A 113801-nucleotide genomic window follows, 5' to 3' on the forward strand; every position below is an offset into this window, starting at 1 on the left:
AGCACCGTCTCGGGCTCGGCGGCGAATGCCTCGGCGAGCCTGCGCGCGTCCGACATCGCCACCGCGCCGCGCGCGAGCATCTGCACGGGCTGGCTCGCGGCCGAGCGCACGACCTCGCCGACGAGCAGCGTGGTCGCGAACGCGCGCTCCGCTGCCGTCGCGTCGTCGGGAGCGTCGAGCGTCGAGGCGTCGGCGTCGGCGTCGGGGGAGGGCGGCGCCGCGGCGGCCTGCCTGCGCACCGCGTCGAACGCGACGCCCGCGACGCCGAGCCCGAGGGCGTCGAGCCGAGGCGTCGACGTGCCGGAGGCCAGCAGGGCGAGCTCGTCGCGCCGCACGCCCTCGAGGGCCGTCGCCACCGCCTCCGCGCGCAGCAGGTGCTCGGCGACGTCGAAGTACGTCGCGACGTGCTGCGGCACGTGCCGGCGGCGCACGAGCGCATCGAGGGCGTCGTCGGTCAGCGCCTGCAGCGCCCCCGCGAGCTCGACCGTGGTCGGCACGTCAGCTCCGACCGCGTCCCTTGCGCACCGCGGAGATCGCCAGCAGCGCGATGACGCACAGCAGGCCGAGCGGCAGCGCGAAGACGGGGATCGCGAACGCGTACGGCCACGGCCCCTCCGCCAGCCACGGCCACGCGTCGCGCAGGCCGATCTGGGCGAGCGTCAGGGCGAACCCGAGCAGCGCTGCGCCGACGAGCACGGCGGCTGCGGTGGCGAGGAGGCGCTCGACGACGCCGATCGTGTCGGCGCGAGCGCCGCCTGCACGCGTGCTGGGCATCCTTCGAGACTACCAGCGGGCGATAGCCTGGTCATCGCACCACCCGAGCACACAAGGAGCATCGTGCCCACTGGCAAGGTCAAGTTCTTCGACGAGGACAAGGGCTTCGGCTTCATCGCAGGAGACGATGGCGTCGAGGTCTTCATCCATGCGTCCGCCGTGCCCGACGGAGCGACGCTCAAGGGCGGCACGCGCGTCGAGTACGGCGTCGCCGAGGGGCGCAGGGGTGCGCAGGCGCTGTCGCTGCGAGTGCTCGACGCTCCCGTGGTCTCGGCCGTGCGGCAGGCGCGACGTTCGAGCGAGGACATGGCGGTGATCGTCGAGGACCTCGTGAAGCTGCTCGACGGCCTCGGCGAGGGGCTTCGCCACGGTCGACAGCCGAATCCGGAGCAGGCTCGCAAGGTCGCGACGGTGCTGCGCCGCGTCGCGGACGACCTCGATGCCTGATCGCATGACGACCGGAGGGATCCGATGACCACCGTGCCGAGCGCCGAGGCGCTGCGTCTGGCAGAGACCGTGCTCGACGAGATCGCCCCCGTCGGCGCCGTCGGCGAGGTCGTCGACGCTGCCGACGAGCAGGGCGTGCTCGCCCTGCGCTACCGATCGCTGCTGGGCGGCTACCCCGACTGGCTGTGGACCGTCACGCTCGCGACCGACGACGAGGGTGCGCACACGGTCCTCGAGGTCGCGCTGCTGCCAGGCGAGGGCTCGCTCGTGGCACCCGAGTGGGTGCCGTGGGCCGATCGACTCGCCGACTACCTCGCCGCCAAGGAGGCCGCGGACGCCCACGCCGGCTCGGACGACGACTCCGGCGACGTCGATGACGACTCCGACGATGACGACTCCGACGACTCCGACGACGACGAGGCGGAGTTCGACGACTACGACGAGGCCGACCTCGCCAGCGGCGACGACCAGGACGGCGTGGACGTCGACGACCACGACGCCGGCTCTCAGGCGCGCGGCCGCTGACGCGGATGCAGGCGGCACGTGGCCTCGAGGTCGCCTGCCGCTCGAGGCCCCGCGCGGGCCGCATCGCGGCGGCCCGGCGGGGTCAGACGCGCTCGAGCACGTAGTCGAGGCTCGCGACGAGCGCCTCGACGTCGCTGGGCTCGATGCCCGCGAACGTCGCGACCCGGATCTGGTTGCGACCGAGCTTGCGGTACGGCTCGGTGTCGACGATGCCGTTGGCGCGCAGCGCCTTCGTGACGGCCGTCGCATCGACCGACTCGTCGAAGTCGATCGTGACGACGACCTGCGAGCGGTGCTCGGGATCGGCGACGAACGGCTGCGCGTCGGCGCGCGCCTCCGCCCACGCGTAGAGCGTGTCGGATGACGTGCGCGTACGAGCGGCCATCGCGTCGAGACCGCCCTGCTCGAGCATCCACCCGAGCTGCTCGTCGAGCAGCACGAGCGTCGCGATCGCCGGGGTGTTGAGGGTCTGCTCGAGCCGCGAGTTGTCGAGCGCCGCCTTGAGGCTCAGCGACTCGGGCACGTAGCGATCCGACGCCGCGATCGTCTCGATGCGCTCGATCGCCGCGGGCGAGACGAGCGCGAGCCACAGGCCGCCGTCGGAGCCGAGGTTCTTCTGCGGCGCGAAGTAGTAGACGTCCGAGGCGTTCGCGTCGAACGCGATGCCGCCTGCCGCGCTCGTCGCGTCGACGAGCGTCAGCCCGTGCGATGCGCGGACGACGGGATGCATGACGCCCGTCGAGGTCTCGTTGTGCGGGTACGCGACGACGTCGACGCCGTCGACGGGCTCGAGCGTCGGGCGCGAGCCCGCCGGCGCGCTCGCGACGCTCGGCGCCTCGAGCCACGGTGCGCTCGCGGCCTTCGCGAACTTCGCGCCGAACTCGCCGAAGGCCAGATGGTGCGAGCGGCGCTCGATCAGACCGAACGCGGCCGCGTCCCAGAACGACGTCGATCCGCCGTTGCCCAGCACGACCTCGTACCCGTCTGGGGCTCCGAGCAGATCGGCGATCCGCGATCGGACCGATGCGACGAGCCCGCGAACGGGAGCCTGGCGATGGCTCGTGCCCAGCAGGCGCGAGGCGGCGAGCGCCTCGACCTGCGCGGGCCGCACCTTGGCGGGGCCGCAGCCGAACCGCCCGTCTGCAGGAAGGAGGGAGGCGGGGATGACGAGGTCGCTCACCGGCTCAGTCTACGAGCGCCTGTCGCGTCGCTCGCGTCCACCTTCGCTCACTAGTGTGGTGTCCACATCCGCATGGCAGAGGAGGTGCGCGCGTGACCGATCTCGTCGACACGACGGAGATGTACCTGCGCACCATCCTCGACCTCGAGGAGGAGGGCTTCGTGCCGATGCGTGCGCGCATCTCGGAGCGCATCGGTCACTCGGGCCCGACGGTGTCGCAGACGGTCGCGCGCATGGAGCGCGACGGCCTCGTCGTCGTCGCGGAGGATCGGCACCTGCAGCTCACCGAGGAGGGTCGCGCGCTGGCGACGCGCGTGCTGCGCAAGCACCGTCTCGCCGAACGGCTGCTGCTCGACGTCATCGGGCTCGACTGGGCGCTCGTGCACGACGAGGCCTGCCGGTGGGAGCACGTCATGAGCGAGCAGGTCGAGCGCAGGCTGCTCGAGGTGCTCGACCGCCCGACCGAGTCGCCCTACGGCACGCCCATCCCTGGGCTCGAGGAGCTCGGGCTCCCAGGTGCCGCGTCGTTCCTCGACGGGGTGCGCCGAGCGACGGTCGTGACGGGCGAGCACGTGGTGCGCCGACTCGGCGAGCCGATCCAGTCGGATCTGGCCACGTTGGAGCGGCTCCGCGAGGCGGGCGTCGTCCCCGGCGCGACCGTGGCGATCGCCGAGGCGGGCCGCGACCGCGTGGTCTCGACCGCGCAGGGGCCGTCGGTCGTGCTGCCCCCCGAGCTCGCGCAGCACCTCTACGTCGCAGCCGACCGGCTCTGACGCGGCCGACACCGGCTCCGCCGGTCAGGCGACGCCCCGGTGGCGTCCAGGATTCCACCCGAACCTGAGGGCCACGCCGTCGCGAAAGTGACAATCGTGCAACGGTGTCGTACGTTGGGGCGAGCCACACGCCCGTCACGGGCGTCTCGACGAGCAGGAATCACCACCGCATGCAGCCTTCTACGACCAGCACCGAGATCGTCGCGCAGCCCGCGCCGCGCCGCGCCCCCGGGGCTCGTCGGACCATGGCGAAGCGGATCGGCGTCGTCGCCGTCGCCGCAGCCCTCGTCGGCACCGTCGCGCTGCCGGCCGCCGCGCTCCAGACGGCGTCGGCTCAGCCCGCCGCACTGGATGGCTCGATCGCCGAGATCCTCGCGCAGAGCCAGCAGACGGTCGACGCGCAGCAGTCGCCGCTCGTCGACGAGATCGCGCAGAACGGCCTCGCGGCGACGACCCCCGAGCAGCTCGCGCAGGCGCAGGCAGCAGCAGCCGCCGCCGAGCAGGAGCGCGCCGAGGCGGCAGCCGCGGCAGCGGAGGCAGCAGCGACGCCCGCATCGACCTCTGGCACGGCGGCGGCCTCGACGGGCGCGGCAGCGCAGGCGCCCGTCGCCGCGTCCGCAGCGAGCGGCGGCATCGTGGGCATCGCCCAGTCGCAGCTCGGCGTCCCCTACGTGTGGGGTGGCGCGAGCCCGGCCACCGGCTTCGACTGCTCCGGATTCACGCAGTGGGTGTACGGCCAGGTCGGCGTGTACCTCCCGCACTCGGACCGCGGCCAGCTCGGCTACGGCACGTCGGTGCCCGCGTCGCAGGTGCAGCCAGGCGACCTCATCATCTGGAGCGGCCACACCGCGATCTACGTCGGCAACGACTCGATCATCCACGCCGCGACCGCCGGCAAGCCCGTGAAGTACTCGAGCCTGTCGGCGATGATCGCCGCCATGGGCACCCCGCAGGTACGCCGCTTCTGATTCGCCCGATCGTGCGGATGTCGTGCCACACTGGTGCACGGACGTAACGGTTTGGTAACATCGCTTCGGCATGCTGTCGTACAGGCACATGCCGTTGGACCCCCAGGAGATTGATTTCGTGACCCGAAGCACCGAGACGCCCACGGCCGTCGACACGATCGACGCGACCTCGAAGGCGCCGACCTCTCGCGCCACCCACATCCGCCGCATCGGCGTCGCAGGCGTGGCCATCGCGCTCGTGATGCCGCTCGCGCTGCCCGCCTTCGCGGGTCAGGGTGAGACGCAGGAGCCCGGCTTCGCCGCGACCGCGGTCGACGCGCAGTCGATCACGGCGACCTCCACCGCGGGCTCGCCCGAGCAGGAGGCCGAGCGTCAGGAGCTCTACGCCACGACGCCCGCCGAGCTCGAGCAGCTGCAGGCCGAGATCCAGGCGCAGCTCGACGCGGAGCAGGCGGCTGCCGAGGAGGCTGCTGCCGAGGAGGCCGCTGCCGAGCAGGCAGCCGGCACCTCGAACGGCACCGGCACCGACGCGGGCACGAGCGCTGCAGGCGCAGCCGTCTCGGTCGGCGTGGGCGGCGGCGCCGTCGCCAACGCGGCGCTCGCGCAGATCGGTGAGATCCAGACGTGCACGCAGCTCGTCGCCGACTCCCTCGCGGCCGTCGGCATCCCCTACACGGGCATGGGCAACCTCTTCAACCTCGGCCCGACCATCTCGGGCTCGCAGGCCACCCCGGGCGACATCGTCTACTACTCCAACGGCGGCGTCGGCATCGCGCACGTGGCCGTGTACATCGGAGGCGGCCAGGCCGTCCACGGTGGCTGGAACGGCAACCAGACGGTCGTCGCCGGCGTGAACCTGCCCGGCGCCTCGGCACCGGTCTTCATCGACATCGGCTGACGCGCTCCCAGCTCAGCCACGACGCCCGCGACCTCCCGGTCGCGGGCGTCGTCGCGTGCGGTGGGGCTTCGGTAGACTGGTCGACGTCGGCCGCACCGCGTGCGGCCACGCCTCTGTAGCTCAATGGAAGAGCTGCTCCGTCCTAAGGAGAGGGTTGGGGGTTCGAGTCCCTCCAGGGGCACCACGGGCGTGCACGCGCCTCGCGGTCGCCACCGCATCCACGACGAAGCCCCCGACCGCCAGCGGTCGGGGGCTTCGTCGTGCGCCGCGTCAGTCGGTGGGGAAGGGCCGCTCGGCCCAGAACCCGCCTGGCGCGAAGAGCGCGTCGATCGAACGCTCGAGCAGCCCCGCCTCGTGCAGCACGTCGAGCAGCGTGTAGCGGCTGCGGATGCGCATGGCACGCGTGTACGTGGCGCGGAACCGCTCAGGCGTCAGCCCGATCTGCGACGGATGCGTCACGGCGCCGACGGTGGCGAGCACGCGCTCGACGGCCTCGGCGGGCAGCAGCTGCTCGCGCAGCCGCTCGGCGAGCGCCGGCCAGCGGTCGCGCAGCGTCGTCAACCGCGCGCGCAGCACCTCGGGGGAGGGATGCTTCGCCCGCGACTGCGCGAGCGCCGCCGGCAGCAGCTCCTCCGAGAACTCCTCCGCGCGGATGCGCTGCTCGATGGTCTCCCACGTCGGGAACGCTGCGACGGCGGCGTCGACGTCGATCGCGCCGAGGTCGTGGCGCAGCGCCTCCTCGTACAGCGCCGTCATCATGACGGTGCCGAGCCCCACCTTGAGGCCGTGCGACAGCGGCGGGTCGTCGTGGACGCCGAGGCCCTCCATCTCCCACAGGTGCGAGCACTGATGGCCGGCTCCGGATGCAGGACGCGACGACTGGTGCGCCTGCATCGCCAGGCCCGAGAGCACGAGGCCGTCCGCGAGCCCCACCGTCGCCTCGACGACGCCGTCGCGGATGCCCTCCGGGTCGGCGAGCGCGGCGCGCAGCGGCTCCTGCACGAGCGCCCACACGTCGGCGTCGAGCGGCTCGACGCCGAGCGCGTCGGCGAGGATCCAGTCGGCGCCGCCAGGCAGCTTCTCGACGAGGTCGCCCACGCCGGAGGCGAGCATGCGGCCGGGCGCCGCCGCGAGGATGCGGTGGTCGGCGACGACCGCGATCGGGGCGGGGCACGACATCGTCTGCTTGTACCCGTCCTTCGCGATCGACGCGCCGAACGCGGCGTAGCCATCCATCGACGGCGCCGTCGCCACCGCGACGTACGGTCGACCGAGCTCGCCGGAGGCGAGCTTCGCGATGTCGTTCAGCGTGCCGGCGCCCACGAGCACGACGACGACGTCGAGCGGCTCGAGGTGCGCACGGAGCGCCGCCACCGCCTCGTAGCCCGCGTACGGCGGCGGGGTGCCAGGCAGCACGTACGGGTTGGCGAGCTGCACGCCCGCCGCCGCGAGCGAGGCCGTCGTGGCCTCCCCGGCGACGGCCCACGTCGTCTCGTCTGCGACGACGATCGCCGTGCTGCCCGGCAGCAGCTCGGCGACGACGGGGCCGACGCGCTCCAGCACGTCGGCACCGACGACGATCGCCCGGGTGTCGGTGGCGCGCTCCACGGCACGCTCGATGAGGGTGGTCACGATTCGCTCCGTCCGGTGCCGATCGCCGCTGCGATCAGCCGAGGTGGTCCTGCATGTCGTGGATGCGGTCGCGCAGCCGAGGGTACGTGTCGATGTAGGCGTCGACGAAGTAGCGGTACTCCTCGTGGCGCTCGGCGTTCGGCTCGATGGTCTCCGTCTCGGTCACCATCGCCTTCGCGGCATCCTGCACCGAGTCGAACAGGCCGGCGCCCGTCGCCGCCAGGATGGCGGAGCCGAGCACCACGGCGTCGCCGACCTCGGTGAGGGTGATGGGCACGCCCGTGACGTCGGCGTGCATCTGCATCCAGTCGGGGCTGTTCGTCGCGCCGCCGCACGCCACGATCTTCTGCACGTCGATGCCCGCCTCGCGCATGGCCCGCAGGTTGTGCTCGGTGCCGTAGCAGACCGACTCCTGGATGGCGCGGTAGATGTGCTCCGGGCCGTGGTGGAGGCTGAGCCCCCACAGGATGCCGCGCGCCTGGCCGTCGGTGTACGGCGTGCGGTTGCCCTGGAAGTACTCGTTGACGATGAGGCCCTCGGAGCCGGGAGGCAGGTGCCTGGACTGCTGGTTGAGGATGTCGTAGGCGTTGAGGCCCGTGCGCTCTGCGGCTGCGACGACGTCGCGAGCGAAGTTGTCCTTGAACCACTTCAGCACCGAGCCGGTCGAGACCTGGCCGCCCTCGACGGTGTACTGGCCGGGGATCACGCCGTCGGTGTAGCCGCCGAAGAAGCCCGTGCCGCTCACGGACTTCGCCGTCTGCCCCGTGAGCACGTGCGACGAGCCCGTGATGAGCGCGAAGGTGCCCGGCTCGACGACGCCGAGGCCCAGCTGACCGGCCCACGCGTCGACGCATCCCTGCGCGACGGGCGTGCCGGGGCGAAGGCCCAGCGCGCGTGCCGCCTTCGCCGACAGGCCGCCGACGGGTGCGCCGAGGTCGAGGACGCGCTCGGGGATCTTGTCGAACACGTCGCCGACGCCGATCGTCTCGTAGAAGTCGGTGGGCCAGCCGCCCTCGTCGCGGTTGTAGTACATGCGGTGCGCTGCCGAGTTGATGTTCAGCGTCCACTCGCCCGTGAGGCGGTGCGTGATCCAGTCGGGCGCGTCGACGAGGTAGTCGGCGTCGCGGTACACGTCGGGCTGGTGCTCCTTGAGCCATGCGGCCTTGAACGGGAACCACTCGGGCGAGGCAGGCGCGGCGCCGTCGCCGTTGTAGCGCAGCGCGACCGACGACGAGCCCTCCGCACGCTTGGCCTGCTCGACGGCGCGCACGTCCATCCACATGATCGCCGGGGCGAGGTGGCGACCGTCGGCCTTCAATGCGACGACCGTCATCGACGTCGCGTCGTACGAGATGCCCGCGATCTCGTGGGCGGGGATGCCGGAGTCCTTGAGGACCTTCGCCGTCGACGCCTCCAGCGCGTCCCACCAGTCCTCGGGGCTCTGCTCCGCCCAGCCGGACCTCGGATGCGTGGTCTTGTAGGGCGTGGCCGCGAACGTCACGGGGCTGCCTGCGATGTCGACGATCGCGACGCGGCAGCTCTCGGTGCCGAAGTCGATGCCGAGGACGTACGGCCCCTGCGGGGGATGGGTTGCGGACATGGTCGCTCCTTCTTCGTCGAAATGCGAGTCCTGCTGATGCTGTCGAGGCGTGCTACGACGATGGCAGCACGGCCACCTTGATGCCATCCCCTGACGCGGATGCCTCGATCGCCTCGACCGCCTGGTCGAGGCCGAACCGGTGCGTCACGAGCCTGCCGACGTCGATGGCGCCGTCGGCGATGAGCTGCACCGCGTCGCGGTAGTCGGAGCGGCGCGAGTTCGCCGCGCCCGTGACCGTGAGCTCGCGGTAGTGGATGAGGTTCGGGTCGATCTCGGCCGTCGCGCCCGCCGGGAACCCGGCGAACGCGTTGACGCGGCCGCCGAGGCGCACGATCGTGAGCGCGTCGGCGAGCAGCCGCGGCATGCCGATGCACACGACGGCGACGTCGGCGCCGATGCCGTCCGTCGCATCCCGCACGGCGTCGCCGAGGTCGACGGCGGTCGGGTCGACCGTGACGGCGCCGAACGACTCGGCGATCTCGCGGCGAGGAGCGGATGGGTCCGAGACGATGACCTGCCTCGCGCCCGCGCGCAGCGCGAGCTGCGTGTGGATGAGGCCAATGGGACCGGCGCCCAGGATCACGACGGTGTCGCCGATCTCGACCCGGTACGTGCGGTGCGCCGACAGGCAGCACGACAGGGGCTCGGCGAGCGAGAGGTGCTCGACGGGCACCTCCTTCGGGGAGCGCACCACGTTGCCGCGCGCGACGGCGTGCGCAGGCACGAGCATGCGCTCGGCGAGGCCGCCGTCGATGCGGTAGCCGACGATGGAGGCGTTGGGGCACACCTGCTCCATGCCGCGGGTGCACGCGTGGCACGTGCCGCACGTCACGACGGGCGCGAGCCCCACGAGGTCGCCGACGGCGTAGCCCTCGACGCCCTCGCCGACCTCTGCGATGCGGCCGGCGACCTCGTGGCCCAGCACGACGCCGTGGTCGATGCCCGCGGTCTTCTCGCCGCGGATGATGCGCACGTCGGTGCCGCACACCGTGTTGGCGCCGACGTCCAGCAGCAGCTCGCCCGGGCCCGCGGTGGGGGTGGGGACGTCCTCGACCCGCACGTCGCCGGGGCCCTGGAAGACGAGCGCCCTCATGCGTCGACGTCCGAGGCGGAGCGCGCGTGCGTCACGGCCGCCAGGCGCTGCGTCGTCGCGACGATGTCGTCGGCCTGCCAGATGTTGCGCCCGAAGATGAGGCCGCTCGCACCCGCGTCGATCGCGCCCTGCGCGGCTGCGGTGACGGCGTCGTCGTCGCCGCGAGCGCCGCCGAGGGTGAGCACGGGGATGTCGCCGACGGTCTCGATGATGCCGCGCTGCACGTCGGGGTCGCCGACGTACTCGGTCTTGATGGCGTGCGCGCCGAGCTCGGCGGCGATGCGCGACACGGTCGCGAGACGCTCGGGATCCTTGCGGTCGTCGTTGCGCAGGCCCCACAGCGTCGTCTCGACGATGAGGGGGATGCCCGCGCGCGACGCCTGCTGCGCAGCCTTCGCGACGGCCGCGACGTTGTCGGCGAACATGCCGCCGTCGGTCGGGCCGGCGATGAGGTACATCACGATGGCGTCCGCGCCGAGCGCGAGCGCCTCGGCGGGCTCGACGAGCACGCGGTACCGCTCGCCGAGCTCGTGCTTGTCGGGCTCGTGCAGCAGCGTCCAGTCGGCGCGCAGCACGACCGACGGCGCACCGCGGCGTGCGAAGAGGTCGGCGTGCTGCGTGAGGATGCCCGGGGTGACGAGCACGCCGTCGGGGCCGCCGGCGACGATCTGCTCGAGCGTCCGCCTGGGCGTGCCGGATCGGGCGCCGAGCGGGAACGACTGGCCGTGGTCGTAGGCGGTGATGAGCGCGCGACCGCTCTCGTCGTCGAACAGGCGGGCCAGTCGGATGTCGGTGCCGTGCACTGCGGTCCTCTCGGGGGCGTGAGCCACTGCCGGTCCGTCGCGTTCGGCACGTCGACGTAGCCATCTCGGAGTGGTTCTGGTAACAACTCGTAGTGTGAATCATCCCCATTCGGATCACACGATGTCAACTGGCTCGACGACGACGCCCAGCGCTGCATCGCTCGTGCCGCCCCGCATGCCCCTCGCCGACGGCCGTTGGCTCTCGACCGTGTCGCTCGGCACCTGGAGGCTCGATCACGACGCCGCCCGCGCCGCCGTCGCCGAGTCGATCCGGGCCGGCTACCGGCAGATCGACACCGCGTCGAGGTACCACAACGAGCTCGGCGTGGGGCAGGGCATCCGCGACGCGGGCCTGGCGCCCGGCGAGGTGCAGGTGACGACGAAGGTGCGCGGCGGCGACCAGGGCTACGACGAGACGCTGCGCGCCGTCGAGTCCAGCCGCCGCATCCTGGGCGTCGAGGCGATCGACCTGTGCCTCGTGCACTGGCCGCTGCCACGCCTCGACCTGTACGTCGACACGTGGCGGGCGCTCGTGCGACTGCGCGAGGACGGCGTCGTGCGCTCGATCGGCGTCTCGAACTTCTCGCTCGAGCAGATCGACAGGCTCGCGGACGCCACGGGCGTCGCCCCCGTGGTCGACCAGGTCGAGCTGCATCCGCGCCTGCCGCAGGCCGGCCTGCGTGCCGGGCTCGCCGAGCGCGGCGTCGTCGCCCAGGCGTGGGGTCCGCTCGGCCGCGGCAAGGGCCTGCTCGATGCCGAGCCGCTCGTCGCCGCCGCCCGCGCGCACGATGTGACGCCCGCGCAGGTCGCGCTGCGGTGGCTCGTCGAGCTGGGGGCCCCGCCGGTGCCGAAGTCGGGCGACGCGGCGCGCAGGCTGCAGAACCTCGACGTCTTCGGCTTCGCGCTCACGCCCGACGAGCACGCGTCCATCGCCGCCCTCGACACGGGCGAGCGAGCTGGCAAGGACCCGGCGCTCGACGAGGAGTTCTGACCTGGCGCTGACTCCATCGCCGATGATCTGAGGTTCTCGGCCGCTGTTCCTCTCACAAGCGGCCGAGAACCTCACATCTCTCGTGGGGTGGGTCAGGACGGCGGGGGAGCCGTGATCACGCGGACGCCCGCGTCGTGGAAGGGGGCGAGGTGCTCGGGATCCGTCTCTGCATCGACGACGACGACGTCGAAGTCCGACACCGGACCGATGACGTGCAGCGCGTGCCTGGCGAACTTCGAGTGGTCGGCGAGCAGCACCCGCAGCTCGGAGGCGGCGAGCATCGCACGCTTGACCTCCGCGACCTCCTCGTACGGGTGGTACGCCGTCGCGCCGCGAATCGCCGTGACCGACATGAACGACACGTCGGCGTGCAGCGCGCGGATCGCCGACGTCGTCGCCGGACCGTAGAACGACTCCGTCTCGCGACGCAGCTGGCCCCCCGCGACGAACAGGTCGATCGACGGATGCGCCTCGACCTCGCGCGCCGTGATGAGCGAATGCGTCGCGACCGTCAGCGGACCACGGTCGGCCACCGCGCGCAGCAGCGCGAGGCCAGACGACGAGTCGTCGAGCAGCAGCGACATGCCCGGCCGCACGAGATGGGCGGCCGCGGCCGCGATCGATGCCTTCGCCTCCACGTGCTGCGTGAGCCGGAACCGCGCCGTCGTCTCGTTGAGCGACGACGCGACCGCCGTCACGACCCCCTTCGAACGCAGCACGACGCCGGAGCGCTCGAGCTCGGCGACGTCGCGGTACGCCGTCATCACCGACACCCCGAAGCGGCTCGCGATCTCGTCGATCGGCACGGAGCCCGACTCGAGCACGGCCTCCGCGAGGCGGAGGAGCCGGTCGCTCCTGCCTGCCGAGCGACCCGCGTCGTGCGCGTCGCGGCTGGCGTCGCCCGCCTCATCCATGCCCATGGGGGTGGAGCCTAGCGAGCCGACGGCACCGCCAGGCGGCGCTACCCTGGCTGTGCGTCGCCGAGCCAGGCGACGGCGGCCGCCGCATGCGCAGGCCGGCACCCGACCCACGAGGATCCATGACCGTCATCGAGCCAGCCGCGGCCCGCCCGGGCGACGCCCAGGCATGGGATGCAGCGGTGCTCGCCGCGCAGGCCAGGGCGCACTACATGCAGTCGAGCGCGTGGGCGCGCACACGCGAGGGCTCGCCCTGGACGGCGCTGCGCGACCGCGTGCCCGTCGGCGACGCCGAGTACCCCGTGCAGCTGTTCGCGAGGAAGACGCCGCTCGCGGGCACCCTGTACCACGCCGCCCGCATCGCGGGCGTGACGCCCGAGACCGTCGAGGCGCTCACGGCGCGCGCCAGGCAGTACCCGAAGCACGTGTTCGCGGTGAAGGCCGAGGTGTTCCAGGAGTACGACGAGCGGCTCGTCGCGGCGTTCGAGCGCGCAGGCTGGGTGCAGTCGGTGTCGAGCCAGTACGAGCACGCCGTGATGGTCGACCTCTCGGGCTCGCTCGACGAGGTCGCGGCACGCTTCAAGAAGCGCGCCCGCAACTCCTACCGGTCGGCGGCGAAGCAGGGCGTCACGATCGACGAGGTGCCGATGACGCCCGAGTCGACGGCGCGCATGCACGAGCTCATCGACGCCGTGCGCGAGCGCACCGGCGGGTACTTCCGCCCCCACTCCTACTTCCAGCGCATCTGGGACGTCTACGACGCCGAGGGCCAGGGGCGCTTCTTCTACGCCAACCACGAGGGCGAGACGGTGGCGAGCGCATTCGTCATCCGCTTCGGCGACACCGCCTGGTACAAGGACGCCGGATCGCAGCGGGAGAACCCGAAGTCGTTCGCGCCCTACGCCATGCAGTGGGCGATCATGCAGCGGCTCCACGAGGAGGGCGTCACGGGCTACGAGCTCGCGAACGTGCCCGACCCGGCCGAGTGGGAGACGAGCGACATCCGCGGCCTGTACGTCTTCAAGACCGCGTGGGCGCCCGAGCCCGTGCGCTACATGCCGTCGTTCGAGCTGCCGCTGAACGCCCGCTACCGACTGTGGTCGAAGGCGGGCCGCTACCTGCGCGCGCTGTACACGCGTCGCACGAAGGACGCCTGGTACTGATGCCGCCGCGCATCGGGCTCGGGCTCGCGGCGCTCGGCCGCCCCGGCTACATCACCCGCGGGCACGACGTCGACCTGCCCGACCGCAGCGTCGAGGGCATGCGGGATCGCACGCACGCGATGCTCGACGCCGCGTGGGACGCAGGGGTGCGCTTCGTCGACGCCGCACGCGGCTACGGGCTCGCCGAGCAGTTCCTCGGCGAGTGGCTCGCCGCCCGCCCCGGCCGGCGCGAGCAGCTGACGATCGAGTCGAAGTGGGGCTACGCGTACACGGCCGGCTGGCGCGTCGACGCCGACGAGCACGAGCGCAAGGACCACTCCCTCGCGATGCTCGACCAGCAGTGGGCCGAGACGTGCGAGGCGCTCGGCACCGCTCCCGACGTGTACCTCGTGCACTCCGTGACGCCGCAGAGCCCCGTGCTCGGCGACGACGCCGTGCTGGAGCGGCTCGCGAGCCTCGCCGCCACGGGTGTGCGCGTGGGGCTGTCGACGTCGGGCCCGCAGCAGGCGGAGGTGCTGACGCGGGCGCTGCAGGTCGCGCCGCTCTCGGCGGTGCAGACGACGTGGAACGTGCTCGAGCGCAGCGTGCAGCACGCGGCGGTCGCCGCGGCCGACGCGGGCTGGGTCGTGGTCGTGAAGGAGGCGCTCGCGAACGGCGCCGTGCTCGACGCGCTGCCCGGCCGGCACGCCGACGCCGAAGCGATCGCCGCTGCGCTCGCGATCGACGAGCGCGTCGTGGTGCTCTCGGGCGCCGTGACGCAGCAGCAGCTCGCCGCGAACCTCCTCGCGGTCGACGTCGACGGCGCAGCCGTCGCGCGTGCGAGCGCGGCGCTCGTGCAGCCGGCCGAGGAGTACTGGCGGGCTCGCAGCGCCCGCTCGTGGCGCTGATCCGCGGACACCCCGACGCCCTTGGCGTCGTCTGCGCCGTCGGGCTCCTATCGTGGGGCCGTGCGGCGACAGAGCGATGACGAGGGTGGGCCCGGCGAGGTCGCCGGTGTGCCGACGTCCGCCCAGACGCCCTTCTGGACCACCGAGGTCGAACGACCGGACGAGCCTGCCGCCGTTGGCGGCGCAGCCGTGACCGGCGGCGACGCACCCGCGCCCGCGCCGCAGCACGCCGAGCGCGAGCGCGGCGGCCACGAGCTGCTCGGCGCGTCGGCTCCCGCGCCGGAGGCTGCGGCATCCGCCCCCGAGCCCGCAGCAGCCCAGGCTCCGCAGTCGGAGCCGGCAGCGGCCGCCTCCTCGCCGCGACGCCGCGACTGGGCGTCGTGGCGCCTCGAGGTCGAGCGCATCGGCGGCCGCTCGCCGTTGGCCGCGTTCGTCGACACGACCGCGACGCGCATCGAGCTCTCCACCACGCACCCCGGTGGCCTCGCGCAGTTCATCACCGGCCGGCCCACGGCGCTGTCGAGCCTCATCCGCGACGACCTCGCGCTGCGCGCAGCCCGCAACGCGGCCACCGCGATCGCGTCGAAGGGCATCGACCTCGCCACCTCGCGCAGCATCGACGCCGTGCACCTGGGCATCGGCATCGCGCGCTTCCCGCACGAGCACGGCGAGATCCACGGTCCCGTGCTGCTGCGCCCCCTCGTCGTGCGCAGGCGCGGTCGCGACTTCGAGCTGCAGCTGCAGGGCAGGCCGTTCCTCAACCCGCGCCTGGCGCACGTGCTGCGCACCGTGCACGGCATCGAGCTCGACGAGCGCACGCTCGTGTCGCTCGCCGATCACGAGGGCTCGTTCACGCCCAACCTCGTGCTCGACCGCATCCGCCTCGCCGCAGCGCACGTGCCCGGCTTCCAGGTGCTGCCGCGGCTCGTCGTGTCGACGTTCGCCGAGGTCGGGCCCGCGATGGCGGCCGACCTGCGCCCCATGCCCCACACGGTGCTCGACGCCGTCGCCGGCGACGAGGCGGCGCGGTGGCGGCTGCGCGAGGGGCGATCCGCCGTGTCGCAGCTGCCGCTCGACGAGCGCTCGCCGCAGGCCGACCGACTCGTGCTCGACGCCGACGCCGAGCAGGATGCCATCGTCGGCGAGATCGTCGCAGGCAACTCGATCGTCGTCGAGGCGCTGCCGGGCACGGGCGTGACGCAGACCGTCGTCAACGCCATCGGCGCGCTCGTCGACGACGACCGCCGCGTGCTCGTGGTCAGCCCGCGTCGCGCCACGACGCAGGGCATCGTCGACCGCCTCGCCGCCACGGGCCTGCCGGGCCTCGCCGTGCGGCCGCAGACGCTGCGCCGCGACCTCATCGCCGCCATCACCCGCTCCGAGCAGGCGCGGCGGCCCGACACGGGCGAGATCGACGACGCGCTCGAGCGACTCCGCAAGGTGCTGCTCGACTACCGCGTCGCGCTGCGGCGCGTCGACGACGAGCTCGAGGTGTCGGTGCTCGACTGCCTCCGCGCCCTCTCGCGGCTCGCGATGCTGCCGACGCCGCCGCAGACGCAGGCGCGCCTGTCTGCCGACACCGTGCGCCGCCTCGCGCAGGATCGTCCCCGCACGGCCGCGACCATGGTGCAGGCCGCCGAGCTCGGCCAGTTCCGCTTCGGGCCGGAGGACACCCCCTGGTACGGCGCGAACTTCACCTCCGACGGCGACGCCGCGACGGCGCGCCAGGATGCCGCGAGCCTCGCAGCCGGCGGGCTCGCCGACCTCGTCGCCGAGGGGCGGCGCGTGCTGGGTGCGACGAAGCTGCGACCGTTCGACTCGATCGCCGAGCTCGGCGCGCAGCTGCGCCTGCTCGCCGACATCCGCGACACGCTCGACCGCTTCTCGCCATCGGTGTTCGACCGTCCGCTCGGCGAGCTCATCACCGCGACCGGCCCGCGTCGCGAGGCGAACGCGGCGCTCGGCGGGCTGCAGCGCCGCCGCCTGCGCAAGCACGCGCAGGACTACGTGCGACCCGGTGCGATCGTGCACGACCTGCACGAGGCGCTCGAGGGCGTGCAGCGTCAGCGGAGGCTGTGGACCAAGTGGGTGCCGGACGGCGCCGTGCCGAGCGTGCCGACCGGACTCGGCGGCCTCGAGGCGCTGCACCGCGCCGCGCTCGCCGCGCTCGAGGGCATCGACGCCGCGCTCGTCGGCACCGACTCGCCCGTGCTCGTCGACATGCCGCTCGACGCCCTCCAGGCGCGGCTCGACGAGCTCGCAGCGCCGTCGGAGGCGCTCGACTCCATCCAGGAGCGTGCCGTGCTCATGTCGACGCTCGCCGAGCTCGAGCTCGAGCCGCTCGTCGCCGACCTCGCCACGCGCCACGTGGAGCATGGCGACGTCGCGCACGAGCTCGATCTCGCATGGTGGCAGTCGGCGCTCGAGCAGCTGCTGCAGCGCGAGCGGGCGCTGCTGCGGGGCAACACGACGGTGCTCGAGCGGCTCGAGTCCGACTTCGCGCTCGTCGACGAGGCGCACGTCGATGCCGCGAGCGCCCGACTCGCGTGGCAGCTCGCGCAGTCGTGGCGTCTCGCGATCGCCGACCATGCCGACGAGGCCGAGGCGCTGCGCAGCCTGCTGCGCTCCGGCGGCGGTCTCGACCCCGCGACGCTGCAGGGCCGTGCCCCGCACGTCTCGCGCGCCATCGCGCCCGTGTGGATCGCGAGCCCCTACGACGTGCACCGCGTGGCCCGCAGCATCCCCTTCGACGTCGTCGTCGTGCTCGACGCCGGCGCCGTGACGCTCGCGGAGTCGGTCGGGGCGATCACGCGCGCACCGCAGGTCGTCGCGATCGGCGACCCTGCGACGCAGATCCCGTCGCCGTTCGACGTCGGCATCTCGGCGCTCGGCATCCGGCCGTCCTACGAGCTCGGCACCCCCGACGAGCTGCACGGCGAGTCGGCGCTCGCGCGCCTGGCAGCGGTGCTGCCCGTGCATCGCCTCGCCCGCACGTACCGCACGGGCGGCGCCGACCTCATCGACGCCGTCTCGCGCCGCTTCTACGACGGCGGCATCGAGGCGCTGCCGTGGGCCGGCACCTACCTGGGCCACGCATCCCTCACCGTCTCGACCGTGCAGGACGCCTGGGGGCTGCCCGATCAGCAGTCGTCGCTCGTCGAGAGCCCCGACGCCGAGGTCGAGCGCGTCATCGCCCTCGTCACCCACCACGCCCGCACCCGCCCGCACGAGTCGCTCATGGTCGTCACGGGCAACGAGCGCCACGAGGTGCGCGTGCAGCAGGCGGTCGTGCAGGCCCTCGGCCAGCCCGGCGCGTTCACCGACTTCGTCGTCGCCGACTCCGACGAGCCGTTCGTCGTCGCCGACGTCGCGCACGCCAACGCGCTCAGCCGCGATCGCGTCATCTTCTCCGTCGGCTACGCCCGCACCCGATACGGCAGAGCGATCGAGCTCGGCAGGCTCGCCGACCCGGGCGGCGATCGCATGCTGGCGGTCGCGATGACGCGGGCACGCAAGGCGATGACGCTCGTCGCCGCGTTCCAGGCCTCCGACCTCGACGAGCAGCGGCTCGAGCACGGCGCCGCCGTGCTGCGCGAGGTGCTGCTCGAGGCCGAGCGGCCGCACCTGCCGCGCTCCGCGCGCGGCAGCGATCCGCTGCTCACCGACCTCGCCAGGCGTCTCGAGGCGCGTGGGCTGCGCACGTCCGTCGACTACGCCGGCCTGCCGCTCGTCGTCGCGAACGGCGGCGTGTGCGCAGCGATCGAGACCGACCACGACGACGACGTGCGGCCGCTGCGCGAGACGCTGCGCGTGCGTCCCGAGCATCTGCGCAGGCTCGGCTGGCACACGATGCGGGTGCACGCGTTCGAGCTGTTCACCGACCCCGACGCCGTCGCGGCCCGCATCGCCGAGCTCGTCGGCGCGGGCGTCGACACCGACGCGTGAGCACCGGTGGCGCGGGCGTCGAGCCCGCGCCGCACGCAGGCGCCGAGCCGCGCGTGCGCGCCGACGGCCTCGTGGAGGACGCCTCCTCCGAGCCGCTCGTGGTGCGCAGACGGGGGAGGCGCGTGTCGACGGGGCCCGTCGACGGCGCATTCGGCGAGCCGTCGCTCGAGCCGCGGCAGACGACCGAGAACGACGACCGCCTGCGCGGCGACAAGCCCCCGCACTGGGGCTGACGCCACGGGCGAACGCCGCCGCCGCCCACGTCGGCACTACGGATTCCGGAGTAGGCTGAGCGCGTGCGACGCTTCGGAACCCTCTCCTTCGGCCACTACGGACCGCTCGGCGGCGGGCGAACCCTCACCGCGCAGGACAACCTGCTGCAGGCGATCGACCTCGCCGTCGGCATGGACGAGCTCGGCGTCGACGTCGCAGCGCTGCGCGTGCACCACTTCGCCAGGCAGCACGCAGCACCCATGCCGCTGCTGTCGGCCATGGCGGCGCGCACGAAGCGCATCCACGTCGGCACGGGCGTCATCGACATGCGCTACGAGAACCCGCTGTACCTCGCGGAGGAGGCGGGCGCGCTCGACCTGCTCAGCGGCGGCAGGCTCATGCTCGGCATCTCGCGCGGCAGCCCCGAGACGGTCGTGCGCGGCTACGAGCACTTCGGCTACCGCGGCGACGACGAACGCGGCTCCGACCTCGCCGCCAGGCACCTCGACACGTTCCTGCGCGCCATCGAGGGGGAGGGGATCGCCGAGCGCGACCCCGCGAGCCCCTTCGGCAGCGCCACGGGCATGCAGCGCATCGAGCCGCACTCGCCGACGTTGCGCGGCAACGTGTGGTGGGGTGCCGGGTCGATCGAGACCGCGATCCGCACCGGCCAGGCGGGCATGCACCTCATGTCCTCGACGCTGCTCACCGAGGATCGCGGCATGCCGTTCGGCGACCTGCAGGCCGAGCAGCTCGCCGCCTACCGCGCAGCCTGGGCCGAGGCCGGTCACGCGGGTACGCCGCAGACGTCGGTGAGCCGCAGCGTCTTCCCCATCACGACGCAGGAGGATGCGCTGCTGTTCTCGGGTGCTGCCGGCCGCGACCAGGTGGGCGTGATCGACGGGTTCCGCTCGACGTTCGGGCGCACGTACGCCGCCGAGCCCGATCGCCTCATCGAGCAGCTGCGCGCCGACCGCGCCGTCATGGAGAGCGACACGCTGCTGCTCACGATCCCGTCGCAGCTGGGCGTCGAGCTCAACCTGCGCATCGTGGAGTCGTTCGCCCGGCACGTCGCGCCTGCGCTCGGCTGGCACGCGAGCCCGCAGGATTAGCAACTAGGAGCGAGGGCGACCGAGTGTGCGGCGAGACCGAGAACGAACAGCATCTCGCGGAACTGCGCCTGCGGTTGCGCGAACTGATCTCGAACCTCGAAGTCAGCGCGGCTCGATACGACGCAGGATGGCCGGAAGAGGCCAATCGTCTGGCTGTCGCCGTGCGAGTACTCGCGCACGATACCGCGCGCAGTCGCAGTCTTCTTCAGCAGATGGAAGTCAAGAGCGCGATGCGGTGGATCGACTCGAACGGTGGCATCGACGCTCGGCGGGCGGTTCTCTTCTCCTCTCTTGTCGTGTTCCGCGTGACTCAACTTAAAGAGGGTGTGTCCCTCACCGTCCTGCCCCTCGAGCAAGCGACCATTCTCGAAAGAGGCACTTTGCTGGATTTCGAAACCTGGTGGACGAAAGCGCCGATCATGGTGGGCACCGGCGAATCCATCTCGCGAGCCAACGTGGTGGACATGCTCGCAAATCAGGACGGCGGCGCGCACGTCGATCTGCGCAAGGCAAAATTCATTCGGCTTCTCGCTTCGGTGCCGCAGGTGTCCCCTTTCCTCGGGGCTGAGGAAGGTGGTGTCGGGATTGGAGTCTCTGGTCCGACGAACTCCGACGTAGCTCGCGCGACGCTGAGGGCAGCGATGCGCACGATTGCGGAGGAAGTCTGGCTGGGTTGGAACAACCAAGTGGACCTCCTGGATCCTGGTTGGCGGGACCGACCCCACGGCGGTCGAATCGGGCCAGACGCGTTCTAGCCTGCAAAGAGGTCATGAGTGCCTGCCCGACGCACCTGTGTGTCGTGTAATGGCCTCGGAGATCAGGCCTGGGTCTAACGCTAGTGACGTCGCAGGAACGCAAGCGGACTCGATGTGCGGCCCGTCAGTGATCGCTATTCGGCGCTTCGATCCAGGCACCTCTCGAGGCTCGCTTCGCTCACACCTCGAGGAGCGGTCCTGGCGAATCTCCGGCCCAAGAGAACGAGACCCGCGTGCCGCCGCGATCGGTGGTGCGCGCGTCTCGTGACGCGTCGGCTACGGCTGCGTCGTCGCCGGGGGCGTGGCCTGCGCCTGCTGACGCAGCAGCTCGCGGATGTCCTGCAGCACGTCGACGTCGGTCTCCTTCGCGGCCTCCTCGGTCGTGCCGCGACGCTTCGCCTGACGCTCCTTGAACTTCGCCATCGGCAGGATGAGCGCGAAGTACACGACGGCGGCGACGATCAGGAAGTTGATGACGGCGGCGAGCACCTGGCCGATGAGGATCGGCCCCCACGTGACGTCCTCGATCTCACCGGTCGGCGCGATCTGACCGATGATCGGCGTGATGACGCCTCCGACGATCGCGGTGACGATCGCGGTGAACGCCGTGCCGATGACGACCGCGACGGCCAGCTCGATCACGTTGCCGCGGAGGATGAACTCCTTGAATCCCTGCATGGTCATGCTCCCTTCGGGATGCGTCGCATTCGGACGCGTCTGGTCAGCTCGAGGATGAGGTGGACGAGGACGACGAGGACGACGAGCTCGACGACGAGCCGGACTCCTTCGAGCCGGATCCCGTGGAGCCGGACTCCTTCGAGCCGGACCCCTTCGAGCCGGACTCCTTCGAGCTCGACGAGGAGCCCGACTCCTTCGACGCCGACGCTGCGGAGGCCGCGGCCCGCGAGTCGGTGCGGTAGAAGCCCGAGCCCTTGAACGCCACGCCGATGGCGTCGAACCGCTTGCGCAGCCGCCCGCCGCAGGTCTCGCACACCGTGAGGGCGTCGTCGGTGAACGACTGGCGCACCTCGATGGCGGTGCCGCACTCGGTGCACTGGTACGCGTAGACGGGCATGGGTCGCTCCTAGGGGAAGGTCAGTCGCCCGGACGGCGTGATCGCTCCGTCGACGGGCTGGTCGTGCGCCTCGGCGGGCACGGCATCCAGGATCTCATCGTCGAAGACGATCGCGTACACCGGTGGCCGGTGCCCGAGTGCTCCGAGGGCCTTGTCGAAGAAGCCGCGACCCCATCCGAGCCGCTGCCCATCGCGGCCGACGGCCGATGCGGGGGCGAGGATGACGTCGACGTCGCCCAGCGCCGTCGGCGGCAGCACCTCGCCGGTGGGCTCCGGGAGCCCGAACGCGCCCTCTGCCACGGCGTCGCCCTGCTCCGCCCAGTCGAGCAGGCCGTCCTGTCGCACGATCGGCAGCAGCACGCGTACGTCGTGCTCGCGCGCCCACGTGAGGATCGCGTCGGTGCCCGGCTCCTCCGGCAGCGCGAGGTAGGCGGCGATCTCGCGCACGCCCAGCTCCTGCAGCACGGCGATCGCCGCGCTCGCGATGCCCGCGTCGGCCGAGCGCCGCTCGTCGGGGGTGCGGGCGAGGCGAGATGCGCGCACCCGTTCGCGGATCGCACGCTTCTGAGCCACCGCGTCCACCATGCGCCCATCGTAGGCATAGGCTCGGGCGCGTGATCTCCGGCACCCCTCGTCTCGAGGACGACGGCGTCGTCGTCCGAGGGATCCGCATGCGCGATGCACGCGCCCTCGAGCGCGAGCTCGTCGACAACCGCTCGTGGCTGCAGCGCTGGGAGGCGACGCTGCCCGGGCGGGTGCCCACGGGTCGCTTCGACACTCGCGCGAGCATCCGCAGCCTCCTCGACTCGGAGCGCGACGGCACGGGCATGCCGTTCGCGATCGACGTCGACGGGCAGCTCGCAGGCCAGCTCAACGTCTCGGGCATCGCCGGGGGAGCGTTGTCGAGCGCGACGCTCGGCTACTGGGTCGCCGAGCGCGTCGCAGGTCGCGGCGTCACGCCGCGCGCGGTGGCGCTCGTGACCGACCACCTGCTGTTCGGGCTGGGGCTGCATCGCATGGAGATCTGCATCCGGCCCGAGAACGTCGCATCGCTGCGCGTCGTCGAGAAGCTCGGGTTCCGGTTCGAGGGCCTGCGGGTGCGCTACATCCACATCGACGGCGACTGGCGCGACCACCTGTGCTTCGCCCTCGTGCGCGAGGAGCTCGCGGAGTCGGTGCTCGCCAGGTGGAAGGCCGGCCGCGTGCCCCCGTTCGACCGCTCCGTCTATCCCGTGCAGGTCGACCAGGTCGACTGAGCACGCGCTCGCGACGCGTTCGCGCGCCGATCGCCGCGAATCGCCGCCCGGCTCCCGAAGCCCGGTGCATGCGCGCCGTAACGTGCTCGCATGCAGATGGCGGGATTGGGCACCACGGTGGTGTTCGCGCTCGCCGCCCTCGTCTGGCTCGCGTACCTCGTGCCGGTGTGGCTGCGCCGCCGCGAGTACCTCGCCACCGAGCGCAACGCCGTGCGACTGCAGCAGACGCTGCGCATCATGGCCGAGACGGCCGAGGCGCCGCCCGAGCTCGAGATCGCGGCGAACGCGCGCGACATCGCCAGGCAGCACAAGGTCGTCGCGAAGGAGGCCCGCCTGCAGCAGGCGATCGCTCGCGCGGAGGCCGTCGCGAAGGCGAGGGAGCTCGACGAGCAGATCAAGCGCGTCGAGAAGGAGGTGCGCGCCGCCGTCGCAGGCAGCGCCTCCCGCCGCCAACGGCTGCGTCGCACGCGGCTCGCGTGCACGCTCATGCTGCTGGCCTCGCTCGCCGTCGGCGTCGCAGGCGCCATGCTGCCGCAGGCGGCACCGCTGCTGGCGCTCGCGGGCGTGGTGGCGGCGCTCGCCGTCGTGGGGCTCGTGGCGGTGAACCGCACGAACGCGTCGCTGCGCGAGGTCGCGACCACGGCCGTGGTGCACGAGCCGGTCGAGGTGCGCACGGCTGCGCCGACGTTCGACGACGAGCTCGCATCCCGCTCGTGGACGCCGGTGCCGGTGCCCGAGCAGCGCGCAGGTCGCGCGCCCATCGACGTGCTGCGCGACCACGCGCGGCGCATGGTGGAGACCGGCGAGATCGTCGCCGACGTCACGCCGCTGCGCCCGTCGTTCGAGCAGCTCGTGACGGGCGAGGTCGAGACCGACGCCGACGCAGCACCCGCAGCCGAGAGGCCCGCATCCACCGTCGAGCCCCAGGTGCCGGCTGCGTCGGCGACGCCCGTCGAGGTGCCGGTTCCGGTCGCCTCGTCGCAGTTCGCGTCGATGGGTCGCGTCGATGCCGACGACGCCTCGTTCGACGTCTCGGCCGCCTTCCGGCGCCGCGTCGGCTGACGCACGCGTCGATTTCGTCGCCGGCCGCCGAGCGGCTATGCTGATCCGGTCCGGGCCCGTGGCGCAGTTGGTAGCGCGTCTCGTTCGCAATGAGAAGGTCGGGGGTTCGATTCCCCCCGGGTCCACCACAGCAGCACCGTCGAGAGCCCCTGGCCGTTGGCCGGGGGCTCTTCTCGTGCCGGCTGACGCCTCGACTCGCCGCGCGTCGACGCGCGCGAGTCGAGCTGACGCGTTGCGTCTCGCTGTCGCCATCGATCGGTGATCGAAACATTCTCGACATCGAGCGCCTGTACTATCGGGGTACGGGACGGGTGACGTCCTGGGGTACAACCGGAGGCCCTCGGATGGTGACGTATCTCGCATCGCCCGTCGTCGCCGGGGGAGAGCGGCGGGGGTCCCACGATCCGCGTGCCCTCGCGCGCAGGCTCGGCTGGACCGACCTGGCATCGATCGTCGTCGCGGTCGCGACCTCGCACCTGGCTCGCTTCGGATCGACAGGTCTCTTCGAGCCCTTCACGGACGTGGCGGCTGAAGAGTTCCGTTCGTCGTTCGCCTACCTGATGATCAGCCTCGGAATCATCGCAGCCTGGATGCTGATGCTCAGCGCCTACTCCACCCGGGCGGCTCGCTACCTCGGGGCCGGTGACATCGAGTTCAAGCGGATCTTCCGCGCCAGCCTCATCCTCTTCGGAGTCATCGCGATCCTCGCGTATGCGACCCGCTTCGACCTCGCCCGGGGCTACGTCGCTCTCGCGTTCCCGACGGGTCTGGTGCTGCTGCTCGCATCCCGCTACGCATGGCGGCTCTGGTTGCGCCACGAACGCGCGAATGGCCGCTTGGGCACGCGCACCGTGCTGCTGGGCTCTGCGGCCTCGGTCTCGAGGGTGGTGGGGCAGCTGCGCCGAGATCGGTCGTCCGGCTTCCACGTGCTCGGCGTCTACGTGCCCGAGTTCGAGCAGCACACGCTGCGCGACGGCGACGTGACGATCCTGGGCAACGTGGCCGACGGTCTCGCAGCAGCGGGCGGAGACGACTTCGACACCATCATCGTCACGAGCTCCGACACGATGACTGCGGAGGACGTGCGGCGCATGTCGTGGGCCCTCACGCCCGGCACGCAGCACCTGATCATGGCGCCGAAGCTCACCGACGTCGGTGGCCCGCGCATCCACGTGCGTCCGGTCGCCGGCCTGCCGCTCGTGCACGTGGAGATGCCGCGGTATCGCGGAGCGCAGGCGTGGATGAAGCGCGCGTTCGACGTCGTGCTGTCCGCTGCGCTGCTGCTCGTGCTGTCGCTGCCCCTGATCGTGGTGGCGATCGCGATCCGTGCATCCTCGCCCGGTCCCGTCATCTTCCGCCAGCAGCGCGTCGGGCGTCATGGCGAGGAGTTCTCGATGCTGAAGTTCCGCTCGATGGTCGTCGACGCCGAGGCGCAGCTCGACACCCTCCTCGACCGTGAGGATCGCAAGGGCAACACGGTGCTCTTCAAGATGCAGGACGATCCCCGGGTGACGCGCATCGGCAAGTTCATCCGGCGGTTCAGCATCGATGAGCTGCCGCAGCTCTTCAACGTGCTGCGCGGAGACATGTCGATCGTCGGCCCCCGCCCGCCGCTCGCTCGCGAGGTCGAGCAGTACGAGGAGCACGTGCGTCGCCGATTCCTCGTCAAGCCGGGCCTCACTGGCCTCTGGCAGGTCAGCGGCCGTTCGAACCTGTCGTGGGAGGACTCCGTGCGGCTCGACCTGTACTACGTCGAGAACTGGTCGCTCGTGGGCGATCTCTCGATCCTGGCTCGGACCGCGCGCGCCGTGGTGGCTCGCGACGGCGCCTACTAGGAGAGGGGCAACCACTGTGCCTTTGCCGAGCAGACGCAGCGCTCCCGAGCCCGAGCGCGACCTGCAGCGATTCCTGGTGCTTGCCGTCTGCACTGGCAATGTGTGCCGCTCGCCGCAGCTTGAGTCGTTGCTAGCCGTACAACTGCGCTCGGCGTTCGAAGTCGAGGGCGGCTCGTCGCTCGTTTTCGAGAGCGCCGGCGTGCTGGCCAATGAAGGGGCAGCCTTCGAGCCGAACGCGGCGCGCGAGGCGGCTCGCATCGGCATCGCGCGCAAGGCCATCGACATGCATGGGGCTCGCAGGCTGCGGCCGAAGATGATCGAGGACGCAGACCTCGTCCTGTGCCTCGACGCCGGGCACCGGTCGTCGGTGGTCTCCTCGGCACCGTCGGCGTTGCGTCGCACCTTCACTCTGCTCGAGTTCGCAGCAGTGCTCGAGCACCTCATCCGCGGTGCCGATCACGTGACGGCCGCCTCCGTGCCACCTCTCGATGCGCGGGGCCTGCCGACGTTCCTGCGCGGTGTCGTGGACGCGTCAGCGCGGGCGCGGGGCGTCGTGGGCTCGGGGGGCTTGATGCTGGATGTCGAGGATCCGATGGGGCGATCCGATGCGGTGTTCCATGACTCTGCGGACGCGATCGCAACGGCCGTGGAGCGGATCGTCGCTAGCCTGAAGGTGCTGGCATGGAATCGCTGACGGCAGCCGCGTCCGAGCGTCGTGCGAGCAGGTGCGACGCCGGGCGTACGCGCCTGAGCGCGGTACGCTCTCCTTCGAGACGCTGTGCTGAACCGTGTGCACAGGATCCCGAGGCACCGCCTCCCAACCGAGAGCTGACCTCGTGGAACTGATCGACTACATCCGCATCGTCCGGAAGAGCTGGGTGCTCATCCTCGTCTCGGGGCTCGTCGCCCTGGGACTCGCGGCGGGCGTGGCGCTGGTGCAGCGACCGACGTATCAGGCCTCAGCGCTGGTCTTCGTGAGCACGGCGTCCTCGGACTCGGTCGGCGAGCTCGCCCAGGGCAACAACTTCACGCTGCAGCGCGTCAACACCTATGCGAACCTCGCCGACACGCAGCGTGTGCTGCAGCCTGTGGTCGATGGTCTCGGCCTCGAGGTCGACGCTCGCACGCTCGCCGACTGGGTCACGGCCACCCCGCAGACGGACACCACCATCATCGATATCTCGGTGCAGGGGAGCGATCCCGACGCCGTCGCGGAGCTCGCGAACGCCGTCGCGCAGAGTCTGACCGTCGAGGTGCAGGCGATCGAGACGGCGAACAGCGTGGACGCGACGAGCCCCATCCGCCTCGAGGTCGTCGAGCCCGCGGAGGTGCCCATGAGCCCTGTGAGCCCGCGCGTCCTGCTCTACCTCGCCGTCGGTACCGCCTTGGGCGTCGCGCTTGCTCTTGCGGTCGCGTTGCTCAGGGAGCTGCTCGACACACGCATCCGCAATGCGCAGGATCTGGCGCAGGCCACTGAACACTCGCTGCTGGGGGGCATCGCCTTCGATCCGAAGGCGAAGGAGCGGCCGCTCATCGTGCACGCCGACCCTCTCAATCCGCGAGCCGAGGCCTACCGGACCCTGCGCACAGGCTTGCAGTTCGTGGAGGTGGACGGGTCGCAGCGCAGCTTCGTCGTGACCTCGTCGGTGCCCGGCGAGGGCAAGAGCACCACGGCGGCAAACATCGCCCTGGCGCTCGCGAGCTCCGGCCAGACCGTCGTCCTCGTCGATTCCGACCTCCGCAAGCCCAAGGTGGCGACGTACATGGGTCTCGAGGGAGCCGTCGGACTCACGGATGTGCTCATCGGCCGGGTTCCCCTCGTGGACGCTGTGCAGGAATGGGGTGACGACAGCAACCTCTACGTCCTTCCTGCAGGCCAGATTCCCCCCAACCCGAGTGAGCTGCTGGCGTCGAAGGCCATGCAGAAGCTCGTTCGCGAGTTCGAGCGCGAGTTCGACTGGGTGATCTTCGACGCGCCGCCCTTGCTGCCCGTCACGGATGCGGCGGTGCTCTCGAAGCACCTCGCCGGCGTCGTGATGGTGGTCGCGGCGGGCCGGACGACTCGACACCAGCTCGAGTCCGCGCTGGCGCTGCTCGACAACCTCGATACGCACGTCTCAGGCCTCGTCCTCACCATGCTGCCCACCCGTGGAGTCGATGCGTACGGGGCGTACGGGTACGGCGCCTACGAGTACCGTGAGCGGAAGCCGCGGCGTGCAGGCATTCGGGGTGCGCGCATGTCCGTAGGAGGCTGAAGTGCGGCGTCCGGATGATGGCTCGCGACGTCTCGTCGTCGTCATCGCGATCGCCGCACTGATCGTCGTGGACATCGCTCTCGTGTGGCTCGCCGTCCAGAGCGGTCGCCCGGCGGCTGACGCCTCGTCGGCGCCGACGGAGAGCGGGGTCGTCGTGTCCCAGTCGCCCAGCCCGCCGGCTGCCACCCCTTCCGACGCGGCAGTCGCGCTTCCAACTCTCGACGGTGTCCGAGTCCTCGTGATGTCCAGTGCGACGGCAGGATGGCGGGCGGAACGAGGCGCGTGCGCGACAGGAGGTGCGGTGCTGGAGGCGACCGTCGACGGCGGCGCGACATGGACTGAGGTGCCTGTGCCGAACGACGGCACCGAGGTCGCGGCGCTGACGACCGTTGCGACGGAGCCGTCCCGACTTGCGGTCACCAGCCTTGGCGCGGATTGCATTCCGCGCCATGACCGCACCTTCTCGGGAGGCGCGTCGTGGCAGGTCGACGCCGATACGACGCTCACGCCGACCTTCGTCGACGCGGATGGGTCGTTGCTCGTCGGCGGCGTCTCGTACACGGTGCCGTGCGCGTTCCCTCTTGGCCTCCAGACGCTCGGCTCGAGTGTGGCAGTCCGCTGCCAGGACGACGTGTACGTCGCGCAGGCAGGCGCGTCGTGGGCGCCGGTGGGCATCGGTCTCACGCTCGCTGCCAGCAGTGATGGCGCAGACCTGCTCGTCGCGCTCGACCCGACTCGCATCGATGACATGGAATGCGCGGGGATCGTGGTGCAGCGCTTCGTTGGAGGCGTCGATGCGGGATCGCCGCAATGCGTGACGACTCCCGTCGATGGAGGTCAGGTCGCCGTGACGACGCTCGACGATGAGCTATGGGTCTGGTCAAGCGATGCAGTGACGCGCGTCCCTCTCGAGGTGTGAGCGCCGTGCCCCCGTCCCGCTCAGCCGGGCGTTCCTTCCGCGCGGACATTCAAGGTCTTCGCGGCGTCGCTGTCGCACTCGTGCTGCTCTACCACGCTGCCGCGCCCGGTTCGGCGGGTGGCTTCGTCGGCGTGGACGTCTTCTTCGTGATCTCCGGCTTCCTCATCACGTCGCACCTACTGCGGGAGCACGAGAAGCACGGGCGCATTCGCTTCGTCTCGTTCTACGCTCGACGAGCGCAGCGGTTGCTCCCAGCAGCTGTCGTGGTCGCGCTGGCGACCGCGATCGCGGCCGGCCTGCTCATTCCCCGAACGCTGGTGCCCGATGAGCTGCTTGCGGGAGCGGCGGCATTGCTGGGGTTGCCGAACATGTACTTCGCCTATCGGGGGAGCGACTACCTGGGCGGCCAAACCGACTCCGTGTTCCAGCAGTACTGGTCGCTCGGCGTCGAGGAGCAGTTCTACCTCGTCTGGCCGGCCTTGCTCCTTCTCATCCTCTGGATGAGCCGGGGGCGCAGGTCCACCCTCGTCGCCGCGACTGCTGTGCTGGTGGTCGCTTCGTTCGGGCTTTGCATGGCACTCATGGACTGGTCGCAGCCCTGGGCGTTCTACGCACTGCCGTCCAGGGCGTGGGAGCTCGGCGTTGGCGCCCTGGTCGCTGCGCTAGGGACACGTGTGTCGTTCGGGCCCCGCGTGACGTCGGTCATGTCGTGGTCGGGCATCGCGCTGCTCGTCGCTGCACTCGTCACCATCGATGGTTCGGTTGCGTTCCCCGGTCCCGCCGCCGCCGTGCCCGTCATTGCGTCCGCGTTGCTCATCGTCGCAGGCTCGACCGGCGTGGGCGTCGTTCAGCGGATCTTGGGTGCGCCTCCCCTGCGCTGGCTCGGCGACGTGTCGTATTCCGTCTACCTGGTGCACTGGCCGATCATGATCCTCCCCGCGCTCGCGACCGGCGCACCCTTGTCAGGCTGGGTACGCGGGGTGTTGCTCGTGGCATCCATCGCCGCAGGCGCAATTCTGCATCGATTCGTCGAAGAACCGATGCGCCGGGCACCGCGCATCGCGGCGCGACCACGTCGCGCGTTGGCGGGTGCGATGGTACTGGCCGTGCTCGCCGCGGCGAGCGTCATGATCGCCAGACCCGTCGTGGAGCGATCCACGGTCGCGTCTGACACCGTGGTCGCCGAGGCCGCTCAGATCTCGGAGCCGCCCGACGGGACGGCAGTCGTGCCGTCGAACGCCGAGCCGCCGCTCATGTCGGCACTCGATGATGTCGCTGAGGTCTACGACGGCCCGTGCCACATCAGCGAACTCGAGACCGAGTTCGTGCCATGCGCCTTCGGCGACCTGGACGCGGACGACACGGTCGTGCTCTTCGGTGACTCCCATGCGGCCAATTGGTTCCCGGCCTTCGAGCAGCTCGCGGGCGATCAGGACTTCCGTCTCGAGCACTACTCGAAGTCGCGGTGCTCCTCGATTCTCGTCGCGGAGACCTTCCAGGGTCGCCCGTACTGGGAGTGCGATGCGTGGCGAGACGACGTCATCGAGCATCTCGAGACGACGGCGCCGGACCTCGTCGTCCTCGCGAACTACGCGCCGATGGACGTCGAGGGCGCGTCGCCCGATCAGCCGACGCAGGCGGAGTGGGCTGCAGGCGTCGAGCGCATCGCGGATCGCTTGGAGGGCGTTGGCGAGGTCGTCGTGCTCGAGGATACGCCGCGCCATGCCGACGGCCCGCTCGAGTGCCTCGCGCTGCACGTCGATGACGCGGATTCGTGCTCGACGCCCATCGGCGATGCGACGGATCCCGCGCTCGCCGAGGCGGAGGAGGAGGCCGCGACCCAGTCCGGCATCCAGTACGTGTCCATGAACGACTACCTGTGCGATCACGACGACTGCCCCGCCGTCATCGACCAGTACATCGTGTACCGCGATGCGCACCATCTGACCGAGACCGCGAGCATCGCGCTGACCTCGGCAGTGGGGGATCGCATCATTCGTCCCTTGCTCCTGGGAGTGTGACCTCACTATGCGACCGATCTTCGTCATCGCCACGGGCCAGGACGACAACCTCGGTGACTCGCTGCTACGTCGTGGCTACCTCCAAGCGCTTCGCGCCGTCGGGGCCCTGCACATCGGCCTCGCCGGTTCGAGCGACGACTACATCGCCGGGTTGGGGCTCGAGCCAGCCGACGTCGTGCACCGCACTCGCCGGTCCTGGGAACTGGGCCTCCTGCGAGCGATCTCTACTCGTGCCAAGCCCGTCCTCGCGCTGAATGCCGGTGAGGCTCGAGTCGCGGCGGGGCACGAGTACGTCGGGAGACGCATGTGGCTGCTGGCTCGCGCCGTCTCGCTTGGCGGTGGAGCAGTCGTGCAGGCGGGCCTGGGGGTCCGGGAGGGGGCAGCGGCTCGGCCGAGCGATCGCCTCCGGCGGTTCCTGGCAGCATCCGACCTCGTGACCTGGCGGGACGAGGAGTCCGCGAGGGCGGGTGGAACCGGATCGGTGCAGCCTGACTGGGCATTCCGACTCGAACTCGATGTACCGCAGACCGAGCGCACCTGCGTTGTCGTCTCGATGCGCGGGGATCGACCGCTCGGTTCCGAGCGGTGGCACGCCGCAGTCCGACGTCTTGCCGACCGCCACAGCCTTGACGTCGTCGTCGTCGCACAGGTCCGACGAGACGAAGCCAGGGCGCGGGCCCTTGCCGAGGCCTTCGGCCACCAGGCCCTGCTCGATCTCTGGGACGATGGCGATCACGACGAGCGCCTCGCCCAACTCGTTGCGCGGTACGCCTCCGCGCGCATCGTCGTGAGCGATCGCCTGCACGCCCTCGCGCTTGGTGCCCTCTGCGGCGCGGTCCCTCTCGGGTTGGCGACGGGGACGGCTGAGAAGCTGCGACGCACCCTTGCGCCGGCTGGTCTCGCTCGCTGGACGTTGGACGCCGACCACGTCGACGAGTTGGACGTTGACCTGATCCCGGAGGCGAGCGAGATCCGGCAGTTGGTCGCGGCCGCGCGCGCGCAGACGTTCGCGGTCGAGGACCGAATGGTCGAGCTGGCGTCGCGGTCGTCGAGGCGAGCGCGGTGAGCGCGGGCACGCTTACGAGCCATGCCGCCCGTGGCGGGGCAGTCACGCTCGCGTTCCAGGCGATCAAGATCGCCGCCATGCTCGCGTCGATCGTGATCCTGGGGCGCCTGCTCGCGCCAGAAGACTTCGGTCTCTTCGCGATGATCATCGCGATCGTCGGAGTCGCGGAGATCTTCCGGGACTTCGGGCTGTCGGTCGCAGCGCTGCAAGCGCGCACTCTGAGCCAGCAGCAGCAGAGCAACCTGTTCTGGCTGAACGCCGCGATCGGGGCGGCGCTCAGCCTGCTCGTCTTCGGTGCATCGTGGGGGATCGCTGCGTTCTACGGACGTCCGGAGCTCGTCGCCATCGGTCAGGTGCTCAGCATCGTCTTCGTCCTGAACGGAGCCGCGACGCAGCACAAGGTCGTCATCAATCGGCGTCTTCAGTTCGTGCGGCTCTCCCTCACCGACGTCGGCCCATACGCCGTTGCCCTCGGAGCGGCGATCATCGCGGCGACGCAGGGGTATGGGGTGTGGGCGCTCGTTGTGCAGCAGCTCGTGGCTGCGGTCGTCACGCTCGCGCTCGCGTGTGTCTTCGGTCGATGGATGCCGTCGCTACCGAGGCGTGTGCCCATGGACGGTCTCGTCGGTTTCGGCTGGCGAGTGGCAGTCACGCAGATCGTGGGCTACGCGACGAGGAATGTCGACGCCGTCGCGATCGGCCAAGCGTGGGGTGCCACGCCTCTTGGCTTCTACGATCGTGCGTTCCAGATCGTGATGATGCCGATCAATCAGATCAACGCGCCGCTGTCCCGCGTCGCCGTGCCAACGTTGGGGAAGGTCCGCGACGACGACGAGCGCTTCACTCGCGCACTCAGGCGCGCGCAAGCCATCACGCTGTTCGGCGTGGCCTCCGTATTCGGCGTCCTGGTCGGGGTCGGGGATCTGGTCGTCGCCATCGTCCTCGGGCCAGGTTGGGAGCTCACGGGATTGCTCGTGCGCATTCTCGCGGTCGGAGCCATCTTCCGCGCTCTCGCCCAGGTCTGCTATTGGATCTACATCTCGCGCGGGCTTGCCTCAGAGCAGATGCGCTACTTCCTCGTCGCCCAGCCAGTGCTCGCGCTGGTGGTCCTGGCGGGTCTTCCGGGCGGCGTCGTCGGCGTCGCGAGTACCTACGCGGGTGGCCTCGTCGTCTATTGGGCTGTCTCCCTGTGGTGGGCATGCAGGAAGTCAGGTATCAGTGCTGCTCCCTTCATCGCAGATGTTGCGCGCGTGCTGCTGCTCTTCACAGCGCCCGCGGCGGTAGCCAGCGCGGGCGCGGCGCACCTCGCCGCCGCGCTCGGTCCGATCGCGGCGGTCGGCGCAGGAGTGCTCGCGGCGGTCGCCTGCTGGGCTATCGTCGCGCTCGTATCGTCGAGGATCCGGGACGACCTGCGCGGCGTACTCGGGATCGCTCGATCCATCGTCGCTCGGAAGGGATGATCATGGCACCGTCACACGTCGAGGGCGTCTCCTGCGTCATCCCGACCCACCGTCGCGGCTCGTACCTCTCCGAGGCAATCCTGTCGGTGCTCGAGCAGACGCTGCCGGTCCTCGAGGTCATCGTCGTGAGCGACCTGCGCGACGAAGATGCCCGTGCGCGGTGTGCTTCCATCGCGACCGATGACCCGCGCGTCCGCTACCTCGAGCGTGATGACGATCGGCCCGGGGCATCTGGCTCGCGCAATGCCGGCGCGCGTGTCGCGGTCGGCACGATGATCGCATTCCTCGACGATGACGACCTGTGGGCGCCGACCTTCCTCGAGCGACTCGTCGCAACGATGGATGACGGGATCGAGCTGGCCGCGTGCTGGATCACCGAGTTCAGCGAGAAGCAGGAGAAGGACGGGCACAGCCTCGTTCCCGGTCTCGTGGGTGCCGATGTCGTCGCCCGCAATCCGGGAGTCACCGGCAGCAACTTCGTGGTCGCGGCGCCTGCGTTCCTTGCGATCGGCGGCTTCGACCCCAACTTGCGCGTTCGCAATGACACCGACTTCTTCGCGAGGTACCTGCGGTCCGGCCGACGATACGCCGTCGTCCCAGAGCGGCTCATGCTGCAACGCAAGCATGCTCTCGGACAGCTGACCGCGGTCGATGAGTCACGCGCGCTCGGGACCGAGCGCTACATTGACAAGCATCGCGAGCACCTTTCGCGACGCGACCTGCGCGAGCTGCGTCAGCTCGTCCACAGAATCCGCTCGCGGTCTGCTCCATCGAGGGCCAAGCGGATCTACCATCTCGGGTGGGTTGCGGCACTATATGGGCCCCTCGGTTTGGCTCGGAAGCTGAGGGCCGGCCGGCAGCGCACCACCTTCGAGATCCGGAGCCTCGATGCCCCGCACTAGTGGTGCCTGGCTCGAGGCACGGCGCAGCACCCCACAGCGCAGACGGCTGCGGCGGGCGCCGAACCCCTGGCTGGCGGCTCCGCTGACCGTCGCCGCGAGCGTGATGGCCGCAGTGCTGCCAGCGACGCGCATCGTCCTCGGCAACGATGCGTTGATGCAGATGCTCGTTCTCGACGCACTGCTGCTGGTAGCCCTCGCGCTCGGCTATGTACGGCGGCCGCCGTTGCAGCGCGTCTGGCTGCTCGGGCTAGTGCTGCTGCCGCTGGGCGCGGCACTCTCGGGCCGTTCGAGCTCGCTGCGCGCCTCCGTCCTGGTGGGCGTGGCACTAGCGATCATGTGTGCGCTCCTCCCCGCTGTCTTGGCTCGCCTGTTCGCTGACAGGCCGCGCGCGCCGCGCACGATCATCGCCTCCTTCCTGATCGGCCAGTCGCTCTCCAGCGCTTCCGCGATGCTGCAGGGTGTGGGCATCGAAGTGGGCGGCGCCGCGGTGTTCGGGCGTGCGACGGGCCTCGCGGGACATCCCAACACGTTGGGCATCATGGCAGCGCTGGCGCTGCTAGCGAGCCTCGGCGCCTGGCGCCATGCGTCCGGGGGCGTGCGGACGGTGCTGGCGGGGATGATCGTCCTCAACGGGGCCGCACTGGTGGCGACGGGCAGCTTGAGCACCATGCTCGCGCTCGCAGTCGCGGCCACGTACGGTGCCATCGCGGCTCGTCGTGCCGTCGTGGCGGGCATCACAGGTGTCCTCGCGTTGGGGATCCTCGTCATAGGCTCCCAGCTCTCGACGAGTGCGGCATCGCCATTGGCGTCCATAGCGCGTCGAATCGACGTGGTCACCGGGGCGAGCGACGGTTCTGGCGGTGCGGCCTCGATCGGAGTGAGGGAGTCGACATACGAGTGGGCCTGGCGGTGGATCGCGGACAGCCCCATCGTCGGCGTCGGCATGGACAACATGCGTGCCGGCACCTTCGACGGCGTCACCGTGGTCCACAGCTTCATCCTGCGGGGCTGGTACCAAGGCGGTCTGGCGGTGGCGCTGTGGCTCGCATTGCTCACTGCCGTGTTGGTGCTCGGCATCGTCATCCCGGCGGCACGCAGTGGCGTCGGGGTGTGGGAGGCCGCAGCGATCCTGCTCATCCTCGTCTTCGCGGCCACCTCGGCGTTCTACACACAGCTCGAGTACTGGCTGCCGCTCGCGACCGTCATCGTCCTGGGAGGCCGGGCGGTGGAGGCGGCGAAGGCCAGTGGGTCACGCTTCGAAGCGTCGGTCCAGTGACCGCGCCTGTCTCTCGTGGCGGTGACGGACTCGAGGAATGGTCCTCCCGCTCGCTGAGCCGTCGGGGAGCGATGGCGGCTGGTCTCGGTGCCTTCGTTGCAGCCGACCTCATCGGCGGTGTTCGTGGTCTCGGCGACGCTGGCGCCACGAAGGATCTCCCGGGCCGAACGATCTACGTCGCTGCCTCAGGGGACGACGCCGACGTCGGCTCGTCGCCGACGTCGCCCATGCGCACGATTGCTGCGGCGCTCCGAAGCCTCGGCAGCGATCCCGGTACCGTTCGTCTCCGCGCCGGCGACGTCCTCCCGACGTCGGAGACCCTCACGGTCGACGTGGCACGCCACCGAATCGCTGGCGAGGGATCGGTCGTCGTCGCGGATGCACTGCCGATCGGGGCCGCGGTCGTGCACCTCGTCGCAAGCGAGCCTCAACCGCTGATGCAGCCGTGGACAGTGCTCGATGGCGTCCGAATCAGCGGTGCCGGGCGCGACGTCGACTGCGTCGGCTTGCTGCTGGATCAGCCGTCGACTCCAGGGAAGGCGGCAGTCGCACACGTGACCGTGCGATCGGTCGCGGTCGACGAATGCGGCGTGGGAGTGCGATTCGGAGACAACGCCTACTGCGTGACCTTCTCCGGCTGCGTCGTGGCAAAGTGCGCCGTGGCCGTCCTCGTTCCTGACGGCGCCACGAATGCTGGCGAACGGCTTCACTTCGACGGCTGCACGGTGTTCGACTCCGACACGGGGATCCAGGTGCAGAGCCGTGCTGCCGAGATCACGATGGTGGGCTCGTCGCTTGACTACTGCACGCGGCTCCTTGACATCTCCGAGGGTCGCGTCAACCTCCTCGGGTGCCATCTGGAGTTCGACAAGTCGAGGGACGTCGAACCGATGCGCGTCGGCGGTATGACGGGAGGATTCGCCATGCTCGGCGGAAAGCTCACCGCCACGACTCGCGATGAGCTCCTCGTGCCTGCAGTCGTTCGCAATGACGCGGATCCTGTCGCGTCGTCATCCTTCTCCGGCGTCTACATGACAAACCTCTCGACGACGAGCGGAGATCTCTCGATTGGTGATGGGGCCACGATCGTGCAAGGGGAGATGACGGAAGTCGCGGCCCACCGCAGCTTCACCGTCGTGGGAGGCTCCGCCAACCTCCTCATGGACGGCGGCTTCAAGCGCGATGATCTCGTCGACCTCTGGCTGTCCGAGACTGCTGAGGGGGTGCGAGGCTCGAACGAGGTGCTCTCGATCGGCGACGGTGTCGATGGGGAGGCGCGAGAGCTCCGCGTCTCGGCTTCGGAAGCTGATCAGGACACGACCGTCTCGGTCGTTGTCCCGATCGCGCGGGGATCCCTCCCGCGCGGCCGGCTGCGCTACCGGCCGCGAAGCGGCTCAGGCGCGATCCGGATCACGTTCCTGGTTGGGGTGGTACGCCGCGAAGAGATCGGGGTGGCCGTCGAGCTCGGTGCGGACTTCTCCGAGTCGTTCTCGAACGCTCGCCAGGAGTGGACGAGCGTTCGCTCTCCTCTGCCGATCGTGCGCGCCCCTGCGTGGGCCACGCACCTGCTGGTGCGCATCGCGGTGGTCGATGCAACGGCAGACGCGAGCATCGCGATCGCGGACGTGAATCTCTGCGCCACCTGACGGATTGGATGATCTTGTACCCCTATGGTTTAGCCATGGGGCACAGGGGGGCGCGCGAGCGGGAATCCGAGGCTGAGCCTTCACGCCGGGCCCTCATGCAACTGGGTGCCGTGGGCGCGACCGCGGCGGTCCTCACATCGATGCAACGGCCTTCGGTCGCGCAGGCGCTGCCGGAGCATCTCGTCGACACCGCGCTCACCATCGCGCACCCTGATCTCTTCCCAGGGCTCGACCCGACAGGTGCGAACGACTGTGCAGCCTCCATGCAAGCCGCGCTCGACGCGGTCGCTCCCGGCGGGACGCTGTACATACCCCCGGGGCGGTACCGCATGGGCGCCAGCTTGGCGGTGCCGGCGAACATCACGATCTCCGCGCCGCATCGTCAGGCAACGTTGGTCCGTGACGGCCACACCGGCATCCAGCTCCGCGCCTACGGAAGCCACGGCCCCCTCGTCGCGCTCGCTGGCGGACCCACAAGAGCGCAAGTTGCCGTCGGAGGGCAGTCTGTCGAGGTCACGCGCATCACACTGGCAACAGCTCAGCCGTGGCTGCCAGGAGACCTTGTGAAGCTCGTCGCGGATGACGAGATCCCCGGCGGTCGTCGTCGGCCGGGTGCGTCCGCCTTTCCCCGCATCGGCGAGTACTTGCGCGTCCACTCGGTGTCCGGGGCCACCGTCGAGCTCTCGGGGCACGCGTTCGAGGACTATCGCACGAATGTGCGCGCGGCGCGGCTCGACGACAAGACGGTCACGATCGTGGGGCTGTGTCTCGACGTGAGTGATGCAAGCTTCGCCGCGAGTGCCAGACCCGAATGCGAGCTCCGCTGCGACTCGCTACGTTCCCCGCGTTTGATCGGGGTACGTGTCCATCGATCGGTCGGCATCGCCATCCAGATGCGCTCCTGCGTCGGGTACCACGTGGAGGACGTCGAGGTCGGCCAGGCAACCGACGACGCGGGTCAGTCGATCTTCGGATATGGCGTCCACGATGTCGGCAGCACGGGTGGGCTCGTACTTGGAGGCGTGGCCCGATTCGTGCGCCACGGCTATGCCGACAAGTCGATGGAGCCGACAGCGAACTCCGAGTACCCCTCCTTCTACGGGCGCACGTTCTTCCCGAAGATCATGGCGCTCGAGGTTATCCACCCAACGTCATCGGCGTTCGACACGCACCACGAGTCGTACGGCGTGCACTTCGACTCATGCGTCGCGCGCGTCGCCGGCGTTAACGGGTTCGGTCTCCGGGGTTCCGGTCACATCGTCTCGAACTGCGCGGTGTTCGGTGGCGCAGTTGGGGTCAAAGTATTCACGGAATCGAGCGGTGGGCTCGGCACAGGCGAGTCTCGGGACATCCAGATCACCAATCTCCGCACGAACGGCACGGACGTCGTCGTGCAAGCATCCATCCGTGAGAGCGCGCACGAGAGGCAAGGGATCCAGGACACAGAACGCACCCTGACGCTCGACGGCGTAGTCGCGCGGGGTGCGACACGATTCGCGACGATTACGAACGCGCGTGCTCGATTGACCAACTTCGAGGTCACGGCTCGAGATCTTCCACAGTTCGTGTTCATCCAGAACACGAACTCTCGACTCGAGCTCGACGGCGGCGTGCTCGACTTCGAGGCCGTGACGCAGACGGAGAACAATCGAAATCGCGTGCTGCGCTCGACTTCCTCGTCGGATGACGCCGCGTCCCTGATCGTCATCCGCGGGTTGCGCGTCAAAGCCAGCCCGTACTACGCATCGCAGTGCAGGGTGGGGCCATTCGAGACCGACGTGGCCACGGACATCGATGCCAGGGTCGAGCTCGAGCAGACGTTTCCTGTGATGCCGGGATCGCTTGCCGACACGCAGCGCTGCACCTTCGGATGGACGACGATGGTCGTCAATGACGATCCTGCGTCGTTGTCGTCGTCAGGGCTCGTCGTCTATTCGAACTCGGCGCTCACGGGCTCGCTGGTCGCGACGACGCGGGCGCCTGACGACGCCCTGTTGCTGATCGCAAGTATCACCGACGGCACGTCGCGCACGTTGTCCATGCTCGGCAAGGCGAGAAAGACGGGTCAGCGGCTGACCATCCTCGTCGCCACTGCATCGGGGGGTGCCAAGCTCACGGTGCGATCGAGCGCTTCGACCGCGGGCGTCGTGCTGAACGGCGTCTCGAGCATTCAACTTGGCGTCGGCGAGCAGCTGCAACTCATGTGGACGGGGACCGCCTGGCGCCAGGTCTCCTGATCGCATCCTCGGCGGCAGCGGACACGCGGTCGACAGCCGCGCTGATGCCAAGCGTCTGTGCGTTCGCAAGCAGATGATGCCGCGCACGCGACCACATCGCGTCGTCATCCCTCATCGTCTGCATCGCCCTCGTCCACTCGAGTGCGTCGTCGATGGGCAAGACGAATCGCTCGCGGAGCTCGGGATCCGTGTACAAGAACGGTGCGCAACCGAACCGATCGGACACGATGACCGGGATCCCGATCATCGCCGCCTCGACCGCACTCCTGCCGAACGCCTCACGAGTCGAGGTGCCGACGTAGGCACGTGCGCCTCGCCAGACTCGCCCCCGGGTGACCCAGCCCGCAACATCGACGTTCGATGGCGCCGCGTCGGCGATCGTTGCCTCGAGCGGGCCACTCCCGTACATCGCCCCGTCGAGGGTCGCGTCCGACCGGAGCGCGTCGATGAAGAGATCGGGATTCTTGTCGATCGAGTAGCGAGCTGCCCACACAAATTGCGCGCCAAGGTCTTGCACATCGAAGTCCGGCGGAACTAGCCCGGGCTCCACGATGCGATCGACCGCGCTACCCACTTGCCTCGCGAGCAGTGGCGTGGTCGCCCACACCGCGAGCGCTCGAGAGAGCGCGAGTCGCTCGAGCGAACGCCAGACGACGGTCTTCGCGCGAGACGACTCGCCCGCGTCCGGCCAAGGGAGGCCGCGAAGGTAGGCAATCCACGGGAGCCGCGTCATGGCGAGTGCCATGTCGGTCTGCGGTACGAGACCGATGACGACGTCGGCGGTCGCGACACGATCGTTCTCGGCGAGGATTCTGGCGAGACGGCGCACGCCGCCGACCCCTCCGGGTTCGATCGAGAGCTCCGTCACCCCGTCTTCATCCGTCGGCGCTCCACCAGCGCCCGCAGAGACTCCGATCAACGCTCGCCAGTCGTGGCCAGAAGCGCGACCAGCGCGAACCAATTCCAACGTCGAGTTGTAGACGCCGCTGCGTGCGATCAAGGGCGCGGCCACGAAGCAGATGCTCGGGCTCATCGTCGGACGACTCGCTCTGCCAACGCCGCGATCCTGTCTCCGACCTGCTGATCGTCGAGCAATCCCTGGGTGGCGCGGGCGCCTGTCGCCAGCGTCTCTCGCAGCACCGGGTCGCCGATACGACGCAATGCAGTCGCGAGGGCCTTGACGTCCCGCGCGGGCACGACGAGGCCGTTGACACCGTCGCGCACCCACTCTGCGGGCCCGCCCTCGTCTGCAACGATCGTGGGCCGGGCCGCGGCCAGGTATTGCAGCACGTTCTGCCCAAGCGGCTCGGCGCGAACGGAGAACTGGACGCAAACGTCGAGGGATTCGAGCGCGCCGGCGACGTCCTCGACGTGGCCGGGGAACTCCACACGATCGCCGACGCCCAGCGCTCCGGCGAGTCGTTTGAGCTCGCGAGCGTAAGGCTCGTGTCCGAAGGCAGCGCCACCGAACAGCACCAGTCGCTGTTCGCCTTCCCTGTGCGCTTGCGCGAAGGCGCGCAGCAGCAGCTCTTGCCCCTTCCACGGGTCGAGGCGCGCGATCATGCCGATGCGGCGGACGCGCGGCGCGATGTGGACGGGAGTCGACGGAGCAGGGGCAAGGCCCGCCGGACTCGGGATGACCTCGGTGATCGCACCGTCGGCTACGTAGGGGGCGACGAGGTCGAGCGAGGCACGCGAGTTCGCGATGACGGCAGATGCACGCGGCAGGACGAAGGACCGCATGAGGCGCGTGGCGGCGCCTCCGATTGCTTGGGGCTCGACGAGGTCGCGGACGTGCACGATCACCGGGGTGCGGAGCAGTGCGCCCGCGATAGTGACGTACACGGAGGCGCGCGTGGTGTTCGCGATCAGTACGTCGGCCGCGCGTACAGGCCGCGCCGATGCGAGCGACGCCGCAGCTGCGAGGATGCGGCGGGTCAGTATCAGATTCGCGAACGCGCCCTTGCCAGTCGTCGTACGAGCGGTCTGCTCCGGACCAATGCGTCGGATCGAGACCGCATCTGGCAGCGACGCGAAGAGGTCGCGACCAGGCTTCTGCGGAGTCGACGGCACCACGATCGTCGCCTTCCACGACTGCGACGTGCGAACCGTGCGGAGCAGGGCGAACTCGGCGCCTCCGGGCTCGCTCGAGTGGTCGACGAACACGACATGCGTCGGAGTGGCCGCGACGACGTGGGCGCGTGGCGGTGCCAGCTCACGATCGATTCGTGCCATCTCCGCGCGGAGCCGCTCGGCGAAGCGCTCCTCCGAGAAGCTCCCGGCATGCTCGCGGATCTGCTCGACGTCCCAAGGGAGGGTCCGACTGCGCACGACCGCCTCTGCGACCGCCTCGGGCGTCGGCTCATCGAAGTACGTGCCGGTCACATTCTCGCGGATCGTGTCGAGGAACCCTCCCCAGCGCAGCACTACCGACGGCTTGCCGAAGCTCGCGGCCTCGATTGGAGTCAGTCCGAAGTCTTCGAAGCTCGCCGCCACCACTGCAGTGCACTGTGCGTAGAGCCAGCGCATCTGCGCATCCGTCAGGTCCTTCACCATCCGCACTCGTGGGGAGGCCATCGCGGCAAGGCGACGTTCCTCGGGACCGCGACCTACGACCACGAGCGGAAGATCGATCTGCTCGAACGCCTTCATGACGACGTGGACGTTCTTGTACGGCAGCAGGCGGGAGATGCAGAGGTAGAAGCCATCTTGGATGTCGAGCCCGGCGAGGTCGACGGGCTCCTGGGGCGCGTCTGCGTCCACGGAGTGCGGCGCCGGCAACACCTCCGCCTCAATGCCGTAGGCGTCCCTGATCCGCTGTTGCACCACGGTCGAGATGGCGAAGTAGGTCGTCGCGGTCGATGCTTGCCGTCGATCCCATCGACGCAGGGCAGGCGACAGCGCATCGAGCCCGCGTCGCACGAGCGTTCGTGCGGTCGTCCCCAGGTACGTGTCCGGCTGGTACAGCCATCGAGCGGGCGAGTAGCAGTAGACGATCTTGCTGCCGGTCGTTCGGAATCCATGCGCCCAGCCACTCGAACTGACGATGGTGTGTCGTGCCCGCACCAGGATCCGCTCCGACGCCCACGCGAGCAGCGGCATCGCGCGGCGATGGTTCGAGCGCAGGCCGCTGACGCGATTCAAGGGTGATGGGCGCACGTCGAGCTCTGCGAACTCCGGATACGTCTGGCCCGGGTCGAACAGTGTCGTGTGGATCGGTGCCTCGGGGAATGCGCGGTGCAGGGCGAGCACGACCTTCTCTGCGCCTCCACGCTGCGTCAGGTAGTCGTGGGCGATGGCGACCTCGGGTGTAGGCACTCAGCGAGCGTATCGGGTGCTCTAGGCTGACAGCGTCTGTGCACGAGCGCTGGAGGGCGACGACATGGGTGAGACGAAGACCGCCCTGGTGACCGGCATCACGGGGCAGGACGGGGGACACCTCACCTCGTTGCTGCGCGACGAGGGCTATCGCGTGTTCGGGGTCATCCGGGGGCAGAGCAACAGCAAGAAGGACGACTTCCTGCGGGAGTTCCCGTTCGTCACGTTGATCGAGGCGGACCTGCTCGACTCGTCGTCGCTCATTCGAGCCGTCGAGCTCGCGGATCCGGATGAGTTCTACAATCTCGCGGCCGTCAGCCATGTCGGGTACTCCTTTAAGAACCCGGCGTTGACGCTCGACACGACTGGGCGCGGAGTGCTCTCCTGTCTGGAGGCGATCCGCATCACCGGCCGAGCCGACCGCACGCGGTTCTATCAGGCGTCGACGTCGGAGATGTACGGCGGGCTCGACTACAACCGTCCGGGTCTCGGCTACGACGAGAACTCCCTCTTCCACCCTCGTAGCCCCTATGGCGTCGCGAAGCTCTACGGCCACTGGATCACCCGCAACTACCGCGAGAGCTACGGCATGTTCGCGTCGTGCGGGATCCTCTTCAATCACGAAGGTGAGCGACGAGGCCTGGAGTTCGTGACACGCAAGATCACGGATGCCGTCGCGAAGATCCATCTGGGCCTGCAGGACCACGTCGAACTCGGCGACCTCTGGCCGAAGCGCGACTGGGGCTACGCGGGCGACTACGTCCGCGGAATGTGGCAGATGCTGCAGCATTCCGAGCCCGACGACTTCGTGCTCGCGACCGGCGAGACGCATTCCATCGAGGACTTCCTGGAGCGGGCCTTCGGTCACGTCGGCATCCAGGACTGGCGGCCCTACGTGCGCCGCAACGAGGCATTCGCGCGACCGGCCGAGGTCGACATCCTGTTGGGAAATCCTGCCAAGGCGGAGTCTGTGCTCGGGTGGCAGCGCGAGGTCGATTTCGCCGGACTCGTGGCTCGCATGGTCGATCACGACGTCGCACGGCTGCGCCAGGCATCCGGCTCGTCGTGAGCGCTCTCGCCGAGAGGGGCCGTGTCGTCGTCACCGGGGCCAACGGCTTCGTCGGCAAGCATGTAGTCAACGCGCTGTCGGCGGGCGGATTCGCCGTCTCTGCTGTGAGTCGCGCGGTCGACGTCGAGCGCTACGGAGTCGACTGGCAGGTTCAGGATCTGACGACGCAGGCGCTGGAGGTCGACGTGCGCGAGGTCGCCGCCGTGGTGCACCTCGCGGCACTCGCCGCAGTCGGTCCTTCCTTCGACGATCCGCAGCGCTACCTCTCCGCGAACAGCGCGATCATGACGTCGGTCTGCGAGCCGCTGTTGCGTGCCGGCTCATCGGCGCGCGTGCTCGTCGTGAGTTCGGCAGCCGTGTACGGCCCCAGCGCGATGCCGGTCGCCGAGGATGCAGAGCTCGCGATGACTTCGCCCTATGCGGTCTCCAAGCGCCTCGTCGAGCTGCAAGCGGACTACTACCGACGGCGAGGGCTCGAGGTGGTCGTCGCTCGCCCGTTCAATCACATCGGCCCGGGCCAGGGAGCTGGCTACCTCGTCCCTGACCTCACCGCTCGCCTGCGCGCACGGCTCCCGGGAGACTCCCTCGACGTCGGTCGACTCGACACCGCCCGGGACTACACCGACGTCCGCGACGTCGCAGCTGCGTATGTGGCACTGCTGCGCGCCGAACAGCTCGAGCACGCCACCTACAACGTCGCGAGCGGGGCCGCTCGGACGGGATGGGCGATGCTCGAGTTGATCGCCGATCGGCTCGGCGTCGAGCTCGGCGAGGTCCGAGAGCATGGAAGCCGCGCGATCGACCCAGACACCGTCATCGGCGACGCGAGCCGCCTGGCGCACGAGGTGGGCTGGGCTCCGACGCACTCGCTGCTCGGCTCCATCGACGACGCCGTGCGTTCCTCGCCCGTGACCCCCACACCGCCCGACAGCCTGAACGGATCCGCTCCATGAACGCCAGCATCTCGAAGGCCGTCATCCCCGCCGCCGGCCTCGGCACGCGATTCCTGCCCGCCACGAAGGCGATGCCGAAGGAGATGCTGCCGGTCGTCGACAAGCCGGTCATCCAGTACGTCGTCGAGGAGGCCGTGCGCGCCGGCCTCAGCGACATCCTCATGATCACCGGTCGCAACAAGCGGGCGCTCGAGAACCACTTCGACCGCGTCACCGAGCTCGAGGCGAACCTCGAGCGCAAGGGCGACCAGCGGCGTCTGGCCGACATCATGCACTCGTCGACGCTGGCGAACCTGCACTGGACGCGACAGGGCGACCCGCTGGGTCTCGGCCACGCCATCCTGAAGGCGCGCCTGCACGTCGGCGACGAGACGTTCGCGGTGCTGCTGGGCGACGACATCATCGACGAGCGCGACGAGCTGCTCACACGCATGGCCGATGTCGCGACGAGCACCGGCTCGCACGTGGTCGCGCTCATGGAGGTCGAGCCGAGCCAGACCCACATGTACGGCATCGCGACGGTCGTGCCGACCGACGACGACGACGTCGTGGGCATCACCGAGCTCGTCGAGAAGCCCGAGCAGGGCACGGCACCGTCGAACCTCGCGATCATCGGCCGGTACGTGCTGCAGCCGAGCATCTTCCCCGTGCTCGAGCGCACGCGACCCGGCAAGGGCGGCGAGATCCAGCTGACGGACGCGCTCGTCGAGGGCATCGGCGACGAGGGCGTGGTCGGCGTGGTGTTCCGCGGGCGCCGCTACGACACGGGCGACCGCCTCGAGTACCTCCGTGCCTGCGTGCGCATCGCCGCCGAGCGTCCCGACATCGGCCCCGAGCTGCGCGCATGGATCAAGGAGTACGCGGCCACGCTCTGACGGGGTCGCGACGCAGAGGCACGCGGTCGAGCCGCTCGGCTCGCACCGAGGACGGGCTGTCGCCCGGTAGAGGAAGTGGTGCTCCATGAAGATCGTCGTCGTGGGAACGGGATACGTGGGTCTGTCGAACGCCGTCGTGCTCGCGCGGCGCCACGACGTGGTCGCGGTCGACATCGATGAGGCGAAGGTCGCGATGGTCAACGCGCGTCGCTCGCCGATCGTCGACCCCGAGCTCGAGCAGCACCTCGCCGAGACGCCGCTGTCGCTCACGGCGACGACGGATGCCGCTGCCGCGTACGCCGGTGCCGACGTCGTGATCGTCGCCACCCCGACCGACTACGACCCTGTGGAGAACTTCTTCGACACGCGCTCGGTCGAGTCCGTCGTCGCCGCGGTCCTCGCCGTCACGACGACACCCACCATCGTCATCAAGTCGACCGTGCCGGTCGGCTTCACCGAAGGCCTGCGTCGCGAGCACCCCGGTGCGAACATCGTGTTCTCACCCGAGTTCCTGCGCGAGGGACGCGCGCTGCACGACAACCTGCACCCGTCGCGCATCGTCGTCGGCGACACGGGGGAGCATGGGCGGAGGTTCGCCGACCTCATGCTCGAGGGCGCCGACGAGACGGACGTGCCCGTGCTGCTCACGCACGCGACGGAGGCCGAGGCGATCAAGCTGTTCGCCAACACGTACCTCGCGCTTCGGGTTGCGTACTTCAACGAGCTCGACACCTACGCGGCGACCCACGGGCTCGACTCGTCGCAGATCATCGAGGGCGTCGGCCTCGACCCCCGCATCGGCAGCCACTACAACAACCCGTCGTTCGGCTACGGCGGATACTGCCTGCCGAAGGACACGAAGCAGCTGCTCGCCAACTACCAGGACGTGCCGCAGAACCTCATCGCCGCCGTGGTGTCGTCGAACACGACGCGCAAGGACTTCGTCGCGCAGGACATCCTGCGCCGCCAGCCGACGGTCGTGGGCATCCACCGGCTCATCATGAAGTCGGGCTCGGACAACTTCCGCGCCTCGTCGATCCAGGGGATCATGAAGCGCATCAAGGCCAAGGGCGTCGAGATCGTCGTCTTCGAGCCGGCGCTGGAGGAGGACGAGTTCTTCGGCTCCGAGGTCATGCGGGACCTCGACGCGTTCAAGGCTCGCGCCGACGTGATCGTCGCGAACCGGCAGGCGGACGAGCTCGACGACGTCGCCGACAAGGTCTACACCCGCGACATCTACGGCCGCGACTGAGCGCGCGCCGCCTCCCAGGCGGAGGCGGTCATCGTGACCAGCCAGCTGGCCGCACCGGACGGCGACGAACGGTCGGCGACGGCCTGTGCACGTGCACTCACTCTGGCGGATGCGCAGACGGTGGCGACTCGCCGACGGAGCTCCGCACCCGTGCCAGGATGCGGCGACGTGAGGACTCGGCTGCTCGGCGCTCCCGCCGCCCGACGACGGCCTCGAGCGTGCAGCCGAGTGCGACGCCGATCGAGGCGCCGAGGCCGTTCGCGACCACGTCGAGCATCGACGACGTGCGGTGCGGCATCAGAAGCTGCACGAGCTCGACCGCAGCGGAGAGCACCGGTCCGGCCAGGAGGCAGGCGACGACGTGGCGCCGCCCGAGCACGAGGACGATGAGGAGGCCGAACGGCAGCAGCATCGCCACGTTGGCGCCGAGCTCGATGCGCTCGTAGGTCACCCATGCCGGCAGCCCGATCTCCTGGAGGCCGGCCAGCACTCGACGCAGCAGCGGGGCCGCGTCGCGGTCGACGTGCTCCGGCCACAGCGTCACCGTGAGCACCACAGCGACCCACCCGGCCAGCGCGATCCCCGCGGGTCGTCGCAACGGTGCTCGGGTGGGGGCGGAGCGTGGCGGGCGACCGAGCATCGTCACGCCGCCGCGCGTCACCGGTCGGCTGGCGGCACGAAGTCGTTCATCGAGTCCTGCTGGAACGCCTGCTGCACGAGCGCGAGGTCGTCGTAGTCGACGAACACCACCGACTCAGACCCCACCATCCCCGTGCCCGTCGTCGGCATCGTGAACGTCTGGACGCTCGGCCTGCCGGAGCCTGCGAACTCTCCAGCGATGCCGAGCATCGATGCGCTCGTGAGACCCTCGGTCGTGGCGACGTACGGTGCCATCGACTCGATGAGGTTCGTGAGCGTCACGGGATTCGCCACGACCGACGGCTGCAGCACCCGATCGAGCAGTGCACGCATGAACGCCTGCTGGTTCCTGACGCGCTGGTAGTCGCCATCGCTGAAGGAGTAGCGCTCTCGCACGAATGCGAGCGCTGCATCGCCGCGAATGGTGATCGGCCCCTGGGCGAACTCGTAGCCACCCGCGTCGAACGCGACCTCGTTCTGCAGCGTCACGCCGCCGACGGCATCCGTGAGGCCCTTGAACCCCTCGAAGTCGACGATCGCGACATCGTCGATGCGCTGCCCGATGAGTCCCTCGACCACCTGCACCAGCAGGGGCACGCCGCCGTAGGCGAGCGCCGAGTTGATCTTCGCCTCGCCGTACCCGGGGACCGACACCCACGAGTCGCGCATGATCGACATGACCTGCACCGACTGCCTGTCGGTCGGGATGTGCACGAGCAGGATCGTGTCGGAGCGCGATCCGAGATCGTCGAGCAGCGATGTTCCCTCGGCGCGGGTGTCGCTGCCGAGGAGGAGGTAGTTGAGGGGCGCGGCACCCTCGCCGGCGAAGGCGTCGGGACGCAGCGACTCATCGGGGAACGCCTCCTCGACTCGCTCGATCTGCGACGCGGACGACTGCAGACGGAACGCGAACACGCCGATCGTGGCCACGAGCGCCGTCACGAGCCCGAGCGCGACGAACGTGACGACCTTGCGTCGCGTGCTCCACGGCTTCCGAGTGCGGGCAGGCGTCGGCTCCTCGTCCGTCATCAGGGACTCGATGTCGCTCATGCCACGAGCATCCCACAGCGTGTCTGATGCCGACGACCGACGCGTGGGCCGCGCCCATCCGCCTCGCTGCGTCGATCGCGACCGACATGATCCCGAGATGGCGCGCGAAAATGATCGGCATTGCATTCGCAACGTGCATCGAGCACGGCCGCAGAATTCACTCGCGAGTCGCATTCGCAGACACCCGAGAATGCCAATAGCATTCGACCATGGCAAAGAAGACGATCGTCGAAGTCGTGGATGACCTCACCGGAGAGCCCCTGGCAGACGGAGCCGGCCGCACGGTCGCGTTCTCGCTCGACGGCGCGCAGTACGAGATCGACCTCACGCACGAGCACGCCGACGAGCTCCGCTCGGCGCTCGAGCCGTGGATCTCGTCGTCGCGTCGCGTGAGCGGTGCGACGCGCTCGTCGTCACGCTCCGGCTCGTCGCGCGCGTCGAAGGACGTGCAGGCGATCCGCGAGTGGGCGTCGGCGAACGGCTACCAGGTCGCGACGCGCGGCCGCATCCCCGCGAACGTCGTCGAGGCGTACGAGGCGCGCTGACGTCGCACGCGGCTGCTCAGTCGAGCAGCCGCTCCAGCGCCGAGCGGGGGATGGGCAGCCAGTCGGGGCGGCTGCGCACCTCGTAGACGACCTCGTAGATCGCCTTGTCGACGAGCAGCGCTCGGATGAGCGCCGGATCGCCCTCGCCGCGCAACGACCGGTAGCCGCGCAGGAACGACTCCTCCGTCTGCGCCGTCCAGCTCGCGGCGTCTGCGACGTCGACGCCGAGCTCGAGCGCAGCGGAGCCCGCCGCGTAGTCGAACGACCGCAGCATGCCCGCCACGTCGCGCTCCGTCGGCTCCGGCAGCAGCCGCTCGGCGAGCGGCCGCAGCGGCTCGCCCTCGAAGTCGAGCAGCAGGAACCCCCTGCCGGGCTGGCGCAGCACCTGCCCGAGGTGCAGATCGCCGTGGATGCGCTGCACGAGGCCCACGCGGATGCCGTCGAGCGTCGCCAGATGCTCGTCGATGCGGTCGTCGAGGTGCGCGAGCGCGCCCTGCGACTCGGCGCGTGCCCACGCGACGCGTGCGCGCAGGCTCGCGACGAACGCATCCGAGGCCTCCTGGCTCGTGCCGGAGGCGCCGAGGGTCTCCGCGAGCGTCACGTGCACCTCTGCGACCGCGCGGCCCAGGTCGACGACGTCGACGTCGTCGCGCGGCTCGCCGCGCAGCGCTCGCACGGCGTCGTCGCGCACGACCGCCCACGCGTCGTCGGCGCCGCCGACGAACTCCGACACCGCGGTGAGGCCCGCGGTGCGCTCGACGCCGTCGTGCGTCCACGTGGCACTCGTCGACGCGACGAGCGCGGGCACCCGCGAGGAGCCCGCGCGCGTCAGCGCGCCCGTGACGGCGACGTCGGGATGCTCGCCGTCGTCGACGACGCGGAACACCTTCGCGATCCACGGCGGCTGCGCATCGCCGATCACCGACGTGTTCGACTGCTCGCCCGTGATGACGCGCACCGTCGACGCCGCGGGCGCGACGCCGTCTGCCGTGATCTGCGCCGAGGGCCGCAGCATCGCCTGCAGCGCATCTGCGTCATGCGCGGCGTCGACGAGCCACCGGTCGCCGACGGCCGCGATGGGCGCCTCGCCAGGCTCGTCGCGCAACGCGACCGGCACCTGCAGCGTCGCGTCGCCGGCGCGCACGAGCGCGACCGCGACGTCGTCGCCGACAGGCAGGAGCGCCTCGAGCGTCAAGGCGACGTCGGCGCCCTTCCACGGATACCAGCGCCTGCCTGGCGCCCATGCGGCGATCGCGGCGAGCGTCGTGTCGGGGTCGAAGGCCATGCATCCACCCTTGCGAGCGCCGAGCGTCGAGGCAAGGGGGCGACGCCGGTGCGTCAGAGCGTGACGGCGCGCAGCTGCACGCCGGGCATGACGCGCATGAGGTCGGCGATCGGTGCGACGTAGCCGAGCGTCGAGCAGCGTGCGCCCGCGGACTGCAGGCGGATGCCGCTCACGACCCCAGCCGCCTGCACCGTGCCAGACGCACCCCACGCGTACACGGGGCCGCCGGAGTCGCCGAAGCAGAACGCATCGCCCGTGGTGGAGCTGACGCGCACGACGTCGACGCACTGCGCGCCGCCGCTGGCGACCGCGTAGCAGGCGACGCCGGGGCCCGTGACCTGCAGGTTGCACGCGTTGCCGGACGTCGTGCCCGAGCGGCACAGCGCAGCCCCCGTCGGCAGCGTGCGCAGCCAGCCGCTCACGGCGAGCGACGAGGTGTCGCTCGTGTAGATCGCGGCACGATTGCGCACGTCGAGGTCGAGCCGCGCCAGCTGCAGGTCGTACGACGACGAGCCCTGCACGAGCGTCGCGGCACCCGTCGTGACGCCGAGCCGCGTGCCGCCCGACGACAGCACGGCGAGGCCGTCCTGCCAGTTGCTGCAGTGCGCGGCAGTCACGAAGTGCTGGAAGTGCCCCACCACCGCCTGGAACCCGCTCGTGCAGAACTGGTTGGCACCCGAGGGCAGGCGCGTGGCGTACGTCGACCCGCCGTACAGGTCCTGCGTGTCGCCGCGACGTGCCGTCGTGTCTGGCACCTCGTCGACCGGCTCGACGGCCACGTCGACCTCGGATCCCACCGCGTCGACCACGGCCTGCTCGATCGCCGCGACGCCCGCCGCATCCAGCGGCAGCGCCTCGACGCCGGCGGCCGCCGCAGCCTCGGGCGTCGGCACCGCGACCGTCACCTCGTCGCCGTCGACCTCGAACGTCACGGGAGCCTCGGCAGGCAGCGACGCCGCAGCGTCGAGCAGGCTCTCCGAGAGCGCCTCCGCGCTCTGCCGCTGCGCGACGACGTCGATCGTGATGCCGCCGTCTGCCTCGGCGTCGTCGACGAGCGCCAGCACCGCATCGGGCACCTCGCCCGCCCAGCCGATGGTCACGGCACCCGTCGTCGGGTCGATCGCGGTGGAGCCCAGCTGCGACGACGCCTGCAGCGCATCCCACCGAGCCACCTCGTCGAGCAGCGCGAGCTGCGTCAGCTGCGTCGACTGGGGATCCTGCATGGCCAGCGGCGTCGTCGGTGCAGCCGCCGCTGCCACAGGCGCCATGAGCGGCAGGGCGAGCGCGGCGACGGCCGCTGCCGCCCACCTGGATCCACGAGTCACGCGGTCATGCTACGGGGGACGCCGCATCGCCGGACGAAGGCGCGCTGGGGGACATCGCGCGGCGTCGACGCCGCACGATGAGCACGACGACCGCGCCGACGAGCGCGAGCACCGCCAGCCATGGCACCGCGGCGCCCGCCGCGACGAGCGCGCCGCTCGCGACGGCCACGAGCGACCCCCACCCGGCGACGAGCCCGTCGACGAACGTCGCAGGCGCCGCGGGCGCCTGCGCGACCGACGCGATCGACACCGTGATGGTCGACAGCGCCACCTGGTCGGCGAGCGACGCCTGCTGCTGCAGCAACGACTCGAGCTCGCTCGTGCGCGTCGTGAGCTGCCCCTCGATCTGCAGCAGCGTCTCGGTGTCGGCCGCCGTCGCCAGCAGCGCCGTCAGACGCTCGACCGATGCGCGCGCCGACTCGACCCGCACCTCCAGGTCGCCCACCTGCTGCGTGACGTCGACGCTCGACACGTCGACGTCGCGCACGTCGCCCAGCGCGCGAAGGTCGTCGAGCAGCGCATCGACCTCGTCCGCGGGCACGCGCAGCACGAGCTGGGCACGCTCGGGCACGTCGTCGCTGCCAGCGGACTCGGAGCGCGACGCGACCGAGCCGCCCGCGCTCGCCGCGAGCTCGCCAGCGGCGTCGGCCGCCTCGACGGGCGACTCGGCCACGAGCGACACCCACCCGGTGACGATGACGCTCTGCTCGGCGGCGTCGACGGCGGGCTGCGACGCATCGGCGCCGTCGGAGGCCGCGACGTCGGGCGAGCCCTGCTCGACCGCGGGCACGGGTTGGGGCACGGACTCGGCGGAGGCGCCGCCGAGCGCGGTCGGCGCGCAGCCGACGAGGAGCAGGGCGGCGACGGCCGCGAGGGGAGCGAGGGTGCGCATGCTGCGACGGTAGGCCGACGCCTCGCGCGTGCGCAGCCCAACCGCACGCGCGACTCGCACGTCCGGCACCGTCGCCATGCGGGCGGAGCGAGCCGTCGAGGGCGCATCCAACCTCTGGGTCCGCTCAGGCCGCATCGCGACGGCCCTGTCGGCCGCAGCCGGCTCAGGAGCGCTTGCGCGACTTCGCCTCCGCCTTGGCCTCCGCCCGCGCCTCCCGCTCGCGCGCGCGCTCCTCGGCCGCCGCCTCGCGTTCGATCGCGCGCTCGGCGATCCTCTGCGCCTCCCGCCGAACCTCCGCGAGCCGCGCCTCCGCCTCGCGCACCGTGCGCAACGCCTCCTTGACCTTGCGGTCCTGCGCGACCGTCGACGGGATGCGGTCGATCGAGGCGTCGTCGAGGCCGCCGCGGTCGAGCCACGCCTGGATGCCGTCGAGCAGACGATTCAGGCCGAAGAAGAAGGCGCGGTCGCTGCTGGCGATCGGCTCGTCGAAGATGCCGGCATGCACGGCCTCCGCCAGGTTCGGGAAGCGCTCGATCGTCACGAGCTCGCGCAGCCCCGCACGCAGGTCGTCGTCGACCTCCGTGCCGTGCCCCGCCTCGCCGAACAGGCCGATGTAGCCCATGAGCAGCAACGAGAGCGACACCTTCGACTCGGCAGGCAGCGCGAGGTCGTCCATCGCACCCACGGCGCCGTCGAGGATCGCGAGCCTGTTCGGCGTCGTCGGCGTCGCAGACGGCGGCATGCTCGTGAGCCACGGATGCGCCTGGTAGCCGGCCCGCACGAACGTCGCCCACGCGCGCAGGCGCGTGCGCCAGTCGCCCTCGGCAGGCGGCGCGGGCATCTCGGAGGCCGCGTCGACCATGAGCAGCAGCAGGTCGTCCTTGCCGGTGACGTACCGGTAGAGCGACATGGGGGTGAAGCCGAGCGCCGTCGCGACGCGCCCCATGCTCACGGCCTCGAGGCCATCGGCGTCGGCGATCACGATCGCCGCCTGCACGATGCGCTCCGTCGACAGCTCGCGCTTGGGGCCGCGGTGCGGCAGCTCGGCGACGCCCCACGCGATCGCGACGGCGTGCGGCAGCGCGGGCGCGCCGGGGGCGGGCGTCGACGTCGGCGCGCTCACGGTCGATCCTCGGGCGCCGTGCCGGTGCGCACGCCCGACTCGAGCGCCGCGATGCGCGCCATCGCGTCGTCGGGCAGCGGCGCGATCTCGGCGATGTTCTCGGCCAGTCGCGACGCGTGCATCGACTTGGGAGCCGCCGCACCGCCGAGCTGCAGGTGCCAGCGCAGCACGACCTGCGCGGGGCTCGCGCCCACCTCGTCGGCGATCGCCACGAGCACGGGGTCGTCGAGCAGCCGGCCGCGGCCGAGCGGGCTCCACGCCTGCGTGACGATGCCGTGCTGCGCGTGGAAGGCGCGCAGCGCATGCTGTGGCAGCCACGGGTGCGACTCGACCTGGTTCACGACGGGCCACTCGCCCGTCTCGTCGAACAGCCGCTGCAGCTCGTCGGCGCCGAAGTTCGCCACGGCGATCCACCGCACCCGCCCCTCGTCGCGCAGCGTCTGGAACGCCCTCCACGTCTCGACGAACGTGCCGCGCGGGGCGCGCGGCCAATGCATCATGTAGCCGTCGATCACGTCGAGCCCGATGCGCTGCTCGCTGGCTGCGAAGTCGCGCAGCGCCGCATCGTACGACTGCTCGGGGTCGCCCCAGAACTTCGTGACGACCTGCAGCTCGTCGCGCATGCCGCTGTCGCGCACGGCGGCACCCATCTCGGCCTCGTTGTCGTACATCGCGGCACCGTCGACGAGGCGGTACCCGGCGGCGAGGCCGTCGTGGATGACGCGCGCCGTGTCGGCAGGCGGCACCTTGTACAGGCCGAGGCCGATCGCGGGGATGCTGGAGCCGTCGAGGAGGGGCAGGAGGGCGACCATGCCCCCATCCTTGCAGCGTCGGCCGTCGCGTGGTCGGTGCGTGCCTGCCGAGGTCAGCGCGGCAGCTCGACCGGTGCGGTCTCGGGCGGCTCGCCGATGCCCTCGGTGAGGTCGGGCTGCCGATGCCGCAGCACCCACGCGACGATCGCCGCAGCCGACGCCAGCACGAACGCCACCGCGAACCCGCCGATCGGCCCCTGCCAGTCGATGAGGATGCCGGCCGCCGCCGAGCCGACCGCGGCGCCGATGAGCTGGCCCGAGCCGATCCACCCGTACGCCTCCGGCGTGTCCGAGAAGCGCACCGTCGCGGCGACGATCGACGACATCGCCGACAGCGCCGGCGCGATGCCGATGCCCGCGACGAAGAACATGAGCGCGAGCCACCAGAAGTCGAGCATGATGCACGCCAGCCCGAACCCGGCCGCGCACACGGCGATGCGGATCGCGAGCGACCGACGGCGGATGGTGACGCCACCGAGCGCGAGCCCGCCGACGAGCGACCCGAACGCGTTCGCCGCGATGACGATGCCCGCCTCGAACCCGTCGTGGCCGAACACCGACACCACGGCGGCCTCCGACGCCGCGAAGCCGCCGATGAGCAGCATGCCCGTGACGAGCACGAGCACGACCGGCACCTTCTGCAGCACGCCGCCGATGCGCCTCGCCGACGGCGGGATGCGCATGCGTCCCACCTCGGGGGAGAGGGTGAACCAGAGGCCGCCCGCGAGCTGCACGACGGCGGCGGAGACGAGGCCCTCGACGGTGCCGACCTGCGTCGAGACGAACGTGATCGCGACGGGGCCGACGACCCAGATGATCTCCTGCAGCGTCGCATCCAGCGAGAACAGCCGCGACAGCATCCGCTGCGTCACCATCGTGGGGTAGAGGGTGCGCACCGCAGGCGTCACGGGCGGCATCGCGAGGCCGGCGAGCGCGCCGACGGCCGTCATCGCCGCGAGGCTCATGGGCACGAGCGCGATGACGAGGATGCTCGTCGCCGCCACGACGAGGGTGAGCAGCAGCACGGGACGCGTGCCCCACCTGCCCATCCACCGCGTCGTGAGCGGGCCGGCGGCACCTTGGCCGATCGACAGCGCCGCGAGCACGAGGCCGGCGGCGGCGTACGAGTCGAAGGTGCGCTCGACGTGCAGCAGCAGCCCGAGCGAGTACATGCCCTGCGGGAAGCGGGCGACGAGCTGCGCCGCCATGATGCGCGCGAGCCCCGGTGCTCGAAGCACCTCGCCGTACGCACGCATGAGGGCGAGCCTACCCGCGCCTATGCGTCTGCTGGGTGCAGTGCGCGCGTCTCTGACTGGTCGCGGTTGCACCCGGATCGGGCTGGTTCGGGTGCAACCGTGACCAGTCCGTGTGCAGGGTCAGCGCGGAGCCATGCGGATCGCACCGTCGAGGCGGATCGTCTCGCCGTTCAGCATCGGATTCTCGACGATGTGGCGCACGAGCGCCGCGTACTCGGCAGGGTCGCCCAGGCGAGACGGATGCGGGATCTGCTCGGCGAGCGACGCCTGCGCCGCCTCCGGCAGCCCCGCCATCATCGGCGTGCGGAAGATGCCCGGCGCGATCGTCATGACGCGGATGCGGCTGCGCGCCAGCTCGCGCGCGAGCGGCAGCGTCATGGCCGCGACGCCGCCCTTCGACGCCGAGTACGCCGCCTGCCCCACCTGCCCGTCGAACGCAGCCACCGACGCGGTGTGCACGAGCACGCCGCGCTCCTCGCCGACCGGCTCGGCCTCCTGCATCCGCGCCGCCGCCAGCCGTGCGACGTTGAACGTGCCCACGAGGTTCACCTGGACGACGCGGGCGAAGCGCTCGAGCGGCAGCGGGCCGTCGCGGCCGACCATGCGCTCGGCGGTCGCGATGCCGGCGCACTGCACCACGACGCGCAGCGGGGCCGCCTCGCTCGCAGCGTCGATCGCATCCTGCACCTGCCGCTCGTCGGTGACGTCGGCCTCGACGTAGCGGACGCCCTCGTCGTCGCCTGCACGCATGTCGGCGACGACGACGTGCGCGCCCGCCTCGCGCAGCAGCGCGGCGGTCGCGGCGCCGAGGCCGCTCGCACCGCCCGTGACGAGCGCGCTCGAGCCTGCGATGTCCATGGATCCTCCTCGTGGGTGGGGGCGAGCGCCGCAGGGGTCGTGCGGCGGTCAGAGGCGTTCGACGAGGGTCGCGTTGGCCATGCCGCCGCCCTCGCACATCGTCTGCAGGCCGTAGCGCGCGTTCGAACGCTCCAGGCCGTGCACGAGCGTCGTCATGATGCGGGTGCCGCTCGAGCCGAGCGCGTGCCCGAGCGCGATCGCGCCGCCGCGTGCGTTGAGCCGGTCGCCGTCGCCGCCGATCGCGGCGAGCCACGCGAGCGGGATCGACGCGAACGCCTCGTTGACCTCGACGAGGTCGACGTCGTCGATGCGCATGCGAGCCCGCTCGAGGATGCGCGTCGTCGCCGGGATGACGCCCGAGAGCATCTCGACGGGGTCGGAGCCGACGACGACGGAGTCGACGATGCGCACGCGCGGCGTGAGGCCGTGCCGCGCAGCGAACGCCTCGGAGGTCACGAGCACGGCGCTCGCACCGTCGGTGAGCGGCGAGGCGTTGCCTGCCGTCACCGCCCACGCGAGGTCCGGGTGGCGCGCCGCGAGCGCGTCGGTGCGGAACGCGGGCTGCAGCCCGGCGAGACCCGCGACCGTCGTGGCAGGGCGGATCGTCTCGTCGGCGGCGTGCTCGCCGTCGACGCCGGCCACCGGCAGGATCTCGTCGCCCCACGACACCGCGGCGGCACGAGCGTGGCTGCGTGCGGCGTACTCGTCCTGCGCGTCGCGGCCGATGCCGAATCGGGCGGCGACGAGCTCGGCTGCCACGCCCTGATGCGTCAGCGCGGGGAAGCGGCCGTGCACCTGGCCGGGGATGGGATCCTCGCCGAGCGCCGCCGACCCGATGGGGTGCGTCGACATGAGCTCGACGCCGCACGCGACGACGCACTCGGCGAGACCCGCCGCGATCGTGGCGTGGGCGAAGTGGATCGCCTGCTGGCTCGAACCGCACTGCCGGTCGACGGTCGTGCCCGGCACCGTCACGGGCAGGCCCGCGGCGAGCGCGGCCGTGCGGGCGACGTTCTGCGTCTGCTGCCCGACCTGGCTGACGCATCCGGCGATCACGTCGTCGACGAGCGCGGGGTCGATGCCCGCGCGATCGACGAGCTCGGCGACGACGGTGCCCAGCAGCGCTGCGGGATGCCACGCCGACAGCGCACCACCCGGCTTGCCCTTGCCCGACGCGGTGCGGAGGACGTCGACGATGACGGTGCTCACGCCTCCCAACCTAGCCGTGCTCCGATGGTCGCGAGCGGTCGAGCTGCTCCGCGACGCGCACAGGGCGCCCGAAGGCGCGGTGCGTACGGTCGACGGGATGCAGGACGAGACAGAGCATGCGGGAGCGGGTCGCGCTGGCGACGACGCCTCCGTCGTCGTCGCGACCGCGTCGGGTCGCGTGCGCGGCCGGTGGGAGCGAGTCGGCTCTCCCAGCAGCGTCCGCCACGGCAGACCGCGCGCCGAGGTCGCGGCGTTCCTCGGCATCCCGTACGCGGAGGCCCCGGTCGGCGACCTGCGATTCGCGGCGCCCGTGCCGCGACGCGCGTGGGACGGCACGCGCGACGCCCTCGACCACGGCGCGACGCCGCAGCGCGTCGCCGACCCTCGCGCGCTCATCCCCGAGCCGAGCGTGCCTGGCGACGACACCCTCACCGCGTCGGTGTGGACGCCCGACCCGAGCCCCCACGCGCGCCTGCCGGTCATGGTCTGGATCCACGGCGGCGGCTACACGACCGGCTCGCCTGCGAGCCCCTGGTACGGCAACGGCGCCTTCGCCCGCGACGGCGTCGTCACGGTCGTCGTCTCGTACCGGCTCGGGTTCGACGGATTCGGCTTCATCGAGGGCGGTGCGGTGCAGAACCGCGGCGTGCTCGACTGGCTGTGCGCCCTCGAATGGGTGCAGCGCCACGTGTCGGCGTTCGGCGGCGACCCGTCGCGCGTGACGGTCGCCGGGCAGTCGGCAGGAGGCGGCGCGGTGCTGACGCTGCTGGGCATGCGCGCCGCCGACGGCCTGTTCGCGCAGGCGTGGGCGGCGTCGCCTGCGATCGCCGACGTGCCGGAGACGACGGCGCGCGCGCTCGCCGCGCGCCTCGGCGACAGGCTGCGCGTCGGCGCACACGGCGGCGTGCCGTCGCTCGAGGTGCTGCGCAGGACGTCGGAGGGCGACGTGCTGCGCGCGCAGCCGAAGGCGAGGCGCGGTGCCGGTCGCGGCATCTACGGGCTCGTCGACGAGATGCTGGCCCTCGGCCCCGTCGTCGACGGCGACATCGTCGAGCGACCCACGACGGATGCGCTCGCCACGGGCGCCGGATCGGGCGTGCCGCTCGTCGTGGGTGCGATGCACGACGAGCTCGCGCTCACCGAGGCGGTCCTGCCGCGAGGCCTGCGCGGCGTGCCGGGTGCGCTGCGCGCGATCCCCAGCAGCGCGACGCTCGCCGCCGCGAGCCTCGACCGTGCGACCCGGCTGGCCTACGTCGCCGCCAACCGCGGCGCCGCACGCGCGGGCGCTGGTGCGCTCGCGTTCCGATACCTGTCGGATCTCGTCTTCGGCGGCGCGGTCGTCGCAGCGGCGCGATCGCGCGAGCACGCAGCGAGGCCGCGCGTGCGCGAGCGGCGCAGGCTCGAGCATCCCGATGCCGACGTGCGTGCGGGCCTCGAGCATCCGCCGAGCCTCGCCGAGGCTGCGGCGACGTGGGCGTACCGCTTCGACTGGGCGTCGCCGACGCGCGGCGCCGCCGTGCACTGCGTCGACGTGCCGTTCGCGTTCGACGCCCTGGGCGACGCGCCCGCCGACCGCCTCGTGGGCGCGGAGGCGCCGCAGGCGCTCGCCGACGTCGTGCACGGCGCGATGGTCGCGTTCGCAACTGGCGGCGATCCGGGCTGGCAGCCGTGGAGCGACGCGCCGGGTGCGACGCGCATCCTCGGCGCACCCGCCGACCTGGCGCCGGCTCCCGCAGCGTCCACGCCGCGTCGGCCGACCATGGAGCCCGACGGCTGGCGCCGCCTGGCCCCGCTCGCCGACGCGGGCCGCATCCCGCGCCGCCCGCGCCCCTGACCCACACGCTCATTCAAGGTTCTCGGCCGCTTTTCACCTCACATGCGGCCGAGAACCTCACATGGATCGTCGCCGCTCAGGCCCGAGCGTCGCGTCACGCTTCCGCCGCCAGCACTCGGCGGATGCGCTGCACCGAGATGGGGCCGCGCGCGCCGAGCGTCTGCGCGTACAGGCTCACGCGCAGCTCCTCGACCATCCACCGCGCCTCGACGAGCCTCGGCGCAGCCGTCGACGGCAGCGGGATCGACCCGCCCGCCGCCCGCAGCGCCTCGACGGCCTGCGCGACCTCCGCCATCCACTGCACGTCGCGATGCGCCGTCTCGGGCAGTCGGCGCACGCGATGCTCGACGGCCTTCACGTACACCGGCAGCCGCGACAGGCGAGACACGCCCGCGGCGACGATGAAGCCGTCGTGCACGAGCCCCTCGAGCGTCGCGCGCGCATCCGTCAGCTGCGCCATGTACGCCATCGACGACATGTCGCGGATCGCGACGTCGGCGACGCGCGCCGCCGCGAGCACCGCCGCGACGCGAGCGGTGATGTCGAACATGCGCTCGACGAGCCCGAGCGACACGGCGGTGCGGATGCGGGCGAAGTCGGATGCGGTGCGCACGGGGCCGCCGAGCGTGAGCTCCTCGTCGACGATCGCCAGCAGCACGTCGTCGAACAGCCGCGCCGTCGACGGGTAGGGCGACGCGCCCAGCGCGAGCCGCTCGGCATTCGACAGGTTCGACTGCACGTACGACTGCGGCGACTGCACGGCGTCGGCGAGCATGCGTCGCACGGCGGCGTGCTCGGCGGCGTCGCGCTCGGCCTCGGTCGAGAACAGGGCCACGTCGATGCGTCCGCCCTTCGCGAGGCGGTGGCCCGGGTAGGCGCGCACCGTGCCCTGCCCCTGGCGCACGTCGACGTGGCGCGGCACGTCGGCCATGAACCCGTCGACGCCCTCGCGGGCGATGTCGTGCGTGACGACGGCGGCGACCTCGACCGTCGCGCGCTGCGCGAGCCTGCCCTGCAGCGCGGCGAGGTCGCGGCCGGTGCCGAGCACCTTGCCCTTCGCGCCCTCGACGACGAAGCGCGGCAGCAGATGCTGCGGCACGCGGCTCGCGTCGACGTCGGAGGCGTCGGCGGGAGTGTGGGCGACGCGGCGGATGCGGTCGGCGAGCACCTGCGCGAGCGACTCGCCCGTCGGCTCGGCCGGCAGGTCGGCGAGCATGCCGCGCGCCCAGTCGCCCGCGGGCACGACCGTGCGGCGCACGTGCTTCGGCAGCGCCTTGATCATCGCGGTGAGCAGCTCCTCGCGCATGCCCGGCACGAGCCAGTCGAAGCCGGCGGGCGTGAGCCGCGGCAGCAGCGCGATGGGCACGTGCACGGTGAGGCCGTCGTCGTCGGCGCCCGGCTCGAAGCGGTACGACAGCCGCAGCGTCTGGTCGCCCTGCCTCCACGTCGTGGGGAAGGCGTCCTCGTCGGGCCCGTCCTCCCGCCCCAGCAGGTCGTCGCGCGTGAACGTGAGCAGGTCGGGGGTCGCCGCCCGCGCATCCCGCCACCACCGCTGGAAGCCGCGCGCATCGGTGACGTCCATGGGGATGCGGGCGTCGTACAGCTCGACGATGCGCTCGTCGTCGAGCAGCAGGTCGCGGCGCCGCTGCCGCTCCTCGAGCGCCTCGATCTCGGCCACGAGCGCCCGGTTGGCGTCGAGGAAGCGCTCGCGCACCGTCCACTCGCCCGCGACGAGACCGTGACGGATGAGCAGGTCGCGTGCCAGCAGCGCGTCGACGCGCGCGAGCTGGATGCGCCGCTGCGGCACGATCGGCACGCCGAAGAGGGTGACGCGCTCGGTGGCGATCGCGGCGCCCTGGCGCTTCGACCAGCGCGGCTCGAACCACTGCCGCTTCACGAGGTCGCCGGCGAGCGGCTCCGCCCATGCAGGGTCGATGCCCGCGACGACGCGCGCGAACAGCCGCGACGTCTCCACGAGCTCCGCGGCCATGACCGCCTGCGGCTGCTTCTTCGACAGCGTCGACGACGGATGGATGTGGAAGCGGGTGCCGCGGCCGCCCACGAAGTCGCGCTTCTCGGCATCCCGCACGCCGATCTGGCTCAGCAGGCCTGCCAGCAGCGCCTTGTGGATCTCGGTCGCGCTCGTCGAGAACGGCTCCGAGCTCGTCTCGGATCGCTCGCGACGGTCGGGCACGGAGCCCTTCGGCAGCGAGCGCTCGAGCTGCCGCACGACGTCCTGCCACTCGCGCACGCGCAGGAAGTTGAGGTGCTCGTCTCGGCACATGCGGCGGAACTGGTTGCCGGAGCGCTGCCGCTGCTCCTGACGCAGGTAGCGCCACAGGTTGAGCAGCGAGATGAAGTCGCTCGTGGGGTCGGCGAAGCGCGCGTGCAGCTGGTCGGCGCGGGCGCGGTGCTCGAGCGGGCGTTCGCGCGGGTCCTGGATCGAGAGGGCGGCGACGATGGGGATGACGGCGTCGGCGACGCCGTGCTCGACGCCCGCGAGCACCATGCGCGCGAAGCGGGGGTCGACGGGGAGGCGCGCGATGCCGCGGCCGATGCGCGTGACGGCGCCGGAGCGCTCGATCGCCTGCAGCTCGCGCAGCAGGTCGGTGCCGTCTGCGATCGCGCGGCGCTCCGGCGGCAGCAGGAACGGGAAGTCCTCGAGCGGGCCGAGGCCGAGCGTCGCCGCCTGCAGGATGACCGACGCGAGGTTCGTGCGCAGGATCTCGGGGTCGGTGAACGCGGGCCGCTTCGCGAAGTCGTCCTCGGCGTAGAGGCGGATGGCGATGCCGGGTGCGACGCGCCCCGCGCGTCCAGCGCGCTGGTTCGCGCTGGCCTGGCTGATCGCCTCGATCGGCAGGCGCTGCACCTTCGCGCGCGTCGAGTAGCGCGAGATGCGGGCGGTGCCGGTGTCGACGACGTTGCGGATGCCGGGCACGGTGAGGCTCGTCTCGGCGACGTTCGTCGCGAGCACGACGCGGTGCCGCGCGCCCGCGGGCCTGCGCTCGAACACGCGATGCTGCTCGGCTGCCGAGAGCCTGCCGTACAGCGGCAGGATCTCGACCGACGGCCCCAAGCGCCCGGCGAGCGCATCCTGCGCATCCCGGATCTCGGCCTCGCCCGAGAGGAACACGAGCACGTCGCCGTCGTCGTCGCGCCAGATCTCGCGGATGGCGTCGTGGATGCCGTCGAGGGGGTCGACGTCGTCGTGGGCGTCGTCGCCACCCTCGTCGTCGGCCATCGCCTCGCGGGTGAGGGGGCGGTAGCGCACGTCGACGCCGTAGGTGCGGCCGGAGACCTCGATGATGGGGGCGCCGCCGAAGTGGCGCGAGAACGACTCGGGGTCGATCGTCGCCGACGTGACGATGACGCGCAGATCGGGCCGCCGGGGGAGCAGGCGCGTGAGGTAGCCGACGAGGAAGTCGATCGTGAGCGAGCGCTCGTGCGCCTCGTCGATGATGATCGTGTCGTACTGCAGCAGGTCGGGGTCGCGGTGGATGCGGTTCAGCAGCACGCCGTCGGTCATGACGGCGAGGCGCGTGGCGGCCGACACCTTGTCGGTGAAGCGCACCTGGTAGCCGACCTCGGCGCCGAGCTCGACCTGCAGCTCGTCGGCGACGCGCTCGGCGATCGTGCGCGCGGCGATGCGGCGCGGCTGCGTGTGGGCGATGGCGGTGCGGCCGAGCTCGAGGCAGATCTTCGGCAGCTGCGTCGACTTGCCGGAGCCCGTCTCGCCGGCGACGATGACGACCTGGTGCTCCTGGATGGCGGCGGCGATCTCGTCGCGGCGCGCGGAGACCGGCAGCTCGTCCGGGTAGGCGATGTGCATCGCGCCCATCCTCTCGCGTCCCGCGCGTGTCGGGATGCGGCGTCCGCCGCGGGCGGACGCTGGCGGGCCTACTCCGGCGTCTCGCCGGGAGCGAGGCGCTGCTGCCTCCGCCACGTGTCGCCGTACCCGAGGCGATCCATGTAGCGCTCCACGAGCTCCTCCTCGTCGAGCTGGCCCTTCGTGTACGCGTCGATGTCCGCCTGGAACTGCGGCGTCATCGGCGGCATCTCCGCGGGGATCTCAGGGTCGGACATCGCGCCACCTTCCGTCGCGTGGATGGTAGCGAACGCCGACGCGGGAGCGCTGGGGGCTGGCACGATCGTGGCATGGCCGTCACGATCCGTCCCGTCCGTGCAGACGACCGCGAGCAGTGGGCGACGCTGTTCCGCGCGTACCGCGAGTTCTACCGCCTCCATCCCGACGAGACGGTCGTCGACCGTGTGTGGTCGTGGCTCATGGACGCGGGGCACGAGGTGCGCGGGCTCGTCGCCGAGGCAGACGGCGCGCTCGTCGGCATCGCGCACCATCGCCGCTTCGCGAGGCCCTCGACCGGCACGGTGGGGGTGTGGCTCGACGACCTGTTCGCGGCGGAGTCGGCGCGCGGCACGGGCGTCGGGCACGCGCTCGTGGCGCACCTCGGCGGCGTCGCGGCGCTCGAGGGGGCGTCGGTGGTGCGGTGGATCACCGCCGCCGACAACGCGACGGCGCAGCGCCTGTACGACCGCGTCGCCACGAGGACGAGCTGGGTGACGTACGACGCGACGCCCGGCGCCTGACGCGTCGCCCTGCGCACCCACCCCTCCGCCGGTCGCGTTTCGCAGGCGATCACGGGTGCTCGAGGGGTATCTTCCCTCGGACCCTCACGATCGCCTGCGAAACGCAACCGACCGGGAAGCTCGACGCGGCGCACGCGTACCCTCCACGTGGCGCTCGCAGCGTGGATGCCCTAGCCTGATCGGCTGCTCGATCGCGGGCCGTACGGGCGAGAGCCCGTGACCTCGAGACGCAGGATGCATCCATGGGCTTCATCGACGTCGGCGGCGTCTCGTACACGCTGCCGGACGGCACGCCGCTGCTCGCCGACGTCGGGTTCCGCGTGCCCGACGGACGCACGACGGCGCTCATCGGCGCGAACGGCGCCGGCAAGTCGACGCTGCTGCGCCTCGTGCGAGGCGCGCTGCGCCCGCACGAGGGCAGCGTGCAGGTGCAGGGCGGCCTCGGCGTCATGGATCAGACGATCGACGTCGGCGACGACGAGGATGCGACGATCGAGCACCTGCTCGTCGCGGTCGCGCCCGAGCGCATCCGCGTCGCAGCGCTCGCGCTGCGGTCGGCGGAGGCGGCGATGCTCGAACGCGACGACACGCAGACGCAGCTCGCGTACGCCACGGCGATCGCCGACTACGCGGAGGCGGGAGGCTACGAGCACGAGGTCGTGTGGGATCACTGCACGATGGCGGCGCTCGGCCTGCCGTTCGAGCGTGCGAGGTGGCGGTCGCTGTCGACGTGCTCGGGTGGCGAGCAGAAGCGCCTCGCGCTCGAGGCGCTGCTGCGCGGACCCGACGAGGTGCTCCTGCTCGACGAGCCCGACAACGCCCTCGACGTGCCGGGCAAGCGGTGGCTCGAGGAGCGGTTGCGGCAGACGCAGAAGACGGTGCTGCTCGTGTCGCACGATCGGCAGCTGCTCGCGAACGCCGCCGATCGCATCGTGACGCTCGAGGCGAGCCCCGCCGGGTCGTCCGCGTGGGTGCACGGCGGGGGATTCGGCGGCTACCACGAGGCGCGCGAGGCGCGCTTCGCTCGGCTCGACGAGCTGCGCCGCCGATGGGACGAGCAGCACGCGCAGCTGCGCAGGCTCGTGCAGACGCTGCGCGTGCAGGCGGCGAGCAGCGACGACATGGCATCGCGCTACCGGGCTGCCGTCACGCGGCTCGATCGCTTCGAGGCGGCGGGGCCGCCCGAGGCGCGCCCGCCGGCGCAGGACCTGTCGATGCGGCTGCGCGGCGCGCGCACCGGCAAGCGCGCCGTCGTGTGCACGGGCCTGGAGCTCACGGGGCTCATGCGACCGTTCGACCTCGAGGTGTGGTTCGGCGACCGCGTCGCCGTGCTCGGCGCGAACGGCTCTGGCAAGAGCCACTTCCTGCGGCTGCTCGCCTACGGCGGCACCGACCCGGATGCGACGCTCGGGCACGTCACGAGCGTCGGCGCGACCATCGCACGCGTCGAGCACGAGGGACGCGCCGTGCTGGGGGCGCGCGTCGTGCCCGGATGGTTCGCGCAGAGCCACGCCGCCGCCGGGCTCGAGGGGCGCACGCTGGTCGACATCCTGCATCGCGGCGACGACGAGCGAGCCGGCATGCCGCGCGAGCCTGCGAGCGCCGCACTCGACCGGTACGGGCTCGCGCACGCGTCGGAGCGCCGCTTCGAGCAGCTCTCGGGCGGGCAGCGGGCGCGGTTCCGCATCCTGCTGCTCGAGCTCGCCGGCGTCACGCTGCTGCTGCTCGACGAGCCGACCGACAACCTCGACCTCGTCTCGGCGGAGTCGCTCGAGGAGGCGCTCGGCCGCTTCGAGGGCACGGTGCTCGCCGTGACGCACGACCGATGGTTCGCGCGCACGTTCGACCGCTTCCTCGTCTTCGGCGAGGACGGCGAGGTCGTGGAGGCCGACGCGCCGGTGTGGGATGAGCGCCGCGTGGTGCGGGCGCGCTGACCGGCACCCATCCCCGTTGCGTTTCGCAGGCGATCCGGGGTGCTCGAGGGGTATCTTCCCTCGGACCCCCGCGATCGCCTGCGAAACGCAGAAGCGCGGAGGCGACGCGGGCTACGGCAGGTCGCGCGTGGGCGCCGGGTCGTCGGCGTCGTTCGTGTCGCCGTCGAAGGGGTTGTCGCCGATGAGCGGCGGCGCCTCCTCGCCGTCGAAGCCGCGGCGCTCGAGCACGAGCAGCGCGGCGAGCATCACGGCGAGGCACAGCGCGAGGTACACCCAGCCGACCGTCGAGGCCACGATGCCGCCGAGGGTCACGGTGACGCCCGTGATCGTCAGCACGCTCCAGACGAGGCCGACGAGCACGAGAGCGCCGACGGCCCACATCCACCACCGCGGGCGGGTGCGCCATGCGGCGATCGTGATGGCCACGGCGATGGCGAGCAGTCCGATGGGGAAGTGCATGAGCCGGATCGTACGCCGCGAGCGTGCGAGCGCGCTGACCGCCCGCCGACCGGCGCCGTCGCACGCTCGGCTTCGTGTCGCGTCGGCGGTCGGGTCTACCGTTGGTGCTCATGTCCAGCGAGCCTCAGCACTACGGTTCCTGGGCAGCAGACCACCTGCCGCCGACCTTCCCGGAGCGTGCGGCGTGGGGCACGGCGCAGACGCTGCGCGCCTGGCAGCAGGAGGCGCTCGAGCGGTACTTCGAGCGCGAGCCGCGCGACTTCCTCGCCGCCGCGACGCCCGGTGCAGGAAAGACGACCTTCGCGCTCCGCCTCGCCTCCGAGCTGCTGCGCCGCGGCACCGTGCGTCGCGTCACGGTCGTCGCGCCCACCGAGCACCTCAAGACGCAGTGGGCCGACGCGGCGGCCAGGGCGGGCATCCGGCTCGATCCCGGCTTCCGCAACGCGCACGGCGATGCGGCGAGGCACTACCACGGCGTCGCCGTGACCTACGCGCAGGTCGCGGCGCGGCCGGCGCTGCACGAGCGCATGACGCGCGGTGCCGACTCGCTCGTCATCCTCGACGAGGTGCACCATGCAGGCGACGCGCTGTCGTGGGGCGACGCGGTGCGCGAGGCGTTCGCGCCGGCGACGCGGCGGCTGTCGCTCACGGGCACGCCGTTCCGCAGCGACGACGCCCCCATCCCCTTCGTCGAGTACGCGCCCGCCGAGGACGGCGTGCGCTACTCGGCCACCGACTACGACTACGGCTACGCGCGGGCGCTCGCCGACCACGTCGTGCGTCCCGTGCTGTTCATGGCCTACGCAGGCACGATGGAGTGGCGCACGTCGATGGGCGACGAGATGCGCGCCACGCTCGGCCACGAGGACGCGAAGGACATCACGTCTGCCGCGTGGCGCACGGCGCTCGACCCCGGTGGCACGTGGATCCAGCAGGTGCTGCAGAGCGCAGACGCGCGGCTCACGCAGGTGCGCGAGCAGGTGCCCGACGCCGGCGGCCTCGTGATCGCGACCGACCAGTCGCAGGCGCGGCAGTACGCGGCGATCCTCGAGGGCACCTGCCGCGAGGCCGTCACGGTCGTGCTGTCCGACGACGCGGGCTCGAGCGCTCGCATCGAGGAGTTCTCGGCATCCGAGTCGCGGTGGATGGTGGCCGTGCGCATGGTGTCGGAGGGCGTCGACGTGCCGCGCCTCTCGGTGGGCGTCTACGCGACGAGCGCGTCGACGCCGCTGTTCTTCGCGCAGGCCATCGGCCGCTTCGTGCGCTCGCGGCGTCGCGGCGAGACCGCGACGGTCTTCCTGCCGTCGGTGCCGGTGCTGCTCGAGCGCGCCGCCGAGCTCGAGCGCCAGCGCGACCACGCGCTCGGCAAGCCCACCGACGACGACGAGCTGCTCGACGACGCACTCATGGAGGCGGCCGAGAAGCCCGACAAGGAGGAGCGCGAGGAGGCCCCCTTCACGTGGCAGCCGCTGTCGTCGGCCGCGACGTTCGACAAGGTGCTCTTCGGCGATCAGGAGTTCGGCCAGCTCGTCGAGCCCGGCACCGACGAGGAGCTCGACTTCATCGGCATCCCGGGCATCCTCGAGCCGGAGGAGGTGTCGGAGATGCTGCAGCGGCGCCAGCGCAGGCAGGCGGCGCGCATCGCCGAGAAGCCCGCGCAGCCGCAGCCCGACGCGATGTTCCGGTCGCTGCGCGAGGATCGGCAGCTGCTCAACGCGCTCGTGTCGATCGTCGCGAAGAAGCGCAAGCAGACGCACGGCATGGTGCACGCCGAGGCCAGGCGCGTGTGCGGCGGCCCCGAGGTGGCGAAGGCGTCGATGCAGCAGCTGCGCGACCGCATCCACTACCTGCGTCGCGCGATCGACTCCTGACGCGGGCATCCCGGGGTGTCGGGTGAGGGCACCCTCACCGGAAAATCCCCGGTCAGGGCAGCCTGACCTTGCTAGACGCCGCTCGAGGACGGGTGCATGCTGACGGCAGAGCGAAGGAGGACGCCATGACCATCGATCAGCTCCCCACCGTGTCGTCGTGCACCGCCACCACGTGCGGCTACAACCACGACGGCTGCCATGCACCCGCCATCACCGTCGGCGCCGCCGGCACCGACTGCGCCACGTTCCTGCCGCTGACGATCGACGGAGGCCTGCCGAAGGTCATCAGCCACGTCGGCGCCTGCCAGCGCACCGAGTGCGTGCACAACCAGTCGGCGCTGTGCCTCGCCGACACCGTGCGCATCTCCGGCCAGGGCACCGCGCACTGCGAGACGTACGAGGCAGCCTGACGCGTGACGCGTCGCCCGACGCCTCGCGGCAGCGACCGCGCGGCAGACGGCGAGGCGTCAGCGCGCATCCAGCGCTCGGTGGTTCGCTGACGCCATGAGCCTCCCGTACGCACCGAACGATCCGGCGGCGCCTCCGGCACGCACCGTGTCCATGCCCGCCACGCCCGGATCGCCCCTCGAGCCGCTGCGCGCCGGTCGGCGACTCGACCGCAGGCACTGGCTCCTCGCGGGCCTGCTCGGCATCGCAGGCGGCGTCATCGTCGACGGCGCCGCCCGTGGCCAGCTCGTCCTCGCGGCAGGCGGCATGGTGCAGGTGTCGCCCGACGTCGTGGTGCTCGAGGCCGCGCGGCTCGCGGTCGGCATCGTCCTCGTGCTGCTCGCGTACGCCTTCGCCCCCGGCGGCTTCGTGCGCACGCTGCTCGGCGCGCTCGCGCTGCTCGTCGGCATCGCGGCCGCCATCGGCGTCGCCGCAGCGATGCAGTTCGGCGACCCCGGCATCCTGCGCACGCCCGTGCTGCGAGCGCTCGTGAACGGTCAGACGCTCGTGCTGCTCGCCGGCATCGTCGGGTGGATCCTCGCCAGCGGTGCGCGCTGGTGGGGGTGGCTCGCGGTGCTGCTGCCGTGGACGGTCGGCGCGGCCGGCTTCGGGCTGGCGTTCGCCGGCGTCGACAGCGGGTACGCGATCGCGACCACCGGCGCGCTCTCGCTGGCCGTCGCGCTCGTGACGCTGCTGCTGACGCTCCCCAGGCGGCGCTGACGTGCTCACGCGTCGTGCCCTGCTCGGCGGGCTCGGCGTCGCGGGTGCGCTCGTGCTCGCATCGTGCGTCGACGACGCGGCGACGACGCCGTCGGACGTCGGCGAGGATGGATCCGTGACCCTCACGACCCACGCGTACGGCGACGACCCCGCACAGGTGTGCGACCTCCTGCTGGGCGCCGAGCCGCCGCGAGCGACGGTGATCCTCGTGCACGGCGGCTACTGGCAGGCAGGCTACGACCGCTCCCTCGAGGACGCCGTCGCAGCCGACCTCGTCGCAGACGGGTACGCCGTGTGGAACGTCGACTACCGCGGCGTCGGCGCAGGCGGCGGCAACCCCGCGACGTTCGACGACATCGCGGCCGCCGTCGACCTGCTCGCGACCGTCGGCGCGGATGCGGGCCTCGACCTCGAGCGCGTCGCGATCGTCGGACACTCGGCGGGCGGGCAGCTGGCGCTCTGGGCGGCAGGCAGGGCCACGTTGCCAGTCGGCGCGCCCGGCGCAGGCCCTGCGCTGTCGCCCATCGCCGCGGCGAGCCAGGCGGGCGTCAACGACCTCGTGACGGCGCAGGCGCAGTCGCTCGGCGGCGCCGCCGTCGCCTCGTTGCTCGAGATCGACCCCGACCAGCCCGTGCCCGCCGACCTCGCCGCCATCACGTCGCCTGCGCAGATGGTGCCGCTGGGCGTGCCGCAGCTCGTCGTCACCGGCGCCGACGACGTCACGGTGCCGCCCTCGCAGAGCGAGACGTACGCGGAGGCCGCGACGACCGCAGGCGACGACGTGCGCCTCGAGGTCGTCGCAGGCGAGGAGCACTTCGCGCATCTCGACCCCGCGAGCGAGTCGTGGGCGCTCGTCAAGGCCTGGCTGCTCGACGTGATGCCGTGACTGCTCGTCGGTAGGCTCGGGAGGTCGAGCGCGTCGCGCTCCATGGGCCCTGCGCGGCGAACCCGCGCGGCCTCGCGACCAGCTCGCATCGACGAGAAGGAGCCTGCATGACGACCATCCCCAGCGTCGCCCTCAACGACGGCACGAGCATCCCGCAGCTCGGGTTCGGCGTGTTCAAGGTGAACCCGGCAGAGACCGAGCGCATCGTGACCGACGCGCTCGAGGCCGGCTACCGCCACATCGACACCGCCGCGGTCTACGGCAACGAGGAGGGCGTGGGGCGCGCGATCGCAGCGTCCGGCATCCCGCGCGACGAGCTCTACGTCACGACCAAGTGCTGGAACGACGACCAGGGTCGGGCGTCGTCGCGCGACGCGATGGCGACGAGCCTCGAGAAGCTCGGCCTCGACCGCGTCGACCTGTACCTCGTGCACTGGCCCTGCCCCGAGAAGGGCCTGTGGCAGGAGACCTGGACGACGTTCCAGGAGCTGCGCAGCGAGGGCCTGACGACCTCGATCGGCGTGTCGAACTTCGACCACCGCTACCTGCCCCAGCTGCTCGCCGAGGGCGGCACCGTGCCCGTCGTGGACCAGATCGAGCTGCACCCGCAGTTCCAGCAGCGCGAGACCGCTGCGGTCGCCGCCGAGCACGACATCCTGCTCGAGGCGTGGGGTCCGCTCGGACAGGGCAAGGTCGACTACGAGTCGCAGGTGGCGGACATCGCCGCCGCGCACGAGAAGTCGTGGGCGCAGGTGGTGCTGCGCTGGCATCTGCAGCACGGCCACATCGTCTTCCCCAAGTCGAACCGTGCCGCTCGCATGCGCGAGAACGCGGAGGTGTTCGACTTCGAGCTCACGGCCGACGAGGTCGCGACGATCGACGCGCTCGATCAGGGTGCCTCGGGCCGCGTCTCGGCCGACCCTGCAGAGGTGAACTGACCCGAGCAGCACGCTCGATCCCGACGGGTCGCATCCGCTGTGGATGCGGCCCGTCGGTCGTGTCGGGGGCGGATGCCACGGTGCGCGCATGACTGCACAGCCCCAGCCCATCCGCCCGCCCGACGACGAGGCCGAGCGCCTCGTGCGCGACCTCGCCGATCGCATGCTCGCCGTGCGCAGCGGCGAGTGCCTCGCCTGCTACGTGCAGCGCATGGTGCACGAGCTCGGCTGCACCGAGCATCGGTTCGTGCAGCGCTTCCGCGACGAGGTCGCACCGCGAGCGACGGCGCTCGAGCGCCGTCTCGAGCGCCTCGGCGGCTTCTGCGACTGCGAGGTGCTGCTGAACGCCTTCGTGACGGTGGCGGAGCTCGAGGCTGAGGCGCAGCGCGAGGCTGCGAGACGGTGGGCGATCGCCGCCGATGACGACGACGCGTACGACGCCGTCGAGGAGGCGGAGGACGCCGCGCACGCCGAGCGCGAGCGGATGCGCTTCGAGCCGAGGCCGTGCGAGGGCGTCAGGCTCGGCTCGACGCAGCCGTGCAGGCGGTGGCGCACCTACCGCGTCGACCACCGCGTGCGGTGGCGCGGGTGAGGCTCACGCGAGCGTCTCGCGGATCCAGTCGACGACGCGGGGAGCGAGCTCGGCGGCGATGACGTCGGGCGCGCGCCTGCTCCCCTTGACCTCGAAGGAGTGCCCGCCGCCGTCGACGGCGTCGAGCGCCGCCGACGCACCGATGCGCTCGACGACGCCGTCGAGCAGGTCGCCGGACGAGAACGGGTCGTTCGTGCCCTGCACGAATCGCTGCGGCGTCGCGATGCCGTACAGGTGCTCGTCGCGCAGCCGCTCGGGCTTGCCGGGCGCGTGCAGCGGGTAGCCGAGGTAGACCAGCGCATCCGCGGGCATCCCGTCGGCGACGGCCATCGACGCCATGCGACCGCCGAACGACTTGCCAGCCGCGACGAGCGGCACGGCGCCGAGCGTGCGCGCGGCATCCGCGACGGTGCGCCACGCGGCGATGGCGGCGGGTGCGCGGTCGGGGAACCGCTTGCCCGCCGTGACGTACGGGAAGTCGAAGCGAACGACGCGCACCCCCGACTCGGCGAGCGCGTGCGCCATGCCCGCCATGAACGCGTGCTGCATGCCGGCGCCCGCGCCGTGCGCGAGCACGACCGTCGCCCACGCGGCGCCGCTCGGCTCGGAGACGATCGCCTCGAGGTCGGGAGCATCGGCGTGCGGGATGGCGAGGGCTCGGTCGGTCACCGCACCATCATGCCCGCGCTCGTCGCGTCGTCGCGCGACGCGGGTCGCGCTGCCGTCGCCGCGCCGTCCCGCCTGGCGTCGCGGTCCATGCGCGCGAGCCAGCGCTCGCGCTGCTCGGGAGTCGAGGAGCGCACCGTCGTCGCACGGGTCAGGCGCACGGGACGGATGCCGCAGAACCGCAGCGTGGTGGTGCGCAGCTGCCGCACGGTCGTGTCGCCCACGAGCGGCAAATACCAGCGAGGCGAGTCGCTCGTGACCACGAGCCGGCCCGAGCGTCCGGCGAGCAGCCCGACCGGCACGCCGCGCTCGGTGTAGCGGAACGCCTCGCCGTGCACGAGCACGCGGTCGAGGAATCCCTTGAGCAGCGCAGGCACCGAGCCCCACCACACCGGCGTGACGACGACGACGTGGTCGGCGTCGCGCAGGGCCTGCAGGGCGTCGGCGACGTCGGGCTCGATGGGCTGCTCGCTGCGGTAGCCGCGGTGCAGCACGAGGTCGAGGTCGAGGTCGCGCACCGCGAGCAGCCGCGCATCGTCGCTCGCTGCGGCGTACCGGGCGGCGAGCGCTGCGGAGAGGGAGTCGGGGTTCGGGTGGCCGTCGATCACGAGGGTGCGCATCGGGTGCTCCTTGCTCGGGGATGCAATCTTGACAGTGCCCACAATCTGGACACTGCCCAGCATCGGCTACGATCTTGCGCATGTCAAGATCCGAGGCGCGCTATCACCACGGCGACCTCCGGGCGACGTTGGAGTCCGCGGCCGACAGCCTGCTCGCCGAGCGCGGGAAGGGGGCGCTGAGCCTGCGCGAGGTCGCTCGTCGAGCGGGTGTGAGCCACAACGCGCCCTATCATCACTTCGCCGATCGCCTCGCGCTGCTGCAGCGTCTCGGCATCCGTCACATGGGTCGCCTGCTCGAGGCGCAGCGCGCGGCAGGAGCCTCGATCGCCGACCCGCGCGCTGCGTTCGTCGCGACGGGCGCCGCGTACGTCGCCTACGCCCACGAGCATCCTCATGGCTTCGCCGTCATCTTCGACCCCGAGGTGTGCGAGCCCGCGAGTCCCGGACCCGAGATGGCTGCGCTCATCGCAGAGAACGAGGCGCTCATCCGCGAGGCGATCGGCCGCATCGCGCCTGCGATGGGCGACGCGGAGCGTGAGGCGGCCGTCGTCGGCGCATGGGGCGCCGCGCACGGGCTCGCGCAGCTCGTCGCAGCCGGCCACGTGCCGATCGAGGCCGTCGCACCGGCGTTCGAGGCCTACCTCGCGATCGGTGCGACGCTCAGCAGCGCGACGCGCTGAGCCGTGCCCGGGCTCAGCGCCAGCCCGGCACCCAGTAGCGCAGGCGCAGCGCGTCCTCCGGCGACCACACCCCGTACCAGATGGGGGCGAAGAAGATCGCGCCCGCGATCGCCAGCACCACGATCGCCGCGACGAGGATGCGACCGACGGTCGCCGTCGCGGGCCGCACGCGGCCGTGCACCAGCCGCCACAGCAGGTAGGCGAGCCCGATGACGAGGAACGGCTCGAACACGATCGTGTAGAAGGCGAAGATCGTGCGGTCTGGGAAGGCGAGCCACGGCACGTAGCCAGCGGCGACCGCGACCACGAGGAACGCCGCCGTGCGGTCGAGGCGCGCGCCGATGCGGTAGAGCAGCACGGCGAGCGCCGCGACCGCCGGGTACCAGACGAAGGGGTTCGCGAGCGCCGTGATGAACGTCATGAGCCCGCCACCCGTCTCGAGCAGGAACGCCGTGGGACGCAGCAGCAGCAGCCACTGCCACGCAGGGCTCTCGAACGGGTGGTCGTTCGTGAGGCCGACGTGGAACGTCCACATCTGCTCGTGGTAGTGCCAGAGGCTCTGCAGCCCCGGCGACACCCACGCGAGCGGGCCCGTGAGCAGGGCGTCGGGGTTCTGGGCAGCCCAGTCGGACGAGTAGCCGCCGCCGTACCAGCCGCTCCACGACACGAGGTACACGGCGATCGCGGGCACCATGAGCAGCACGAGGCTCGTGGGCGCCTGGGTGAGGAGCGTGCCGACGTGCCAGCCTCGGACGCCGGCACGGCGCCGGTCGAGCGCGTCGAGCGCCACCGACCACAGGCCGAAGGCGGCCACGAAGTAGAGCCCCGACCACTTCACGGCGCAGGCCGCGCCCAGCGCGACGCCCGCGGCGACGATCCACGGCCGCGCCCACAGGGCAGGGCCGAGCCATGAGCCGGGATGCGCGTGCCGCCACCGCGCGATGCGCGCGGCCGCACCTCGGCGATCGAGCAGCAGCGCGCCTGCGCCGGCGAGCACGAACAGCGCGAGCGTCTGGTCGAGCAGCACCGTGCGGCTCATGACGATCGCCTGGCCGTCGATCGCGAGCAGCAGGCCTGCGAGCGAGCCCCACGTCCACGAGCGGGTGAGGCCGCGGGCGACGAGCAGCGTGAGCACGACGACGAGCACGCCGACGATCGCTGCCGGCCACCGCCAGGCGACGGGGTCGTCGATGCCGCCGATGCCCATGCCGATGCCGAGGATCCACTTGCCCAGCGGCGGGTGCACGACGAACGACGCCGCCGACTGCAGCGTCGACGCGCCCGACTCGAACGCGCCGTTCGCGTCGTCGGGCCACTGGCCCTCGTAGCCGAGCTGCCACAGCGAGAAGGCGTCCTTGACGTAGTACGTCTCGTCGAAGACGAGCTCGTGCGGGTTGCCGAGGTTCGCAAGGCGCAGCACGGCGGCGAGCGCGACGACTCCGATGGGGGCGGCGAGGTCGATCGCACGCCGGGCCGCTGGCGTGCGGAGCCGGTCGAGCGGGCTCGGGCGACGCGGCGCGCGGGGCGTCTCGGGCGTCTGCTGCGACGGCTCGGGCGGATGCGCGGGGGCGGCATCCGTCTGCGTCACCCGGAGATCCTCCCACGGCGAGCATGGGCATCCGCCTGCCTCGGGTGGTGCCGGCTGCTTGGATGGATGCATGCTCCTCGTCGCGGCCACGCCCATCGGCAACCTCGGCGACGCCACCACGCGGCTGCGCGAGGCGCTCGCGACCGCGCCGACCATCGCGGCGGAGGACACTCGCTCGGCGCAGCGCCTCCTCGCAGCCCTCCGCATCGAGCGCGACGAGCGCCCACGGCTCGTCGCCGTGCACGAGCACACGGAGGATGCGCTCGCGCCCGAGCTCGCCGAGCAGGCGCGCGACCACGACGTGCTGCTGCTCACCGACGCGGGCATGCCGACGGTCTCCGACCCCGGCTACCGGCTCGTGCAGGCGGCGATCGCCGCCGACGTGCCCGTGACGGTGCTGCCCGGCCCCTCCGCCGTGCTCACGGCCCTCGCCCTCTCTGGCCTGCCGACCGACCGGTTCGCGTTCGACGGCTTCCTGCCGCGCAAGCAGGGCGAGCGCCGCGCAGCGCTGCGCGCCCTCGCCGACGAGCGCCGCACCGTCGTGCTGTTCGAGTCGCCGCACCGCATCGCCGACGCGCTCGCCGACGTCGACGTCGTGCTGGGCGACCGCCCCGTCGCGGTCGCGCGCGAGCTCACGAAGCGCTTCGAGGAGGTGCGCCGCGGCACGGCGGCCGAGCTGCTGCCGTGGGCGCGCGAGGGCGTGAAGGGCGAGATCGTGCTCGTCGTCGGCGGCGCGCAGCCCGCGCCAGCGTCGCTCGAGGACGCCGTCGCCGACGTGCTCGCGCGCGTCGCGGCCGGCGAGCGCCTCAAGGATGCGTCCGGCGCGGTCGCCGAGGCGACCGGTCGCGGCCGCAGCGAGCTGTACGACGCGGCGCTCGCGGCACGGCGCGGCTGACCCCTCGGGAGTCCCCGCGCGTCATGAGCCCCCGCATCCTTCGTAGGATGGAGCCCATGCCTGCACGGTTCACGGTCACGACGCCGATCTACTACGTCAACGACGTGCCGCACATCGGGCACGCATACAACGAGGTCGCGACCGACGTGCTCGCCCGCTGGCATCGCATGCGCGGCGACGACACGTTCATGCTCACCGGCACCGACGAGCACGGGCAGAAGATCATGCGCACGGCGATCGCCCACGACACGACGCCGCAGGAGTGGACCGACCGGCTCGTCGAGACGGCGTGGAAGCCGCAGCTCGAGCTGCTCGACATCGCGAACGACGACTTCATCCGCACCACGGAGGAGCGGCACGAGGTCGGCGTGAAGATCTTCCTGCAGCGGCTGTACGACGCCGGCTGGATCTACCACGGCGAGTTCGAGGCCGAGTACTGCGTCGGCTGCGAGGAGTACAAGACCGCAGGCGACCTCGTGCCCGGCACGGGGGAGTACGAGGGGCAGCGCGTGTGCGCCATCCACTCGCGCCCCGTCGAGACCGTGCGCGAGGCGAACTACTTCTTCAAGCTGTCGCACTTCCAGCAGCAGCTGCTCGACCTGTACGCCGATCGCCCCGACTACGTGCAGCCCGAGCACGTGCGCAACGAGGTGCGACAGTTCGTCTCGCAGGGGCTCACCGACCTGTCGATCAGCCGTTCCACGTTCGACTGGGGCATCAAGGTGCCCTGGGACGACGACCACGTCGTGTACGTGTGGTTCGAGGCGCTCCTGAACTACGTCACCGCGATCGGCTACGGCGTCGACGACGAGTCCTTCGAGCGTCGCTGGCCTGCCGTGCACATCGTCGGCAAGGACATCGCCCGCTTCCACGCGGTCATCTGGCCTGCGATGCAGATGGCCGCCGGCATCCCCGTCTCCGACCACGTCTTCGGTCACGGATGGCTGCTCGTCGGCGGCGAGAAGATGTCGAAGTCGAAGGCGACGGGCATCGAGCCGCGGCAGATCACCGACGTGTTCGGCGTCGACGCGTTCCGCTACTACTTCATGCGCGCGATCGCGTTCGGCTCCGACGGCTCGTTCTCGTGGGAGGACCTCGACGCGCGGTATCACTCGGAGCTCGCGAACGGGCTCGGCAACCTCGCGAGCCGCACGATCGCGATGGTGCAGAAGTACCGCGACGGCGTCGTGCCCGACGTCGCGCCCGTGCAGGAGGTCGCCGAGCTGCTCGCCGCCTCCGTCGCGCGCGCGGATGCCGCGATCGATCGCTTCCACATCCACGAGGCGATCGATCAGGCGATGCGCATCGTCGACCGACTCAACGGGTTCGTCACCGAGCAGGCGCCGTGGGTGCTCGCGAAGGACGACGCGCAGCAGGATCGGCTCGACGCCGTGCTCGCGACGCTCGCGCAGGGCATCGGCACGGTGGCGATCCTGCTCGCGCCCGTCATGACGAGGTCGACGCAGGCGCTGTGGGCGGCCATCGGTGGCGAGGGCGCCGTGCTCGAGCAGCCCATCCGCGAAGCGCACGCGTGGCGAGGCACGGGTCGGGTCGAGACGATCCCGCCGCTGTTCCCCCGCATCGAGGCGCAGTGACCTCGACCGACGGGTTCGCCGCGGGCGGCCCGACCGGCGACGAGCCGCTGCTCGACGACCCGGCGACCGACGACGCGGGCACGAGCGACGCGAGCGGGGCCGATGCGGGCGCGCAGCACGCGGTCTTCTCGTTCGGCACGCTGCGGCAGGAGTCGGTGCAGGAGTCGCTGTACGGCGGCACGGTGCCGACCGTGCCCGACTCGCTCGTCGGCTGGCGGCTCACGACGGTGCGCATCACCGACCCCGCCGTGATCGCAGCGTCCGGCAGCGACGAGCATCCCGGCATCGAACGCTCGGGCGACGTCGCCGACCGCGTCGACGGCGGGGTGCTGACGCTCGACGACGCAGGCCTCGCCGCCACCGACCGGTACGAGTCGGTCGGCTACGAGCGCACGTCGATCGTGCTGGCGTCGGGTCGTGAGGCGTGGATCTACGTGCCGCGCCCCGGTGCCGGCTGACACGCACCCTCGTGCTGCGCTGCCGGCTTCGATAGCGTCGGATGCGCTCGCCGCACCGCGCGGCGAGACGAGCGAGGAGGCGACCGTGACGACGACCCATGAGCGCGTCGGCGAGCAGCGCATCGTGCACCGACGCACGTTCCAGGGCTCCGTGGACGACGTGCATCGCGTGCACACGACCGCCGACCTCTTCGTGCGATGGATGGGTCCGCGCGGCTCGCGCGTGCGCCTCGACCGCTTCGACGCCGTCACGGGCGGCGCGTTCGACTACACGGTCGAGGTCGGCGACGGCCGCTACCGCTTCTGGGGGTCGTACCACGAGGTGCTGCCCGCGCGCATCACGCACACGTGGCAGTTCGAGGGCGAGCACGACGTGACGCTCGAGATCCTCGATCTCGCCGAGGTCGCGCCCGGCGTCACCGAGCTCGTCGCCACGTCGGTCTACGCCTCGAAGGAGGCGTGCGATCGCATGGTCGAGAGCGGGCTCGACGGCGGCATGGACGAGGACTTCGAGCGCTTCGACGAGCTGCTCGCCGCGCTCGCCTGACGGCGCTCCCGCTCACGCCGTCGGCACGTCCACCTCGACGTCGGCGTCGAACCCGAGGCCCACGATGCGCACCGTGAGCCGCGCATCGACGGGCACGGACTCCGGCAGCCGCAGCACGTAGTGCCACGGCGTGGGTGCGCGACGCGGACCCCTGCGGATCGTCGGCTGGAAGACGGCGTCGACGCCGCCGTCGCGCGCTCGCGTCGTGATCGCGATCGGTGCGGCGTCGGCCGGCGCGCGCAGCACGACGACGACCCGGTCGTCGCCGAGGCGGCGCACGACCGGGCCGCCTGCCAGGGCGGCGGCGTCGACGCCGTCGGGCAGCCCGCGTCTCGCGGCCCGCTCGACGCGCATCCCCTCGACGATGCGCGGCTGTCGCTCGTCGACCACTACGGCGCGAGCGGCACGACGATCGGGTCGCCCTGCTCCTGCAGGCCCGTGACGGTCACGTCGATCTGCTGGGAGGCGTCGACCTCGCTCGAGAGCGGCAGCTCCCAGCCGTAGACGCGGAAGTCGGCGGTGCACACGAGGTCGCCGGTCGGAGGCGTGAACGTGACGGTGATGGCCGTGTCGGACTCGACGGTCGCGCCGACCGGGGAGGCGACGCACGCGCTCGATCCGGAGCCGCCGACGAGCACCGCGAGGGTCGTGCCCTCCTCTGCCCACTCGACGATCGGGAACGTCTGCGAGCCCATGGCATCCGACAGTCGGGGGTCGTCGTCGGGGATGGGCGTGGGCTCGCCCGCGGCGGGCGGCGCGGAGTCGATCGGGCTCGGGCTCGTCGTCGACGACGGCTCGGGACTCGGCTCGCCGGATGCGCCGGGGCTCGTCGTGGACGTGCAGGCGGCGGTGAGCGCGAGCCCTGCCGCGGCGAGCACCGCGAGGGCGGTGCGGGTCGTGCGCGTGATGGTGGTCATGTCGGCCTCCTTCGACTGATGTCGAGCATGGCGCAGTGCGGTGGGAGGCACCACACAACCCGGTGCGCGAGTCGTTCGTCCAGGCGTCGCCCTCCACGGCCAGGCGGCGCCGACGGGCCGCATGGCGCGGCGCGCCTAGGCTGGACGGGTGACGCTGCCCGATGAGCCAGGACCCCACTCGCTGCCAGGCGGCGAGTACGTGCGAGAGCGCGCCGTGACGCCCGGCCGCGACCTCACGAGGCCGCCGGTGCCCGAGCCGCTCGCCGTGCCCGTGTACGACAACCACACGCACCTGGAGATCAAGGACGGCGAGGCGTTCGGCTACCGCGAGGCGCTGGATGCCGCCACGCGGGCCGGGGTCGCGGGCATCATCCAGGTGGGTGGCGACGTGCCGTCGTCGGAGTGGTCGGCCGCGCTCGCCGCCGCCGACCCGCGCGTGCTCGCGGCCGTCGCGCTGCATCCGAACGAGGCGCCTGGCTATGCGGATGCCGACACGCTCTTCGACGCCCTCGGCCGCATCGACGAGCTCGCCGCCGAGCCGCGCGTGCGCGCCGTCGGCGAGACGGGCCTCGACTTCTTCCGCACCGGCGACGACGGCAGGCGCGCGCAGCACGAGTCGTTCGAGGCGCACATCGACATCGCGAAGCGCCACGGCATCGCGTTGCAGATCCACGATCGCGACGCGCACGACGCCGTCGTCGAGACGCTCCTGCGCGTCGGCGCACCCGAGACGACCGTCTTCCACTGCTTCTCCGGCGACGAGGACCTCGCCCGCATCGCGAACGAGCACGGCTGGTACATGTCGTTCGCGGGCACCGTCACGTTCGGCAACGCGAGGAACCTGCACCGCGCGGTGACGGTGGCCGACCCTGCGCTGCTGCTCGTCGAGACCGACGCACCCTTCCTCACGCCCACGCCGCATCGCGGCCAGCCCAACAGCCCCTACCTCATCCCGGTCACGGTGCGGGCGATGGCGGAGCGTCGCGGCGTCGACGCCGACGCGCTCGCGGCGCAGCTCACCGAGAACACGCACCGCGCGTACGGGACGTGGGCATGAGCCTGCTCGGCGCATCCGAGATCCGTCGCCTCGCGGCCGACCTCGACCTCACCCCCACGAAGCGCTGGGGGCAGAACTTCGTGCACGACGCCAACACCGTGCGACGGATCGTGCGCGTCGCCGACGTCGAGGGGCGCTCGGTGCTCGAGGTGGGACCGGGTCTCGGATCGCTGACGCTCGGCCTCACCGAGGCCGGCTGCGCCGTGACTGCCGTCGAGATCGACCAGCGCCTCGCCGATCGGCTGCCGCGCACCGTCTCCGAGCATCAGCCGGACGCGTCGCTCACGGTCGTGACGAAGGATGCGATGCAGCTGGCGCACGCCGACGTCGCCGTCGCGCCGGAGGCGGTCGTCGCGAACCTGCCGTACAACGTGTCGGTGCCGGTGCTCATCCACCTGCTCGAGACGTTCGACTCCATCGAGCGCATCCTCGTGATGGTGCAGGCCGAGGTGGGGCAGCGCCTCGCCGCGCCTCCCGGGTCGAAGACGTACGGCTCGCCGAGCGCGAAGGTCGCCTGGTGGGGGTCGTGGGCGCTCGAGGCGGAGGTGTCGCGGCAGGTGTTCTGGCCGGTGCCGAACGTCGACAGCGTGCTCGTGGGCTTCCGTCGTGGCGAGACGCCGGGCGACGAGGCGCTGCGGCGCGGCACGTTCCGCGTGATCGACGCCGCGTTCGGGCAGCGTCGCAAGATGCTGCGGCAGGCGCTGTCGTCGACGTTCGGCTCGTCGGCGGAGGCCTCGGCGGCGCTCGAGTCGGTCGGCATCGATCCGACGCTGCGCGGCGAGCAGCTCGACCTCGCCGCGTTCACGCGTGCGGGTGCGTTGCTGGTCTGACGCCGCCTGCTGTCCGTTGCGAGGTGCGCTTGCTGCACTCAGGTGCTGGTGCAACGGCACCTCAGTGCAGCAAGCGCACCTCGCAACGGCGAAGCGTGCCTCGGTGAGCGTCTGGGGATGCGTGGAGGATCGGGGTGCCGCGCGCGGCTAGGCTCGACCGCGTGCAGCCCAGCGTCGTCAGAGCCAAGGCGCCAGGGAAGATCAACGTCTACCTCGGCGTCGGTTCCCTGCAGGACGACGGCTACCACGAGATCGCGACGGCGTACCACGCGGTGAGCCTCCACGAGATCGTCGAGGCGCGCGAGGCCGACGACTTCTCGGTCGAGGTCACCGGCCCCGTCGACTCCACCGGGCTCTCCACCGGCGCCGACAACCTCGCGGTGCGGGCCGCGATGCTGCTCGCGCGGCACGCGAAGGTCACGACGGGCGTCGCGCTGCGCATCGAGAAGCACGTGCCCGTCGCAGGCGGCATGGGCGGCGGGTCCGCGGATGCGGCGGCGACGCTCGTCGCGTGCGCAGAGCTGTGGGGTCTCAAGGTCGGCCGCGACGAGCTGCATCGACTCGCAGCACGCCTCGGCGCCGACGTGCCGTTCGCGCTGCAGGGCGGCACTGCCGTCGGCACCGGTCGTGGCGACGAGCTGAGCCCCGCGCTCGCGCAGGGCCAGCTGCATTGGGTGCTCGCATTCTCCGGCACGGGCCTGGCGACGCCCGACGTGTACGCCGAGCTCGACGCGCATCGGCTGCGGCACAAGGCCGACATCATGCCCGCGGTGCGCAGGCCCGAGGTCGACGCGCGCGTGCTGCAGGCGCTGCGCGCAGGCGACGCGCACATGCTCGCCGAGGTGCTGTCGAACGACCTGCAGCCCGCGGCGCTGCACCTCGCGCCCAGGCTCGCCGGCACGCTCGAGCTCGGCGAGCGCAGCGGCGCCCTCGCAGGCATCGTCTCGGGCTCGGGTCCGACGTGCGCGTTCCTGTGCGCCGACGTCGACTCGGCGCTCGAGGTGCAGGTCGCGCTGGCCGCCGCGCGCATCCCGTCGTCGAAGGTCACCGGCCCCGTCGCAGGCGCGCGCCTCATCGACTGAGGCTGCCGCGTCGCGGGATCGATCGGTCCATGTGCGGACCGACCGGCGGGCGAGCACCCCACCCGACGGTCGATCGCCCGGCGCGGACCGCGCCCGGGCGCGCCTACGCTGGGAGGGACATGGCACATCTCCTCAGCGCTGAGCGCGTCCGGCTCGCGCATCCCAACCGGCTCGTGCTCGACTCCGTCTCGCTCGGCCTCGACGACGGCGACCGCATCGGCGTCGTCGGACGCAACGGCGACGGCAAGTCGACCCTGCTGCGCCTGCTGGCAGGCACGCTCGCACCCGACGACGGTCGCGTCACGCACCGCGGAGGCTTGCGGGTCGGGATGCTCGACCAGCGCGACGTGCTCGACGGCGACGGCACCGTCGGCGCGACGATCGTCGGCGACCGCGAGGAGCACGAGTGGGCGGGCGACGCCCGCATCCGCGAGATCGTCGCGGGCCTCGCAGGCGACGTGCCGTGGGATGCGACGATCTCGTCGCTCTCCGGCGGGCAGAAGCGTCGCGTCGCGCTCGCGCGTCTGCTCGCCGGCGACTGGGACGTGCTGCTGCTCGACGAGCCCACGAACCACCTCGACGTGCAGGGCATCGCATGGCTCGCCGACCACCTCGTGCGCAGGGTCGGCGCCAACAGGGGTGCCCTCGCGGTCGTGACCCACGACCGGTGGTTCCTCGACGCGGTGTGCACGATGACGTGGGAGGTGCACGACGGCATCGTGGAGCCCTTCGAGGGCGGCTACGCGGCGTACGTGCTGCAGCGCGTCGAGCGCGACCGCATCTCGCGCGTCACCGAGGTGAAGCGCCAGAGCCTCATGCGCAAGGAGCTCGCGTGGCTGCGGCGCGGCGCGCCCGCCCGCACGGCGAAGCCGAAGTTCCGCATCGAGGCGGCGACGCAGCTCATCGAGGACGTGCCAGAGCCCCGCGACCGCATCGCCCTGTCGCAGCTCGCGGCGACGCGGCTGGGCAAGGACGTCGTCGACCTGCGCGACGTGTCGGTGTCGTACGACGACCGCACGGTGCTCGACGACGTCACGTGGCTCATCGCGCCGGGGGAGCGCACCGGGATCCTCGGCCGCAACGGCGCAGGCAAGTCGACGCTGCTGCAGCTCGTCGCGGGCACGCTCGCCCCCACGTCGGGACGCGTGAAGCGCGGCGTGACCGTGAAGGTCGCGCAGCTGAGCCAGGAGCTCGCCGAGCTGCAGGAGCACGAGCACGAGCCGGTGCGCACCGTCATCGGGCGCCTGCGCACGTCGTATGCGTCCGGCGGCGACGAGCTGACGCCCGGGCAGCTGCTCGAGCGGCTCGGCTTCCGCTCCGACGAGCTGTCGACGCCCATCCGCGACCTCTCGGGCGGGCAGCGGCGCAGGCTGCAGCTGCTGCTCATCCTGCTCGACGAGCCGAACGTGCTCATCCTCGACGAGCCGACGAACGACCTCGACACCGACATGCTCGCGGCGCTCGAGGATCTGCTCGACTCGTGGGCCGGCTGCCTCATCGTCGTCAGCCACGACCGGTACCTCATCGAGCGCGTCACCGATCAGCAGCGTGCCGTGATCGACGGGCAGCTGCGCCACCTGCCTGGCGGCATCGAGGAGTACCTGCGGCTGGAGGCGGAGGCGGCGAGCCTGCGGGGCAGGGCGGCCTCGCCCATGGATGCGACGGGCTCGGCGCCCGGTCGCGAGCGGGTCTCGGGAGCGGAGCGCAGGCAGCTCGAGCTCGAGGTGCGCAGCCTCGAGCGTCGCGTGCAGAAGACGACCGAGCGACGGGAGACGCTGCTGGCGGACTTCGCGCTCGTCGACCAGAGCGACTACGACCGACTGCTGTCGATGCAGCGCGAGCTCGCGGATCTCGACGACCGACTCGCCACGCTCGAGGAGGAGTGGCTGGAGGCGGCGGACCGCCTCGAGGCGTAGCGCGCAGACGAGGGACTGGCGCGCGACGCGCATGTCAGGTTAGGTTAGGCTCACCTAACGTCGCGAGGAATCCTCGCGACGCATCCCTCTCACATCACGGAGATCTCGCATGCACTCAGCCATGCCCGTGCGCCGCCGTGCGCTCGCGACGATCCTCTCGGCGCTGCTCGTCGCAGCCGGCGCCGTCGGAGTCGTCGCGGCACCGCCCGCATCCGCAGCCACCCAGGACGTCGCAGCAGCGACGCTCGACTGGGGCGTCAAGCAGTCGTTCCGCTCCTACATCGCAGGTCCCATCGCGAACGGCTCGGCGACCCCGGCCGGCGGCGTCGTCGCCACCGCCGACGGCTACGCCTGGTCGGCAGGCGCAGGCTCCGCCGACGCCGCGACCGCCTCGGCGCTCGTGTCGCTGCCCGGCTCGCTGCAGTTCGTCGGCCACGGCGGCCTGCTCGACCTCACCCTGACCGACGCACGCGTCGAGATCGTCTCGGCGACCGAGGGCTACCTCGTCTTCGACGTCGCCTCGAAGGGCCTGCAGTCGGGCACGATCGAGCAGTACCCGGACACGCGCTTCGCGCAGATCGACCTGTCGGGGCTCGTCGTGGGCGCCGACGCGATCTCGATCGCGAGCGCGCCGTCGACGCTCACCGCTGCGGGCGCGGCAGCCTTCGCAGGCTTCTACGGCGAGGGCACGGCCCTCGACCCCGTGACGTTCACGCTGCCGCTCGTCGCGGCTGCCGAGCCCGAGCCGACCGACCCGGGCACCGAGCCCGGCGACCCGGGCACCGATCCGACGGATCCCGGCACCGACCCAGGCGACCCCGGCACCGACCCGACGGATCCCGGCACCGACCCGACGGATCCCGGCACGACGCCGACGACCCCTGCCGACCCGACGCACGACGTCGCGGGGGCCGCGCTCGACTGGACGTTCCACGCCGGATGGCTGCGGTACCAGAGCGCAGCGGGCGAGATCACCGCAGCCGACGGCGCCGTCTTCCACGGCGCAGCCGAGGGCTTCTCGTGGACGGATGGCACGGGCGTCGTCGACGCCGCAGCGCAGTCCGCGCTCGTCGCGCTTCCGGGCACCATCGGCTTCCTCGCCCACGGCGGTGCCATCGACATCGACCTGACGAACCTGCGCATCGAGCTCGTCTCGGCGACCGAGGGCTTCCTCGTCGTCGACGCGACGTCGTCGACGAACGGCACGCAGCAGGACCTGCGTCTGGCGACGATCGACCTCTCGGGTGCCGTCTTCGGCGACGACGCGGTGACCGTGACCGACGCTGCGACGGCCATCACGGCAGAGGCCTCGCCGATCTTCACGTACGCGGCGGGCACCTCGTTCGGCACTGCGACGTTCACGCTGCCGCTCACCGCCATCGAGGCCCCCGTCGACCCGACCGAGCCGGGCACCGACCCGACCGAGCCGGGCACCGACCCGACGAACCCGGGCACCACGCCCGGCCTCGGCGTCGCAGGGGCCACGCTGCAGTGGGGCATCAAGTCGTCGTTCCGCAGCTACGTCCAGGGCCCCATCGCGAACGGCACGATCACCCCGTCGGGTGGCGTGCGCCTCGACGCGACGGGCTTCTCGTGGGCGAACGGCACCGGCGTGGCCGACGAGGCAGCGGGCACGGCGCTCGTGGCCTACCCCGGCCAGATCCGCTTCACCGGTCACGGCGGCCAGCTCGACCTCACGATCAGCGACGTGCGACTGCGCATCGATTCGGCGACGCAGGCGACGATCGTCGCCTCGACCGTGTCGCGGTCGCTCGGCTCCACGGAGTACGTGACGCAGACGGGCATCGACTTCGCGACCGTCGCGATCTCGAGCCCGGCAGCGCGAGACGCCGCCGCGGCAGCCGTCGCGGCAGGCACGCTCACGATCGCGAACGCTCCCGCGGTGCTCACGGAGCAGGGCGCGGCCGGCTTCGCGGGCTTCTACGCGGCGGGCACCGCGCTCGACCCCGTCTCGGCGACCCTGCCGATCGCGACGGTCGAGCAGCCGCAGCAGCCCGGCACCCCGGTGCAGCCGCAGCAGCCGACTCCCATCGAGGCGCCGATCGTGACGCCGGCTCCCGTGCAGGTCGCGCCGGCGCAGGGGTCGCCCGTCGCCGCAGCGCAGCAGCAGTGCACCGCGACCGCCGTCAGCGGCGCGACGCTGCAGTGGGGCATCCGCTCGTCGTTCCGCTCGTACATCTCCGGCGGCATCGCGAACGGCGGCTGGACGACGTCGGGCGGCATCGCCGACGCCGACGGCGGCTTGCAGTGGTCCGGTGGCTCCGGCGCGATCCAGCTCGACGAGGGCACGGGGCTCGTGAGCCTGCCTGGCAGCATCCACTTCACGGGTCACTCGGGCGCGCTCGACCTCACGATCAGCGACGTGCGACTGCGGCTCACGGGCCCGTCGTCCGGCACGATCGTCGCCGACGTCGTCTCGAAGGGCCTGGAGGACGGGCAGCTGCACACGTACGACGACGTCGCGTTCGCGAGCCTGGCGTTCTCGTCGACCGTCTCGGGTGACGCGCTGCGCGTGCAGGGAGCGACGGCGACCCTCACGGCCGCCGGCGCCGAGGGCTTCGCGGGCTTCTACGACGCAGGCGAGGCGCTCGATGCCGTGTCGTTCACGCTGCCGCTCGGCGGCGAGGTCGAGTGCTCGTCCGCGACCGGCACCCTGCCGCAGACCGGCTCCGAGCAGCGCGTCGACGTGCTGCTGCCGATGCTCGGCCTCGCGTTCGCCCTCATGGGCGGCGTGCTCGTGGCGCGCCGGAGGCTCGCCCGCGCATGAGGCGCCTCACCGCAGGCGTCGCCCTGCTCGTCGTCCAGCGCTGCAGCCGGGGAGCAGGACGCGCCCGCAACCTCCGAGGCGTCGACCGCGTCGTCGACGCCTGCCGCCGAGCCGCAGCCATCGACGGTCGATCCGCGCACGCTCACGGGCCCGTCGACCGCTGCGACGGTGGCTGCGCCGCAGCCGATCGCCGACCCCGAGCCGCAGCTGCCCGTGACCGCGACGGGCGTCGACGGCGTCACGGTCGACGTCGCCGACGTCTCCCGCACGCTCGCGCTCGACCTGTACGGCACGCTCACCGAGACCGTCATCGCGCTCGGCCTCGCCGACACCCTCGTCGGCAGGGCGAACACGAGCACGGAGTCGGTCGTCGCCGACCTGCCGGTCGTCACGCAGAACGGCCACGAGCTGCAGGCCGAGGCGATCCTCGACCTCCAGCCCACCTTCGTGATCATGGACGACACCATGGGCCCGCCCGAGGTGCCCGAGCAGCTGCGCGCATCCGGCGTGCCGGTGCTCGTGGTCTCCTCGGAGCGCGGCGTCGACCTCATCGCCGAGCAGATCCTCGTCGTGGCAGGCGCGTTCGGCGTCGCCGACGCGGGTGCCGTGCTCGTCGACGACCTCGAGGCGAGGCTCGTGGCCGCCGAGGACCGCGTCGACGCGCTCGCAGGCGACTGGGATCCGCTGCGCATGGCGTTCCTGTACGTGCGCGGCACGGGCTCGGTGTTCTTCGTCATGGGCGAGGGCTCGGGGGCAGACGACCTCATCGCGGCGATCGGCGGCGCGGATGCGGCGACGGGCGCGGGCGTGCAGGACATCGCGCCCGCGACGGCCGAGGCGGTGCTCGCGATCGACCCGGAGGTCATCCTGACGATGACGGGCGGCCTCGCCTCCACCGGCGGCGTCGACGGCTTCGTGGGGCGTCCCGGCGTCTCCGACACCGTCGCGGGGCAGACGCAGCGCATCGTCGACATGGCCGACGGCGAGGTGCTCTCGTTCGGTCCCTCGTATCCCGAGGTGCTCGTGTCGCTCGCGGAGGCGGTGTACGCACCGTGACGGCGGATGCGGCGGCAGCACGCGCGGCGGCGGGCGCGCAGCCCGCGCGGCGTGCGCCGTCGCACCCCGCGCCGCTCGGCCGCTACGGCGACGTCGTCGGGGAGCGCTCGCCGACGCGCGTGCCGAGCTCGCGAACCGCGACGACGACGATCGTGCTCGTCGCGCTGCTCGCCGTCGCGATCGTCGCGTCGACGCTGCTCGGCCAGTACTCGATGAGCCCGGCGGAGGTCGCGGCGTCGTTCGGGCGACGGCTGGGGGAGCTCGTCGGCATCGCGCCCGAGGCGGCTGCGACCCGCACGGACGGCGCGCTGTGGAACGTGCGCCTGCCGCGCATCGCCGCCGCGCTCGTGGTGGGGGCGGCGCTCGCGACCGCAGGCGCCATCACGCAGGGTCTGTTCGGCAACCCGCTCGCTGAGCCGGGCGTCATCGGCATCACCGCGGGCGCAGGCGTCGGCGCCGCCGTCGCGATCATCGCCTCGAGCGCCGCCGTCGTGGCATGGACGGTGCCGGCCGCCGCGTTCGTCAGCGGCATCCTCACGACCGTCGTCGTGCTCGCGCTGTCGTCGCGGCTCGGCGGGTCGGCGACGCTCGTGCTCGTGCTCGTGGGCATCGCGGTCAACGCCGTCGCGGGCGCAGCCTCCGCCCTGCTCATCTTCCTCGCCGAGACCACGAGCCGCGAGGCGATCGTGTTCTGGCAGATGGGCTCGCTCAACGGCTCGACGTGGGCGGGCCTCGCGCCCGCCGCGGTGGTCGTCGCGCTCGGGCTCGTCGTCGCGCAGCCGCTCGCGCACGGCCTCGACGCGCTCGCGCTCGGCGAGCGCGACGCGAGACGCGCAGGCCTCGACCTGCGCACGTTCCGCGCGGTCGCGGTGCTGTGCGCGGCGCTGCTCGCCGCGGGAGCCGTCGCGATCGGCGGCATCATCGGCTTCGTCGGGCTCATCGTGCCGCACGTGCTGCGCCTGATCGTCGGCCCGAGCCAGCGCGTCGTGCTGCCGCTGTCGGCGATCGCGGGGGCGCTGCTGCTCGTGGGCGCCGACCTCGGCGCACGCACGCTCGTGCCGTTCGTCGACCTGCCGATCGGCGTGCTCACCGCCGTCGTCGGCGGGCCGCTGTTCCTCGTGCTCGTGCGCACGCGGCTGCGCACGGCGGTGCCGTCGTGACCGTCGTGGTCGAGGGCCTGCGGGTCGAGCTCGGCGGCCGCGCCGTGCTGCACGACGTGGCGATGGAGGCCGAGGCAGGTGCCATCACGGTGCTCGTCGGCCCGAACGGCTCCGGCAAGTCGACGCTGCTGTCGGCGATCGCGGGAGACCTGCCGGTCGCTGCAGGCAGCATCCGCATCGCAGGTGTCGATGCCGCCTCCCTGTCGCCAGGCGACGCCGCCCGTGCACGCGCGGTGCTGTCGCAGCACCACGGCGTCGCGTTCGACTACCCGGCACGCGAGGTCGTCGCCCTCGGCAGGCACGCGTGGCGCGACGGCGAGTCGGCGGCGACGCGCGACGCGATCGCGCTCGCGGCGCTCGTCGAGACCGAGGCGGAGGCGTACGCAGGCCAAGGGGTGCTCACGCTGTCCGGCGGCGAGCGCTCGCGCGTGCAGCTCGCGCGCGTGCTCGCGCAGGATGCCGGCGTGCTGCTGCTCGACGAGCCGACCGCGGCGCTCGACCTGCGGCACCAGGATGCCGCGCTGCGCATCGCGCGCGACGTCGCACGACACGGCGGCACCGTCGTGCTCGTGCTCCACGACCTCGACGCGGCCCTCGCCGTCGCCGACGCCGTGGTGCTGCTGGAGGCGGGGCGCGTGCGTCGCGCCGGCCACCCCGACGACATCGACGAGGAGGTGCTCACGCAGGTCTATCGGCATCCTGTCGAGATCGTGGAGCATCCTCGAAGCGGCAGGCGCATGGTCGTGCCGCTCAGGACGGGCGCCCTCGCGCCCCGACCCCGAAGGGAGGCGTGACGCATGCACGCCGACGCTCCAGCCACCGACGCCCACGCCAGCACGCACGCGCCCGGCACCGACGAGGTGGGCACGCTCTCGACGCGACTGCGCGAGGCGACCGCGATCGTGCACGAGGAGGCCGAGCACCGCGGCTTCGTCACGGCGCTCATGAGCGGCGAGCTCGGGCTCGGCGACTACCGCCTGTACCTGGCCCAGCTCGAGCACGTGTACGCGGCGATGGAGTCGCGCACGCCGCAGGCCGGCGACCCCGCGTTCCTCGCCGATCGCGGGCTCGATCGCGCCGCGGCCATCCGCGCCGACCTCGAGGCGCTCGGCGGCACGGTGGGCGTGCCGATCCTGCCTGCGACGGAGGAGTACGTCGCGCGCGTGCTCGCCGTCCGCGGCGATGCGCCGGCGTTCACCGCGCACCACTACACGCGCTACCTCGGCGACATCTCGGGTGGGCAGGTGATCGCGACGATGCTCAAGCGCCACTACGGCGCCGGCGACGAGCACGTCACGTTCTACGACTTCGCCGCCGCCGGCGGGCCCGTGCCGATCCGTCGCGCATACCGCGCGGCGCTCGACGCGATGCCGTGGGATGCCGACGAGGAGCGGCGCCTCGTCGACGAGGCGAGGCTCGCGTTCGCGCTCAACGCGGGCATCTTCGACGCGCTGTGGGCGATCACGCAGGCACGCGACGCCGCGTAGCCACGGAGCCGCGGCGCGCCGCGGCCTGCTGCGCGACGGCTGGGCGACACGGCCTCCGGCCGGGCAGCGAACGTCGTCACCGCGCCGTCGGGCCGTCCTGCTGGCGATCGGGGTGCACGGCGAGGAACACGCTCCACGACGTGCGCTCGACGTCGGGCTCGGTCTCGCGCCTGGCCATGAGATCGCGCACGATCTCGGCCGTGCGGGACCAGTACTCGTGCAGCTCGTCCTGCGAGAGGCGCAGGCCTGCGCGCATGATCCCGAGGTCGTCGGGCGCGAGGCCCTCGATCTCCTCGAGGAACGTGCGCACGATCACGTCGGAGGTCGAGGTCTGCTCGTCCTGAGTCCACGTGAGTCGCGTCGCGAGGTAGGGGATCTCGCGTGCGCCGCGTGCGCCGCGGCGCGGCTCCTGCGCAGCGAGGTAGCCGGTGTCGACGAGCGTGCGCACGTGGTGCAGCATCGATGCGGGGTTGCGGTCCAGCAGCACCGCGAGCTCGCGGTTCGTGCGCGGCTCGTGCAGGCACAGGCGCAGGATGCGCCAGCGGATGGGGGAGCCGAGCGCCTTCGCGCGCGCCTCGAGGCTCGCGGCCGCCGCGTCGTCGTCGGGCTCGATGCGCGGCTCGCTCATGCCTCCATCGTCGCATCGCCGAGCAAGCGATTGGGGAAACCCAATCAGTGTGTCATCATCGACGCATGGGACGCAGCAGCGTGTGGAGGCAGCCGGGGTTCGTGCTGCTGTGGGCGGGCGAGGGCACGAGCCAGCTCGGCGCGCAGCTCGCCGGGCTCGCGATGCCGATCGTCGCCGTGACGATGCTGCACGCGACCGACGCCGAGATGGGCTACCTGAACGCGGCCCAGACGGCGGCGTTCCTCGTCGTCGGGCTGCCGGCGGGCGCCTGGCTCGACCGCATGCGCAAGCGGCACGTCATGATCGTCGCCGACCTCGTGCGTGCCGCGGCGATCGCCGTCATCCCGCTGCTCGCCGTGCTCGGCCACCTCGAGATCTGGCACCTCGTGGTCGTCGGCGCCGTCGTGGGCGTCGCGACCGTCTTCTTCGACGTCGGCTACCAGTCGTTCGTGCCCGTGCTCGTCGCCGACGAGCACGTCGGCGACGCCAACGGCGTGCTCGAGGCCACGGCGCAGACGATGCGGCTCGGCGGACCCGCGCTCGCAGGCGCGCTGCTGGGCATCCTCGCCGCGCCCGTCGTGCTGCTCGCCAACGTCGCAGGATTCCTCGTGAGCGCCCTCGCGCTGTCGGGCATCCGCGACGGCGAGGTCGTGCGCCCGAAGGCCGAGCGCAGGCACCTGCTCGTCGAGATCGCCGAGGGGCTGCGGTTCGTCGCCGCGAACGACCTGCTGCGCCGCATCGTCGCGACGGTCGCGCTGTCGAACCTCGGCTCGATCATCATCTACACCCTGCTGCCCATCGCGATCCTGCGCATCCTCGGCATCGACGCGCTGCTGTTCGGCGTCATCCTGTCGATCGGCGCGGTCGGCGGCCTGCTCGGCTCGATCCTCGCGACCCGCATCGCCAGATGGATCGGCGAGGGCCCGGCGATCACGTGGTCGGTGGTCGTCTTCGCGCTCGCGACCGTGCTGCTGCCGCTCGCGGTGCTCGTGCCCGAGGCGTCGATCGCGCTCCTCATCGTCGGCGAGGCCATCTTCGGCTTCACGGTGCTCGTGTTCAACATCGTGCAGGTCACCGCGCGTCAGCGACTGTGCCCCAAGCCGCTGCTCGGCCGCATGAACGCGTCGATCCGCACCGTGGTGTGGGGCGTCATGCCCATCGGCGCGCTGCTGGCAGGGCTCCTGGGCACGGTGCTCGGCACCGTCGAGGCGATGTGGGTCGGCGTCGCCGTCGGATTCCTCGCCGTGCCGCCGTTCCTCGTCAGCGGGTTCCGCACCATGCGCACGCTGCCGACCCGCGCGGAGGGCGCGCAAGAGGTCGTCGCGAGCCGGTGACCAGACGCTGAGGTGCGCTCGGGTATCGTTGCGGCCGCGAGAGGAGCCCGATGCCCACGATCCTGGTCGTCGACGACGACACCGCCCTGGCGGAGATGATCGGCATCGTGCTGCGCGCCGAGGGGTTCGACCTCGAGTTCTGCCCGGACGGCGGCGACGCGCTCGACCGGTTCCACGCCGTGCAGCCCGACCTCGTGCTGCTCGACCTCATGCTGCCCGGCATGGACGGCATCCAGATCTGCCAGCTCATCCGCGCCGAGTCGGGCACGCCCATCATCATGCTCACCGCGAAGGGCGAGACGACCGACGTCGTGCGCGGCCTCGAGTCGGGCGCCGACGACTACATCGTGAAGCCCTTCAACCCGAAGGAGCTCGTCGCCCGCATCCGCACGCGCCTGCGGCCGGGCCGCGAGCCCGACCAGACGACGCTCAACGTCGCCGACATCACGATCGACGTGCCCGGTCACGAGGTGCGGCGCGGCGACGCGCGCATCCAGCTCACGCCGCTCGAGTTCGAGCTGCTCGTCACGCTCGCCTCGAAGCCCGCGCAGGTCTTCAGCCGCGAGATGCTGCTCGAGCAGGTGTGGGGCTACCAGTACAAGGCAGACACGCGCCTGGTGAACGTGCACGTGCAGCGGCTGCGCTCGAAGATCGAGCTCGACCCCGACGAGCCGCGCGTCGTCACGACCGTCCGCGGCGTCGGCTACCGCGCCGGCGCGGTCGCAGCCTAGGCGCGCAGCGATGCAGGCGGTGAGGCGTTCGCTGCCGCAGCGTCTCGTCGGCACGTGGCGCAGGTCGCTGCAGCTGCGGATCGTCGCGACGAGCGTGCTGCTGTCGCTGCTGGCGATGGCCGTCGTCGGCGGCTACATGTCGATCTCGATCGGCGCGAGCATCTTCGAGCAGCGCCGCGACGAGGCGCTGCTGGAGTCGGTGCGCGCGACGGGTGCGGCGCAGCAGGTCTTCACCGACGCCGCAGGCTCGTCGACGACCGGCGAGCTCGCGCAGCTGCAGGAGACGGCGCTGCAGGCGGGCGCGGGCTTCATCTCCAACCCGGCGCTCGCCGCGTACGCCATGCTGCGCACGCCCGACCAGGCGCAGTCGGCCGTCGACCTCGGCGACACGCGGGTGCGCGGCTTCGACGACTCGCTGCTCACCCCTGAGCTCGCCGAGCGCGTCGCGGCATCCGACGGCACCCCGTACTACCAGTCGGTGCAGCTCGAGACGGCGGAGGGCACCGTGCCCGGCCTCATCGTCGGCACGCTGCTGGAGGTGCCCAGCGCCGGGCAGTACGAGTTCTACATCGTGCACAGCCTCGAGGAGGCGCAGGTCACGCTGCAGCGGATGCAGACGACGATGGTGATCGGCGGCGTCGCGCTGCTGGCGCTCGTCGCGCTCGTGACCCTCGTGGTCGTGCGCATGGTGGTGGCGCCCGTGGAGCAGGCGGCGGCGACGAGCGCGCTGCTGGCCAGCGGCAGGCTCGACGAGCGCATGGCGGTGCGCGGCGACGACGTGCTGGCGCGCCTGGGTCGCTCGTTCAACGACATGGCCGACTCGATCTCGAGCCAGATCTCGCGTCTCGCGGCGCTGTCGAACCTGCAGCAGCGGTTCGTCTCCGACGTGTCGCACGAGCTGCGCACGCCGCTGACGACGATCCGGCTCGCCGGCGACGTGCTCTACGACCGACGCGAGTCGCTCGATCCCGTCGCAGCGCGCACGGCCGAGCTGCTGCACACGCAGATCGACCGCTTCGAGGTCATGCTCGTCGACCTGCTCGAGATGTCGAGGTTCGACGCAGGGGCCGCGACGCTCGAGATCGAGCCGACCAACGTTGTGCGCCTCGCCGAGACCGAGATCGAGTCGGTACGGCTGCTGGCGGAGGAGCGCGGCTCGGCCGTTCGGCTCGTCGCCCCGGGTGGCCACTTCGACGCCGAGGTCGACCCGCGTCGCATCCGCCGCATCCTGCAGAACCTCCTCGGCAACGCCATCGACCACGGCGAGGGCCGCCCGATCGTCGTGTCTGTGGACTCCAACCACGACGCCGTGGCGATCGCGGTGCGCGACCACGGCGTCGGCATGACCGAGGAGGAGTCCGGGCGCGTCTTCGACCGGTTCTGGCGCGCCGACCCGTCGCGGCAGCGCCGCACGGGTGGCACGGGACTCGGCCTCGCGATCAGCCAGGAGGACGCCGTGCTGCACGGCGGCGTGCTCGACGTCTGGTCGCGCCAGGGCGAGGGCACGGCGTTCCGCCTCACCATCCCGCGCGGCGGCGCGCGCGACGTCGTGCCGCCCATCGGCCTGCCGCCTGCCGACACCGGGGCGATCGAGATCGTGGAGGGCCGCGCATGAGGATGTCGAGGGCCGTGGTGGCGATCGCGGCGACGCTCGCGCTCGTCGGCTGCGTCGGACTGCCGACGTCCGGGCCGGTCTCGGCCGGCGAGGTCGAGGAGGGCACCGAGGTCGGCGACGTCGAGTTCATCGCCGAGGGGCCGACGGACGGCGCGACGCAGGAGGAGATCGTGCAGGGCTTCCTGCAGGCGGCGCTGAGCCCCGCCGACGACTTCTCGATCGCGCGCGACTACCTCGTCGACGGCGTCGAGTGGGATCCGACCGCGAGCGTCACGCTGCGCTCCGGCCAGCCGCAGCTGACCTCGACCGACGACTCGACGGTCGAGGCGGCGATCGACGTCGTCGGCGCCGTCGACGAGCACGGCGCCCCCCCCCACGACACCGCCAGGCGCACGTTCGTGCTCGTGCAGCAGGGCGGCGAGTGGCGCATCGCGGATGCGCCGGACGGGCTCGTGCTCAGCAGGTACAGCTTCGATCGGCTCTTCGACGCCCAGACGCTCGCGTGGTACTCCGAGGACAGGGCGACGTTCGTGCCCGACGTGCGCTGGTTCGAGCGCTCCGGCGACGCGCTGCCGTCGGCGATCGTCGACGCCGTGCTCGCCGGCCCCGCCGCGTGGCTCGCCCCCGCCGTGTGGACGGCCGCCGACCCCGACGCCGTGCGCGTGGGCGACGTCGTGCTCGACGAGGAGGTCGCCGAGGTCACGGTGTCGTTCGAGCAGGTGCAGGAGTCGAGCAGCGTCGAGCTGAGCATGCTGGCGCTGCAGATCCAGCAGTCGATGGCGAGGCTCGGCGTCACCGAGGTCGTGGCGGCCATCGACGGGGTCGAGGGGTACTCGGCGTCGTCGCGCGATGCGCCGGGCACCTCGTCGCCCGTCGTCGACGCGCGAGCGCTCGTGCTCGCCGACGACGAGCTCGCCTACGTGGGCCAGGGGACGTCGGACGAGGTCGACCTCGGCGTCGACCTCGGTGCCGCCGGCATCTCGTCGCTCACGGTGCGCGACGACGACGGCCTCGCCCTGGCGCTCGCCGACGGCGAGGTGCTGCGGATCGTGCCTGGCCAGGAGCCCGTCGCGCTCGACGCGTCCGTCACGATCCCTCCCACGCTCGATCGCGCAGGCTGGGCGTGGTGGGTGCCGGATCCCGCGACGCAGGCGATCGTCGTCTCCGACGGCCAGCAGGAGCTCGTGCTGGCGCTGCCTGACGTGCAGGGCACGATCCGCGACATCGAGCTGTCGCGCGACGGTCATCGTCTCGCGATCGTCACCGAGGTGGCGGGCGGCACGGCGGCGTGGGTCGCCGGCGTCGTGCGGCAGGATGGCGTGCCGGTCGCCGTCGCTCCGCCGCAGCGCATGCCCCAGGTCGTCGGCGCGCCGATGGACGTCACGTGGGCGTCGGGCACCGCGATCGCGGTGCTCTCGACCGCAGGCGACGGGCAGCAGCTCGTGCTGCTCACCGTCGGCGGCGCGACGCAGCAGCTGCCGACGCCGCAGGACGACCTCTCGCAGCTCGCGGGCGGCGTCGGTGCGGCCGCGGTGCTGCGGGCGCGCTCCGCGGAGGGCGAGCTCATCGTGCTCCGCGCTGGGCAGTGGCAGGAGGTCGGCGACCTCGCCGACGTGCAGCTGGTCGTCGTGCAGATCTGACGTCCCGCACAGGCTGCGGCATCCACAGCATGGGGCCCGGGCTGCTCGCGAGGCTGCAGCGCGCGCGAGGGTGTCGTGCATGCATGCTGCGCTCCGCGAGGCCCTCGGCGTGCTGTGGCCGCGCGAGTGCGCCGGCTGCGGCGCACCCGACCGTGGCGTGTGCGCCGCGTGCGCGAGCGCGTTCACGGCGACGCACGTCGACGACGCCCTCGCGGTGCCGATGGTGTGGGCCGCGTCGTACGACGGCGTCGCGCGCGCCGTCGTGCTGGCCGCGAAGGAGGACGGCCGTGGCTGCGCGCTGCGGCTGCTGGCGTCGACCCTGCGGCGGCTCGTCGAGGCGGCGTGCGCCGACGAGGCGGCCATGCCGCTCGCGGTGCTCGTGCCCGCCAGCCGCGAGGGCACCCGCAGGCGCGGCGTCGTGCCGGTGCGCCAGCTCGCCAGAGGCGCGCACCTGCGGTGGGTCGAGCTCGCGCAGGTCGACGCTCGGCAGCAGAAGCGTCGCGGGCGCGTCGAGCGGCTCGAGCGCTCCGCGCTGCACGTGCGCACACGCGACGCGCGGCGGCTCGCCGGTGCGCGCGTCGTGGTGGTCGACGACGTCGCCACGACGGGCGCGACCCTGCGCGAGGCCGTCGCGGCCGCACGCTCGGCAGGCGCCCACGTCGTCGCAGCGGTCGTCGTGGCACGCGTGCCGCGACATGGCTGACGCATGGACGGATGCTGGACACGAGCGGGCATCGGCCCGCTAGGCTGGCCCGCACCCAAGGCGTCATCCGCCACCGACCGGGGCGGATCGCCTGATCAGGTTGGAGGTCACCGTGGACATCGAGATCACCGCCCGAGGGGCACGCATCACCGATCGCTTCGAGGCGTACGCCGAGGAGAAGCTCGACAAGATCGCGTTGCTGCTGCCCCGTGCCACCTCGATCGCGATGCGCGTCTCGCGCCACGCCGATCCGAACGCGACAGCGGGCGGACGGGTCGAGATCACCGTGCTCGTGCCGGGGAGCGTGATCCGGTCGGAGGCCGAGGGGCCCGACAAGTACATCGCCTTCGACGCCGCGTTCCACAAGCTCATGGAGCGGGCGCGCCGCATCCACGACAAGAGCACCGACCGCACCGCGAAGCGGGCGTCGGTGCGCGAGATCGCCTCCGGCGACTTCCGCGGCCTCGACGTGACCCCCGCCGACGTGTCGGTGCTCACGGCGGTCGCGACGGGCGAGGTGCCCGTCGTCGACGAGGAGCAGGAGTGGTCGCCGGTCGTCATCCGCCGCAAGCGCTTCCCCTCGAAGCGCATGTCGGTGCACGAGGCCGTCGACCAGATGGAGCTCGTCGGACACCCGTTCTACCTCTTCGTCGACGCGGAGACCGACCAGTGCGCCGTCGTCTACCGCCGCAAGGGCTGGTCGTACGGCGTGATCACGCTCGACGGCGAGGACGACGCCGACGACTGATCCATCCAGGCAGCGCGGCGCCGGCGTTCCGCCCATGGCGGACGTCGGCGCCGGTGCGTCCAGGCCGAGCGGGGTAGCATGGACCCTCGGTTATCGAACCGTTACATCCATCGAACGGGAGAGACATCCGTGGCGAACGTCTTCGAGCGAGTCCTGCGCGCAGGAGAGGGACGGATCCTGCGACGCCTCCAGCGGCTCGCGAAGGACGTCGACGCCCTCGAGTCCGGCTTCGCAGACCTCACCGACGAGGAGCTGGCAGACGAGACCACCGAGTTCCGCGCGCGGTTCGAGCTCGGCGAGTCCCTCGACTCCATGCTGCCCGAGGCCTTCGCCGCCGTCCGCGAGGCGGCGAGCCGCACGCTCGGCATGCGCCCGTACTCGGTGCAGATCCAGGGTGCAGCAGCGCTCCACCTCGGCAACATCGCAGAGATGAAGACCGGTGAGGGCAAGACCCTCGTCGCCGTGGTCGCCGCCTACCTCAACGCCATCCCCGGCAAGGGCGTGCACATCGTCACGGTCAACGACTACCTCGCGAGCTACCAGGCGGAGCTCATGGGTCGCGTGCTGCGCGCCCTGGGCATGACCACGGGCTGCATCGTCTCGGGGCAGACGCCCGACGTGCGTCGAGAGCAGTACGCCGCCGACGTCACGTACGGCACGAACAACGAGTTCGGCTTCGACTACCTGCGCGACAACATGGCGCACCAGAAGGAGGCGATGGTCCAGCGCGGCCATCACTTCGTCGTCGTCGACGAGGTCGACTCCATCCTCATCGACGAGGCGCGCACGCCGCTCATCATCTCCGGCCCCGCCGCAGGCGAGGCCAACAAGTGGTTCGGCGAGTTCGCGCGCATCGTCAAGCGGCTGAAGCCCGACGTCGACTACGAGGTCGACGAGAAGAAGCGCACGGTCGGCGTGCTCGAGCCCGGCATCGAGAAGGTCGAGGACACCCTCGGCATCGAGAGCCTCTACGAGTCGGCGAACACGCCGCTGATCTCGTTCCTCAACACGGCGCTCAAGGCGAAGGCGCTGTTCAAGAAGGACACCGACTACGTCGTGCTGAACGGCGAGGTGCTCATCGTCGACGAGCACACGGGGCGCATCATGCAGGGGCGCCGCTTCAACGAGGGCATCCACCAGGCGATCGAGGCCAAGGAGGGTGTGCAGATCAAGGCCGAGAACCAGACGGTCGCGACGGTCACCCTGCAGAACTACTTCCGCCTCTACGAGAAGCTCTCGGGCATGACGGGAACGGCCGAGACCGAGGCCGCCGAGTTCATGTCGACCTACAAGCTCGGCGTCGTGCCCATCCCCACGAACAAGCCGATGCTCCGCAAGGACAACGCCGACCTCGTGTACGCGACGGTCGAGGGCAAGTTCCGTCACGTCGTCGACGACATCGTCGAGCGGCACGAGCAGGGCCAGCCCGTGCTCGTGGGCACGACGAGCGTCGAGAAGAGCGAGTACCTGTCGGCGCAGCTGCGCAAGCGCGGCGTGAAGCACGAGGTGCTCAACGCGAAGAACCACGCACGCGAGGCTGCGATCGTCGCGCAGGCGGGTCGTGTCGGCGCCGTCACCGTCGCGACGAACATGGCCGGTCGAGGCACCGACATCATGCTCGGTGGCAACGCCGAGCACCTCGCCGTGCAGGCGATGGAGGAGCGCGGGCTCAGCCCCGTCGAGACGCCCGAGGAGTACGAGGCGGTCTGGGACGAGGTCTTCGAGCAGGTGAAGGCCGAGGTCGCGACGGAGGCCGAGAAGGTGCTCGCCGTCGGCGGGCTGTACGTGCTGGGCACCGAGCGGCACGAGTCGCGGCGCATCGACAACCAGCTGCGAGGCCGCTCCGGCCGTCAGGGCGACCCTGGCGAGAGCCGCTTCTACCTGTCGATGCAGGACGACCTCATGCGACTGTTCGGCGGTCCCGTCGCGCAGCGCTTCCTATCGATCGGCGCCGACGAGGACGACGACGTGCCGCTCGAGTCGAAGGTCTTCTCCCGGGCGATCCGCTCGGCGCAGGGGCAGATCGAGGCGCGCAACGCCGAGATGCGCAAGAACGTCCTCAAGTACGACGACGTCATGAACCGCCAGCGCGAGTCGATCTACGCCGATCGCAGGCACATCCTCGACGGCGACGACCTGCAGGGCCGCGTGCAGGGCTTCCTCGAGTCGGCGATCAAGGACCTCGTCGACGAGCACACGTCGGCGGGCCACGCCGACGACTGGGATCTCGAGGCGCTGTGGACCGAGCTGCGCACCATGTACCCGGTGGGCATCACGATCGACGAGGTCATCGCCGAGGCCGGGCCTCGCCTCACGTCGCAGTTCATCGCCGACGAGCTGCTCTCGGACGCCCGACTCGCCTACGGACGTCGCGAGGAGCAGCTGACGCCCGCCGCGATGCGCATGCTCGAGCGCCGCGTCGTGCTGAGCGTCATCGACCGCAAGTGGCGCGACCACCTGTACGAGATGGACTACCTGCGCGAGGGCATCGGCCTGCGCTCGATGGCGCAGCGCGACCCCGTCATCGAGTACCAGAACGAGGGCTTCACCCTCTACCAGCAGATGATGGCGGCGATCCGCGAGGAGTCGGTCGGCTTCCTGTTCAACCTCGACGTCAAGGTGCAGCAGGGCGCGGGCGGCACTCCCGCCGCCGTCGAGGGCGGTGGGCTCGAGCCCGCCGAGGACGACAGCTCGAAGCTGACGTACTCGGCTCCCGACGAGGACGGCGAGGTCGCGGTCTCCGACCAGCGCGGCCGCACCCTGCAGGGCGCCACGAACCTCGCGAAGCAGAAGTCCGGCAACCCGGCGACGGCTGCTGCTGCGCAGGCGCCCGCCGAGACGGGGCAGTCGCGCCAGCAGCGCAGGCAGCCGCCGAAGGCCCAGCCCGCGCGTCCGCAGCAGCCTGCGCAGAAGGGTGCGTTCGGCCAGGCGGAGCAGGGCGAGACGGCGAAGGCGCCCACGGGCAACCGCGAGCAGCGACGGAAGCAGAAGAAGCGCTGACGTGCAGCCGCTGACCGAGGAGCAGATCCGCTCGTCCTTCGTCAACGCGACCGAGCAGCAGCTCGCGCAGCTGACGATGCCCGGCCTGCACGAGACGATCTGGGAGGAGCGGGAGTACCTGGGCTGGCGCAGCCCGCACTCCGGCAGGATCGGCTACATCGTGCAATGGCTCGGCGGCGAGCCCGTCGGCCTCGTCGTGCGGTCGTCGACGGCGTCGCTGCGGCCGGGGATCGCCGCGATGTGCACCCTGTGCCACTCGACGCAGCCTGCGACGCAGGTGCGGCTGTTCACGGCGCCGCGCGCAGGCGAGGCCGGGCGCGCAGGCGACTCGCTGGGCACGTACATCTGCGAGTCGCTGTCGTGCTCGCACTCGATCCGCATCGTGCCGCCGCACATGGCAGCCTCCGACCGCGTCGCGCAGCGCGGCGAGGCGATGCTCGCTCGGCTGGGCGCCTTCACGCGCCGCGTCATGGCCTGATGCGGGCTCGGCTCCCCGCCTGCCGTCTCAGCCCTGGATCGCCACGAGTCCGTTGAAGGCCGTGACTCCCAGCGGGGGCCCGTATGCGTCGACCGAGCCGCCGTTGGAGTAGACGGCCGTGACGAGGCCAGCGCCCGTGGCGGGATCGACGTTCGACACCCATCCGCTGCCGGAGGCGCCGCCGCCCATCTCGCAGTCGACCCCGAGGTTCGGGTCGCCGCCGACGCCGTACGTGACGGTGGAGTCGGCGCAGTAGCGTTGCACCTCGCCGTCGAACGGCTCGGGCTCCGCGGGGTAGCCGGCGAGCACGAGGCCGTTCGTCTCGGCCTGGTAGCTGACGCCCTGGCCGCCCACGACGTCCTCGATCTCCTGCCCGGCGTCGTTGGGTGCCAGACGCAGGTAGCCGAAGTCGAAGCCCATCCACCCGTTGTCGTCGAGCCCGTCGAGCCAGCGGTCGTTCGCGGTGATGTACTGCTCCGGGTACCACCAGTCCTCCGCCTCCCACACGCCGAACGGCGCGGCACCGTCGTCGTAGGCGGGGGTGAAGGTGATGGATCGCATCTCGCTGCGGGTGTCGTCGCTGAACACGCAGTGCGCAGCCGTCAGCACGACGTTCTGCGTCTCGGAGTTGATGACGGTGCCCGAGCAGGTGTACTGGCCGCCCTCGTCGTCGGTCATCTCGAGTCGGCCGACGGTCGACTGGATGAGGTCGCCGGCGAGCGAGGGCGCGGCGTCCGGCAGGTACTCGTCGCCGGCGGTCGTGTCGGCCAGGCCGGCCGCCGCCTGCACGAGCGGCTCGCCGCGCGTGGGCGGCAGGATGACGTCGGTCGCGGCGTCGGGGACGTAGCCGGCGCTCGTGATGGGGCTCTCGCCCGCGTAGTAGTCGCCGACGTCGTCGGGGGTCGGGTCGGCGTCGGCCACCGGCTCGTCGGGCTGCACGAAGTCGGCGGGGTCGACCGTCTCGGTCGGCTGCGCGCTCTGCGTCGGCTGCGGCTGCGGCTGGGTCGTCGGCGGCGGCGCGGGCACGGGCAGCGGAGGCGGCAGGATGACGCAGCCGCCGAGCGCGACGACCGCGAGGCAGGCGAGGACTGCTGCGACGCGTGCGCGGCGAGCGTGTGCCATGGGACTCCCATCCGAGACGGACGAGCAGCATCGTACGTCCGGTCGGTGGGGAGTCAGCCGCATGCGCGGCACGCGTCCGCTGCGCGTCACCCTCGACGACGCGTGCGGGCGTCGCTCAGAACGCCACGAGCAGGATCGCCGTCCAGTGGCACAGGAACGCGACGGCGGTGCAGGCGTGGAAGAGCTCGTGGAAGCCGAAGTGGCCGGGCACGGGGTTCGGGCGCTTCAGGGCGTAGAAGACGGCGCCGACCGTGTATGCGAGGCCGCCGACGCCGATGAGGATCGCCGTCGCGGGACTCACCGACCAGATCGCGGGCAGGTACATGACGGCGGCCCAGCCGAGCGCGATGTACAGCGGCACGTAGAGCCAGCGCGGTGCGGAGACCCACAGCACGCGGAACAGGATTCCGAGCACCGCGCCGCCCCACACGATCGACAGCAGGATCGTCGCCTGCTCTCTCGACAGCGTCAGCACGGCGAGCGGCGTGTAGGTGCCTGCGATGAGCAGGAAGATGTTCGAGTGGTCGAGGCGCTTCAGCAGCATGCGCATCCGGTCGCTCCAGTGGAAGCGGTGGTACGTCGCGGAGATGCCGAACAGCAGCAGGCTCGACGCCATGAAGACGGCGGACGAGATCTTGCCGGCCGCCGTGTCGGCGAGCGCGACGAGCACGATGCCCGCGATGAGCGCCAACGGACCCATGACGAGGTGGATCCACCCGCGCCACGACGGCTTCTCCTCGCGCGCGGAGGCGGCGACGGCATCGCCTGCAGCCTCGATGAGCGGCAGGTGGGGGAGCGCGTCGGCATCGCCGTCGCCGGACGCGGAGGCCGCGCTGTCGCGGCGGGGCGAATCGGTCTGCATGCTCATAGCGTACGCCGTACGCAATGCCGTCTCCATGATGGATCGAGCACGCGGGAGTCGTACATTGGGACGATGGCGACGAGACGGGGCGGCACGGGCATCCTCTACCGCGCGTACGAGCGCCGCCTGCGACGCGAGCTCGCAGGCGGCCCCGTGCCGACCCACATCGGGATGATCATCGACGGCAACCGCAGGTGGGCTCGCCTGAACGCGCTCGAGAGCGTCGGTCACGGCCACCGGGCGGGCGCGGCGAAGATGCACGAGTTCCTCGAGTGGTGCGACGAGCTCGGCGTCGACGTCGTCACCCTCTACCTGCTCTCCAACGACAACCTCGCCGGCCGCGACGCGGCAGAGCTCGACGACCTGTGCGCGATCATCGCCGACCTCGCCGACGCGCTGTCGACGGGCACGGGATGGCGCATCCGGCACGTCGGGTCGCCGGCCGCGCTGCCGGAGGCGCTCGCGACCGCGGTGGGCGCCGCCGTCGAGCGCTCCCGCGACGCTCCCGGCATGCAGGTGAACCTCGCGGTGGGCTACGGCGGACGGCACGAGGTCGTCGAGGCCATCCGACGCATCCTCGAGTCGCACGATGGCACGACGCACGAGCTCGCTGAGCGGCTGAGCCCCGAGCTCATCGGCGAGCACCTGTACACGACGGGGCAGCCGGATCCCGATCTCGTCATCCGCACCTCGGGCGAGCAGCGGCTGTCGGACTTCATGCTGTGGCAGTCGGCGCGCAGCGAGCTGTACTTCATGGAGGCGCTCGGACCGGACCTGCGCGAGGTCGACTTCCTGCGCGCCGTGCGCGACTACGGCCAGCGGTCGCGGCGCTTCGGCCGCTGAGCGGGCACGCTCCGATGCTGCCCCACCCGCTCCTCGAGGTGCGAGCGAAGCGAGCCTCGAAAGCGCTGCACGACCGGCACGCGAGCCCACCGCTCCCGCCCCGTGTGACGAGCATGTGAACACGCCGAACGCGTGGCGTGTCGCTGCGTGCCGTGTCGGAGCCCGGGCGTAGCGTCAGCCTCAGTCGGGCATACGCCCGGCACCCACCGCGGCCGCGACGCCGTGAAGGGAGGCGGCCGCCTGAAGTCCCGACCGAGTCGGTGAGGAGCCCACGTGCCCGAGGCCATCCACGCCCCCGAGATCGACGACCAGCTGCAGACCGCGCAGCGCACCTACGTGCTCGACACGTCCGTGCTGCTGTCCGATCCCGGCGCGATCCACCGCTTCGCGGAGCATTCGGTCGTCATCCCGGTCGTCGTCATCGCAGAGCTCGAGAAGAAGCGCCACGACCCGGAGATCGGGTACTTCGCCCGCCAGGCGCTGCGCAACCTCGACGACCTCCGCATCGCCCACGAGCGGCTCGACTTCCCCGTGCCCACCGACGGCGGCGGATCGCTGCGCGTCGAGCTCAACCACACGAACCCGCAGGTGCTGCCCTCCGGGCTGCAGCTGGGTGACAACGACTCGCGCATCCTCGCCGTCGCGCGCAACCTCGCGGGCGACGGCCTCGACGTGTGCGTCGTGTCGAAGGACATGCCGATGCGCGTCAAGGCCGCGTCGATCGGCCTCGCCGCCGAGGAGTACCTCGCGGAGCAGGCCGTGGAGTCCGGGTGGACGGGCACCGCGGAGGTCGCGCTCTCCGGCGACGAGATGGCGACGCTGTACGAGCAGGAGCGGCTCTCGACGCAGCTCGTCGACGGCCTGCCCCTCAACACGGGGCTCGTCATCACGTCCGAGCGCGGCTCGGCGCTCGGCCGCGTCACGGCCGCAGGCACCTTGACGCTCGTGCGCGGCGACCGCGACGTCTTCGGCGTGCACGGCCGCTCGGCCGAGCAGCGGCTCGCGATCGACCTGCTGCTCGACGACGAGGTGGGCATCGTCTCCCTCGGCGGCTCGGCGGGCACCGGCAAGTCGGCGCTCGCGCTCGCTGCGGGCCTCGAGGCCGTGCTCGAGCGGCGGCTGCACAAGAAGGTCATCGTCTTCCGCCCGCTCTACGCCGTCGGCGGCCAGGAGCTCGGCTACCTGCCTGGCGACAAGGACGAGAAGATGAACCCCTGGGGGCAGGCGATCTACGACACCCTCGGGGCGCTCGTGAGCGACAACGTGCTCGAGGAGGTCGCGGCGCGCGGCATGCTCGAGATCCTGCCGCTCACCCACATCCGCGGGCGCTCGCTGCACGACGCGTTCGTGATCGTCGACGAGGCGCAGTCGCTCGAGCGGGGCGTGCTGCTCACGGTGCTCAGCCGCATCGGGCAGAACTCGCGCGTCGTCCTCACCCACGACGTCGCGCAGCGCGACAACCTGCGCGTCGGCAGGCACGACGGCGTCGCGAGCGTCATCGAGACGCTCAAGGGCAACGCGCTCTTCGGGCACGTGACGCTGCAGCGCAGCGAGCGCAGCCGCATCGCCGCGCTAGTCACGAGCCTGCTCGACAGCTAGTCGAGCCCGAGGCCGTCCATCCATCCACCGACCTCACGCACGGGGCCCGCATCCGTCAGGATGCGGGCCCTCGTGCGTCGCCTGTGGATGCGGGGCGAGGCTGTGCGTGCCGCCCGGCTACCGTGCCGGGCATGCAAGAGGTCGTCGACGCGTCCGCTCGGCGCGTGCGGCTGCTCGACGTCGTGCTCGGCATCGCGTGCGCCGTGGGCGTCGCGGCGCTCGGTGCCCGCGCGGGCTGGCACGTGGAGCCGGGCCTCGGCGCGGTCGGCCTCGTCGCGTCCGCGCTCGTCGCGCCAGCGCTGACGCGCATCGACGTCGCCGTGCGGCGGCTGCCGAACGTGCTCACGGTGCCGCTGCTCGGCGTCGGGCTCGCGTGCGCCGCACTCGCCGTGCTGCGCGGCGCGTGGGCGGGGCCGGCGCTCGCGATCGTCGTCGCGCTCGTGCTGGCCCTGCTGTGGTGGACGGGCGGCATGGGCGCCGGCGACGTGAAGCTCGGCGCTGGGCTCGCGCTCGCCGCCGCCCCCATCGGCTGGTGGGTGCCGCTCGCGGCGCTCGCGGTGGCGTTCGTGCTCGGCGGGGGCGCCGGGGTGGTGGCGCGGGTACGGGGTGCCGACGCGGTGCCGTTCGGGCCCTGGCTGCTCGTCGGCACCGGTCTCGCGCTCGTCGCAGCAGCGGCGTAGGCGACGCGTGCGTTGCGCTGTGTGACGACGGGATTCGTCGTTGACCCTGCGCGGTTCCTAGCGTTGGTGCCACCCCCAAGGACCCTTCCCAGGAGCACCACCATGTCGACCTTCGCGCGATCCCTCGCAGCGGCAGCAGCCGCATCCACCCTCCTGCTCGCCGGCTGCGCAGGCGGTGCAGGCGCCGCCGACGACGCCGAGCTCGGCACCGAGGGCAACCCGGTGCGCCTCGGCGTCGTAGGCGCCTCCGACCCGTACTGGGCCGAGTACGAGGAGGCCGTCGCCGACGAGGGCATCGAGCTCGAGGTCGTCGACTTCACCGAGTACACGCAGCCGAACCCCGCGCTCAGCGAGGGCGACCTCGACATCAACCAGTTCCAGCACATCCAGTACCTCGCCGACTACAACGTGTCGTCCGATCAGGACCTGCAGCCGCTCGGTGCGACGGCGATCTACCCGCTGGGCCTCTACTCGACGCAGTACGACTCCGCAGACGACATCCCCGACGGCGAGACGGTCATCGTGCCGAACGACACCGTGAACCAGGCGCGCGGCCTGCTCGTGCTGCAGTCGGCGGGCCTCATCGAGCTCGCAGACGGCGGCTCGCCCTTCTCGACGCTCGAGGACGTCGAGGGCGGTTCGCGCGTCGAGGTGCAGGCGCTCGACGCCGCCCTCACGGCAGGCTCGCTCTCGGAGGCGGCAGCGGCGATCGTGAACAACGACTTCCTCGACCAGGCCGACCTCACGGAGGAGGAGGAGATCGCGGCCGACGACCCGTCGGACCCCTCCGCGCTGCCGTACGTGAACATCTTCGCCGTTCGGGCCGACGACGTCGACTCCGAGGTGCTGCAGCGCCTCGTCGAGGTCTACCAGACGACGCAGGCCGTGACCGACGGCGTCGTCGAGCAGTCGGGCGGCACGGCCGTGCTCGCCACGACCCCCGTCGACGAGCTGCAGTCGTCGCTCGCCGACGTCGAGCAGTCGATCCGCGACGAGCAGTAGACCAGCATGCGATCGCGGGCGCCGAGATCCGGCGCCCGCGTTCGCGCGTGCGCACGAGAGGAGCAGCATGCCGCACATCGCCATCCGCGACGTGACGAAGACCTATCCGGGCCGACGGCGGTCTGACGCGGCCGTGACGGCCGTCGATGCCGTGAGCCTCGACGTGGAGCGCGGCGACGTGTTCGGCGTCATCGGCTACTCGGGTGCAGGCAAGTCGACGCTTGTCCGGCTCGTGAACGGCCTCGAGCCGGTGACGAGCGGTTCGATCGAGATCGACGGCGTCGACGTCACGACCCTCGCCCCCGCAGCGTTGCGCCAGGTGCGGCAGGGGATCGGCATGATCTTCCAGCGCTTCAACCTGCTGCGGTCGCGCACGATCCGCGCGAACGTCGCCTACCCGCTCGAGGTCGTCGGCATGCCGCGCGCCCAGCGCCGCGCGCGCGTCGACGAGCTGCTGCGCTTCGTGGGCCTCGAGGACAAGGCGGATGCCTACCCCGAGCAGCTCTCGGGAGGGCAGCAGCAGCGCGTCGGCATCGCCCGCGCGCTCGCGGCCGAGCCGTCGATCCTGCTCGCCGACGAGGCGACGAGCGCGCTCGACCCTGAGACGACCGACGAGGTGCTCGACCTGCTCGCACGCGTCAATCGCGAGCTCGGCGTCACGATCGTCGTGATCACGCACGAGATGGACGTCATCGCTCGCATCGCGACGAAGGTCGCGGTCATGGAGCGGGGTCGGGTCGTGGAGTCGGGCGCGACCTACGACGTGTTCACCAGGCCCACGACCGACACGGCGCGGCGCTTCGTGCGCACGGTGGTGCGCGCGCTGCCCGACGGCGACGCGCTCGCCGAGCTGCGTGCACGCACGCCAGGCAGGCTCTTCACGATCGCCTTCACCGACGAGGGTGCGAGCGAGGCGCGCGTCTTCGGCGCCCTCGCGCGTGCCGGCGTCGACTTCCACCTCGTGCACGGCGGCGTCGACGACATCCAGGGCCGCGTCTACGGCCTGCTGACCATCGCCGTCGACGGCGACGACGCTGCGATCCGCGACGCGCTCGCCGGCATCGGTGCAGGCGTGACCGTGACGGAGGTGACGGCATGATCGCCGATCTCGCGCAGCAGATCGCCGGGCTGCTGCCGGCGCTCCTCGAGCAGACGGGCACGACGCTGCTGCTCGTCGCGGCGTCCCTCGCGATCGGGGGCATCGCCGGTCTCGTCGTCGGCACCGCCGTGTACGTCACGCGGCGCGGCGGCGTGCTGCAGCAACCGGTCGTCTACTGGGTGCTCAACATCGTCGTGAACACCTTCCGACCGGTGCCGTTCATCATCCTGCTCGCGGCGTTGCAGCCGATCGCTCGCGCGACGATCGGCACGGGACTCGGCAACGCCATGGCGGTCTTCGCCATCTCGATCGCTGCGACGTTCGGCATCGCGCGCATCGTCGAGCAGAACCTCGTCTCCGTCGACCCCGGCGTGATCGAGGCTGCACGCGCGATGGGGGCAGGGCCGTGGCGCATCATCGGCACCGTGATCCTGCCTGAGGCGCTCGGGCCGCTCGTGCTCGGCTACACGTTCGCGATCGTCGCGATCATCGACATGTCGGCAGTCGCGGGCATCGTCGGTGGCGAGGGGGTCGGCAACTACGCGATCGCGTACGGCTTCCGGCAGTTCGACCCCGTGGTGACGTGGAGCGCGCTCGTGATCATCGTCATCGTCGTGCAGATCGTGCAGGCGCTCGGCAACCTGCTCGCACGCCGCATCCTGCGGCACTGAGCCGGTGCGCGCGACGCGCGGCGGCCGGGAGAGCCTCCGATGCGGCGCAGCGCCGCGCCCGTTGCGTTTCGCAGGCGATCCGGGGTGCTCGAGGGGTATCTTCCCTCGGACCCTCCTGATCGCCTGCGAAACGCACATCCGCGCTCGTCGCGCGAGGCGGCTACGCCTCCTGGTCGTCTGCGCCGCGCCCTCGCAGCCGCGCGACGAGGCCGGCGCCGATCGCGACGGCCGCGGATGCGCCCGCCACGAGCGGTGCGAGCAGCCCGCCGCCCGTCTGCGGCAGCGATCCGCCGCCCGAGCCCGAGCCTCCACCGCCGGACGGCGACGGCGCGGCCGAGCCGGTCGGGCTCGCGCCGTCGGTCGGCGAGGGCACGGCCGTCGGAGGCGCGCTCGGCGACGGTGAGCCGCTCGGCGGCGTCGACGGGCCCGGATCCGACGGCGGCGTGCTCGGCTCGACCGGCACGGGCAGCACCTGCACGACCGTGGGACGCGGACCGTGGAAGGCGCCGTCGGCGCCCGTGGCACCCGCGGGCGCGTAGTCGGGCCACAGCGACGACGGCGTCTCGAACGCGCCGTCCTCGCCGGGATGCTGCACCGCGACGAACACGTGCCACTCGTCGTCGTGGATGACGGGGCCGCACGTCTCCGACTCCACGGGCACCGAGAGGAACTGCTCGACGAGCCCACGCTGCTCGCCCTCGAGGCGCACGCGGAAGAGGCCGTCGTTGTAGCCGATGCCGTCTGGGGCGCCGTCGGTCGAGACCCACAGGTTGCCCTCGGAGTCGAACGCGAGGTTGTCGGGGCAGGAGATGGGCGAGACCTGGTCGACGGGGAAGCCAGCGAAGTACGTCTGGTCGCCCTGCGCCGGGTCGCCGCACAGCATGAGGATGCTCCAGCGGAACGTGGTGCCCGTGTGGTCGCCGCCGTCCTCCGCGATCTCGATGACGTGGCCGTCACGATTCTGGGTGCGCGGGTTCGGCTCGTCGGCGACCGGGTTCGAGCCCACGCCGCGGTTCGAGTTGTTCGTGCACGCGACGTAGACGAGCCCCGTGATCGGGTTGGGCTCGACGTCCTCGCACCGGTCCATCTTCGTCGCGCCCACGGCATCCGCCGCGAGGCGCGTGTGCACGAGCACCTCGTCGACCGCCATGCCGGCGACCTGCGAGACGCCGCCGACCACGAGCGGCAGCCACCGCCCGACCCCGTCGAACGCGCCATCGCTCGGCACGGTGCCCGAGCCGTCGATCTCGACCGTCGAGTTGCCCTCGAACTGCGCCACGTACAGGTCGCCCGTCTCGAGCAGCGTCATGTTGGCGGCGCGAGCGCCCTCGACGTACGTGCCCGCCGAGACGAACTTGTACAGGTAGTCGAAGCGCTCGTCGTCGCCCATGTACGCCGCGACGCGGCCGTTCGCGGCGACGTGCACGTTCGCACCCTCGTGCTTCATGCGGCCCATGGCCGTGTGCTTACGGGGCGTCGACGTGGGGTCGAACGGGTCGACCTCGACGATCCAGCCGAAGCGGTTCGCCTCGTGCTCGTAGCCGGGGTTGCGGGTGTCGAAGCGCGGGTCGTCGAGCTCCCAACCACGGGCGGTGGGCGCATCGGTCAGCCCGTAGCGGCGATCGCCCGCGCTCGTCGCGGCGGAGCGGAAGTAGCCGTTGAAGTTCTCCTCGCCCGAGAGGATCGTGCCCCACGGCGTCGTGCCGCCAGCGCAGTTGCCGAGCGTGCCCAGCGCGACGGTGCCCGTGGGGTCGGCGACGGTCTGCAGCAGCGGCGAGCCTGCTGCGGGGCCCGTGATGGCGTACGGGGTGTCGTCGAGGAATCGGCGGTTGCGGGTGGCGCCGACGACGGGCTGCCACGCCTCGGCGTCGTTCGCACGCGTGAGCTCGACGACGCTGAGGCCATGCGCGGCACGGCTCACGCCGCGCACGCGCGCCTGCTCGCCCTCGAGCTGCGCGGCGGGGAACATGATGCCCTCGTTCGTGTACTCGTGGTTCACGAACAGCAGCGCCGTCGTCGCGTCGATGCGCAGGATGTCGGTGTAGTCGCAGTTGTAGCCGAACTGCAGGCGCTGCTTCGCCTCGGTCTGGTCGAGCGCGTCGAACGCCGGCGAGGCGGCGAACAGCGCATCGCCCCAGCGCAGGATGGGCTGGTAGGTGAAGCCCTGCGGCACGGTGAGCTCGTCGACGGTGGCGGCGACGGGCGCGATGGGCGTGAACCCGAACGCGGCGCCGGGCACGGGTGCGGCGGCGTGCGCGGGCACCGCGTTCGCGATCTGCTGCGTCGTCAGCAGCGCGACGGTGCCTGCGATGCCGGCGCCGAAGAGCGTGCGGCGCGACAGCTCGACGTCGATGATGTCGCGCAGGTACGCGTTCCTCGACGTGTTGCAGACGTCGCCGAGGCACGCGTTGGCGCACTTCAGCTGGCACGTGACGGCGCTGCGCTTGCCGCGCACGTGCGCGGCCATCGGCAGCAGACGACGGCGTTCGACATCGACCATGGGAGCCCCCTCCTCGAGTGCGCCGAGCCGAGCGGCTCGTCGCACCCGCACCACGCAACTCGCAGCAGGTGGACGGCAGGTGACGTGTCGGCAGCCGCACGGTGGATGCCGGTCGACGCGCCCGCGAACGTGCGGGCGGGCGGCGCGGCGGCCCGCTACCTCCCGTGGCGCGGCGGCTCCGGCAGCTCGGCGGCGTACGCCCGCACCGACCTGCGATACGACGGCAGCGACGGCTCGAGCGCCTCCACGAGCACCCGCACGGCCTCGCCGCTGCGGCCCGCGTCGTGCAGCGCGAGGGCCAGGAAGATGGCGCGGGCGTCGCCGACGGCATCGTGCTCGGGCGCGTGGGCGAGCACCTGGATGGCCTCGTCGATCCTGCCGAGGTTGCGCAGCGTCGAGCCGTGCTGGATCGCGAGGCGCGCAGCGCGCTCGTCGTCGAGGCCCAGCTCGAGCGCGCGGCGATAGTGGGCTGCCGCGACCTCCTCCATGCCGAGCGAGTCGAAGACGCCACCGAGCTCGAACGGCCCGCGCGCATCGTCGGCGGGCAGCTCGGCCACGAGCACGCGCATCTGCCGGATCATCTCCTGCGGGCGCTCGTCGTCGAGCGCCGCCCAGAAGGCGTCGATGCGCTCCTGCCAGTCGCTCACGGCGCCACGCGCTCGTCGACGACGAGCCCCGCGTGGTGCGCTGCGAACGCGAGCTGGTCGGCGAACTCGAGCGCGGCGGCATCCTTCGGCTTGCCCATGCCGTGCCCGGCGCGCGTGTCGACGG

At 71.7% G+C, this 113801-nt stretch carries 104 protein-coding genes and 2 tRNA genes (2 of these 106 cut by a window edge); 69 read left to right on the top strand and 37 right to left on the bottom strand.

The window, feature by feature from the left end:
• Positions 1–497, bottom strand: partial view of a helicase-associated domain-containing protein gene (locus tag ACZ6H8_RS15420; protein ID WP_464147809.1) — the beginning only. The gene continues 1141 nt to the left of window position 1, outside the view; the window shows 497 of its 1638 coding nt (coding positions 1–497); it begins with the start codon at positions 495–497; the stop codon falls past the left edge of the window.
• A gap of 1 nt (position 498) precedes the next feature.
• Positions 499–774, bottom strand: a complete 276-nt coding sequence (locus ACZ6H8_RS15425) for a hypothetical protein (RefSeq protein WP_464147810.1) — start codon at positions 772–774, stop codon at positions 499–501.
• 63 nt (positions 775–837) lie between these two features.
• Here ACZ6H8_RS15425 and ACZ6H8_RS15430 point away from each other — a divergent pair, with 63 nt between their 5' ends.
• Both ACZ6H8_RS15430 and ACZ6H8_RS15435 read left to right on the top strand, forming a co-directional pair.
• Positions 838–1221, top strand: coding sequence for a cold-shock protein (locus ACZ6H8_RS15430; RefSeq protein WP_464147812.1), 384 nt, complete (start codon positions 838–840; stop codon positions 1219–1221).
• Between the two features lie 24 nt (positions 1222–1245).
• Complete coding sequence (locus ACZ6H8_RS15435; RefSeq protein ID WP_464147813.1) at positions 1246–1746, top strand: DUF3027 domain-containing protein; 501 nt, start codon at positions 1246–1248, stop codon at positions 1744–1746.
• Between the two features lie 82 nt (positions 1747–1828).
• Here ACZ6H8_RS15435 and serC read toward each other — a convergent pair whose 3' ends face one another.
• Positions 1829–2926, bottom strand: a complete 1098-nt coding sequence (gene serC / locus ACZ6H8_RS15440) for a phosphoserine transaminase (RefSeq protein ID WP_464147814.1) — start codon at positions 2924–2926, stop codon at positions 1829–1831.
• Between the two features lie 92 nt (positions 2927–3018).
• Here serC and ACZ6H8_RS15445 point away from each other — a divergent pair, with 92 nt between their 5' ends.
• The 4 genes from ACZ6H8_RS15445 (at position 3019) to ACZ6H8_RS15460 (ending at position 5749) form a co-directional block, all read left to right on the top strand.
• On the top strand, positions 3019–3699 hold the full coding sequence (locus ACZ6H8_RS15445) for a metal-dependent transcriptional regulator (protein WP_464147816.1): 681 nt from the start codon (positions 3019–3021) through the stop codon (positions 3697–3699).
• 245 nt (positions 3700–3944) lie between these two features.
• Entirely contained in the window at positions 3945–4667 is a 723-nt protein-coding gene (locus ACZ6H8_RS15450) for a C40 family peptidase (protein ID WP_464147817.1), read from the top strand.
• 118 nt (positions 4668–4785) lie between these two features.
• A complete protein-coding gene (locus ACZ6H8_RS15455) occupies positions 4786–5565 on the top strand; it encodes an NlpC/P60 family protein (RefSeq protein WP_464147818.1) in 780 nt (259 codons plus the stop codon).
• A gap of 109 nt (positions 5566–5674) precedes the next feature.
• Positions 5675–5749, top strand: a tRNA-Arg gene (locus tag ACZ6H8_RS15460).
• Positions 5750–5835: 86 nt separating this feature from the next.
• On the opposite strand, the gene ACZ6H8_RS15465 is transcribed toward ACZ6H8_RS15460, so the two are convergent.
• Genes ACZ6H8_RS15465 through ACZ6H8_RS15480 form a run of 4 tightly spaced genes read right to left on the bottom strand, consistent with a single transcriptional unit; the run spans position 5836 to position 10693 of the window.
• Entirely contained in the window at positions 5836–7197 is a 1362-nt protein-coding gene (locus ACZ6H8_RS15465; protein ID WP_464147819.1) for a sn-glycerol-1-phosphate dehydrogenase, read from the bottom strand.
• Positions 7198–7231: 34 nt separating this feature from the next.
• Positions 7232–8797 carry an FGGY-family carbohydrate kinase gene (locus ACZ6H8_RS15470; RefSeq protein ID WP_464147820.1) on the bottom strand — a complete coding sequence of 522 codons (1566 nt, stop codon included), beginning with the start codon at positions 8795–8797 and terminating at the stop codon, positions 7232–7234.
• Positions 8798–8849: 52 nt separating this feature from the next.
• On the bottom strand, positions 8850–9890 hold the full coding sequence (locus ACZ6H8_RS15475; protein WP_464147822.1) for a zinc-dependent dehydrogenase: 1041 nt from the start codon (positions 9888–9890) through the stop codon (positions 8850–8852).
• Complete coding sequence (locus ACZ6H8_RS15480) at positions 9887–10693, bottom strand: class I fructose-bisphosphate aldolase (protein ID WP_464147823.1); 807 nt, start codon at positions 10691–10693, stop codon at positions 9887–9889. Before ACZ6H8_RS15480 ends, ACZ6H8_RS15475 begins: the two co-directional genes overlap by 4 nt.
• Before the next feature lie 121 nt (positions 10694–10814).
• On the opposite strand from ACZ6H8_RS15480, the gene ACZ6H8_RS15485 reads away from it, so the two are divergent.
• Entirely contained in the window at positions 10815–11684 is an 870-nt protein-coding gene (locus ACZ6H8_RS15485) for an aldo/keto reductase (protein ID WP_464147824.1), read from the top strand.
• Positions 11685–11776: 92 nt separating this feature from the next.
• Here ACZ6H8_RS15485 and ACZ6H8_RS15490 read toward each other — a convergent pair whose 3' ends face one another.
• On the bottom strand, positions 11777–12604 hold the full coding sequence (locus ACZ6H8_RS15490) for a DeoR/GlpR family DNA-binding transcription regulator (RefSeq protein WP_464147825.1): 828 nt from the start codon (positions 12602–12604) through the stop codon (positions 11777–11779).
• Between the two features lie 119 nt (positions 12605–12723).
• Here ACZ6H8_RS15490 and ACZ6H8_RS15495 point away from each other — a divergent pair, with 119 nt between their 5' ends.
• The 6 genes from ACZ6H8_RS15495 to ACZ6H8_RS15520 all read left to right on the top strand — a co-directional run bounded on the left by ACZ6H8_RS15495 (position 12724) and on the right by ACZ6H8_RS15520 (position 20676).
• Positions 12724–13764 carry a lipid II:glycine glycyltransferase FemX gene (locus ACZ6H8_RS15495; protein WP_464147826.1) on the top strand — a complete coding sequence of 347 codons (1041 nt, stop codon included), beginning with the start codon at positions 12724–12726 and terminating at the stop codon, positions 13762–13764.
• Positions 13764–14651: an aldo/keto reductase gene (locus ACZ6H8_RS15500; RefSeq protein WP_464147827.1), complete on the top strand. Its 888-nt coding sequence runs from the start codon at positions 13764–13766 to the stop codon at positions 14649–14651. The genes ACZ6H8_RS15495 and ACZ6H8_RS15500 overlap by 1 nt, the downstream gene beginning before the upstream one ends.
• Positions 14652–14711: 60 nt before the next feature.
• The gene (locus tag ACZ6H8_RS15505; RefSeq protein WP_464147828.1) at positions 14712–18596 is read left to right on the top strand and encodes an AAA family ATPase; all 3885 of its coding nucleotides are present in this window, start codon (positions 14712–14714) and stop codon (positions 18594–18596) included.
• Positions 18593–18829 carry a hypothetical protein gene (locus ACZ6H8_RS15510; RefSeq protein ID WP_464147829.1) on the top strand — a complete coding sequence of 79 codons (237 nt, stop codon included), beginning with the start codon at positions 18593–18595 and terminating at the stop codon, positions 18827–18829. The genes ACZ6H8_RS15505 and ACZ6H8_RS15510 overlap by 4 nt, the downstream gene beginning before the upstream one ends.
• 63 nt (positions 18830–18892) lie before the next feature.
• The gene (locus tag ACZ6H8_RS15515; RefSeq protein WP_464147830.1) at positions 18893–19921 is read left to right on the top strand and encodes an LLM class flavin-dependent oxidoreductase; all 1029 of its coding nucleotides are present in this window, start codon (positions 18893–18895) and stop codon (positions 19919–19921) included.
• A gap of 23 nt (positions 19922–19944) precedes the next feature.
• Positions 19945–20676: a hypothetical protein gene (locus ACZ6H8_RS15520; protein ID WP_464147831.1), complete on the top strand. Its 732-nt coding sequence runs from the start codon at positions 19945–19947 to the stop codon at positions 20674–20676.
• Positions 20677–20952: 276 nt separating this feature from the next.
• Here the strand turns inward: ACZ6H8_RS15520 and mscL are convergent, their stop codons facing one another.
• From mscL to ACZ6H8_RS15535, 3 genes are read right to left on the bottom strand one after another with little or no spacing between them, the layout of a single operon-like run.
• Positions 20953–21360, bottom strand: a complete 408-nt coding sequence (gene mscL / locus ACZ6H8_RS15525; RefSeq protein WP_464147832.1) for a large conductance mechanosensitive channel protein MscL — start codon at positions 21358–21360, stop codon at positions 20953–20955.
• A gap of 37 nt (positions 21361–21397) precedes the next feature.
• Positions 21398–21751, bottom strand: a complete 354-nt coding sequence (locus ACZ6H8_RS15530; protein WP_464147833.1) for an FmdB family zinc ribbon protein — start codon at positions 21749–21751, stop codon at positions 21398–21400.
• A gap of 9 nt (positions 21752–21760) precedes the next feature.
• On the bottom strand, positions 21761–22336 hold the full coding sequence (locus tag ACZ6H8_RS15535; protein ID WP_464147834.1) for a 5-formyltetrahydrofolate cyclo-ligase: 576 nt from the start codon (positions 22334–22336) through the stop codon (positions 21761–21763).
• Between the two features lie 29 nt (positions 22337–22365).
• On the opposite strand from ACZ6H8_RS15535, the gene ACZ6H8_RS15540 reads away from it, so the two are divergent.
• From ACZ6H8_RS15540 to ACZ6H8_RS15605, 14 genes are all read left to right on the top strand, one after another.
• Positions 22366–23007, top strand: a complete 642-nt coding sequence (locus ACZ6H8_RS15540; RefSeq protein ID WP_464147835.1) for a GNAT family N-acetyltransferase — start codon at positions 22366–22368, stop codon at positions 23005–23007.
• Positions 23008–23097: 90 nt separating this feature from the next.
• Positions 23098–24069: a hypothetical protein gene (locus ACZ6H8_RS15545; protein ID WP_464147837.1), complete on the top strand. Its 972-nt coding sequence runs from the start codon at positions 23098–23100 to the stop codon at positions 24067–24069.
• 52 nt (positions 24070–24121) lie between these two features.
• Positions 24122–24197: transfer RNA gene (locus ACZ6H8_RS15550), tRNA-Ala, on the top strand.
• Positions 24198–24413: 216 nt separating this feature from the next.
• On the top strand, positions 24414–25904 hold the full coding sequence (locus tag ACZ6H8_RS15555) for a sugar transferase (RefSeq protein ID WP_464147838.1): 1491 nt from the start codon (positions 24414–24416) through the stop codon (positions 25902–25904).
• A 16-nt stretch (positions 25905–25920) separates the two neighbouring features.
• Positions 25921–26598, top strand: a complete 678-nt coding sequence (locus ACZ6H8_RS15560; RefSeq protein ID WP_464147839.1) for an arsenate reductase/protein-tyrosine-phosphatase family protein — start codon at positions 25921–25923, stop codon at positions 26596–26598.
• Positions 26599–26740: 142 nt separating this feature from the next.
• On the top strand, positions 26741–28159 hold the full coding sequence (locus tag ACZ6H8_RS15565) for a tyrosine-protein kinase domain-containing protein (protein ID WP_464147840.1): 1419 nt from the start codon (positions 26741–26743) through the stop codon (positions 28157–28159).
• A gap of 301 nt (positions 28160–28460) precedes the next feature.
• Complete coding sequence (locus tag ACZ6H8_RS15570; RefSeq protein WP_464147841.1) at positions 28461–29078, top strand: hypothetical protein; 618 nt, start codon at positions 28461–28463, stop codon at positions 29076–29078.
• A 5-nt stretch (positions 29079–29083) separates the two neighbouring features.
• Positions 29084–31099 (top strand): acyltransferase family protein, encoded by a 2016-nt coding sequence (locus tag ACZ6H8_RS15575; protein ID WP_464147842.1) that lies wholly within the window; start codon positions 29084–29086, stop codon positions 31097–31099.
• A gap of 7 nt (positions 31100–31106) precedes the next feature.
• Positions 31107–32165 carry a polysaccharide pyruvyl transferase family protein gene (locus tag ACZ6H8_RS15580; protein ID WP_464147843.1) on the top strand — a complete coding sequence of 353 codons (1059 nt, stop codon included), beginning with the start codon at positions 31107–31109 and terminating at the stop codon, positions 32163–32165.
• On the top strand, positions 32162–33625 hold the full coding sequence (locus tag ACZ6H8_RS15585) for a lipopolysaccharide biosynthesis protein (RefSeq protein WP_464147844.1): 1464 nt from the start codon (positions 32162–32164) through the stop codon (positions 33623–33625). Before ACZ6H8_RS15580 ends, ACZ6H8_RS15585 begins: the two co-directional genes overlap by 4 nt.
• Positions 33622–34527 (top strand): glycosyltransferase family 2 protein, encoded by a 906-nt coding sequence (locus tag ACZ6H8_RS15590; RefSeq protein ID WP_464147845.1) that lies wholly within the window; start codon positions 33622–33624, stop codon positions 34525–34527. The genes ACZ6H8_RS15585 and ACZ6H8_RS15590 overlap by 4 nt, the downstream gene beginning before the upstream one ends.
• A 103-nt stretch (positions 34528–34630) precedes the next feature.
• The gene (locus ACZ6H8_RS15595; RefSeq protein ID WP_464147978.1) at positions 34631–35803 is read left to right on the top strand and encodes an O-antigen ligase family protein; all 1173 of its coding nucleotides are present in this window, start codon (positions 34631–34633) and stop codon (positions 35801–35803) included.
• Positions 35804–35874: 71 nt separating this feature from the next.
• Positions 35875–37449, top strand: a complete 1575-nt coding sequence (locus ACZ6H8_RS15600; RefSeq protein WP_464147846.1) for a hypothetical protein — start codon at positions 35875–35877, stop codon at positions 37447–37449.
• A 35-nt stretch (positions 37450–37484) separates the two neighbouring features.
• Positions 37485–39686, top strand: coding sequence for a glycoside hydrolase family protein (locus ACZ6H8_RS15605; RefSeq protein ID WP_464147847.1), 2202 nt, complete (start codon positions 37485–37487; stop codon positions 39684–39686).
• Here ACZ6H8_RS15605 and ACZ6H8_RS15610 read toward each other — a convergent pair.
• Entirely contained in the window at positions 39649–40698 is a 1050-nt protein-coding gene (locus tag ACZ6H8_RS15610; RefSeq protein WP_464147848.1) for a glycosyltransferase, read from the bottom strand. The two genes, ACZ6H8_RS15605 and ACZ6H8_RS15610, sit on opposite strands and share 38 nt — an antisense overlap.
• Positions 40699–40715: 17 nt before the next feature.
• The gene (locus ACZ6H8_RS15615; protein ID WP_464147849.1) at positions 40716–43004 is read right to left on the bottom strand and encodes a glycosyltransferase; all 2289 of its coding nucleotides are present in this window, start codon (positions 43002–43004) and stop codon (positions 40716–40718) included.
• Positions 43005–43068: 64 nt separating this feature from the next.
• Here ACZ6H8_RS15615 and ACZ6H8_RS15620 point away from each other — a divergent pair, with 64 nt between their 5' ends.
• The 4 genes from ACZ6H8_RS15620 (at position 43069) to ACZ6H8_RS15635 (ending at position 47153) form a co-directional block, all read left to right on the top strand.
• The gene (locus tag ACZ6H8_RS15620; protein WP_464147850.1) at positions 43069–44073 is read left to right on the top strand and encodes a GDP-mannose 4,6-dehydratase; all 1005 of its coding nucleotides are present in this window, start codon (positions 43069–43071) and stop codon (positions 44071–44073) included.
• Positions 44070–45026, top strand: a complete 957-nt coding sequence (locus ACZ6H8_RS15625; protein ID WP_464147851.1) for an NAD-dependent epimerase/dehydratase family protein — start codon at positions 44070–44072, stop codon at positions 45024–45026. The genes ACZ6H8_RS15620 and ACZ6H8_RS15625 overlap by 4 nt, the downstream gene beginning before the upstream one ends.
• The gene (gene galU, locus ACZ6H8_RS15630; RefSeq protein WP_464147852.1) at positions 45023–45901 is read left to right on the top strand and encodes a UTP--glucose-1-phosphate uridylyltransferase GalU; all 879 of its coding nucleotides are present in this window, start codon (positions 45023–45025) and stop codon (positions 45899–45901) included. Before ACZ6H8_RS15625 ends, galU begins: the two co-directional genes overlap by 4 nt.
• A gap of 85 nt (positions 45902–45986) precedes the next feature.
• Entirely contained in the window at positions 45987–47153 is a 1167-nt protein-coding gene (locus tag ACZ6H8_RS15635) for a nucleotide sugar dehydrogenase (RefSeq protein ID WP_464147854.1), read from the top strand.
• A gap of 97 nt (positions 47154–47250) precedes the next feature.
• Here ACZ6H8_RS15635 and ACZ6H8_RS15640 read toward each other — a convergent pair whose 3' ends face one another.
• Together ACZ6H8_RS15640 and ACZ6H8_RS15645 are read right to left on the bottom strand one after the other, a co-directional pair.
• Positions 47251–47697 (bottom strand): VanZ family protein, encoded by a 447-nt coding sequence (locus ACZ6H8_RS15640; RefSeq protein WP_464147855.1) that lies wholly within the window; start codon positions 47695–47697, stop codon positions 47251–47253.
• Between the two features lie 113 nt (positions 47698–47810).
• Positions 47811–48842 carry an LCP family protein gene (locus ACZ6H8_RS15645; RefSeq protein ID WP_464147856.1) on the bottom strand — a complete coding sequence of 344 codons (1032 nt, stop codon included), beginning with the start codon at positions 48840–48842 and terminating at the stop codon, positions 47811–47813.
• A 209-nt stretch (positions 48843–49051) separates the two neighbouring features.
• On the opposite strand from ACZ6H8_RS15645, the gene ACZ6H8_RS15650 reads away from it, so the two are divergent.
• Positions 49052–49387 carry a histone-like nucleoid-structuring protein Lsr2 gene (locus tag ACZ6H8_RS15650; protein ID WP_464147857.1) on the top strand — a complete coding sequence of 112 codons (336 nt, stop codon included), beginning with the start codon at positions 49052–49054 and terminating at the stop codon, positions 49385–49387.
• Between the two features lie 16 nt (positions 49388–49403).
• Here ACZ6H8_RS15650 and ACZ6H8_RS15655 read toward each other — a convergent pair whose 3' ends face one another.
• From ACZ6H8_RS15655 to ACZ6H8_RS15690, 8 genes are all read right to left on the bottom strand, one after another.
• Entirely contained in the window at positions 49404–50672 is a 1269-nt protein-coding gene (locus ACZ6H8_RS15655; RefSeq protein ID WP_464147858.1) for a maltokinase N-terminal cap-like domain-containing protein, read from the bottom strand.
• A gap of 53 nt (positions 50673–50725) precedes the next feature.
• On the bottom strand, positions 50726–51997 hold the full coding sequence (locus tag ACZ6H8_RS15660; protein ID WP_464147859.1) for a trypsin-like serine protease: 1272 nt from the start codon (positions 51995–51997) through the stop codon (positions 50726–50728).
• 4 nt (positions 51998–52001) lie between these two features.
• Positions 52002–52889: a DUF4349 domain-containing protein gene (locus tag ACZ6H8_RS15665; RefSeq protein ID WP_464147861.1), complete on the bottom strand. Its 888-nt coding sequence runs from the start codon at positions 52887–52889 to the stop codon at positions 52002–52004.
• Positions 52890–53052: 163 nt separating this feature from the next.
• On the bottom strand, positions 53053–54012 hold the full coding sequence (locus tag ACZ6H8_RS15670; RefSeq protein WP_464147862.1) for a TetR/AcrR family transcriptional regulator: 960 nt from the start codon (positions 54010–54012) through the stop codon (positions 53053–53055).
• Positions 54009–54824: an aldo/keto reductase gene (locus ACZ6H8_RS15675; protein WP_464147863.1), complete on the bottom strand. Its 816-nt coding sequence runs from the start codon at positions 54822–54824 to the stop codon at positions 54009–54011. Before ACZ6H8_RS15675 ends, ACZ6H8_RS15670 begins: the two co-directional genes overlap by 4 nt.
• A 53-nt stretch (positions 54825–54877) precedes the next feature.
• The gene (locus ACZ6H8_RS15680) at positions 54878–56080 is read right to left on the bottom strand and encodes an MFS transporter (RefSeq protein ID WP_464147864.1); all 1203 of its coding nucleotides are present in this window, start codon (positions 56078–56080) and stop codon (positions 54878–54880) included.
• 120 nt (positions 56081–56200) lie between these two features.
• Positions 56201–56938, bottom strand: a complete 738-nt coding sequence (locus tag ACZ6H8_RS15685) for an SDR family NAD(P)-dependent oxidoreductase (RefSeq protein WP_464147865.1) — start codon at positions 56936–56938, stop codon at positions 56201–56203.
• A 48-nt stretch (positions 56939–56986) separates the two neighbouring features.
• Positions 56987–58147 carry a thiolase family protein gene (locus tag ACZ6H8_RS15690; protein WP_464147866.1) on the bottom strand — a complete coding sequence of 387 codons (1161 nt, stop codon included), beginning with the start codon at positions 58145–58147 and terminating at the stop codon, positions 56987–56989.
• A gap of 97 nt (positions 58148–58244) precedes the next feature.
• Here ACZ6H8_RS15690 and ACZ6H8_RS15695 point away from each other — a divergent pair, with 97 nt between their 5' ends.
• Complete coding sequence (locus ACZ6H8_RS15695) at positions 58245–59981, top strand: carboxylesterase family protein (protein ID WP_464147867.1); 1737 nt, start codon at positions 58245–58247, stop codon at positions 59979–59981.
• A gap of 94 nt (positions 59982–60075) precedes the next feature.
• On the opposite strand, the gene hrpA is transcribed toward ACZ6H8_RS15695, so the two are convergent.
• Both hrpA and ACZ6H8_RS15705 read right to left on the bottom strand, forming a co-directional pair.
• Positions 60076–63819, bottom strand: coding sequence for an ATP-dependent RNA helicase HrpA (hrpA, locus tag ACZ6H8_RS15700; RefSeq protein ID WP_464147868.1), 3744 nt, complete (start codon positions 63817–63819; stop codon positions 60076–60078).
• A 59-nt stretch (positions 63820–63878) separates the two neighbouring features.
• On the bottom strand, positions 63879–64064 hold the full coding sequence (locus ACZ6H8_RS15705) for a hypothetical protein (RefSeq protein WP_464147869.1): 186 nt from the start codon (positions 64062–64064) through the stop codon (positions 63879–63881).
• Between the two features lie 72 nt (positions 64065–64136).
• Here ACZ6H8_RS15705 and ACZ6H8_RS15710 point away from each other — a divergent pair, with 72 nt between their 5' ends.
• Both ACZ6H8_RS15710 and ACZ6H8_RS15715 read left to right on the top strand, forming a co-directional pair.
• On the top strand, positions 64137–64586 hold the full coding sequence (locus tag ACZ6H8_RS15710; RefSeq protein ID WP_464147870.1) for an N-acetyltransferase family protein: 450 nt from the start codon (positions 64137–64139) through the stop codon (positions 64584–64586).
• A gap of 242 nt (positions 64587–64828) precedes the next feature.
• Complete coding sequence (locus ACZ6H8_RS15715) at positions 64829–66520, top strand: ABC-F family ATP-binding cassette domain-containing protein (protein WP_464147871.1); 1692 nt, start codon at positions 64829–64831, stop codon at positions 66518–66520.
• Positions 66521–66631: 111 nt separating this feature from the next.
• Here the strand turns inward: ACZ6H8_RS15715 and ACZ6H8_RS15720 are convergent, their stop codons facing one another.
• A complete protein-coding gene (locus tag ACZ6H8_RS15720) occupies positions 66632–66979 on the bottom strand; it encodes a DUF2231 domain-containing protein (protein WP_464147872.1) in 348 nt (115 codons plus the stop codon).
• A 110-nt stretch (positions 66980–67089) separates the two neighbouring features.
• Between ACZ6H8_RS15720 and ACZ6H8_RS15725 the strand changes: the two genes are divergently transcribed.
• The 6 genes from ACZ6H8_RS15725 to ACZ6H8_RS15750 all read left to right on the top strand — a co-directional run bounded on the left by ACZ6H8_RS15725 (position 67090) and on the right by ACZ6H8_RS15750 (position 72433).
• Entirely contained in the window at positions 67090–68850 is a 1761-nt protein-coding gene (locus tag ACZ6H8_RS15725) for a DEAD/DEAH box helicase (RefSeq protein WP_464147873.1), read from the top strand.
• 125 nt (positions 68851–68975) lie between these two features.
• On the top strand, positions 68976–69260 hold the full coding sequence (locus tag ACZ6H8_RS15730; RefSeq protein ID WP_464147874.1) for a DUF1540 domain-containing protein: 285 nt from the start codon (positions 68976–68978) through the stop codon (positions 69258–69260).
• A 151-nt stretch (positions 69261–69411) separates the two neighbouring features.
• Positions 69412–70017 (top strand): hypothetical protein, encoded by a 606-nt coding sequence (locus ACZ6H8_RS15735; RefSeq protein WP_464147875.1) that lies wholly within the window; start codon positions 69412–69414, stop codon positions 70015–70017.
• 1 nt (position 70018) lies between these two features.
• The gene (locus ACZ6H8_RS15740; RefSeq protein WP_464147876.1) at positions 70019–70903 is read left to right on the top strand and encodes an alpha/beta hydrolase family protein; all 885 of its coding nucleotides are present in this window, start codon (positions 70019–70021) and stop codon (positions 70901–70903) included.
• Between the two features lie 107 nt (positions 70904–71010).
• Positions 71011–71841, top strand: coding sequence for an aldo/keto reductase (locus tag ACZ6H8_RS15745; RefSeq protein WP_464147878.1), 831 nt, complete (start codon positions 71011–71013; stop codon positions 71839–71841).
• Positions 71842–71929: 88 nt separating this feature from the next.
• On the top strand, positions 71930–72433 hold the full coding sequence (locus tag ACZ6H8_RS15750) for a DUF2695 domain-containing protein (RefSeq protein ID WP_464147879.1): 504 nt from the start codon (positions 71930–71932) through the stop codon (positions 72431–72433).
• Positions 72434–72436: 3 nt separating this feature from the next.
• Here the strand turns inward: ACZ6H8_RS15750 and ACZ6H8_RS15755 are convergent, their stop codons facing one another.
• Complete coding sequence (locus ACZ6H8_RS15755; protein ID WP_464147880.1) at positions 72437–73102, bottom strand: alpha/beta hydrolase family protein; 666 nt, start codon at positions 73100–73102, stop codon at positions 72437–72439.
• The gene (locus ACZ6H8_RS15760; RefSeq protein ID WP_464147882.1) at positions 73099–73719 is read right to left on the bottom strand and encodes an NAD(P)H-dependent oxidoreductase; all 621 of its coding nucleotides are present in this window, start codon (positions 73717–73719) and stop codon (positions 73099–73101) included. Before ACZ6H8_RS15760 ends, ACZ6H8_RS15755 begins: the two co-directional genes overlap by 4 nt.
• A gap of 80 nt (positions 73720–73799) precedes the next feature.
• On the opposite strand from ACZ6H8_RS15760, the gene ACZ6H8_RS15765 reads away from it, so the two are divergent.
• Positions 73800–74399: a TetR/AcrR family transcriptional regulator gene (locus ACZ6H8_RS15765; RefSeq protein WP_464147883.1), complete on the top strand. Its 600-nt coding sequence runs from the start codon at positions 73800–73802 to the stop codon at positions 74397–74399.
• A gap of 13 nt (positions 74400–74412) precedes the next feature.
• Here the strand turns inward: ACZ6H8_RS15765 and ACZ6H8_RS15770 are convergent, their stop codons facing one another.
• On the bottom strand, positions 74413–75987 hold the full coding sequence (locus ACZ6H8_RS15770; protein ID WP_464147884.1) for a dolichyl-phosphate-mannose--protein mannosyltransferase: 1575 nt from the start codon (positions 75985–75987) through the stop codon (positions 74413–74415).
• Positions 75988–76057: 70 nt separating this feature from the next.
• On the opposite strand from ACZ6H8_RS15770, the gene rsmI reads away from it, so the two are divergent.
• The 4 genes from rsmI (at position 76058) to ACZ6H8_RS15790 (ending at position 79482) form a co-directional block, all read left to right on the top strand.
• The gene (rsmI, locus tag ACZ6H8_RS15775) at positions 76058–76882 is read left to right on the top strand and encodes a 16S rRNA (cytidine(1402)-2'-O)-methyltransferase (RefSeq protein WP_464147885.1); all 825 of its coding nucleotides are present in this window, start codon (positions 76058–76060) and stop codon (positions 76880–76882) included.
• 47 nt (positions 76883–76929) lie between these two features.
• Positions 76930–78477: a methionine--tRNA ligase gene (gene metG / locus ACZ6H8_RS15780; RefSeq protein WP_464147886.1), complete on the top strand. Its 1548-nt coding sequence runs from the start codon at positions 76930–76932 to the stop codon at positions 78475–78477.
• Positions 78474–78935 (top strand): gamma-glutamylcyclotransferase family protein, encoded by a 462-nt coding sequence (locus ACZ6H8_RS15785; RefSeq protein ID WP_464147887.1) that lies wholly within the window; start codon positions 78474–78476, stop codon positions 78933–78935. The genes metG and ACZ6H8_RS15785 overlap by 4 nt, the downstream gene beginning before the upstream one ends.
• 85 nt (positions 78936–79020) lie before the next feature.
• Positions 79021–79482: an SRPBCC domain-containing protein gene (locus tag ACZ6H8_RS15790; RefSeq protein WP_464147888.1), complete on the top strand. Its 462-nt coding sequence runs from the start codon at positions 79021–79023 to the stop codon at positions 79480–79482.
• A 12-nt stretch (positions 79483–79494) separates the two neighbouring features.
• On the opposite strand, the gene ACZ6H8_RS15795 is transcribed toward ACZ6H8_RS15790, so the two are convergent.
• Together ACZ6H8_RS15795 and ACZ6H8_RS15800 are read right to left on the bottom strand one after the other, a co-directional pair.
• A complete protein-coding gene (locus tag ACZ6H8_RS15795; protein WP_464147889.1) occupies positions 79495–79836 on the bottom strand; it encodes a hypothetical protein in 342 nt (113 codons plus the stop codon).
• 35 nt (positions 79837–79871) lie between these two features.
• The gene (locus ACZ6H8_RS15800) at positions 79872–80399 is read right to left on the bottom strand and encodes a hypothetical protein (protein WP_464147890.1); all 528 of its coding nucleotides are present in this window, start codon (positions 80397–80399) and stop codon (positions 79872–79874) included.
• A gap of 148 nt (positions 80400–80547) precedes the next feature.
• Between ACZ6H8_RS15800 and ACZ6H8_RS15805 the strand changes: the two genes are divergently transcribed.
• The 9 genes from ACZ6H8_RS15805 to ACZ6H8_RS15845 all read left to right on the top strand — a co-directional run bounded on the left by ACZ6H8_RS15805 (position 80548) and on the right by ACZ6H8_RS15845 (position 91775).
• Positions 80548–81456: a TatD family hydrolase gene (locus ACZ6H8_RS15805; RefSeq protein WP_464147891.1), complete on the top strand. Its 909-nt coding sequence runs from the start codon at positions 80548–80550 to the stop codon at positions 81454–81456.
• On the top strand, positions 81447–82286 hold the full coding sequence (gene rsmA, locus ACZ6H8_RS15810) for a 16S rRNA (adenine(1518)-N(6)/adenine(1519)-N(6))-dimethyltransferase RsmA (protein WP_464147892.1): 840 nt from the start codon (positions 81447–81449) through the stop codon (positions 82284–82286). Before ACZ6H8_RS15805 ends, rsmA begins: the two co-directional genes overlap by 10 nt.
• Before the next feature lie 161 nt (positions 82287–82447).
• A complete protein-coding gene (locus tag ACZ6H8_RS15815; RefSeq protein WP_464147893.1) occupies positions 82448–83368 on the top strand; it encodes a 4-(cytidine 5'-diphospho)-2-C-methyl-D-erythritol kinase in 921 nt (306 codons plus the stop codon).
• A gap of 119 nt (positions 83369–83487) precedes the next feature.
• Positions 83488–85284, top strand: a complete 1797-nt coding sequence (locus ACZ6H8_RS15820) for an ATP-binding cassette domain-containing protein (protein ID WP_464147894.1) — start codon at positions 83488–83490, stop codon at positions 85282–85284.
• 109 nt (positions 85285–85393) lie between these two features.
• Positions 85394–88072 (top strand): HtaA domain-containing protein, encoded by a 2679-nt coding sequence (locus tag ACZ6H8_RS15825; protein WP_464147895.1) that lies wholly within the window; start codon positions 85394–85396, stop codon positions 88070–88072.
• Between the two features lie 168 nt (positions 88073–88240).
• Positions 88241–89128, top strand: coding sequence for a heme/hemin ABC transporter substrate-binding protein (locus ACZ6H8_RS15830; RefSeq protein ID WP_464147896.1), 888 nt, complete (start codon positions 88241–88243; stop codon positions 89126–89128).
• A complete protein-coding gene (locus tag ACZ6H8_RS15835) occupies positions 89125–90288 on the top strand; it encodes a FecCD family ABC transporter permease (RefSeq protein WP_464147897.1) in 1164 nt (387 codons plus the stop codon). The genes ACZ6H8_RS15830 and ACZ6H8_RS15835 overlap by 4 nt, the downstream gene beginning before the upstream one ends.
• Positions 90285–91082 (top strand): ATP-binding cassette domain-containing protein, encoded by a 798-nt coding sequence (locus ACZ6H8_RS15840; RefSeq protein WP_464147899.1) that lies wholly within the window; start codon positions 90285–90287, stop codon positions 91080–91082. Before ACZ6H8_RS15835 ends, ACZ6H8_RS15840 begins: the two co-directional genes overlap by 4 nt.
• 3 nt (positions 91083–91085) lie before the next feature.
• Entirely contained in the window at positions 91086–91775 is a 690-nt protein-coding gene (locus tag ACZ6H8_RS15845) for a biliverdin-producing heme oxygenase (RefSeq protein ID WP_464147900.1), read from the top strand.
• Between the two features lie 76 nt (positions 91776–91851).
• Here the strand turns inward: ACZ6H8_RS15845 and ACZ6H8_RS15850 are convergent, their stop codons facing one another.
• Entirely contained in the window at positions 91852–92403 is a 552-nt protein-coding gene (locus ACZ6H8_RS15850) for an ArsR/SmtB family transcription factor (RefSeq protein ID WP_464147902.1), read from the bottom strand.
• A 65-nt stretch (positions 92404–92468) separates the two neighbouring features.
• Between ACZ6H8_RS15850 and ACZ6H8_RS15855 the strand changes: the two genes are divergently transcribed.
• The 8 genes from ACZ6H8_RS15855 (at position 92469) to ACZ6H8_RS15890 (ending at position 102652) form a co-directional block, all read left to right on the top strand.
• Entirely contained in the window at positions 92469–93737 is a 1269-nt protein-coding gene (locus ACZ6H8_RS15855; protein ID WP_464147904.1) for an MFS transporter, read from the top strand.
• Between the two features lie 50 nt (positions 93738–93787).
• Positions 93788–94468 (top strand): MtrAB system response regulator MtrA, encoded by a 681-nt coding sequence (gene mtrA / locus ACZ6H8_RS15860; RefSeq protein ID WP_464147905.1) that lies wholly within the window; start codon positions 93788–93790, stop codon positions 94466–94468.
• Positions 94469–94478: 10 nt separating this feature from the next.
• Positions 94479–96083 carry an MtrAB system histidine kinase MtrB gene (mtrB, locus tag ACZ6H8_RS15865; RefSeq protein ID WP_464147906.1) on the top strand — a complete coding sequence of 535 codons (1605 nt, stop codon included), beginning with the start codon at positions 94479–94481 and terminating at the stop codon, positions 96081–96083.
• Positions 96080–97723 (top strand): LpqB family beta-propeller domain-containing protein, encoded by a 1644-nt coding sequence (locus tag ACZ6H8_RS15870; RefSeq protein ID WP_464147908.1) that lies wholly within the window; start codon positions 96080–96082, stop codon positions 97721–97723. The genes mtrB and ACZ6H8_RS15870 overlap by 4 nt, the downstream gene beginning before the upstream one ends.
• A gap of 79 nt (positions 97724–97802) precedes the next feature.
• Entirely contained in the window at positions 97803–98426 is a 624-nt protein-coding gene (locus tag ACZ6H8_RS15875; RefSeq protein ID WP_464147909.1) for a ComF family protein, read from the top strand.
• A gap of 112 nt (positions 98427–98538) precedes the next feature.
• Complete coding sequence (gene hpf, locus ACZ6H8_RS15880) at positions 98539–99174, top strand: ribosome hibernation-promoting factor, HPF/YfiA family (protein ID WP_464147911.1); 636 nt, start codon at positions 98539–98541, stop codon at positions 99172–99174.
• A gap of 129 nt (positions 99175–99303) precedes the next feature.
• Positions 99304–102174 (top strand): preprotein translocase subunit SecA, encoded by a 2871-nt coding sequence (secA, locus tag ACZ6H8_RS15885; RefSeq protein WP_464147912.1) that lies wholly within the window; start codon positions 99304–99306, stop codon positions 102172–102174.
• A 1-nt stretch (position 102175) separates the two neighbouring features.
• On the top strand, positions 102176–102652 hold the full coding sequence (locus tag ACZ6H8_RS15890; protein ID WP_464147913.1) for an FBP domain-containing protein: 477 nt from the start codon (positions 102176–102178) through the stop codon (positions 102650–102652).
• A 27-nt stretch (positions 102653–102679) separates the two neighbouring features.
• Here ACZ6H8_RS15890 and ACZ6H8_RS15895 read toward each other — a convergent pair whose 3' ends face one another.
• Together ACZ6H8_RS15895 and trhA are read right to left on the bottom strand one after the other, a co-directional pair.
• Entirely contained in the window at positions 102680–103774 is a 1095-nt protein-coding gene (locus tag ACZ6H8_RS15895; protein ID WP_464147914.1) for a trypsin-like serine peptidase, read from the bottom strand.
• A 115-nt stretch (positions 103775–103889) separates the two neighbouring features.
• Positions 103890–104636, bottom strand: coding sequence for a PAQR family membrane homeostasis protein TrhA (gene trhA / locus ACZ6H8_RS15900; protein ID WP_464147916.1), 747 nt, complete (start codon positions 104634–104636; stop codon positions 103890–103892).
• A 72-nt stretch (positions 104637–104708) separates the two neighbouring features.
• Here trhA and uppS point away from each other — a divergent pair, with 72 nt between their 5' ends.
• The 6 genes from uppS (at position 104709) to ACZ6H8_RS15930 (ending at position 110530) form a co-directional block, all read left to right on the top strand.
• The gene (uppS, locus tag ACZ6H8_RS15905; protein WP_464147917.1) at positions 104709–105479 is read left to right on the top strand and encodes a polyprenyl diphosphate synthase; all 771 of its coding nucleotides are present in this window, start codon (positions 104709–104711) and stop codon (positions 105477–105479) included.
• Between the two features lie 273 nt (positions 105480–105752).
• Positions 105753–107078 (top strand): PhoH family protein, encoded by a 1326-nt coding sequence (locus ACZ6H8_RS15910; RefSeq protein ID WP_464147919.1) that lies wholly within the window; start codon positions 105753–105755, stop codon positions 107076–107078.
• Positions 107079–107209: 131 nt separating this feature from the next.
• Positions 107210–107758, top strand: coding sequence for a prepilin peptidase (locus ACZ6H8_RS15915; RefSeq protein ID WP_464147920.1), 549 nt, complete (start codon positions 107210–107212; stop codon positions 107756–107758).
• 102 nt (positions 107759–107860) lie between these two features.
• Positions 107861–108760, top strand: coding sequence for a MetQ/NlpA family ABC transporter substrate-binding protein (locus ACZ6H8_RS15920; RefSeq protein WP_464147921.1), 900 nt, complete (start codon positions 107861–107863; stop codon positions 108758–108760).
• A 67-nt stretch (positions 108761–108827) separates the two neighbouring features.
• On the top strand, positions 108828–109859 hold the full coding sequence (locus ACZ6H8_RS15925; protein WP_464147922.1) for a methionine ABC transporter ATP-binding protein: 1032 nt from the start codon (positions 108828–108830) through the stop codon (positions 109857–109859).
• Positions 109856–110530 (top strand): methionine ABC transporter permease, encoded by a 675-nt coding sequence (locus tag ACZ6H8_RS15930; RefSeq protein WP_464147923.1) that lies wholly within the window; start codon positions 109856–109858, stop codon positions 110528–110530. Before ACZ6H8_RS15925 ends, ACZ6H8_RS15930 begins: the two co-directional genes overlap by 4 nt.
• A 160-nt stretch (positions 110531–110690) precedes the next feature.
• Here the strand turns inward: ACZ6H8_RS15930 and ACZ6H8_RS15935 are convergent, their stop codons facing one another.
• The 3 genes from ACZ6H8_RS15935 to ACZ6H8_RS15945 form a co-directional block, all read right to left on the bottom strand.
• Complete coding sequence (locus tag ACZ6H8_RS15935; protein ID WP_464147924.1) at positions 110691–113030, bottom strand: PhoX family protein; 2340 nt, start codon at positions 113028–113030, stop codon at positions 110691–110693.
• 155 nt (positions 113031–113185) lie between these two features.
• Positions 113186–113677: a tetratricopeptide repeat protein gene (locus ACZ6H8_RS15940; RefSeq protein WP_464147926.1), complete on the bottom strand. Its 492-nt coding sequence runs from the start codon at positions 113675–113677 to the stop codon at positions 113186–113188.
• On the bottom strand, positions 113674–113801 hold the final stretch of the coding sequence (locus tag ACZ6H8_RS15945; RefSeq protein ID WP_464147927.1) for a prolyl oligopeptidase family serine peptidase. It continues 1939 nt past the right edge of the window; 128 of the gene's 2067 nt are visible here — the last part of the coding sequence; the start codon falls outside the window, past its right edge; the stop codon is at positions 113674–113676. Before ACZ6H8_RS15945 ends, ACZ6H8_RS15940 begins: the two co-directional genes overlap by 4 nt.

The organism is Agrococcus sp. AC640b (genome assembly GCF_979255995.1).

What these genes read in the sequence shown, in the direction of transcription:
- ACZ6H8_RS15425 (WP_464147810.1), bottom strand. Translation starts at nt 774, where the DNA reads ATGCCCAGCACGCGTGCAGGCGGCGCTCGCGCCGACACGATCGGCGTC.
- ACZ6H8_RS15435 (WP_464147813.1), top strand. Translation starts at nt 1,246, where the DNA reads ATGACCACCGTGCCGAGCGCCGAGGCGCTGCGTCTGGCAGAGACCGTG.
- ACZ6H8_RS15450 (WP_464147817.1), top strand. Translation starts at nt 3,945, where the DNA reads ATGGCGAAGCGGATCGGCGTCGTCGCCGTCGCCGCAGCCCTCGTCGGC.
- ACZ6H8_RS15470 (WP_464147820.1), bottom strand. Translation starts at nt 8,797, where the DNA reads ATGTCCGCAACCCATCCCCCGCAGGGGCCGTACGTCCTCGGCATCGAC.
- ACZ6H8_RS15475 (WP_464147822.1), bottom strand. Translation starts at nt 9,890, where the DNA reads ATGAGGGCGCTCGTCTTCCAGGGCCCCGGCGACGTGCGGGTCGAGGAC.
- ACZ6H8_RS15485 (WP_464147824.1), top strand. Translation starts at nt 10,815, where the DNA reads ATGTCAACTGGCTCGACGACGACGCCCAGCGCTGCATCGCTCGTGCCG.
- ACZ6H8_RS15490 (WP_464147825.1), bottom strand. Translation starts at nt 12,604, where the DNA reads ATGGGCATGGATGAGGCGGGCGACGCCAGCCGCGACGCGCACGACGCG.
- ACZ6H8_RS15495 (WP_464147826.1), top strand. Translation starts at nt 12,724, where the DNA reads ATGACCGTCATCGAGCCAGCCGCGGCCCGCCCGGGCGACGCCCAGGCA.
- ACZ6H8_RS15500 (WP_464147827.1), top strand. Translation starts at nt 13,764, where the DNA reads ATGCCGCCGCGCATCGGGCTCGGGCTCGCGGCGCTCGGCCGCCCCGGC.
- mscL (WP_464147832.1), bottom strand. Translation starts at nt 21,360, where the DNA reads ATGACCATGCAGGGATTCAAGGAGTTCATCCTCCGCGGCAACGTGATC.
- ACZ6H8_RS15530 (WP_464147833.1), bottom strand. Translation starts at nt 21,751, where the DNA reads ATGCCCGTCTACGCGTACCAGTGCACCGAGTGCGGCACCGCCATCGAG.
- ACZ6H8_RS15535 (WP_464147834.1), bottom strand. Translation starts at nt 22,336, where the DNA reads ATGGTGGACGCGGTGGCTCAGAAGCGTGCGATCCGCGAACGGGTGCGC.
- ACZ6H8_RS15545 (WP_464147837.1), top strand. Translation starts at nt 23,098, where the DNA reads ATGCAGATGGCGGGATTGGGCACCACGGTGGTGTTCGCGCTCGCCGCC.
- ACZ6H8_RS15555 (WP_464147838.1), top strand. Translation starts at nt 24,414, where the DNA reads ATGGTGACGTATCTCGCATCGCCCGTCGTCGCCGGGGGAGAGCGGCGG.
- ACZ6H8_RS15580 (WP_464147843.1), top strand. Translation starts at nt 31,107, where the DNA reads ATGCGACCGATCTTCGTCATCGCCACGGGCCAGGACGACAACCTCGGT.
- ACZ6H8_RS15590 (WP_464147845.1), top strand. Translation starts at nt 33,622, where the DNA reads ATGATCATGGCACCGTCACACGTCGAGGGCGTCTCCTGCGTCATCCCG.
- ACZ6H8_RS15595 (WP_464147978.1), top strand. Translation starts at nt 34,631, where the DNA reads ATGGCCGCAGTGCTGCCAGCGACGCGCATCGTCCTCGGCAACGATGCG.
- ACZ6H8_RS15600 (WP_464147846.1), top strand. Translation starts at nt 35,875, where the DNA reads ATGGCGGCTGGTCTCGGTGCCTTCGTTGCAGCCGACCTCATCGGCGGT.
- ACZ6H8_RS15605 (WP_464147847.1), top strand. Translation starts at nt 37,485, where the DNA reads ATGGGGCACAGGGGGGCGCGCGAGCGGGAATCCGAGGCTGAGCCTTCA.
- ACZ6H8_RS15620 (WP_464147850.1), top strand. Translation starts at nt 43,069, where the DNA reads ATGGGTGAGACGAAGACCGCCCTGGTGACCGGCATCACGGGGCAGGAC.
- galU (WP_464147852.1), top strand. Translation starts at nt 45,023, where the DNA reads ATGAACGCCAGCATCTCGAAGGCCGTCATCCCCGCCGCCGGCCTCGGC.
- ACZ6H8_RS15635 (WP_464147854.1), top strand. Translation starts at nt 45,987, where the DNA reads ATGAAGATCGTCGTCGTGGGAACGGGATACGTGGGTCTGTCGAACGCC.
- ACZ6H8_RS15645 (WP_464147856.1), bottom strand. Translation starts at nt 48,842, where the DNA reads ATGAGCGACATCGAGTCCCTGATGACGGACGAGGAGCCGACGCCTGCC.
- ACZ6H8_RS15650 (WP_464147857.1), top strand. Translation starts at nt 49,052, where the DNA reads ATGGCAAAGAAGACGATCGTCGAAGTCGTGGATGACCTCACCGGAGAG.
- ACZ6H8_RS15655 (WP_464147858.1), bottom strand. Translation starts at nt 50,672, where the DNA reads ATGGCCTTCGACCCCGACACGACGCTCGCCGCGATCGCCGCATGGGCG.
- ACZ6H8_RS15665 (WP_464147861.1), bottom strand. Translation starts at nt 52,889, where the DNA reads ATGCGCACCCTCGCTCCCCTCGCGGCCGTCGCCGCCCTGCTCCTCGTC.
- ACZ6H8_RS15675 (WP_464147863.1), bottom strand. Translation starts at nt 54,824, where the DNA reads ATGGTCGCCCTCCTGCCCCTCCTCGACGGCTCCAGCATCCCCGCGATC.
- ACZ6H8_RS15680 (WP_464147864.1), bottom strand. Translation starts at nt 56,080, where the DNA reads ATGCGTGCGTACGGCGAGGTGCTTCGAGCACCGGGGCTCGCGCGCATC.
- ACZ6H8_RS15685 (WP_464147865.1), bottom strand. Translation starts at nt 56,938, where the DNA reads ATGGACATCGCAGGCTCGAGCGCGCTCGTCACGGGCGGTGCGAGCGGC.
- ACZ6H8_RS15695 (WP_464147867.1), top strand. Translation starts at nt 58,245, where the DNA reads ATGCAGGACGAGACAGAGCATGCGGGAGCGGGTCGCGCTGGCGACGAC.
- hrpA (WP_464147868.1), bottom strand. Translation starts at nt 63,819, where the DNA reads ATGGGCGCGATGCACATCGCCTACCCGGACGAGCTGCCGGTCTCCGCG.
- ACZ6H8_RS15705 (WP_464147869.1), bottom strand. Translation starts at nt 64,064, where the DNA reads ATGTCCGACCCTGAGATCCCCGCGGAGATGCCGCCGATGACGCCGCAG.
- ACZ6H8_RS15710 (WP_464147870.1), top strand. Translation starts at nt 64,137, where the DNA reads ATGGCCGTCACGATCCGTCCCGTCCGTGCAGACGACCGCGAGCAGTGG.
- ACZ6H8_RS15715 (WP_464147871.1), top strand. Translation starts at nt 64,829, where the DNA reads ATGGGCTTCATCGACGTCGGCGGCGTCTCGTACACGCTGCCGGACGGC.
- ACZ6H8_RS15720 (WP_464147872.1), bottom strand. Translation starts at nt 66,979, where the DNA reads ATGCACTTCCCCATCGGACTGCTCGCCATCGCCGTGGCCATCACGATC.
- ACZ6H8_RS15725 (WP_464147873.1), top strand. Translation starts at nt 67,090, where the DNA reads ATGTCCAGCGAGCCTCAGCACTACGGTTCCTGGGCAGCAGACCACCTG.
- ACZ6H8_RS15730 (WP_464147874.1), top strand. Translation starts at nt 68,976, where the DNA reads ATGACCATCGATCAGCTCCCCACCGTGTCGTCGTGCACCGCCACCACG.
- ACZ6H8_RS15735 (WP_464147875.1), top strand. Translation starts at nt 69,412, where the DNA reads ATGCCCGCCACGCCCGGATCGCCCCTCGAGCCGCTGCGCGCCGGTCGG.
- ACZ6H8_RS15745 (WP_464147878.1), top strand. Translation starts at nt 71,011, where the DNA reads ATGACGACCATCCCCAGCGTCGCCCTCAACGACGGCACGAGCATCCCG.
- ACZ6H8_RS15750 (WP_464147879.1), top strand. Translation starts at nt 71,930, where the DNA reads ATGACTGCACAGCCCCAGCCCATCCGCCCGCCCGACGACGAGGCCGAG.
- ACZ6H8_RS15760 (WP_464147882.1), bottom strand. Translation starts at nt 73,719, where the DNA reads ATGCGCACCCTCGTGATCGACGGCCACCCGAACCCCGACTCCCTCTCC.
- ACZ6H8_RS15765 (WP_464147883.1), top strand. Translation starts at nt 73,800, where the DNA reads ATGTCAAGATCCGAGGCGCGCTATCACCACGGCGACCTCCGGGCGACG.
- rsmI (WP_464147885.1), top strand. Translation starts at nt 76,058, where the DNA reads ATGCTCCTCGTCGCGGCCACGCCCATCGGCAACCTCGGCGACGCCACC.
- metG (WP_464147886.1), top strand. Translation starts at nt 76,930, where the DNA reads ATGGAGCCCATGCCTGCACGGTTCACGGTCACGACGCCGATCTACTAC.
- ACZ6H8_RS15795 (WP_464147889.1), bottom strand. Translation starts at nt 79,836, where the DNA reads ATGCGCGTCGAGCGGGCCGCGAGACGCGGGCTGCCCGACGGCGTCGAC.
- ACZ6H8_RS15800 (WP_464147890.1), bottom strand. Translation starts at nt 80,399, where the DNA reads ATGACCACCATCACGCGCACGACCCGCACCGCCCTCGCGGTGCTCGCC.
- ACZ6H8_RS15820 (WP_464147894.1), top strand. Translation starts at nt 83,488, where the DNA reads ATGGCACATCTCCTCAGCGCTGAGCGCGTCCGGCTCGCGCATCCCAAC.
- ACZ6H8_RS15825 (WP_464147895.1), top strand. Translation starts at nt 85,394, where the DNA reads ATGCACTCAGCCATGCCCGTGCGCCGCCGTGCGCTCGCGACGATCCTC.
- ACZ6H8_RS15845 (WP_464147900.1), top strand. Translation starts at nt 91,086, where the DNA reads ATGCACGCCGACGCTCCAGCCACCGACGCCCACGCCAGCACGCACGCG.
- ACZ6H8_RS15850 (WP_464147902.1), bottom strand. Translation starts at nt 92,403, where the DNA reads ATGAGCGAGCCGCGCATCGAGCCCGACGACGACGCGGCGGCCGCGAGC.
- ACZ6H8_RS15855 (WP_464147904.1), top strand. Translation starts at nt 92,469, where the DNA reads ATGGGACGCAGCAGCGTGTGGAGGCAGCCGGGGTTCGTGCTGCTGTGG.
- mtrA (WP_464147905.1), top strand. Translation starts at nt 93,788, where the DNA reads ATGCCCACGATCCTGGTCGTCGACGACGACACCGCCCTGGCGGAGATG.
- mtrB (WP_464147906.1), top strand. Translation starts at nt 94,479, where the DNA reads ATGCAGGCGGTGAGGCGTTCGCTGCCGCAGCGTCTCGTCGGCACGTGG.
- ACZ6H8_RS15870 (WP_464147908.1), top strand. Translation starts at nt 96,080, where the DNA reads ATGAGGATGTCGAGGGCCGTGGTGGCGATCGCGGCGACGCTCGCGCTC.
- ACZ6H8_RS15875 (WP_464147909.1), top strand. Translation starts at nt 97,803, where the DNA reads ATGCATGCTGCGCTCCGCGAGGCCCTCGGCGTGCTGTGGCCGCGCGAG.
- ACZ6H8_RS15895 (WP_464147914.1), bottom strand. Translation starts at nt 103,774, where the DNA reads ATGGCACACGCTCGCCGCGCACGCGTCGCAGCAGTCCTCGCCTGCCTC.
- trhA (WP_464147916.1), bottom strand. Translation starts at nt 104,636, where the DNA reads ATGCAGACCGATTCGCCCCGCCGCGACAGCGCGGCCTCCGCGTCCGGC.
- uppS (WP_464147917.1), top strand. Translation starts at nt 104,709, where the DNA reads ATGGCGACGAGACGGGGCGGCACGGGCATCCTCTACCGCGCGTACGAG.
- ACZ6H8_RS15915 (WP_464147920.1), top strand. Translation starts at nt 107,210, where the DNA reads ATGCAAGAGGTCGTCGACGCGTCCGCTCGGCGCGTGCGGCTGCTCGAC.
- ACZ6H8_RS15920 (WP_464147921.1), top strand. Translation starts at nt 107,861, where the DNA reads ATGTCGACCTTCGCGCGATCCCTCGCAGCGGCAGCAGCCGCATCCACC.
- ACZ6H8_RS15925 (WP_464147922.1), top strand. Translation starts at nt 108,828, where the DNA reads ATGCCGCACATCGCCATCCGCGACGTGACGAAGACCTATCCGGGCCGA.
- ACZ6H8_RS15930 (WP_464147923.1), top strand. Translation starts at nt 109,856, where the DNA reads ATGATCGCCGATCTCGCGCAGCAGATCGCCGGGCTGCTGCCGGCGCTC.
- ACZ6H8_RS15935 (WP_464147924.1), bottom strand. Translation starts at nt 113,030, where the DNA reads ATGGTCGATGTCGAACGCCGTCGTCTGCTGCCGATGGCCGCGCACGTG.